The sequence below is a fragment of the Bradyrhizobium sp. CW1 genome (genome assembly GCF_023100665.1).
Taxonomy (GTDB): Bacteria; Pseudomonadota; Alphaproteobacteria; order Rhizobiales; family Xanthobacteraceae; genus Bradyrhizobium; species Bradyrhizobium canariense_D.
On the sequence record NZ_CP064684.1, the window covers coordinates 3,582,579 to 3,693,381 of the forward strand.

Annotated in this window: 110 protein-coding genes and 2 tRNA genes (1 of these 112 running past the window's edge); 72 read left to right on the forward strand and 40 right to left on the reverse strand. The window is 64.2% G+C overall.

Translation table 11 applies throughout. The annotated features are described in order from the left end of the window. Positions 1-597: 597 nt before the first annotated feature. Together rpmG and IVB54_RS17575 are read right to left on the reverse strand one after the other, a co-directional pair. Positions 598-765 (reverse strand): 50S ribosomal protein L33, encoded by a 168-nt coding sequence (gene rpmG / locus IVB54_RS17570; RefSeq protein ID WP_007603295.1) that lies wholly within the window; start codon positions 763-765, stop codon positions 598-600. A gap of 124 nt (positions 766-889) precedes the next feature. Continuing rightward, a complete protein-coding gene (locus IVB54_RS17575; protein ID WP_247338478.1) occupies positions 890-2,215 on the reverse strand; it encodes an LLM class flavin-dependent oxidoreductase in 1,326 nt (441 codons plus the stop codon). Positions 2,216-2,482: 267 nt separating this feature from the next. Here IVB54_RS17575 and IVB54_RS17580 point away from each other — a divergent pair, with 267 nt between their 5' ends. Further along, positions 2,483-2,992 (forward strand): hypothetical protein, encoded by a 510-nt coding sequence (locus tag IVB54_RS17580; protein WP_247777391.1) that lies wholly within the window; start codon positions 2,483-2,485, stop codon positions 2,990-2,992. On the opposite strand, the gene IVB54_RS17585 is transcribed toward IVB54_RS17580, so the two are convergent. Genes IVB54_RS17585 through topA form a run of 4 tightly spaced genes read right to left on the reverse strand, consistent with a single transcriptional unit; the run spans position 2,993 to position 9,316 of the window. Then, on the reverse strand, positions 2,993-3,742 hold the full coding sequence (locus IVB54_RS17585) for an NUDIX hydrolase (protein ID WP_085351448.1): 750 nt from the start codon (positions 3,740-3,742) through the stop codon (positions 2,993-2,995). Between the two features lie 33 nt (positions 3,743-3,775). After that, the gene (locus tag IVB54_RS17590; RefSeq protein WP_018458336.1) at positions 3,776-4,216 is read right to left on the reverse strand and encodes a DUF983 domain-containing protein; all 441 of its coding nucleotides are present in this window, start codon (positions 4,214-4,216) and stop codon (positions 3,776-3,778) included. Further along, the gene (gene rnr, locus IVB54_RS17595) at positions 4,210-6,564 is read right to left on the reverse strand and encodes a ribonuclease R (protein WP_247296514.1); all 2,355 of its coding nucleotides are present in this window, start codon (positions 6,562-6,564) and stop codon (positions 4,210-4,212) included. Before rnr ends, IVB54_RS17590 begins: the two co-directional genes overlap by 7 nt. A 7-nt stretch (positions 6,565-6,571) precedes the next feature. After that, complete coding sequence (gene topA / locus IVB54_RS17600) at positions 6,572-9,316, reverse strand: type I DNA topoisomerase (RefSeq protein ID WP_247777393.1); 2,745 nt, start codon at positions 9,314-9,316, stop codon at positions 6,572-6,574. A 281-nt stretch (positions 9,317-9,597) separates the two neighbouring features. Between topA and IVB54_RS17605 the strand changes: the two genes are divergently transcribed. Then, on the forward strand, positions 9,598-9,783 hold the full coding sequence (locus IVB54_RS17605) for a hypothetical protein (RefSeq protein ID WP_018458332.1): 186 nt from the start codon (positions 9,598-9,600) through the stop codon (positions 9,781-9,783). 33 nt (positions 9,784-9,816) lie between these two features. Here the strand turns inward: IVB54_RS17605 and IVB54_RS17610 are convergent, their stop codons facing one another. Together IVB54_RS17610 and IVB54_RS17615 are read right to left on the reverse strand one after the other, a co-directional pair. Then, positions 9,817-10,401 (reverse strand): flavodoxin family protein, encoded by a 585-nt coding sequence (locus IVB54_RS17610; protein WP_245329522.1) that lies wholly within the window; start codon positions 10,399-10,401, stop codon positions 9,817-9,819. 182 nt (positions 10,402-10,583) lie between these two features. Further along, positions 10,584-11,054, reverse strand: coding sequence for a helix-turn-helix domain-containing protein (locus IVB54_RS17615; RefSeq protein ID WP_204511390.1), 471 nt, complete (start codon positions 11,052-11,054; stop codon positions 10,584-10,586). Positions 11,055-11,175: 121 nt separating this feature from the next. Between IVB54_RS17615 and IVB54_RS17620 the strand changes: the two genes are divergently transcribed. Both IVB54_RS17620 and IVB54_RS17625 read left to right on the forward strand, forming a co-directional pair. Next, on the forward strand, positions 11,176-11,949 hold the full coding sequence (locus IVB54_RS17620) for an SDR family oxidoreductase (RefSeq protein WP_166517487.1): 774 nt from the start codon (positions 11,176-11,178) through the stop codon (positions 11,947-11,949). Between the two features lie 177 nt (positions 11,950-12,126). Then, positions 12,127-12,309 (forward strand): hypothetical protein, encoded by a 183-nt coding sequence (locus tag IVB54_RS17625; protein ID WP_018458328.1) that lies wholly within the window; start codon positions 12,127-12,129, stop codon positions 12,307-12,309. Positions 12,310-12,379: 70 nt separating this feature from the next. Here IVB54_RS17625 and IVB54_RS17630 read toward each other — a convergent pair whose 3' ends face one another. Further along, positions 12,380-12,988 (reverse strand): FMN-dependent NADH-azoreductase, encoded by a 609-nt coding sequence (locus IVB54_RS17630; RefSeq protein ID WP_018458327.1) that lies wholly within the window; start codon positions 12,986-12,988, stop codon positions 12,380-12,382. Positions 12,989-13,071: 83 nt separating this feature from the next. On the opposite strand from IVB54_RS17630, the gene IVB54_RS17635 reads away from it, so the two are divergent. Continuing rightward, positions 13,072-13,482 carry a helix-turn-helix domain-containing protein gene (locus IVB54_RS17635; RefSeq protein WP_018458326.1) on the forward strand — a complete coding sequence of 137 codons (411 nt, stop codon included), beginning with the start codon at positions 13,072-13,074 and terminating at the stop codon, positions 13,480-13,482. On the opposite strand, the gene dprA is transcribed toward IVB54_RS17635, so the two are convergent. Continuing rightward, positions 13,479-14,621 carry a DNA-processing protein DprA gene (gene dprA / locus IVB54_RS17640; RefSeq protein ID WP_204511389.1) on the reverse strand — a complete coding sequence of 381 codons (1,143 nt, stop codon included), beginning with the start codon at positions 14,619-14,621 and terminating at the stop codon, positions 13,479-13,481. The genes IVB54_RS17635 and dprA overlap by 4 nt on opposite strands. Before the next feature lie 91 nt (positions 14,622-14,712). Here dprA and IVB54_RS17645 point away from each other — a divergent pair, with 91 nt between their 5' ends. Beyond that, positions 14,713-15,957 (forward strand): amidase, encoded by a 1,245-nt coding sequence (locus IVB54_RS17645; protein WP_247338480.1) that lies wholly within the window; start codon positions 14,713-14,715, stop codon positions 15,955-15,957. On the opposite strand, the gene IVB54_RS17650 is transcribed toward IVB54_RS17645, so the two are convergent. The 4 genes from IVB54_RS17650 to IVB54_RS17665 form a co-directional block, all read right to left on the reverse strand. After that, entirely contained in the window at positions 15,949-17,160 is a 1,212-nt protein-coding gene (locus tag IVB54_RS17650) for a patatin-like phospholipase family protein (protein ID WP_247777395.1), read from the reverse strand. The genes IVB54_RS17645 and IVB54_RS17650 overlap by 9 nt on opposite strands. A gap of 145 nt (positions 17,161-17,305) precedes the next feature. Then, positions 17,306-17,902 carry a glycerol-3-phosphate 1-O-acyltransferase PlsY gene (plsY, locus tag IVB54_RS17655; protein WP_018458322.1) on the reverse strand — a complete coding sequence of 199 codons (597 nt, stop codon included), beginning with the start codon at positions 17,900-17,902 and terminating at the stop codon, positions 17,306-17,308. 32 nt (positions 17,903-17,934) lie between these two features. Further along, a complete protein-coding gene (locus IVB54_RS17660; RefSeq protein ID WP_247777396.1) occupies positions 17,935-19,242 on the reverse strand; it encodes a dihydroorotase in 1,308 nt (435 codons plus the stop codon). Beyond that, on the reverse strand, positions 19,242-20,189 hold the full coding sequence (locus tag IVB54_RS17665; RefSeq protein WP_007603315.1) for an aspartate carbamoyltransferase catalytic subunit: 948 nt from the start codon (positions 20,187-20,189) through the stop codon (positions 19,242-19,244). The genes IVB54_RS17660 and IVB54_RS17665 overlap by 1 nt, the downstream gene beginning before the upstream one ends. A 226-nt stretch (positions 20,190-20,415) precedes the next feature. Here IVB54_RS17665 and IVB54_RS17670 point away from each other — a divergent pair, with 226 nt between their 5' ends. Genes IVB54_RS17670 through IVB54_RS17680 form a run of 3 tightly spaced genes read left to right on the forward strand, consistent with a single transcriptional unit; the run spans position 20,416 to position 23,638 of the window. Beyond that, a complete protein-coding gene (locus IVB54_RS17670; RefSeq protein ID WP_247369736.1) occupies positions 20,416-21,186 on the forward strand; it encodes a M15 family metallopeptidase in 771 nt (256 codons plus the stop codon). Positions 21,187-21,206: 20 nt separating this feature from the next. Continuing rightward, a complete protein-coding gene (locus tag IVB54_RS17675; protein ID WP_247777399.1) occupies positions 21,207-22,850 on the forward strand; it encodes an acyl-CoA dehydrogenase family protein in 1,644 nt (547 codons plus the stop codon). Positions 22,851-22,873: 23 nt separating this feature from the next. After that, positions 22,874-23,638 (forward strand): type II CAAX endopeptidase family protein, encoded by a 765-nt coding sequence (locus IVB54_RS17680; RefSeq protein WP_018458318.1) that lies wholly within the window; start codon positions 22,874-22,876, stop codon positions 23,636-23,638. Here the strand turns inward: IVB54_RS17680 and IVB54_RS17685 are convergent. Then, positions 23,635-24,558 carry an AEC family transporter gene (locus IVB54_RS17685; RefSeq protein ID WP_247369740.1) on the reverse strand — a complete coding sequence of 308 codons (924 nt, stop codon included), beginning with the start codon at positions 24,556-24,558 and terminating at the stop codon, positions 23,635-23,637. The two genes, IVB54_RS17680 and IVB54_RS17685, sit on opposite strands and share 4 nt — an antisense overlap. A gap of 3 nt (positions 24,559-24,561) precedes the next feature. Continuing rightward, positions 24,562-25,053, reverse strand: a complete 492-nt coding sequence (gene ruvX / locus IVB54_RS17690; protein ID WP_007603328.1) for a Holliday junction resolvase RuvX — start codon at positions 25,051-25,053, stop codon at positions 24,562-24,564. Between the two features lie 46 nt (positions 25,054-25,099). On the opposite strand from ruvX, the gene IVB54_RS17695 reads away from it, so the two are divergent. Further along, entirely contained in the window at positions 25,100-25,315 is a 216-nt protein-coding gene (locus tag IVB54_RS17695) for a hypothetical protein (RefSeq protein WP_247338487.1), read from the forward strand. On the opposite strand, the gene IVB54_RS17700 is transcribed toward IVB54_RS17695, so the two are convergent. Continuing rightward, the gene (locus IVB54_RS17700; RefSeq protein WP_247384535.1) at positions 25,302-26,192 is read right to left on the reverse strand and encodes a LysR family transcriptional regulator; all 891 of its coding nucleotides are present in this window, start codon (positions 26,190-26,192) and stop codon (positions 25,302-25,304) included. The genes IVB54_RS17695 and IVB54_RS17700 overlap by 14 nt on opposite strands. A 95-nt stretch (positions 26,193-26,287) precedes the next feature. Here IVB54_RS17700 and IVB54_RS17705 point away from each other — a divergent pair, with 95 nt between their 5' ends. The 8 genes from IVB54_RS17705 to IVB54_RS17740 all read left to right on the forward strand — a co-directional run bounded on the left by IVB54_RS17705 (position 26,288) and on the right by IVB54_RS17740 (position 34,272). Beyond that, positions 26,288-27,262 (forward strand): nitronate monooxygenase, encoded by a 975-nt coding sequence (locus IVB54_RS17705; RefSeq protein ID WP_247384538.1) that lies wholly within the window; start codon positions 26,288-26,290, stop codon positions 27,260-27,262. 17 nt (positions 27,263-27,279) lie between these two features. Beyond that, positions 27,280-28,356: a nitronate monooxygenase family protein gene (locus IVB54_RS17710; protein WP_085351413.1), complete on the forward strand. Its 1,077-nt coding sequence runs from the start codon at positions 27,280-27,282 to the stop codon at positions 28,354-28,356. Positions 28,357-28,535: 179 nt separating this feature from the next. Then, positions 28,536-28,823, forward strand: coding sequence for an Asp-tRNA(Asn)/Glu-tRNA(Gln) amidotransferase subunit GatC (gatC, locus tag IVB54_RS17715; RefSeq protein WP_247298801.1), 288 nt, complete (start codon positions 28,536-28,538; stop codon positions 28,821-28,823). Between the two features lie 18 nt (positions 28,824-28,841). Continuing rightward, positions 28,842-29,054 carry a hypothetical protein gene (locus tag IVB54_RS17720; protein ID WP_007611210.1) on the forward strand — a complete coding sequence of 71 codons (213 nt, stop codon included), beginning with the start codon at positions 28,842-28,844 and terminating at the stop codon, positions 29,052-29,054. Beyond that, entirely contained in the window at positions 29,051-30,526 is a 1,476-nt protein-coding gene (gene gatA / locus IVB54_RS17725; RefSeq protein WP_085351415.1) for an Asp-tRNA(Asn)/Glu-tRNA(Gln) amidotransferase subunit GatA, read from the forward strand. Before IVB54_RS17720 ends, gatA begins: the two co-directional genes overlap by 4 nt. Then, the gene (locus IVB54_RS17730) at positions 30,517-30,819 is read left to right on the forward strand and encodes a hypothetical protein (RefSeq protein ID WP_085383246.1); all 303 of its coding nucleotides are present in this window, start codon (positions 30,517-30,519) and stop codon (positions 30,817-30,819) included. The genes gatA and IVB54_RS17730 overlap by 10 nt, the downstream gene beginning before the upstream one ends. Beyond that, positions 30,816-32,300 (forward strand): Asp-tRNA(Asn)/Glu-tRNA(Gln) amidotransferase subunit GatB, encoded by a 1,485-nt coding sequence (gatB, locus tag IVB54_RS17735; RefSeq protein ID WP_204511383.1) that lies wholly within the window; start codon positions 30,816-30,818, stop codon positions 32,298-32,300. The genes IVB54_RS17730 and gatB overlap by 4 nt, the downstream gene beginning before the upstream one ends. 1,705 nt (positions 32,301-34,005) lie before the next feature. Further along, positions 34,006-34,272, forward strand: a complete 267-nt coding sequence (locus IVB54_RS17740) for a hypothetical protein (protein ID WP_085351418.1) — start codon at positions 34,006-34,008, stop codon at positions 34,270-34,272. 287 nt (positions 34,273-34,559) lie between these two features. On the opposite strand, the gene IVB54_RS17745 is transcribed toward IVB54_RS17740, so the two are convergent. Beyond that, a tRNA-Ser gene (locus tag IVB54_RS17745) sits at positions 34,560-34,652 on the reverse strand. A 1,325-nt stretch (positions 34,653-35,977) separates the two neighbouring features. Between IVB54_RS17745 and IVB54_RS17750 the strand changes: the two genes are divergently transcribed. After that, positions 35,978-37,549, forward strand: coding sequence for a porin (locus tag IVB54_RS17750; RefSeq protein ID WP_247777401.1), 1,572 nt, complete (start codon positions 35,978-35,980; stop codon positions 37,547-37,549). 318 nt (positions 37,550-37,867) lie between these two features. On the opposite strand, the gene IVB54_RS17755 is transcribed toward IVB54_RS17750, so the two are convergent. Both IVB54_RS17755 and IVB54_RS17760 read right to left on the reverse strand, forming a co-directional pair. Beyond that, positions 37,868-38,686 carry a YkgJ family cysteine cluster protein gene (locus IVB54_RS17755; RefSeq protein WP_247298797.1) on the reverse strand — a complete coding sequence of 273 codons (819 nt, stop codon included), beginning with the start codon at positions 38,684-38,686 and terminating at the stop codon, positions 37,868-37,870. A gap of 201 nt (positions 38,687-38,887) precedes the next feature. Then, entirely contained in the window at positions 38,888-41,281 is a 2,394-nt protein-coding gene (locus IVB54_RS17760) for a lytic transglycosylase domain-containing protein (protein ID WP_247777408.1), read from the reverse strand. A 294-nt stretch (positions 41,282-41,575) separates the two neighbouring features. Here IVB54_RS17760 and dapA point away from each other — a divergent pair, with 294 nt between their 5' ends. The 4 genes from dapA to IVB54_RS17780 are packed head-to-tail and all read left to right on the forward strand — an operon-like array spanning position 41,576 to position 44,066. Further along, positions 41,576-42,466 (forward strand): 4-hydroxy-tetrahydrodipicolinate synthase, encoded by an 891-nt coding sequence (gene dapA / locus IVB54_RS17765; protein ID WP_247487856.1) that lies wholly within the window; start codon positions 41,576-41,578, stop codon positions 42,464-42,466. Between the two features lie 25 nt (positions 42,467-42,491). Further along, complete coding sequence (gene mscL, locus IVB54_RS17770; RefSeq protein WP_018458414.1) at positions 42,492-42,935, forward strand: large conductance mechanosensitive channel protein MscL; 444 nt, start codon at positions 42,492-42,494, stop codon at positions 42,933-42,935. 59 nt (positions 42,936-42,994) lie between these two features. Then, positions 42,995-43,468, forward strand: coding sequence for an SsrA-binding protein SmpB (gene smpB / locus IVB54_RS17775; RefSeq protein WP_007603387.1), 474 nt, complete (start codon positions 42,995-42,997; stop codon positions 43,466-43,468). Positions 43,469-43,472: 4 nt separating this feature from the next. Further along, positions 43,473-44,066: a peroxiredoxin gene (locus IVB54_RS17780; RefSeq protein ID WP_085351429.1), complete on the forward strand. Its 594-nt coding sequence runs from the start codon at positions 43,473-43,475 to the stop codon at positions 44,064-44,066. Here IVB54_RS17780 and IVB54_RS17785 read toward each other — a convergent pair. Further along, a complete protein-coding gene (locus tag IVB54_RS17785) occupies positions 44,063-44,737 on the reverse strand; it encodes a uracil-DNA glycosylase (RefSeq protein ID WP_247487858.1) in 675 nt (224 codons plus the stop codon). The two genes, IVB54_RS17780 and IVB54_RS17785, sit on opposite strands and share 4 nt — an antisense overlap. Then, positions 44,718-45,365, reverse strand: coding sequence for an NYN domain-containing protein (locus IVB54_RS17790; RefSeq protein ID WP_007603390.1), 648 nt, complete (start codon positions 45,363-45,365; stop codon positions 44,718-44,720). The genes IVB54_RS17785 and IVB54_RS17790 overlap by 20 nt, the downstream gene beginning before the upstream one ends. Positions 45,366-45,694: 329 nt before the next feature. Here IVB54_RS17790 and rpoZ point away from each other — a divergent pair, with 329 nt between their 5' ends. The 12 genes from rpoZ (at position 45,695) to IVB54_RS17850 (ending at position 58,198) form a co-directional block, all read left to right on the forward strand. Beyond that, positions 45,695-46,087 (forward strand): DNA-directed RNA polymerase subunit omega, encoded by a 393-nt coding sequence (rpoZ, locus tag IVB54_RS17795; protein WP_007603391.1) that lies wholly within the window; start codon positions 45,695-45,697, stop codon positions 46,085-46,087. 209 nt (positions 46,088-46,296) lie between these two features. Next, positions 46,297-48,582, forward strand: coding sequence for a bifunctional (p)ppGpp synthetase/guanosine-3',5'-bis(diphosphate) 3'-pyrophosphohydrolase (locus IVB54_RS17800; protein ID WP_026233572.1), 2,286 nt, complete (start codon positions 46,297-46,299; stop codon positions 48,580-48,582). A gap of 45 nt (positions 48,583-48,627) precedes the next feature. Beyond that, positions 48,628-49,380: a pyridoxine 5'-phosphate synthase gene (locus IVB54_RS17805; RefSeq protein WP_026233571.1), complete on the forward strand. Its 753-nt coding sequence runs from the start codon at positions 48,628-48,630 to the stop codon at positions 49,378-49,380. Continuing rightward, the gene (gene acpS, locus IVB54_RS17810; RefSeq protein ID WP_007611179.1) at positions 49,377-49,796 is read left to right on the forward strand and encodes a holo-ACP synthase; all 420 of its coding nucleotides are present in this window, start codon (positions 49,377-49,379) and stop codon (positions 49,794-49,796) included. The genes IVB54_RS17805 and acpS overlap by 4 nt, the downstream gene beginning before the upstream one ends. 248 nt (positions 49,797-50,044) lie before the next feature. Continuing rightward, the gene (lepB, locus tag IVB54_RS17815) at positions 50,045-50,809 is read left to right on the forward strand and encodes a signal peptidase I (protein WP_018458408.1); all 765 of its coding nucleotides are present in this window, start codon (positions 50,045-50,047) and stop codon (positions 50,807-50,809) included. After that, the gene (rnc, locus tag IVB54_RS17820; protein WP_247542712.1) at positions 50,806-51,672 is read left to right on the forward strand and encodes a ribonuclease III; all 867 of its coding nucleotides are present in this window, start codon (positions 50,806-50,808) and stop codon (positions 51,670-51,672) included. Before lepB ends, rnc begins: the two co-directional genes overlap by 4 nt. Beyond that, on the forward strand, positions 51,662-52,588 hold the full coding sequence (gene era, locus IVB54_RS17825; protein WP_018458406.1) for a GTPase Era: 927 nt from the start codon (positions 51,662-51,664) through the stop codon (positions 52,586-52,588). Before rnc ends, era begins: the two co-directional genes overlap by 11 nt. A 21-nt stretch (positions 52,589-52,609) precedes the next feature. Continuing rightward, positions 52,610-52,990 (forward strand): hypothetical protein, encoded by a 381-nt coding sequence (locus IVB54_RS17830; protein ID WP_018458405.1) that lies wholly within the window; start codon positions 52,610-52,612, stop codon positions 52,988-52,990. A gap of 122 nt (positions 52,991-53,112) precedes the next feature. Beyond that, positions 53,113-53,865 (forward strand): DNA repair protein RecO, encoded by a 753-nt coding sequence (gene recO, locus IVB54_RS17835; protein ID WP_247487865.1) that lies wholly within the window; start codon positions 53,113-53,115, stop codon positions 53,863-53,865. Between the two features lie 100 nt (positions 53,866-53,965). Further along, positions 53,966-54,250, forward strand: coding sequence for a hypothetical protein (locus IVB54_RS17840; RefSeq protein ID WP_247453207.1), 285 nt, complete (start codon positions 53,966-53,968; stop codon positions 54,248-54,250). 60 nt (positions 54,251-54,310) lie between these two features. Continuing rightward, positions 54,311-56,569 (forward strand): DNA topoisomerase IV subunit A, encoded by a 2,259-nt coding sequence (gene parC, locus IVB54_RS17845; protein WP_247402570.1) that lies wholly within the window; start codon positions 54,311-54,313, stop codon positions 56,567-56,569. A gap of 84 nt (positions 56,570-56,653) precedes the next feature. Next, positions 56,654-58,198, forward strand: coding sequence for a GMC family oxidoreductase N-terminal domain-containing protein (locus tag IVB54_RS17850; RefSeq protein WP_247298789.1), 1,545 nt, complete (start codon positions 56,654-56,656; stop codon positions 58,196-58,198). Positions 58,199-58,251: 53 nt separating this feature from the next. Here the strand turns inward: IVB54_RS17850 and IVB54_RS17855 are convergent, their stop codons facing one another. Next, entirely contained in the window at positions 58,252-59,466 is a 1,215-nt protein-coding gene (locus tag IVB54_RS17855; protein ID WP_247402573.1) for a YeeE/YedE family protein, read from the reverse strand. A gap of 1,256 nt (positions 59,467-60,722) precedes the next feature. Between IVB54_RS17855 and IVB54_RS17860 the strand changes: the two genes are divergently transcribed. Further along, on the forward strand, positions 60,723-61,112 hold the full coding sequence (locus tag IVB54_RS17860; protein ID WP_247298205.1) for a nuclear transport factor 2 family protein: 390 nt from the start codon (positions 60,723-60,725) through the stop codon (positions 61,110-61,112). Between the two features lie 196 nt (positions 61,113-61,308). On the opposite strand, the gene IVB54_RS17865 is transcribed toward IVB54_RS17860, so the two are convergent. The 3 genes from IVB54_RS17865 to IVB54_RS17875 form a co-directional block, all read right to left on the reverse strand. Beyond that, the gene (locus tag IVB54_RS17865) at positions 61,309-62,004 is read right to left on the reverse strand and encodes a DUF899 family protein (RefSeq protein WP_247298207.1); all 696 of its coding nucleotides are present in this window, start codon (positions 62,002-62,004) and stop codon (positions 61,309-61,311) included. 278 nt (positions 62,005-62,282) lie between these two features. Beyond that, positions 62,283-63,668, reverse strand: coding sequence for a chromate efflux transporter (gene chrA / locus IVB54_RS17870; protein ID WP_247298209.1), 1,386 nt, complete (start codon positions 63,666-63,668; stop codon positions 62,283-62,285). Then, positions 63,668-64,486: a chromate resistance protein ChrB domain-containing protein gene (locus IVB54_RS17875; RefSeq protein ID WP_247487869.1), complete on the reverse strand. Its 819-nt coding sequence runs from the start codon at positions 64,484-64,486 to the stop codon at positions 63,668-63,670. Before IVB54_RS17875 ends, chrA begins: the two co-directional genes overlap by 1 nt. Before the next feature lie 193 nt (positions 64,487-64,679). Between IVB54_RS17875 and dmeF the strand changes: the two genes are divergently transcribed. The 3 genes from dmeF to IVB54_RS17890 all read left to right on the forward strand — a co-directional run bounded on the left by dmeF (position 64,680) and on the right by IVB54_RS17890 (position 67,527). Beyond that, positions 64,680-65,618: a CDF family Co(II)/Ni(II) efflux transporter DmeF gene (gene dmeF / locus IVB54_RS17880; protein WP_247487871.1), complete on the forward strand. Its 939-nt coding sequence runs from the start codon at positions 64,680-64,682 to the stop codon at positions 65,616-65,618. A 107-nt stretch (positions 65,619-65,725) separates the two neighbouring features. Then, complete coding sequence (locus IVB54_RS17885; RefSeq protein ID WP_247777410.1) at positions 65,726-66,565, forward strand: N-acyl homoserine lactonase family protein; 840 nt, start codon at positions 65,726-65,728, stop codon at positions 66,563-66,565. A gap of 83 nt (positions 66,566-66,648) precedes the next feature. Next, positions 66,649-67,527 (forward strand): DMT family transporter, encoded by an 879-nt coding sequence (locus IVB54_RS17890; protein WP_085353414.1) that lies wholly within the window; start codon positions 66,649-66,651, stop codon positions 67,525-67,527. Here the strand turns inward: IVB54_RS17890 and IVB54_RS17895 are convergent. Together IVB54_RS17895 and IVB54_RS17900 are read right to left on the reverse strand one after the other, a co-directional pair. After that, positions 67,524-67,715, reverse strand: a complete 192-nt coding sequence (locus tag IVB54_RS17895; protein ID WP_085353412.1) for a hypothetical protein — start codon at positions 67,713-67,715, stop codon at positions 67,524-67,526. The genes IVB54_RS17890 and IVB54_RS17895 overlap by 4 nt on opposite strands. 31 nt (positions 67,716-67,746) lie before the next feature. Continuing rightward, complete coding sequence (locus tag IVB54_RS17900; protein ID WP_247777412.1) at positions 67,747-68,904, reverse strand: MFS transporter; 1,158 nt, start codon at positions 68,902-68,904, stop codon at positions 67,747-67,749. A gap of 184 nt (positions 68,905-69,088) precedes the next feature. Between IVB54_RS17900 and IVB54_RS17905 the strand changes: the two genes are divergently transcribed. After that, the gene (locus tag IVB54_RS17905; protein ID WP_026233569.1) at positions 69,089-70,348 is read left to right on the forward strand and encodes an adenylate/guanylate cyclase domain-containing protein; all 1,260 of its coding nucleotides are present in this window, start codon (positions 69,089-69,091) and stop codon (positions 70,346-70,348) included. Positions 70,349-70,462: 114 nt separating this feature from the next. Here the strand turns inward: IVB54_RS17905 and IVB54_RS17910 are convergent, their stop codons facing one another. Continuing rightward, a complete protein-coding gene (locus IVB54_RS17910; protein ID WP_247777415.1) occupies positions 70,463-71,707 on the reverse strand; it encodes an MFS transporter in 1,245 nt (414 codons plus the stop codon). Between the two features lie 167 nt (positions 71,708-71,874). Here IVB54_RS17910 and IVB54_RS17915 point away from each other — a divergent pair, with 167 nt between their 5' ends. Then, positions 71,875-73,227, forward strand: a complete 1,353-nt coding sequence (locus tag IVB54_RS17915; protein WP_018458388.1) for an Nramp family divalent metal transporter — start codon at positions 71,875-71,877, stop codon at positions 73,225-73,227. Between the two features lie 121 nt (positions 73,228-73,348). Here IVB54_RS17915 and IVB54_RS17920 read toward each other — a convergent pair whose 3' ends face one another. The 3 genes from IVB54_RS17920 to hemB all read right to left on the reverse strand — a co-directional run bounded on the left by IVB54_RS17920 (position 73,349) and on the right by hemB (position 76,235). Next, entirely contained in the window at positions 73,349-74,125 is a 777-nt protein-coding gene (locus IVB54_RS17920; protein WP_018458387.1) for an arginyltransferase, read from the reverse strand. A gap of 163 nt (positions 74,126-74,288) precedes the next feature. Continuing rightward, a complete protein-coding gene (locus tag IVB54_RS17925) occupies positions 74,289-74,828 on the reverse strand; it encodes an RDD family protein (protein WP_007611123.1) in 540 nt (179 codons plus the stop codon). Positions 74,829-75,173: 345 nt separating this feature from the next. Further along, entirely contained in the window at positions 75,174-76,235 is a 1,062-nt protein-coding gene (gene hemB, locus IVB54_RS17930) for a porphobilinogen synthase (RefSeq protein WP_018456862.1), read from the reverse strand. A gap of 121 nt (positions 76,236-76,356) precedes the next feature. Here hemB and IVB54_RS17935 point away from each other — a divergent pair, with 121 nt between their 5' ends. The 16 genes from IVB54_RS17935 to IVB54_RS18010 all read left to right on the forward strand — a co-directional run bounded on the left by IVB54_RS17935 (position 76,357) and on the right by IVB54_RS18010 (position 91,779). Next, positions 76,357-76,854, forward strand: coding sequence for a DUF6163 family protein (locus IVB54_RS17935; RefSeq protein WP_007611119.1), 498 nt, complete (start codon positions 76,357-76,359; stop codon positions 76,852-76,854). A 406-nt stretch (positions 76,855-77,260) separates the two neighbouring features. Beyond that, positions 77,261-77,779 (forward strand): MarR family winged helix-turn-helix transcriptional regulator, encoded by a 519-nt coding sequence (locus tag IVB54_RS17940; protein WP_018456861.1) that lies wholly within the window; start codon positions 77,261-77,263, stop codon positions 77,777-77,779. 202 nt (positions 77,780-77,981) lie between these two features. Continuing rightward, positions 77,982-78,218, forward strand: a complete 237-nt coding sequence (locus IVB54_RS17945) for a hypothetical protein (protein WP_026233256.1) — start codon at positions 77,982-77,984, stop codon at positions 78,216-78,218. Positions 78,219-78,255: 37 nt separating this feature from the next. Next, complete coding sequence (locus IVB54_RS17950; protein WP_018456859.1) at positions 78,256-78,477, forward strand: hypothetical protein; 222 nt, start codon at positions 78,256-78,258, stop codon at positions 78,475-78,477. Between the two features lie 247 nt (positions 78,478-78,724). Then, complete coding sequence (gene glyA / locus IVB54_RS17955; protein ID WP_247777416.1) at positions 78,725-80,023, forward strand: serine hydroxymethyltransferase; 1,299 nt, start codon at positions 78,725-78,727, stop codon at positions 80,021-80,023. 30 nt (positions 80,024-80,053) lie between these two features. Then, entirely contained in the window at positions 80,054-80,536 is a 483-nt protein-coding gene (gene nrdR / locus IVB54_RS17960) for a transcriptional regulator NrdR (RefSeq protein ID WP_007603426.1), read from the forward strand. Continuing rightward, on the forward strand, positions 80,533-81,681 hold the full coding sequence (gene ribD / locus IVB54_RS17965) for a bifunctional diaminohydroxyphosphoribosylaminopyrimidine deaminase/5-amino-6-(5-phosphoribosylamino)uracil reductase RibD (RefSeq protein ID WP_085357405.1): 1,149 nt from the start codon (positions 80,533-80,535) through the stop codon (positions 81,679-81,681). Before nrdR ends, ribD begins: the two co-directional genes overlap by 4 nt. After that, positions 81,681-82,304, forward strand: coding sequence for a riboflavin synthase (locus IVB54_RS17970; RefSeq protein WP_018456855.1), 624 nt, complete (start codon positions 81,681-81,683; stop codon positions 82,302-82,304). Before ribD ends, IVB54_RS17970 begins: the two co-directional genes overlap by 1 nt. 72 nt (positions 82,305-82,376) lie before the next feature. Then, positions 82,377-82,868 (forward strand): 6,7-dimethyl-8-ribityllumazine synthase, encoded by a 492-nt coding sequence (gene ribH / locus IVB54_RS17975; RefSeq protein WP_018456854.1) that lies wholly within the window; start codon positions 82,377-82,379, stop codon positions 82,866-82,868. 2 nt (positions 82,869-82,870) lie between these two features. After that, positions 82,871-83,368, forward strand: a complete 498-nt coding sequence (nusB, locus tag IVB54_RS17980; RefSeq protein ID WP_007611091.1) for a transcription antitermination factor NusB — start codon at positions 82,871-82,873, stop codon at positions 83,366-83,368. Positions 83,369-83,544: 176 nt separating this feature from the next. Continuing rightward, the gene (gene thiL, locus IVB54_RS17985; protein ID WP_026233255.1) at positions 83,545-84,543 is read left to right on the forward strand and encodes a thiamine-phosphate kinase; all 999 of its coding nucleotides are present in this window, start codon (positions 83,545-83,547) and stop codon (positions 84,541-84,543) included. A 235-nt stretch (positions 84,544-84,778) separates the two neighbouring features. Continuing rightward, on the forward strand, positions 84,779-86,899 hold the full coding sequence (locus IVB54_RS17990; RefSeq protein ID WP_026233254.1) for a sodium-translocating pyrophosphatase: 2,121 nt from the start codon (positions 84,779-84,781) through the stop codon (positions 86,897-86,899). A gap of 354 nt (positions 86,900-87,253) precedes the next feature. Continuing rightward, positions 87,254-88,462 (forward strand): class I SAM-dependent methyltransferase, encoded by a 1,209-nt coding sequence (locus IVB54_RS17995; RefSeq protein WP_247777417.1) that lies wholly within the window; start codon positions 87,254-87,256, stop codon positions 88,460-88,462. Further along, on the forward strand, positions 88,459-90,009 hold the full coding sequence (locus tag IVB54_RS18000) for an amino acid adenylation domain-containing protein (protein ID WP_247443374.1): 1,551 nt from the start codon (positions 88,459-88,461) through the stop codon (positions 90,007-90,009). Before IVB54_RS17995 ends, IVB54_RS18000 begins: the two co-directional genes overlap by 4 nt. A 94-nt stretch (positions 90,010-90,103) precedes the next feature. Beyond that, entirely contained in the window at positions 90,104-91,519 is a 1,416-nt protein-coding gene (locus IVB54_RS18005; protein WP_247777418.1) for a hypothetical protein, read from the forward strand. After that, on the forward strand, positions 91,516-91,779 hold the full coding sequence (locus IVB54_RS18010; protein ID WP_085353407.1) for an acyl carrier protein: 264 nt from the start codon (positions 91,516-91,518) through the stop codon (positions 91,777-91,779). The genes IVB54_RS18005 and IVB54_RS18010 overlap by 4 nt, the downstream gene beginning before the upstream one ends. Before the next feature lie 79 nt (positions 91,780-91,858). Here IVB54_RS18010 and IVB54_RS18015 read toward each other — a convergent pair whose 3' ends face one another. Beyond that, positions 91,859-92,860, reverse strand: coding sequence for a tripartite tricarboxylate transporter substrate binding protein (locus IVB54_RS18015; protein ID WP_026233252.1), 1,002 nt, complete (start codon positions 92,858-92,860; stop codon positions 91,859-91,861). Between the two features lie 85 nt (positions 92,861-92,945). Then, positions 92,946-93,431 carry an outer membrane protein assembly factor BamE gene (gene bamE / locus IVB54_RS18020; protein WP_018456846.1) on the reverse strand — a complete coding sequence of 162 codons (486 nt, stop codon included), beginning with the start codon at positions 93,429-93,431 and terminating at the stop codon, positions 92,946-92,948. A gap of 98 nt (positions 93,432-93,529) precedes the next feature. Here bamE and IVB54_RS18025 point away from each other — a divergent pair, with 98 nt between their 5' ends. From IVB54_RS18025 to IVB54_RS18055, 7 genes are all read left to right on the forward strand, one after another. Then, on the forward strand, positions 93,530-94,081 hold the full coding sequence (locus IVB54_RS18025) for a ubiquinol-cytochrome C chaperone family protein (protein WP_026233251.1): 552 nt from the start codon (positions 93,530-93,532) through the stop codon (positions 94,079-94,081). Further along, positions 94,078-94,641, forward strand: coding sequence for a DUF177 domain-containing protein (locus tag IVB54_RS18030; RefSeq protein WP_085353405.1), 564 nt, complete (start codon positions 94,078-94,080; stop codon positions 94,639-94,641). The genes IVB54_RS18025 and IVB54_RS18030 overlap by 4 nt, the downstream gene beginning before the upstream one ends. Before the next feature lie 297 nt (positions 94,642-94,938). Further along, positions 94,939-96,000 (forward strand): phosphate acyltransferase PlsX, encoded by a 1,062-nt coding sequence (gene plsX / locus IVB54_RS18035; protein ID WP_018456843.1) that lies wholly within the window; start codon positions 94,939-94,941, stop codon positions 95,998-96,000. Next, positions 95,997-96,977, forward strand: a complete 981-nt coding sequence (locus IVB54_RS18040; RefSeq protein WP_026233249.1) for a beta-ketoacyl-ACP synthase III — start codon at positions 95,997-95,999, stop codon at positions 96,975-96,977. Before plsX ends, IVB54_RS18040 begins: the two co-directional genes overlap by 4 nt. A 133-nt stretch (positions 96,978-97,110) precedes the next feature. Then, a complete protein-coding gene (locus IVB54_RS18045; RefSeq protein WP_018456841.1) occupies positions 97,111-97,452 on the forward strand; it encodes an integration host factor subunit alpha in 342 nt (113 codons plus the stop codon). Positions 97,453-97,479: 27 nt separating this feature from the next. Next, the gene (locus IVB54_RS18050) at positions 97,480-98,058 is read left to right on the forward strand and encodes a MerR family transcriptional regulator (RefSeq protein WP_018456840.1); all 579 of its coding nucleotides are present in this window, start codon (positions 97,480-97,482) and stop codon (positions 98,056-98,058) included. Positions 98,059-98,168: 110 nt separating this feature from the next. Next, positions 98,169-98,246: transfer RNA gene (locus IVB54_RS18055), tRNA-Pro, on the forward strand. Positions 98,247-98,307: 61 nt separating this feature from the next. Here the strand turns inward: IVB54_RS18055 and IVB54_RS18060 are convergent. Continuing rightward, positions 98,308-98,736 (reverse strand): hypothetical protein, encoded by a 429-nt coding sequence (locus tag IVB54_RS18060; RefSeq protein WP_018456779.1) that lies wholly within the window; start codon positions 98,734-98,736, stop codon positions 98,308-98,310. Between the two features lie 36 nt (positions 98,737-98,772). Here IVB54_RS18060 and IVB54_RS18065 point away from each other — a divergent pair, with 36 nt between their 5' ends. The 3 genes from IVB54_RS18065 (at position 98,773) to IVB54_RS18075 (ending at position 100,880) form a co-directional block, all read left to right on the forward strand. Then, positions 98,773-99,246: a hypothetical protein gene (locus IVB54_RS18065; RefSeq protein WP_085355305.1), complete on the forward strand. Its 474-nt coding sequence runs from the start codon at positions 98,773-98,775 to the stop codon at positions 99,244-99,246. A 665-nt stretch (positions 99,247-99,911) separates the two neighbouring features. Beyond that, the gene (locus IVB54_RS18070) at positions 99,912-100,259 is read left to right on the forward strand and encodes a hypothetical protein (protein ID WP_018455146.1); all 348 of its coding nucleotides are present in this window, start codon (positions 99,912-99,914) and stop codon (positions 100,257-100,259) included. A 234-nt stretch (positions 100,260-100,493) separates the two neighbouring features. Beyond that, entirely contained in the window at positions 100,494-100,880 is a 387-nt protein-coding gene (locus IVB54_RS18075; protein WP_157642930.1) for a hypothetical protein, read from the forward strand. A 330-nt stretch (positions 100,881-101,210) separates the two neighbouring features. On the opposite strand, the gene IVB54_RS18080 is transcribed toward IVB54_RS18075, so the two are convergent. Further along, positions 101,211-101,450 carry a hypothetical protein gene (locus tag IVB54_RS18080; RefSeq protein WP_007603449.1) on the reverse strand — a complete coding sequence of 80 codons (240 nt, stop codon included), beginning with the start codon at positions 101,448-101,450 and terminating at the stop codon, positions 101,211-101,213. 331 nt (positions 101,451-101,781) lie between these two features. Here IVB54_RS18080 and IVB54_RS18085 point away from each other — a divergent pair, with 331 nt between their 5' ends. From IVB54_RS18085 to IVB54_RS18095, 3 genes are all read left to right on the forward strand, one after another. Beyond that, entirely contained in the window at positions 101,782-102,690 is a 909-nt protein-coding gene (locus IVB54_RS18085; protein WP_026232886.1) for a dihydrodipicolinate synthase family protein, read from the forward strand. 142 nt (positions 102,691-102,832) lie between these two features. Beyond that, positions 102,833-103,804, forward strand: coding sequence for an SDR family NAD(P)-dependent oxidoreductase (locus IVB54_RS18090; RefSeq protein ID WP_026232885.1), 972 nt, complete (start codon positions 102,833-102,835; stop codon positions 103,802-103,804). Between the two features lie 275 nt (positions 103,805-104,079). Continuing rightward, positions 104,080-105,198 (forward strand): alpha/beta hydrolase, encoded by a 1,119-nt coding sequence (locus tag IVB54_RS18095; protein WP_018455141.1) that lies wholly within the window; start codon positions 104,080-104,082, stop codon positions 105,196-105,198. A gap of 10 nt (positions 105,199-105,208) precedes the next feature. Here IVB54_RS18095 and IVB54_RS18100 read toward each other — a convergent pair whose 3' ends face one another. Then, positions 105,209-105,715: a MarR family transcriptional regulator gene (locus tag IVB54_RS18100; RefSeq protein ID WP_007611061.1), complete on the reverse strand. Its 507-nt coding sequence runs from the start codon at positions 105,713-105,715 to the stop codon at positions 105,209-105,211. Positions 105,716-106,121: 406 nt separating this feature from the next. Between IVB54_RS18100 and IVB54_RS18105 the strand changes: the two genes are divergently transcribed. Beyond that, positions 106,122-107,678: a porin gene (locus tag IVB54_RS18105; RefSeq protein ID WP_204511371.1), complete on the forward strand. Its 1,557-nt coding sequence runs from the start codon at positions 106,122-106,124 to the stop codon at positions 107,676-107,678. A 304-nt stretch (positions 107,679-107,982) separates the two neighbouring features. Here the strand turns inward: IVB54_RS18105 and IVB54_RS18110 are convergent, their stop codons facing one another. The 3 genes from IVB54_RS18110 to IVB54_RS18120 form a co-directional block, all read right to left on the reverse strand. Next, the gene (locus IVB54_RS18110; protein WP_018455139.1) at positions 107,983-108,462 is read right to left on the reverse strand and encodes a GcrA family cell cycle regulator; all 480 of its coding nucleotides are present in this window, start codon (positions 108,460-108,462) and stop codon (positions 107,983-107,985) included. A 73-nt stretch (positions 108,463-108,535) separates the two neighbouring features. Beyond that, positions 108,536-108,733, reverse strand: coding sequence for a hypothetical protein (locus tag IVB54_RS18115; RefSeq protein WP_007603456.1), 198 nt, complete (start codon positions 108,731-108,733; stop codon positions 108,536-108,538). A gap of 200 nt (positions 108,734-108,933) precedes the next feature. Next, a complete protein-coding gene (locus IVB54_RS18120) occupies positions 108,934-109,875 on the reverse strand; it encodes an acetamidase/formamidase family protein (RefSeq protein WP_018455138.1) in 942 nt (313 codons plus the stop codon). A gap of 182 nt (positions 109,876-110,057) precedes the next feature. On the opposite strand from IVB54_RS18120, the gene IVB54_RS18125 reads away from it, so the two are divergent. Next, positions 110,058-110,803: the 5' portion of a YdcF family protein gene (locus IVB54_RS18125; RefSeq protein WP_245288410.1), read on the forward strand. It continues 4 nt past the right edge of the window; the window shows 746 of its 750 coding nt (coding positions 1-746); it begins with the start codon at positions 110,058-110,060; its stop codon lies beyond the right edge, outside the window.

Consider the following 110,803-nt stretch of genomic DNA (forward strand, 5'->3'; position numbering starts at 1 on the left):
CCGCCCGACACGCTGCATCCAACCCAGGGATCTTTGCCGCTTGGGAAGCTTGATGCACAGCCACCGTTGCAGCTGCTGGCGACTTTCTCCAGGCTGGCAATCCTCCCCATCACAGAACCCGGCGCATACGAAGGCGTTCGCGCGACTGACGTTTGAGCTGTTGAGGCAGTCCGACGCGGCGCAATTGTGTTTGCTCCTCGCTCCGACACGTGCGGCCTTGCCACCTGTTTCGGCGCGTCGACCGTGACGGGAGGAATCGTGGCGGCGGAGCCGGTTGGGATTTGCGACGCTGCCGGCGCGCACAGCAAGACGGTCGACAAGACAGCGATGGTTGAAGGCACGACAAGGCTTGATGCGAATCTCATGACCATGTCCTTCCAAATCCGGACGGAAATTTCCGCCCGGCAAGTGCACGGTAACATACATTCGGGAGCGAGCAACCGAAGGTTGAAAAAAATCTGGCCATGACTCGCTGTGCCCAGCTCGCAGCGTAGCGTCACGTCCACGGGGCGCTGCTGCGTATCCGGACACGAGAGAGGGGCCAAAATAAAACGGGACCCGAAAGGGCCCCGCAAAAGTCTTCTACGTTCCGCGATCTTACTTGATCTTGGCTTCGCGGAATTCGACGTGCTTGCGCGCCACGGGGTCGTACTTCTTCTTGACCAGCTTGTCGGTCATGGTGCGCGAATTCTTCTTGGCGACGTAGTAGAAGCCAGTGTCGGCCGAGGACACGAGCTTGACCTTGATGGTGACCGCTTTGGCCATGTTCAGAACCTCAGGAATGAAGGGAATCTGGAGCCGGCCAAATGGCCCGCGTTGGCCGGCAACCTAGCCAGAAACCGCCTGATGTCAAGATTTTAGGGCTCGAAAAGCACCCAGATCAGGCCGATTACGCCTCGAAGAACCGGTTTTTGGGCCGAGGCAGGCCCAGATTCTCTCTCAAAGTGGGCCCTTCGTACTCTTTCCGGAAAATCCCGCGGCGCTGCAGCTCCGGGACCACCTTGTCGACGAAATCGTCGAGGCCGGCAGGCAGGAACGGGAACATGATGTTGAAGCCGTCGGAGCCGCACCCGACCAGCCATTCCTCCATCTGGTCGGCGATGGTTTTGGCCGTGCCGACGAAGGATAGCCCGCCATAGCCGCCGACGCGTTGGGCGAGCTGGCGCACCGTGAGCTTGTCGCGGGCCGCGAGGTCGACCATGCGCTGGCGACCGCTCTTGCTGGCATTGGTCTCCGGGATTTCCGGCAATTGCCCATCCGGATCGAAGCCGGAGGCATCCGTGCCGAGGATGACCGAGAGCGAGGCGATGGCGCTGTCGTAATGCACGCGGCTGTCGAGCAGCGCGCGTTTCTCCTTGGCCTCGTCGACGCTGTCGCCGACCACGACGAAGGCGCCGGGCAGGATCTTGAGGTGTTCAGGATCGCGGCCGACCTTCTCCATGCGGCCCTTGATATCGGCATAGAGTTTCTGGCTGTCGGCAAGGCTGCCGCCGCCGGTGAAGACGGCTTCCGCGGTCTCGGCGGCGAGCTGCCTGCCGTCCTCGGAGGCGCCGGCCTGCACGATCACCGGCCAGCCCTGGACCGGGCGGGCGATGTTGAGGGGACCGCGCACCTTCAGATATTTGCCGTGATGGTCGAGCACATGCATCTTGGCGGGATCGACGAACACGCCGCTTTCGACGTCGCGCACGAAGGCGTCGTCGGCAAAGGAATCCCACAGGCCCGTGACGACGTCGTAGAACTCGCGGGCGCGCTTGTAGCGCTCGGCGTGCTCCATGTGGTCGTCGAGGCCGAAATTCAGCGCCGCATCCGGGTTCGAGGTGGTGACGATGTTCCAGCCCGCCCGCCCGCCGCTGAGATGGTCGAGCGAGGCGAAGCGCCGTGCGACGTGATAGGGCTCGTCGAACGTGGTCGAGCCCGTCGCGATCAGGCCGATCCGCTCGGTGACGGCCGAGAGCGCCGACAACAGCGTGAAGGGTTCGAACGAGGTGACCGTGTGGCTGCGCTTGAGCGCATTGACCGGCATGTTCAGCACGGCGAGGTGATCGGCCATGAAGAAGGCGTCGAACTTGCCGGCCTCGAGCTTCTGGATCAGCGTCTTGATGTGGCCGAAGTTGAAATTGGCGTCCGGCCAAGCCCCGGGATAGCGCCAGGCACCGGTGTGGATGCTGATCGGGCGCATGAACGCGCCAAGCTTGAGTTGCCGTTGTGCCATCGCCCGGTGTCCGTTCTTGGTGTCGTTCCCGAAGACATAGGCACGCCGCGGAACTCCGCCATCGGGGGAGGTAGGAAGATTATTTTGTTTTTCGCGACGCCCTGAGCACATTCGCGTCATTCCGGGCCGCGCCCGGAATGACGGAGGAGTCCCATCGAACCGATCCACGGCTCACTCCGACCAAGCCATGACTTTCGCTCCCGAGGAGACCTTCGATGGCAGGTGCAATGACCGTGGACGGGCGCATCGTCCGCATCGACGCGGCCCATGCCCTGGGTCGGGCGGCTGCTGTCATTGCCGCTGCTGGCGGCGAGCTTCTATCTGCTGTGGAATGTCGCGCTCGGCCTGCGGCAGGATTTCTCCGGTTTTGGGCGGCTCGCCGATGATCTCATGCCGGTGGTGGTGTTCACGGGACTCGGGCTGCTCGTGGGCATCCCCGGAATCATCCTGCTCACCTTTCGCACCTTCGTCGTGCTGAACGAGACGCTGCGCCAGATCGTCATCACCAGGCAGTTCGGCCCGCTGAATTTTCGCAAGCATCGCGATCTCGCCGATTATCATTTCATCAGCATTACCGACGACGACGATCCGGAGCTGACGACATATGATGTCAATCTCTGCGGCAACAAAGGGACCGAGCCGATCACGCTGATGAGCTTCACCAAGCGCGAGGAAGCCAGTCGCTTCGCCAGCGAGCTCGGGCGAGTGCTGAACCTTCCCGCGCGCGACTATGTCGGCACCGAGCCCGACGCGGACAATGCGGACGTCACGAACTGATCAGCTCAAAATATCCTTCTGCATCTTGCCGCCGTAGAAATGGAAGAACGGCACCGGCGCATCGTGGCGGAGCGGGCCGGTGGCAAGGCGCGCGTCGAGCTCGTTGAGCACATTGCGCGTCATCGGATGCAGATCGGCGAGCGGCTTCGAGCCGAGCTCGACCCAGACCAGCTCGACAAGCTCGGCATCGGCGTGGATCACGCCGTCGACGCGATGGGTGATCGCGGAGGCGTCCGCCGTGAAGAAGCGCGTGTCGAACCGCTTGACGCGGCCGGGCGGGGTGATTGCGCGCGCGATCAGGAACAGGCTGGAGGGATCCGGCAACAGGCCCGCATCCGCGAACGGCTTCCAGGCGCCTTCGAGTTTTGTCTTTACCTCGGCCTTGCGTCCGAGGCAGAGACCCGTTTCCTCGCAGGCCTCGCGGATCGCGGCGATCGCCAGCGATTTTGCGCGGGAGGCCGGCGTCTTCGGGCTGCCCTTGGCGAGATTGGCTTCCAGTTCGGCGGTGATCGGCGCCGCGCATGGTACGCGATAATCGTCCTTGTCGACGCGGCCGCCCGGGAAAACGAATTTTCCGGGCATGAACACCACCTTGTCGTGGCGCTTGCCGACCAGGACTTTTGGAATGGCTCCGCTGCGGTCGACCAGGATCAGTGTCGCGGCATCCCTAGGGCGGAAATAGGGATGATGATCGGCTTCCTTGCCCTCGTGGATCTTTGCCTTGTCGGCTGCCTGCGACGTATCCGTCATGTCCTCACCCAAACCACTACTTGTTTATTTTGCTTACACCGGCGGAATACCATCCGTCGGGTTCTCGTCAAACCCGTGCATGCGCAGAGCCCATTGCAATCCGACCACGGCTCCCTTCACCGGCTGCAGCAGTGCCAGCGAGGCGACGAAGGTGAAGGGCAGATAGGCCGCGAAGCTGATCCAGACCGGCGTCGTATAGTTGGTCTCGATCCACAGAATAGTCGGCACCACGATGTGCCCGACAATGACGATGACGAGATAGGCTGGCAAATCGTCGGCCCGATGCGGCGTGACATCGAGGCCGCAGACGGAGCAGTTATCCGCGGTCTTCAGGAAGGCGCGGAACAGCTTTCCCTCGCCGCAGCGCGGGCAGCGGCCGCGAAAGCCGCGCCTCATCGCAGCAAAGACGTCGCGCTTCTCGACGAGGCCGGTGTCGCGGGTCCAGATCTTCGGCGCCGTGCTCGTCGTCACCATGCCTTGCCCTTCTGGCCCTTGCCCTTGCTTTTTCCCTTGGCCGTTTTCCCCTTGCCGGGCTTCTTCGGCTTGTCCGGCTTGCGCTTCTTGTCAGGACTGCGCCCGGGGTGCGCCTTGAACGAGCGGCGGCGTTGCGGACCGGAGGACCTGCGGCCCCGCGGTGCGGTCTCGCCGGACGAGGACAGCAGCTCGAAGCGCAACGCGCCTGCGATCGGAGCCGCCTCGATCAGGCGGACGTCGACAACATCACCGAGCTGATGCATGGTGCCGCTGCGGGTGCCGACCAGGGCGTGGCGGCCCTCGTCATAGTTGAAATATTCCGTGCCGAGGGATCGGATCGGGATCAGGCCGTCGGCGCCGGTCTCGGCGAGCTTGACGAACAGGCCGGCGCGCGTGACGCCGGAGACGCGGCCCTGGAAGCTCGAACCGATGCGGTCGGCGAGGTGATGGGCGATCAGGCGGTCGACGGTCTCGCGCTCCGCTTTCATCGCGCGCCGCTCGGTCACTGAGATATGAGCTGCGACCTCGCTCAACGTTTCCGGCGTCTCGGTGTCGGGCAGCGCGCCTTCGCCGAGGCCGAGCGCGCGAACCAGCGCACGGTGCACGACAAGGTCGGCGTAGCGGCGGATCGGCGAGGTGAAATGCGCATAGCGGCGCAAATTCAGGCCGAAATGACCGTAATTCTCCGAAGAGTATTCGGCCTGTGCCTGGGCGCGCAGCACGACCTCGCTGACCAGCGGAAAGTGGTCGTGGCCTTCGAGCTGCGCCAGCACGCGGTTGAACAGAGCGGGGCGCAGCGCGCCGCCTTTCGCGAACGGAACGTCCAGCGTCGCCAGGAATTCCGCGAGCGCGTGGACCTTTTCCAGGGTCGGCTCGTCATGCACCCGGTAGATCAGCGGCAGCGACTTCTTCTCGAGCATCTCGGCTGCCGCGACATTGGCGAGGATCATGAACTCCTCGATCAGCTTGTGCGCGTCGAGCCTGTCGGGCACGACGACGCGGTCGACCGTGCCGTCGGGCTTGAGCAGGATCTTGCGCTCGGGCAGATCGAGATTGAGCGGATCGCGCTCGTCGCGCGCGCGCTTGACGCAGGCATAGGCGGCATAAAGCGGCCTCAGGATTGGATCGAGCAGGGGGCCGGTGGTGTCGTCCGGCCTTCCGTCGATCGCGGCCTGCGCCTGCGCATAGTTCAGCTTGGCTGCGGAGCGCATCAGGATGCGGTGGAAGCTGTGCGACCGTTTCCGCCCGTCCGGCGCGATGATCATCCGCACCGCGAGCGCGCCGCGCGGCTCGCCCGGCACCAGCGAGCAGAGATCGTTGGAGATGCGCTCGGGCAGCATCGGCACGACGCGGTCGGGGAAATAGACCGAGTTGCCGCGATCGAGCGCATCGCGGTCGAGCGCGGTGCCCGGTCGCACGTAGAAGCTCACATCGGCGATGGCGACATCGACGATGAAGCCGCCCTTGTTGTTGAGATCAGGATCCGGCTGCGCGTGTACCGCGTCGTCGTGATCCTTGGCATCCGGCGGATCGATGGTGACCAGCGGCACATCGCGCCAGTCCTCGCGCCCCTTCAGATTGGCCGGCTCCGCCGCTTCGGCTTCGCGCTCTGCCGCGGGACGGAATTGCAGCGGGATGTCGTGCGCGTAGATCGCGATCAGGCTGATCGCCTTCTCCGACTTGACCGAGCCGAGCTTCTCCTTGACGCGGCCTGACGCCAGCCCAAAGCCGCGCGAGCGGATGATGTCGACGCTGACGAGATCGCCGTCCTGCGCGCCGTGCGTCTCAGTCGGGGCGATGTTCAGCTCGCGGTCGGCGGACTTCTTGTCGACCGGGATGATCCGTCCGCCGCCTTCGGGCAGGCTGCGGAAGACGCCGAGGATGCGGCTCTTGGTCTTGTCGAAAACCTTGATGATGTGGCCGCGATAGGCCGGGCCTTCGGTCTCGTCGGATCGCTCGACCCGCAGCAGCGCGCGATCGCCAACGCCGGCCGCGGTGCCGGGCTTCGGCCGGCGCGGCATCGTGATGAGGATCTTTGGCGGCTCGCCGCTTTCGACCTCGTCCCATTCAGTGGGGGAGGCGACCAGCTCGCCGTCGGCGTCGCGGCCGGTAATGTCGGCGACCAGCGTCGGCGGGAGGCTGTCCGGCTCTGAAATCGTATGGCGCTTTTTCTTGACGAGCCCGTCGTCGGCGAGCTCGCGCAGCATGCGCTTGAGCTCGATGCGGTCGGCGTTCTTCAGGCCGAACTCGCGTGCAATTTCGCGGGTTCCGACCTTTCCGGGATTTGCCTTGATGAAGGCGACGATGGCTGCCCTGTCGGGAAAGCCACGGTCATTCTTGCGTTTCACTTAGCCTCTATTTGGTGCCGGCACTTTTCTTGGCCGGAGCTTTGGCGCCAGCTGCCTTGGTCGGTGACGTTTTGGCCGTCGACGACACGGCTGCGCGCGCCTTGCTGGTGGATTCGGATTTGGGTTTGGCCGCCTTCTTCGCGGCCGGCTTTTTGGTTTTTGGTGCGGCGTCATCGCCGTCGGCGGCCTTCGCCGCAGCCTTCTTGGCCTTGGCCGGCTTCGCCGCTTTCTTCGGCTTCTTGCCGCCGCCCTTGGCCGCACGCTCGTCGATCAGCGCGATTGCCTGCGGCAGCGTGATGGCGTCTTTCTCGATGTCGCTCGGGATCGTGGCATTGACGCCACCCGCGGTGACATAGGCGCCGTAGCGGCCGCCCTTTACCGTGACGGTGCCGAGGGTGGGATGATCGCCGATCGCCCTGCCGGGATCAGCGCCGAAGCGGCGGCTCGGGCCCTTGGCGATCTTCTCCGCGATCAGCGTCACCGCGCGGTTGATGCCGATGTCGAACACCTCATCGCCGGCCTCGAGGCTGGCATAAGTCTTCTCGTGCTTCACGAACGGCCCGAAGCGGCCGAGACCCGCGGTGATCGGCTCACCGGTTTCCGGATGCTTGCCGATCTCGCGCGGCAGCGACAGCAGCTTGAGCGCAAGCTCGAGCTCGACATCTCCAGGGGACATCCCCTTCGGAATGCCTGCGCGCTTCGGCTTCTCGCCCTCCGCATAATCCTTCTGCTCGCCGAGCTGGATGTAGGGGCCGAACCGCCCGGCCTTGACCCAGACATCGCGGCCCGTATCCGGGTCCTGGCCGAGCGAACGATCGGCCGTTGCCTCGCCGTCGGCGGCGAGCTGACGGGTGTAGCGACATTCCGGATAGTTCGAACAGCCGACGAAGGCGCCGAACTTGCCGGCCTTGAGATTGAGCCGCCCGTTGCCGCAGCTGGGGCATTGCCTGATGTCGCCGCCATCGGTGCGGGGCGGGTAGATGTGCTGTCCCAGCATGTCGTCGAGCACGTCGAGCACCTGCGCGACGCGCAAATCCTTGATCTCGTCGACCGCGCCGATGAAGCCGGTCCAGAAATCCTTCAGCACCTGCTGCCAGGAGATCTCGTTGTTGGAGATGCGGTCGAGCTGCTCTTCCAGATTGGCGGTGAAGTCGTATTCAACGTAGCGGGCAAAGAAGCTTTCGAGGAACGCGACTACGACGCGGCCCTTGTCCTCGCCGTGCAGGCGCTTCTTCTCGAGCTTGACGTAGCCGCGGTCCTTCAGCACCTGGAGGATCGAGGCATAGGTCGAGGGCCGGCCGATGCCGAGCTCTTCCATGCGCTTGACCAGCGAGGCCTCGGAGAAGCGCGGCGGCGGCTCGGTGAAGTGCTGGGTGACGGCGAGCGACTGCCGCTTCAGCGCATCGTTGGGGCTCATCGCGGGCAGGCGGCGGGAGTCCTCGTCCTCCTCGTCGTCGCGGCCTTCCTGGTAAAGTGCGAGGAAGCCGTCGAACTTGACGACCTGGCCGGTGGCGCGCAGGTCCAGCGTGCGGCCGCCGACCTTCGCCGTGATGTCGACCGTGGTGCGTTCCAGCTCGGCCGATTCCATCTGGCTCGCGATGGTGCGCTTCCAGATCAGTTCATAGAGTCTCGCCTGGTCGGACTCGAGCTTGCGGCTCATGCTGTCGGGACGGCGCGACATGTCGGTCGGCCGGATCGCTTCGTGGGCTTCCTGGGCGTTCTTGGCCTTGGCCTGGTACTGACGCGGCGCGTCCGGCACATAGGCGTTGCCGTAATCCTCGCCGATCACCTTGCGGGCCTGGGTGATCGCGGACGGGTCGATCTGCACGCCGTCGGTACGCATATAAGTAATGAGTCCGGTGGTCTCGCCGCCGATGTCGATGCCTTCATAGAGCCGCTGCGCGATGCGCATGGTGTGCGCCGGCGCAAAGCCGTATTTGCGGCTGGCTTCCTGCTGCAGCGTCGAGGTGGTGAAGGGGGCCTGCGGATTGCGGCGGGCCGGCTTGGCATCGACCGCGGTCACCGCGTAGGCGGCTGCTTCCAGCGCCTTCTTGAAGTCTTCGGCTTCCGCGCCGGTGCCGATGTCGAGGCGCTGGATCTTCTTGCCGTCGGCGCCGACGAGACGGGCCTCGAAGGCGTCGCCGCGCGGCGTCAGCAGGGTCGCGATCAGCGACCAGTATTCGCGCGCAACGAACTTTTCGATCTCGAGCTCGCGGTCGCAGACCAGACGCAGCGCCACCGACTGCACGCGGCCCGCCGAGCGGGCGCCCGGCAGCTTGCGCCACAGCACGGGGGAGAGGGTGAAGCCGACCAGATAGTCCAGCGCGCGGCGCGCCATATAGGCGTCGACCAGCGCACCGTCGATCTGGCGCGGATTCTTCATCGCGTCCGTCACCGCCTGCTTGGTGATGGCGTTGAACACCACGCGCTCGATCTTGTGGTCCTTGATCGCGCGCTTCTCTTTCAGGACCTCCAGCACGTGCCAGGAGATGGCCTCGCCCTCGCGATCAGGGTCGGTGGCGAGAATCAGGCGATCGGCGTTCTTGAGGGACTTGGCAATGTCGTTGAGCCGGCCGGCCGCCTTGGGGTCGACCTCCCAGATCATCTTGAAATTGGCGTCGGGATCGACGGAGCCGTTCTTTGCCGGCAAGTCGCGGACATGGCCAAACGAGGCCAGAACCTCGTAGGACGAGCCCAAATACTTGTTGATCGTCTTGGCTTTCGCCGGCGACTCCACAATGACGATATCCATGTAGTTCCAGTAACTTATGGGGAAATTTGGGGCCGAATTCGATGAGATTCGGGTCGGCCCTTTCGTCCCGAACATGGGTGGTGAGGCCGTCGCTGTCAAATCGAGGGCTGTTGAGAGCCCTCCCGATGGGAAAAGTTTCATATCGAGAAAGTTGCAAAATACCACCTTTGAGTTGCGGTCGATGTCGGCGTAATGTTGCCGCGGGGCATGGATTCGGGTGGGGGCTGGTGACTAAGCCAGGAAAGAAACGGGCGGGCGCCGCATCGCGCGCGGGGGGAGGCTTGCGTCACGAGGAACCGGGGGAGGGCGGCGTCGAGGAGGCGGTCGCCTTCATCGCCGAGCAGGTCGGGGCCCTGCGCAAGCTTGCCGAACGGCACAGGCTCGACGTGCTGCATTATCTCCTGGGAATGACCAAGCTCGAGGCGGACGAGCATCTGCGGCTGAGGAGCAAGCGCAGGCTGTCGTGAAGGGGGCGATGTACTGCTCCAACGACGGTGCGGTTAGCCGTTGCGGCTTGCCATTTTGGCCAATCGCAGGCCGAGATATGCGGCCGTGCCGAGGTCGCTCTCCGGCAACGAGCCGTCAATCAAGTGTGTTGCCAGACCAAGCTGGCTGCCCAAACGATTGCGGCCGCTCGGATCCTCGCCACCGGGAATATCCAGTCCGCACCAGAGCATGCCGTGCTGCGCGGCCAGAATGGAAAAGTAGGACAGTGTGTGGAGTTGATCGCCGCTTGCGCAGGCGCCCGTGGTGAACCCGGCTGCGATCTTGTTGGCCCAGCGCTGCTGGCTCCATCGATCACTTGAAGCATCGGCAAACGCTTTGAATTGAGCGGCTGGCCCGCCCATATAGGTCGGGCTGCCAAACGCAACTGCGTCGGCGCCATCGATCGTCTCCAGTAAGCTCTCATTCTGAAAGCGGCCTGACACGATGTCGCCGCCGGTGATGCGACACAGCGTGACCTGCGCTTTGCCATCTGCTCCGCGCGCAACCGCATGCGCCAGCTTCTCGGTGGTGCCCGAGATGGAAAAATAGGTGATGGCGAGCAGGGGCATGGTGGTGCCAGTTTGGTGGGACCTCGCCATCTTTGACGCTGTCGATGGCTTGTACAAGTCCGCCACGCCATATTGCGAGTTGGGACGCTCGGGTACATGCCGACCCGCCTTCGATGAAAGTGGGTCAACCTGCGGAGCAATCGCGGGCTGTCGTAGCCGCGAAGACCGAGCGGAATCGGTCGCCAGGACGACGTTGAAGAGACAGCGCACCGCTATCCCGCTGACCGTCGCCGCGGCGCAGGCCGCGGCTTCAGCGAGGTGTCCGCGAGGCTGAGCAATCGCCCGTCCTCCGCGCGCAGTTCGAGCTTCTTCACCGGTCGGCCTTTCTCGCGATCGACCAGGATGGTCGCGATCTCCGACGGGCGATCGTCGAAATCCTCGCCCCATTGGCGCAGCGCTACCAACACCGGGAAGACGCCGCGGCCTTTCGGCGTCAGCACATATTCCTCGTAAGGGCTGCCGTCGGAGGCGGGGGCCGTGGTCAGGATGCCGTGATCGACCAGCGCGCGCAGCCGCGTCGACAAGATGTTCTTGGCCATGCCGAGCTTGCTCTGAAACTCACCGAAGCGGCGCAGCCCAAACAGCGCCTCGCGGATGATCAGCAGGGACCACCGGTCGCCGATCGCCTCCAGCGATCGCGCGATCGGGCAGGCGTCCCCCTCGAAGCTCGTCCGTTTCACCATGATCTGGTCCTTTCGCGATCGCACGGTCCTGTCACCGTTCACGCGCTCTTGTGGTTGCATCTTAAAACCAGGTGGCCTAGATGGCAATCGTAGTTTTATGATGAAACCACTGGAGGCGAACGTGAGACTGAAGAACAAGACGGCCCTGATCACCGGCGGCAATAGCGGCATTGGACTGGCAACGGCAAAGCTGTTCGTGGCCGAGGGCGCCAAGGTGGTGATCACCGGGCGCAACAAGGAGACGCTCGAGGCGGCCGCGAAGGAGCTCGGGCCGAACGCGCTCGCGCTCGCCGCCGACGCCACCGACATTGCCGCGACCGAATCTGCGATCAAGAAGGGCGCCGAAAAGTTCGGCAAGTTCGACATCCTGTTCGCCAATGCCGGCATCGCCGGCGGTACGCCGCTGGGGTCGGCCACGCTGGAGGTCTTCGAGAAGGTCATCAGCACCAATCTGACCGGCGTGTTCTTCACCGTTCAGTCCGCGCTGCCTTATCTCAACGACAATGCTTCCATCGTCCTCAACGGCTCGGTGATCTCCGTGCTCGGCATTCCCGGCTATTCGGCCTATGGCGCCGCCAAGGCCGGCGTGCGGGCGATGGCGCGGATCATGGCCTCGGAGCTCTCGCCGCGGGGCATTCGCGTCAACGTGGTCGCGCCCGGTGCGATCCGCACGCCGATCTGGGGACCCGCGACCGCGACGCCCGAAGCCGAGAAGGCGTTCGAGAAGCGGATCGCGCTGACGACGCCGCTGGGGCGCATTGGTGAAACAGATCACGTCGCCAAGACTGTGCTGTTCCTCGCCTCCGACGATTCCGCGCATGTGCAGGGCCAGGAAATCTTCGTCGATGGCGGCGCGGTTGCCTCTCCGAGCGGCGCGCCGATCTATCGCGGCTGATCAATCTTGGTGCAAATTGAATCGGTCGGCGCAGCGGCGAGCGGTTGCGCCGGCCGGTTCCCACGTCTCGCGAGCTGTATTTTCTGAACGTTGCGGGAGGCATTGAACCTTCGCTTGCGCTGCCAAGACACTTTTACGGGCAGGGGGTCACGAAGACTCATTTCAAGGGAGCCCGATATGCCAAAGGCAGCTCGTATTATTTCCCCGATTTCAGCACCGCGTATTTACACCGAAAACTCCGCCGTTCCTGCCAAGCGTTCCGACACCTCCGAGTTCGTCGGGGTCGCTCTTTTCTCCGGCATCGGCCTGTTCGTTTCCCTCGTCGCCGTCATCCTGGGCATTCAGGGCGCCTGGTTTTAGCTTCGCCGATCGCGCACCGGTCGATCAGCCGCCGCAAGCGATGTTGCGGCGGCTGATGATGTGCGCGTTATCAGGCCGCGCGGAGGGCGGTCGCCGCCTCGAGCGCGCTTGCGAGCGACTTCTCGCGATGCTCCGGGCCGACCTGGATTCCGTCGGCGCTGATGAATTCGGGATGATGAATCCCCATGAAACCGAACACGCCACGCAGATAGCTTTCGAGGTGCTCCAGCGACGCGGCGGGCGAGCCCGCGCCGTAATAGCCCCCGCGCGAAACCGCGAAGATTACGCGCTTGCCGCCGGCAAGGCCCTGCGGGCCGTTGGCCCCATAGCTGAACGTCTTCCCCGCCACCAGGACCCGGTCGATCCAGGCCTTGAGCTGGCTCGGAATGGTGAAATTGTACATGGGCGCGCCGATCACGACGATGTCGGCGGCAAGAAACTCGTCCAGCGCGGCCTTGCTGGCGGCGAGATCGGGGCCGAGCTCCGCCGGCGCAGGCGCGCCTTGCGCGGCCGCCAGATGCGAGCCGGAGAGATGGGCGAGCGGGCTCTGCGTCAGGTCGCGATAGACGATGTCGAGCGATGGCGTCGCCTGCCTGAGACGGTCGACGATGGCGGCGGAGACTTGCCGCGAAACGGAGTGGGGGCCGAGCACGCTGGAGTCGATGTGGAGGAGTTTCATTCGGGATCACCCTGGTATAAGTTTGTAACCAGAGCTACATGAGTGACTATCGAAATCCCCGCAAGAACGCACCTTTTTGAGCCATGGGCACATCCCTGAAACCTGCGCACATCGATTTGCCCGCCTCACCAAGGCCGGATCCCAACCATGCGGACTGCCGCGGCGTCGCCTCGATCCTCGCGCGCGTCGGCGACAAATGGAGCGTGTTCGTCATCATGATGCTAAGTGACGGGCCCAAGCGCTTTAACGAGCTCAAGCGCATGATCAATGGCATTTCGCAGCGGATGCTGACCTTGACGCTGCGCGGGCTCGAGCGTGACGGCCTGGTCACACGCACGATCTTCCCGACCATTCCGCCGCGGGTGGATTACGAGCTGACCGATCTCGGCCGGGGACTGCAGCAGCCGGTAAAGGCACTCGGCGAATGGGCGATCACGCATCAGCAGCAGATCGCCGCGGCGCGTACGCGCTTCGACGAGCGGACCACTCCTTAAAGCAGCGAGACCAAGCCACCGCCGTGGCGTTCGAGCCGGCCGGCGAGCTCGAGTTCCAAGAGCACGGTACGCACGATGGCCGGCGAGGCGCCGGACATCCGCACGAGATCGTCAATCGTGACAGGGGCAGGGCCGAGCAGGCCGGTGATCTGGTCGCGGTCGTGCCCTTGAGGATCGCTCTCGAACGGCTCGCTGTCGGGCTCGCGCGCGGTACGCATCAGCGGCCGCTCCATGATCGGTGCGACCGCGTTGACGACGTCGGCCGCTTCGGTGACGAGCGTCGCGCCCTGCTTGATCAGATCGTTGGTGCCGGCGGCGCGCGGGTCGAGCGGCGAGCCCGGCACGGCGAACACTTCGCGACCCTGTTCGGCGGCCATGCGCGCGGTGATCAGCGAGCCCGAGCGGTGCGCCGCCTCCACCACGACCACGCCGAGCGCGGCGCCCGAGATCAGCCGGTTGCGGCGGGGAAAGTCGCGGGCGCGCGGCTCGTGGCCGAGCGGCATCTCGGAGATCGCGGCACCCTTGCGGTCGAGGATCGAGGCCAGCAGATCGCCGTGCTCCGGCGGATAGATGCAGTCATGTCCGCCGGCGAGCACGGCTATGGTGCCGCTCTCGAGGCTGGCGCGGTGCGCGGCCTGGTCGACCCCGCGGGCAAGGCCGGAGATGACGACAAAGCCGGCTTCGCCAAGCTCGCGGGCGAGCTGACCGGCGAATTTCAAGCCTGCGCCGGATGCGTTGCGCGAGCCGACGATCGCGATCATCGGTCGCGTCAGCGTTGCATTGTCGCCGCGTACGGCGAGCAGCGGCGGCGCATCGTCGAGCGTTGCCAGCCGCGCCGGATAACCGTCCTCACCGGGCGCGAGCCAGGCAATTCCGAACTTGCGGCTCGCGGCGAGCTCGGCTTTCGCCTCGTCGGCGCTGCAGATGCGCGCCGATCGTTGCGCGCCGCCGCGGCGTGCGAGATCCGGCAGCCGCTCCAGCGCCGCGCGCGCCGAGCCGAAATGCTCGACCAGCGACCGGAACGTGCGCGGCCCGACATTGTCGGACCGGATCAGCCGCAGGCGGTCGATCCTGTCGGCTTCGGTCAGCTCTACACTTGGATTGATGGCGTCCACGGCGGCTCCTTGCAGGGACAGCATGGAACAACCTGAGGGCGTGGGCAACAGTGACGTACGCTTGCGCGACCTTGCCCCGATGCTAAAAGCGATCCCAATAAGAAGGGTATTGCCCATGATCTCACTCGCCGACCTCCAGCGCCGCATCGAAGCGGGCGAGCTTTCGCCCGAGGCCGCCATCGCGCAATCGCATGCAGCCATCGAGGCGCGGGAGAAGGACGTCCATGCCTTCGTCCGTCACGACAGCTCCGCGAAGGCGCAAGCTTCTGGCCCGTTGCGCGGTATCGCGGTCGGGATCAAGGACATCATCGACACCGCCGATTTCCCGACCGAGATGGGATCATCGATCTATCGCGGCTGGCAGCCGCGCGCGGACGCGCCTGTGGTGATGATGCTGAAGCGGGCGGGCGCCACCATCATCGGCAAGACCACGACCACGGCATTCGCCTCGCGCGATCCGACCCCGACGCTCAATCCGCATAACCTCGGGCATACGCCGGGCGGCTCGTCCTCGGGCTCGGCCGCGGCCGTCGGTGCCGGCATGATTCCGCTGGCGCTGGGTACCCAGACCGGCGGCTCGGTGATCCGGCCCGCCGCCTATTGCGGCACCGCCGCGATCAAGCCTTCGTTCCGCATGCTGCCGACGGTCGGCGTCAAATGCTATTCGTGGGCGCTCGACACCGTCGGTCTGTTCGGCGCCCGCGCGGAAGATCTCGCGCGCGGACTGCTGGCAATGACCGGCCGCACCGAATTCGCCGGCATCGTCCCGGCGAAGGCGCCGCGCATCGGCGTTATCAGGCAGGAGTTTGCCGGCGCCGTGGAGCCGGCCGCCGAGGAGGGGCTGCAGGCCGCGATCAAGGCGGCGACGCGGGCTGGCGCCAGCGTGCAGACCATCGATCTGCCGCAGGCGGTGCAGGAGGCCTGGCGCATCCACCCTGTGATTCAGGACTTCGAGGCGCATCGCGCGCTCGCCTGGGAATTTTCCGAACGCCACGACGAGATCGCGCCGATGCTGCGCGCCAGTCTCGATGCGACGGTCGGTCTCACACCCAAGGACTACGACGACGCACGCCGGATCAGCCGCCACGGCCGCCGCGAGATTGGCGAATTGTTCGAGGGGTTCGACGCGCTGCTGACCTATTCGGCGCCGGGCACGGCGCCGGCCAAGGAGCTCGCGAGCACCGGCGACCCCCGCTACAACAGGCTCTGGACGCTGATGGGCAACCCTTGCGTCAACGTGCCGGTGCTCAAGGCCAATGGCCTGCCGATCGGCGTGCAGGTGATCGCGCGCTTCGGCAACGACGCGCATGCGCTGGCGACGGCGTGGTTCCTGGAGCAGGCGCTGGCGAAATCAGGCTAGCGCAGGTTCGAGAGCGACGATGCGCTGGCCGGATGCGGCCGGCGCTGCGCTGTGATCTGGACCTTGCTTGAGCCAGCGCCCGGCAGCCTCGCGGCCGCTCCGGTGCAGCGCGCGAATGAAGCCGCGGCCGAGATCGGTCGATGAGCGCTGCGCCAGGCCGTCCACGAAATCTTCCGCGGCGATCCTGGAGAGCCGCAACGACGATGCGGCCTGCGATTGCGCCCATTCGATCGCCGCGATCTCGGCATTGAGGGCGGCGTTGGCCGCGATCTGATCCAGCCTGCGGTCGATCGCGGCGAGCGTGATCGGCACGTAGCTGTCGCGCGCCGGCGTGGCCTGGACGAGCAGGATTTCGGCGCTCGTCGTGTCCTGCACGAGCCGCAGCAGGGGCGGATTGCCGCCGAGGCCGCCATCCCAATAAGCCTCGCCGTCGATCTCGACCGCGCAATGAACCAGCGGTGGACAGGTCGAGGCCAGCGCGACGTCGGCGGTGATCACGTCGTTGCGGAAGATCTGCTGCTGCCCGTCGCGGATCCGGGTCGCCGCGATCAGAAGCTTCGGGCAGCGCGGGTCGCGCAAGGCGGAAAAATTGATGTCGCGCGACAGCGCCTGCCGCAGCGGATCGAGATCGAACGGATCGAACTGGCCGGAGCGCAGCGTCGGGCCGAACGCGACCGAGCTTCCCGCCGGCGAGAAGCCGCCGATCAGCATCAGCGATCGGAACGAGGCTTCGTGCATCAGCCGGATCCAGAACCGGTTCAGCCGCGCGCGGGCGCCTTCACGGCCGCCCTCGGCGAAACCGGACGCGAGCAACAGCGCGTTGATGGCGCCGGCACTGGCGCCGCTGATGGTGTCGATCGCGATCGATGGCTCTTCCAGCAGCCGCTCCAGCACGCCCCAGGTGAAAGCAGCGAAGGTGCCGCCGCCCTGAAGCGCCAGCGACAATTTTCGCGGCGGCCATTGCCGCGGCGTCCGATCGTGCGTGACGGGCGCTGCGACAGCTACAATTTCGACTGGTGTCCGCGCTTCCACGATCGGATCGGGCTCGCGCGGTGGAGGCGGGACGGAAGCAGGCGCTGGAGCGACAAGCGGCGAGGGCGCACCAGACCAGATGTCCGTCGTCGAGAGCAGCCGGCTTGCCGCGGTGCAAGCAGCACCTCGCAAATCGCCATCGTCTTGCGCGCTGACAATCTTCTCGCTCATTCTGAGCAACCGCGTAGAGCTATGCCCATGATCAGGGCCGAGCCAGGAACCCGTTCGTCCATACAGCCGTGATTCGGCTGCAAGTTGCGAACACCATTTGCGATATAATGCAGAAGGGGTGCCGCGGTATCCGTGGATTCCCGGCTTATGCCTTCTCGCCGATCCGGCTTTCCTTGCCCGATTGCAGCCGCTTGATGTTCTCGCGATGGGCGTAGAACAGCAGCAGCGTCAGCACCGCGGCCATCGCTGCTAGTGCGAGATGGCCGAACCACCACAGGAACAGCGGCGTGATAAAGGACGCCACCAGCGCAGAGAGCGAGGAATAGCGGGTGGTGAAGGCGGTCGCGAGCCATAGCAGGCAGAACACCAGCGCGGCCGGCCAGAACAGCCCGAGCAGAATGCCGATATAGACGGCGACACCCTTGCCGCCGCGGAACTTGAGCCAGACCGGGAAAAGATGGCCGAGGAAGGCGCCGAGCCCGGCCAGCATCGCGGCGTTGGGACCGGCGATGTAGCCGGCGATCACCACCGCCACGGTGCCCTTGAGCGCGTCGAGCAGCAGGGTCGCCGCGGCCAGACTCTTCCGTCCGGTGCGCAGCACATTGGTGGCGCCGATACTGCCCGAGCCGATCGAGCGAATATCCTGCGTGCCGGCGAGCCTGGTCAGGATCAGTCCGAACGGAATCGAGCCGAGCAGGTAGCCGATGACGAAAGCGACCGGCAGAAACAGTTCAAGCGCCATGTCTGCAAATTCCCTGGCTGCAGCTCCGCACGTCAGACATGCTCGTACACTGTCCGTCCGCCGACAATGGTGCGCACCACGCGGCCTGTAAAGCGGGCCTCGTCGAACGGCGTGTTCTTGCAGGGCGATTTGAGGTCGGCGGGATCGACCACCCAGGGCACATCGGGGTCGATCACGATGACGTCGGCGGGGCTGCCCGTGCGCAGGGTTCCGCCAGGCAATCCCAAAATCTCGGCCGGCCGGGTCGACATCGCCCGGATCAGCGTCTTGAGGTCCAATTCGTCATTGTGCACGAGGCGCAGGCCCGCCGGGAGCATGGTCTCCAGCCCGATGGCGCCGGGGGCTGCTTCTGCGAAAGGCAGGCGCTTGACCTCGACGTCCTGCGGGTTGTGGTCGGACATGATGACGTCGACGAGGCCGGAGGCGACGGCGGCGACCAGCGCGCGGCGGTCGTCCTCGGTGCGCAGCGGCGGCGACAGCTTCAGGAACGAACGGTAAGGGCCGATGTCGTTCTCGTTCAGCGCAAGGTGGTTGATCGAGGCTGAGGCCGTCACGGCGAGGCCGGCGTCGCGGGCGCGCTTGAGCACGTCGAGCGACTCGATGCAGGTCAGCGACGCCGCGTGATAGCGGCCGCCGGTGAGTGCGACCAGGCGCATGTCGCGCTCCAGCATCACGGCTTCCGCCGCGTTCGGGATGCCCATCAGGCCGAGCCGCGAGGCGAACTCGCCCTCGTTCATCACGCCTTCGCCGACGAGATCGCGGTCCTCGGTGTAGTGCACGATCAGCGCGTCGAAATCGCGCGCGTAGGTCAGCGCGCGGCGCATCACCTGCGCATTGCTCACGCTCTTGTCGCAGTCGCTGAAGGCGATCGCGCCTGCTGCCTTGAGGAGGCCGAACTCGGTCATCTCCTCGCCGTGCATTCCCTTGGTCAGCGCCGCCATCGGCTGGATGTTGACGATCGCGGTGTCACGGGCGCGACGCATCACGAAGTCGACGGTCGCCGAGTTGTCGATCACCGGCAGGGTATCGGGCTGGCAGATGATGGTGGTGATGCCGCCGGTCGCAGCCGCCTGGCTCGCGGACGCAAAGGTCTCGCGATGGCTGAAGCCCGGCTCGCCGACGAAGGCGCGCATGTCGATCAGGCCGGGTGCGACGATCTTGCCGGCGCAGTTGACGACGTCGGTGCCCTCGGGGACGCCGGCAGCGCCAATGCCGCGGCGGGTCTCCCGGATGATGCCGTCGGCAATCAGGACATCGCCGGCGCCATCGAAATCCCTGCTGGGGTCGACGACGCGGGCATTGGCAAGCAGGATGGGTCGGCGGTCGGTCAACATGAGCATCACGCGTTCGGCAGGTTGCGGGCGAGCGCTTCCAGCACCGCCATGCGCACGGCCACGCCCATCTCCACCTGTTCGCGGATCAGGGACTGCGCGCCGTCCGCGACCGCGGTGTCGATTTCGACGCCGCGGTTCATGGGGCCGGGATGCATGACAAGGGCGTCTGGCTTGGCGTAGGCGAGCTTCTTCTGGTCCAGCCCGAAATAATGGAAATACTCGGAGGTCGACGGCACGAAGGAGCCGTTCATGCGCTCGCGCTGGAGCCGCAACATCATGACGATGTCGGCGCCGTTGAGCCCCTCGCGCATGTCGCGCGCGACCTCGACGCCCATCCGCTCGATGCCGGGCGGCAGCAGTGTGGAGGGGCCGACGACGCGGACGCGGGCGCCCATCGCGTTGAGCAGGATGATGTTGGAGCGGGCCACGCGCGAATGCAGCACGTCGCCGCAGATCGCGACCACGAGGCCCTCGAGCCGGCCCTTGTTGCGGCGAATGGTCAGCGCGTCGAGCAGGGCTTGTGTCGGATGCTCATGCGCGCCGTCGCCGGCATTGATCACGGAACCGTCGACCTTGCGGGCCAGCAGTTCCACCGCGCCGGAGGCGTGATGGCGCACCACCAGGATATCCGGATGCATGGCGTTGAGCGTCATGGCGGTGTCGACCAGCGTCTCGCCCTTTTTGATGGACGAGGAGGACACCGACATGTTCATGACGTCGGCGCCCAGCCGTTTGCCGGCGAGCTCGAACGAGGATTGGGTCCGGGTGGACGCCTCGAAGAAGAGGTTCACCTGGGTCCGTCCACGCAGGACGGTGCGCTTCTTGTCAACCTGGCGGTTGAGCTCGACATATTCTTCGGACAGGTCGAGGAGGCCGGTGATGTCGGCCGCGGAAAGGCCCTCGATGCCCAGCAAATGCCGGTGGCCGAGGACGAAGGTCGATTTCGATGTCATTAAAGCGAGAGCTATAGGCGGGGATGGCCGGGGGGGCAAGGGCCAAAGCCCGGGCGGGGAGTTATCCCCCGATCTGTCGGTCTTATCGCTGGCGTGAGCTGTCCCCGTCTTCTCCGTCATGCCCGGGCAGAAGCGCGAAGCGCGTCTTCGCGCTAGACGTCCCGGGCATCCACGTTCTTAAGGTGCTGTCGCAGAAAAGGCGTGGATGGCCGGGACAAGCCCGGCCATGACGAAGGGGAGATTTCCGCTGAAAACAACTCTAACAGCGCTCTTGGTCGCGGCTTTTGTTTCCGGGGCCCACGCCCAATCGCTTCCCGGCGGTTTCGTCTATTTGCACGACATCGAGCCCAGCATCATCCAGGACATCCGCTACGCCACCTCGAACAATTTCGTCGGCCGTCCGCTCGCCGGCTACGGGGCCGGCGAGTGCGTGGTGAAGCGGGAGGTTGGGCTGCGGCTGAAGGCGGTCCAGCAGGAACTGGCGGCGCAAAATCTCTCACTGAAAATGTTCGACTGCTACCGGCCGGCGCGGGCCTCGCTCGACATGGTCAGGTGGTCGCAGAACGGCCACGAGACGGCCGCCGAGCGGCGCTACAATCCCAAAATTCCCAAGACCGAGCTGTTCCGCCTCGGCTACATCGCAAGCCGCTCGCAGCATTCGACGGGCGCAGCGCTCGATCTCACGCTGGTCGATCTCAACGCCGACAATTCAGGCAAATACGACCCGTCAAAGACCTACGCGGACTGCACGGCACCGGTCGAGGCGCGATTGCCGGAGGGCAGCGTCGACATGGGCACCGGCTATGACTGCACCGACGTGAAAGGGCATACCGCCGCACCAACGATCAGTCCGGATCAGCGCGCCTGGCGCAAGCGGCTGGTGGCTGCGATGGCAAGGCAAGGCTTTGTGAACTATGCAAAGGAGTGGTGGCACTTTTCGCTGCCGGGAGCGGGCGGTGCGGCCTATGATTTCCCGATCCAGCCGCGGCGGAACTGATTCCGCGCCGAGGACACGAGATGACCCAGCCCAGCTTCGCGACCCACGAGGTCTTCAACCAGTCGCCGCCGTTCGAGGACGTCGATCTGTTCGCCGCGGACCAGCCGCTGGTCGCGGCGGTCAGGGCCAATGGCGCTGCGGCGGCGGAACCGGAGCTCTCGGAGTTCGGCAAGCATTGGGGCTCGGCTGCGATGGTCGATCGGGGGCGCGTCGCGAACGAGAACACGCCGAAGCTGCGCACCTTCGATGCCAAGGGCAATCGGCGCGACCAGGTCGAGTTTCATCCGGCCTATCACGAGCTGATGGCTCACAGCGCCCGTGCCGGCGTGCACAATTCGACTTGGACTGCGGATGGAAGACCCGCGGGTGATGCCGCAGAGGTCATCCGCGCGGCAAAATTCTACATGGCCTCGCAGGTCGAGACCGGCCATCTCTGCCCGATCACGATGACGCGCGCCTCCGTTGCGGCGCTGGCGATGCAGCCTGATCTGCGCGCCAAGGTCATGCCGGTGCTGTCGACGAAAAGCTACGATCCCAGCTTCGCGCCGTGGTGGGAGAAGCGCGGTATGACGCTCGGCATGGGCATGACCGAGAAGCAGGGCGGTACCGACGTGCGCGCCAACATGACGCGCGCGGTGCGCGAGGGAGGCGCCTACCGTATCACCGGCCACAAATGGTTCATGTCGGCGCCGATGTGCGACGCCTTCCTGGTGCTGGCGCAGGCGGACCAGGGACTGACCTGTTTCTTCATGCCGCGCTTCGCGCCGGATGGTTCGGTGAACGCGATCCAGTTCCAGCGGCTGAAGGACAAGCTCGGCAACCGCTCCAACGCGTCGTCCGAGGTTGAGTTCGTCGGTGCCTATGCGGAAGCCGTCGGCGATGAGGGCAAGGGCATCCGTACCATCATCCAGATGGTGCAAATGACGCGGCAGGATTGCGCGATCGCCTCGGTCGGCCTGATGCGCTCGGGGCTCGCCCACGCGCTGCATCACACCCGGCACCGCAGCGTGTTCCAGAAACATCTCGCCGATCAGCCGCTGATGCAGGCGGTACTCTCGGACATGGCGCTGCATGTGGAGGCGAGCACGGCTGTGGTGATGCGGCTCTGCCGCGCCTTCGATCGGACGCCGCTCGATCCGGCGGAGGCCGCCTACATGCGGCTGCTGACGCCTGCGATCAAATACTGGACCTGCAAGAGCGCGCCGCCGTTTCTCTACGAAGCCATGGAATGCCTCGGCGGCAACGGCTATGTCGAGGACGGCATTCTGGCGCGGCACTACCGGGAGTCGCCGGTCAATGCGATCTGGGAGGGCTCGGGCAACGTCATGTGTCTCGACGTGCTGCGCGCGCTCTCGCGCGAGCCGGAGGCAGCGATGTCGGTCCTGCAAGCGCTTGCTGCCGAGACCAAAGGTCTGCCAGGGGCAGGCGAGACGGCGGGATTCATCGGCAAGACCTTCGGCCGCCCGGACGGCGAGCGCGTAGCGCGCCTTGCGGTCGAGAAGCTGGCGCTGCTTGCGGCCGCCGCCGCGCTCAACGGCGTGTCACCGCGTCAAGCAGAACTGTTCGCCGCCACGCGCCTCGCCACGAACCACGCCAGCATGTACGGCGCGGTCGAGCTCGAGAGCGGCGACGTGCGCACGCTGCTGGAGCGGGCGCTGCCGTGAGCCTGCCAAACGAAAGCCTCCTGATGGACTCCCTCAATCCCGATCTGCCGCCGCTCACCGAGACGCCGGCGCCGCCGCGAGTCTGGAAGTTCTGGGGCACGGCGCTGTGGGGCATCGCCATCTTCGCAGCCATGTTCGTCGGGCAGATCGGGGCCATCGTCTATCTGGTCTGGGTCGCCCGTGACCCAATCGACCTCGCATCGATGCAGCACATCGGTCGCGAGCCGGCGTCGCTCGCGTTTTCGGTCACGATGGGCCTGCCGGCGACGCTGGCCGCCGTGTGGCTGGCCATCCGCATCAAGAAGGCCTCCTTCGTCGACTATCTCGCGTTCTATTGGCCGTCCTGGAAGCAACTCCTGTTCGGCGCGGTCGGGCTGATCCTGATCGTGGTCGCCTGGGAGACGATGTCGCGGAGTCTGGGCCGCGAGGCGACGCCGGGCTTCATGACCGACCTGTTGAAATCCGGTCGCGACAAGGGCGCGGCGCTGATGCTGCTGTTCGCCTTCAGCGTGGCAGCGCCGATGTCCGAAGAGGTCCTCGCCCGCGGCTTTCTGTTTCGCGGCTGGTCTGCGAGCTTCCTGCGCGTGCCCGGCGCCATCATCCTGTCGTCGCTGGTGTGGACGGTCGTGCATCTGCAATACGACCTGTACTTCCTCGCCGAGGTCTTCTCCATCGGCCTGTGGTTCGGCTACATGCGTTACCGCAGCAGCTCGCTCTGGCTCACGATCGTGCTGCACGCGCTGAACAATCTGACGGCGGTGGTGCTGACGATGTGGCTGGGGAGTTAGGCCACCAGCGCGATCGCGATCGGCATCGTGATCGCCGCCAAAATCGTCTGCAGCGTGATGATCTGCGCCAGCAGCGGGGCATCGCCGCCCATCTGGCGGGCCAGCACATAGGCGCTGGTGGAGGTCGGCACCGCGGCGCAGATCGCGACGATCGCGAGGCTGTCGCCGGATAGTCCGAACCAGACGGCGAGCACCAGCGCGACCGCGGGCATCAGCACCAGCTTGAACACCACGCCGATAGCCGCGCCCGCGCTGGGACGGAGCAGGCCTTCAAGATGCAGTCCGGCGCCGGTGACGAGCAGGCCGATGGCGAGCGAGGAGCGGCCGAGTGCGTCCGCCACCTCATGCCAGATCTTCGGCAACGGCAGGTGGATGACGTTGACGACGAGCCCGATCACGCAGGCCCAGATCAGGGGATTGCGGACAACCGTCATGACAACGGTGCGCGCGGATTGCTTCTTCGGCGCTGCGTAGTGCGCGAGCACCGCGACGCTGAGGACGTTGACCAGCGGAATGATTGCCACCATCGCGACGGAGGCGAGCGCCAGCCCGACCTCGCCGAACATATTGGCGGAGACGGACAGCGCCACATAGGTCTGCCAGCGGATCGCGCCCTGGAAGATCGAGGTGAAGGCGGGGCCGTCGATATCGAGCCGCGACAGGGCGGGGCGGAGCGCGAGGCAGAGCAGCGACATCGCGAGCGCCGAGAGCAGCAGCGCGCCGCCGACGCCTGCGACCGGGACCTTGGACAGGTCGGCCTTCACCAGCGTCTGGATCAGCAGCATCGGAAACAGCACGAAATAGGTCAGCCGCTCAAGCCCGTTCCATTGCGTATCGAGCCGCATCAGGGTGCGCTTCAGCACCACGCCGAGCACGATCAGGATAAAGACGGGGAGGAGCGCCGCAATCACGACGGCCATGGATCAGTCAGGCCCCGGGGCTGCGCGCAGATTGGCGAGGCGGTCGAGCGCGCCTTGCAGGATGAAGATCGCGGCGTGCTCGTCGATCACTTCGGCGCGCTTGGCGCGGCTGACATCCATGCCGATCAGCTCGCGCTCGACCGCGGCGGTCGACAGGCGCTCGTCCCAGAGGCCGATGGGCAGCGCGGTCAGACCGGCGAGGTTGCGGGCAAACGCGCGGGTCGATTGCGCGCGCGGGCCCTCGCTGCCGTCCATGTTGATGGGCAGGCCCAGCACGAAGCCGACGGCCTTGCGTTCACTGGCGATCGCGAGCAGCCGGGCGGCATCCTGCTTGAACGCCTTGCGCTGGATCGTTTCGACGCCGGTAGCTAACCGGCGGTCTGGATTGGAGACGGCAACGCCAATTGTCTTGGTGCCGAGATCAAGGCCGACCAACCCGCCGCGTTCGGGCCAGTGGGTTGCAGCATCGACGAGAGGCAGGATAAGAGCCGGCATGGTGTTAGCGCATATCACGCGTCGCGCTACGGAGTGAACCCGGAACATGGATGCGCTGACATTATTCGGCTTGTTCGCCGTGACAGCGATGCTGGTCGCTTACGCCCTGGAAGACCGCAGCCACTGGTTCGTGCTGACGTTCGCAATGGCCTGCGTGCTCGGTTCGGCTTACGGCTTCCTGCAAGGGGCCTGGCCGTTTGGCGTGGTCGAGGCGATCTGGGCCGTCGTGGCGCTGCGGCGCTGGCATCTCAGGCCGCGATGACGTCGTCGTCTTGCTTCAGGCAGGCGGCAAACCCGTTCAGTGCACTGGTTTGATGTCCGGCACGACGCTGGATGAAGAGCGTCTCGACCTGCGCGTGCGAATGGCTCAGCGCGTGGATCGAGACGCTGCCGTTGATCGCACTGCGTTCGACCACGGCGCGCGGCAGCAGTGTCACGCCCATGTCGGCGGCGACACAGCCGATCATGCCGTCGAGCGTGCCGAGTTCGAAGCGTGCGGCTGACGGCCAGCCGAACTCGACAAAGATCTGTTCCAGCCGCTGCCGGTAGGTGCAGCCCGTGCGGAACGTCAGTGCGGTCGGGCCCGAGTCCGGCGTGCCGGCGCGCAGCTCGGCGAGCGTGGCCCAGCGCCGCGCACTGACCAGCACCAGCTCTTCGCGGAACGCGCTTGTCGCGGTGAGATCGGCATGCACGATCGGGCCTGCGACGAAGGCGCCGTCGAGCGTGCCTTCGAGCACGCAGGCGACGAGGTCGGCGGTGGGTGCGGTGCGCAGGCTCAGCCGGACGGCGGGAAAGCGGCGATGAAAATCGGCCAACAGCGGCGGCAGCCGCACCGCCGCGGTCGTTTCCATCGAGCCGATCGCGAGCGGTCCCTTGGGCTCGCCGTCGTCGCAGGCCGCGAGTACGGCCTCGCGCGCTAGTGCGGACATCCGTTGCGCGTAGGGCAAAAGGCGCTTGCCCGCGCCGGTCAGGGTCATGCCGCGGCTATGGCGTTCGAACAGCGGCGTGCCGATCTCGGCTTCCAGTGCCTTCACGCGCTGGGTGACGTTCGACTGCACCGTGTTGAGCTCTTCGGCAGCACGGGTGATGCCCCCGGTCCGGGCGACGGCAGCGAAGGTCTGGATGTCGCTGAGTTCCATAATATCGTTTCTCTTTTGAGATGGTAGCGTTCGTTAGAATTCAATTTTAGAGAATGGTATTCTGGACTAATGTTTGTGTCGAGAGCGGAGGAGCCATGCCGATCACCACGCCGCTGACCCAGCTCCTGGGGATCAAACATCCGATCCTGCTGGCTCCAATGGACACGATCGCCGGCAGCCGGCTGACACGGGCTGTCAGCGAGGCCGGCGGCTTCGGGATCCTGGGTGGTGGCTACGGCGATCAGGAACGGCTCGAGGCCGAGACCAGGCAACTGAGGGGCTTTGCTTCGTTCGGTATCGGCTTCATCACGTGGAGCCTGGCAAGACAGCCAAGACTTCTCGACATCGCACTCGACGCCAATCCGCAAGCGATCATGCTGTCATTCGGCGATCCCGCACCATTTGCAGCGCGCATCAGGGCGTGCGGGGCGCGCTTGATCTGCCAGGTGCAGAGCGAGGACATGGCGAAGCAGGCGCTCGATGCCGGTGCGGACATCCTGATCGCGCAGGGTACCGAAGCCGGCGGTCACGGCGCATTGCGCACAACCGTCGATATCGTACCTGCGATCGTCGATCTCACGGCCGGCCGCGTGCCGGTGGTTGCCGCCGGCGGAATTGCCGATGGTCGCGGGCTCGCCGCGATGATGATGCTGGGCGCCTCCGGCGTGCTGATCGGCACGCGCTTCTATGCGAGCGTGGAGGCCAATGGCGCGGAGGAAGCCAAGCAGCGCATTCGCGACGCTGATCCCAATGACACGGTGCGCGGCGTCATCGTCGACTGGTCGCGCAGCCTGTTCTGGCCGGCCCCGTTCACCGCGCGAACGCTGGTCAATGATCATATCAGGCGCTGGACCGGCCGCGAGGTCGAGCTGATGCAGCGCGCCGCCGAGGTGACCGTCGAATATGCCGCGGCAAGGGCCGCGGGCAATTTCGAGGTCGCCGCGGTCTTTGCCGGCGAGGCCGTCGGCCTGATCCATGATATTCCGTCCGCCGCCGAAATCGTCGAACGGATCGCGACCGAGGCCGAGCAACTGCGAACCGGCCGGCGTAATTCCAGCGCGTCCGCCTAAACTGCGAGAGAACAACCATGTGGCCGAACCGTCGATTGATCGATCTCTTCAAGACCGAATTCCCGATCGTGCTGGCGCCGATGGCCGGCGTGATGGACGCGGAGCTGGTGATCGCCGTTGCGCAAGGCGGGGGCCTCGGCTCGCTGCCGAGCGCGATGCTGTCGCCGGAGAAAGCGCGCGAGCAGGTCAACATCATCCGGCAGCGCGTCTCCGCGCCGGTGAACATGAATTTCTTCTGCCACACACCGGTCGAGCTCACGGCCGAGGCGGAGGCGCGCTGGAAGCAGCGCCTCGCGGGCTACTACAATGAGCATGGCCTCGATCCCGCCGCACCCATCAATGCCGCGAACCGCGCGCCGTTCGACGCCGGCTTCTGCGAGGTTGTGGAGGAGCTGAAGCCGGAGATCGTCAGCTTCCATTTCGGTCTGCCCGAGGCCGCGCTGCTCAAGCGGGTCAAGGCGGCAGGATGTCTCGTCATCTCGTCGGCGACCACTGTGAGCGAAGCGGTCTGGCTCGAGCAGCACGGAGCTGATGCCGTCATTGCCCAAGGCGCGGAGGCCGGCGGCCATCGCGGCATGTTCCTGACCGACAAGATCTCGGAACAGCCCGGCACCTTTGCGCTGGTGCCGCAGGTGGTCGACGCGGTGAAGGTCCCAGTGATTGCGGCCGGCGGCGTTGCGGATGGCCGCGGCATTGCAGCCGCCTTCGCGCTCGGCGCGGCCGGCGTGCAGATCGGAAGTGCCTATCTGCGCTGCCCGGAATCCAAGGTCAGTGCGGCGGCCCGTGCGGCGCTCGCCGAGGGACAGGATGATTCCACCGTCATTACCAATGTCATGACCGGGCGGCCGGCGCGCGGCGTTCAGAACCGCCTAATGCGCGAGGCCGGCCCGATTTCGCCGGACGCGCCGCCATTTCCCCATGCCGCAACGGCGCTGGGACCGCTCAAGGCTGCGGCCGAGAAGCAGGGCAGGGTGGATTTCACCAATCTCTGGGCCGGGCAGGCGATCGCCCTGGGCCGCGAGGTCCCGGCAGCTGAACTGACCCGGGATCTCGCCAAATCGGCGCTTGCCCGGATGAAGGCGTTGGGCGGATAGGTCCCTAAAGCGCGATGAGCTTCGGGCGAAGCCTCATCGTGCTTTAGGATCTTGTTTGCGCATGATCTTTTCGGAAAACCCCTTCACACTTTTCCGGATCATGCGCTGGCGCCGGTTGCGGCGCAAAAGCGGCCTCTGCTATACGGCACATAGGTTTTTGCCGTGAGAGGCCTTATATAATGTCCGTCGACGCCGCTACCGTCCGCCGCATCGCGCATCTGGCGCGCATTGCGGTTTCAGAGGGCGAGGTTCCGCATCTGCAGGGCGAGCTCAACGCCATGCTCGCCTTTGTCGAGCAGCTCTCGGAGGTCAATGTCGAGGGCGTGGAGCCCATGACCTCGGTCACCCCGATGCAGATGAAGAAGCGGCGGGATGTGGTCAATGACGGCGAGATCGCCGACGATATCGTTGCCAACGCGCCCGCGATCGAAGGCCACTTCTTTCTGGTGCCGAAGGTCGTCGAGTAACTTTTAGGACGTGGTCCGATGTGCATGCTTTGCGACGACGAGAAGGCCTATCAGGCTTACATGAACTATCTCGACAAGATGGAGCGGCAGGGCAAGGCTGCCGACCCCAACGTCGCCGTCAATGCCGTGCTCGACGAGATCGAGGCGGCTGCGAAAGCGGCCGCCAAGAAAGACGACCCGGCCAACGACAAATCCCTGTCTCCGTTCTTCTGCAGCCCGATTAATAAATGACCGATTTGACATCGCTGACGCTCGCGGAGGCCCGCAAGGGCCTCGCGGCAAAGACTTTCACGTCCCTCGAGCTGACCGACGCGCATCTGAACGCGATCGAAGCCGCGCGCGTGCTCAATGCTTTCGTCATGGAGACGCCCGACCGCGCGCGCGACATGGCGAAGGCCGTCGACGAGAAGATCGCCAAGGGTGACGCGGGGCCGCTCGCCGGCATTCCGCTCGGGATCAAGGACCTGTTCGCGACCAAGGGCGTGCGCACCACGGCGTGCTCGAAAATCCTCGGCAACTTCGTGCCGACTTACGAGTCCACGATCACCTCGCAGCTGTGGCGCGATGGTGCGGTGATGCTGGGCAAGCTCAACAATGACGAGTTCGCGATGGGCTCGTCGAACGAGACCTCGTGCTTCGGCCCGGTCGGCAATCCCTGGCGGCGTGATGGCTCCAACACGACGCTGGTGCCGGGCGGCTCGTCTGGCGGCTCGGCCTCCGCCGTGGCGGCTCTGCTCTGCATGGGCGCGACCGCGACCGACACCGGCGGCTCGATCCGCCAGCCGGCGGCGTTCACCGCGACCGTCGGCATCAAGCCAACCTATGGCCGCTGCTCGCGCTGGGGCATCGTCGCCTTTGCCTCCTCGCTGGACCAGGCTGGTCCGATCGCGCGCAGCACGCGCGATGCCGCGATGCTGCTGCGCTCGATGGCTGGCCACGATCCCAAGGACACGACCTCGGTCGACATAGCCGTGCCGGACTACGAGGCCGCGATCGGCAAGTCCGTGAAGGGCATGAAGATCGGCATTCCCAAGGAATACCGTCTCGACGGCATGCCGGCCGAGATCGAAAAGCTTTGGGAAGCGGGCGCGGCCTGGCTGAAAGCGGCCGGGGCCGAGCTCGTTGAAGTGTCACTGCCGCACACCAAATACGCGTTGCCGGCCTATTACATCGTGGCGCCGGCGGAGGCGTCCTCCAACCTCGCGCGCTATGACGGCGTGCGCTTCGGCCTGCGCGAGCAGGGCCGGAACGTCAACGAACTCTACGAGAACACCCGTGCAGAAGGTTTTGGCGCTGAGGTGAAGCGCCGCGTCATGATCGGCACCTACGTGCTCTCGGCCGGCTATTACGACGCCTATTATTTGCGCGCCCAGAAGGTGCGCACGCTGATCAAGAAGGACTTTGAGGATTGCTTCGCCAAGGGCGTCGACGCGATCCTGACGCCGGCGACGCCGTCGGCAGCCTTCGGCATCGGCGAGAAAGGCGGCGCGGACCCCGTCGAGATGTACCTCAACGACATCTTCACGGTGACCGTGAACATGGCGGGCCTGCCGGGCATCGCTGTGCCCGCCGGCAAGGATGCGCAGGGCCTGCCGCTCGGCCTGCAGCTGATCGGCCGTCCCTTCGACGAGGAGACGCTGTTCTCGCTCGGCGAGGTGATCGAGCAGGCCGCCGGCCGCTTCACGCCGGCGAAATGGTGGTGAAGATGGCGGCGTATATCGCCAGCCTCGACGGCGCCGCGCCGCCGCCGGACCTCAGCGCTCCACTTGCCGCACTATGGTGGGCCGCCAAGGGCGACTGGGACGAGGCGCACAAGATCGTCCAGGACGAGAGCGGCCGCGCGGCCGCTTGGGTGCACGCCTATCTGCACCGGGTCGAGGGCGACCTCGGCAACGCCGGCTATTGGTACCGCCAGGCCGGCCAGCCCGTGGCAACGGATTCATTACAGGCAGAGTGGGAGCGGATCGCTGCCACGCTGCTCGGGAGCAAGCCATGAACGCACCTGCCGCACCCCACAAACTTCTCAAGGGCTCAACCGGTGACTGGGAGATGGTCATCGGCCTGGAGGTCCACGCTCAGGTGACGTCGAACGCGAAGCTGTTCTCCGGCGCCCCCACCGCATTCGGCGGCGAGCCGAACTCGCATGTGTCGCTGGTTGACGCGGCGATGCCGGGCATGCTGCCTGTGATCAATGAGGAATGCGTCAGACAAGCTGTCCGGACCGGCCTCGGGCTGAACGCGCAGATCAATCTGCGCTCGGTGTTCGACCGCAAGAACTATTTCTATCCAGACTCGCCGCAGGGCTACCAGATCAGCCAGTACAAGTCGCCGATCGTCGGCGAAGGCGAGGTCGTGGTCGAACTGGACGGCGGCAAGACCGCCACCATCGGCATCGAGCGGCTGCATCTGGAACAGGACGCCGGCAAATTGCTGCACGATCAGTCGCCGACCATGTCCTATGTCGATCTCAACCGCTGCGGCGTAGCGCTGATGGAGATCGTGTCGAAACCCGACATCCGCGATGCCGAGCAGGCCAAGGCCTATGTGACCAAGCTGCGCTCGATCCTGCGCTATCTCGGCACCTGCGACGGCGACATGGAGAAGGGATCCTTGCGCGCCGACGTCAACGTCTCCGTGCGCAAGCCCGGCGCGCCGCTGGGCACCCGCTGCGAGATCAAGAACATGAACTCGATCAATTTCATCGGCCAGGCGATCGAGTACGAGGCCCGGCGCCAGATCGAAATCCTCGAGGACGGCGGCGCGATCGACCAGGAGACCCGGCTCTACGACCCCAACAAGGGCGAGACGCGGTCGATGCGGTCCAAGGAAGAGGCGCACGACTATCGCTACTTCCCCGATCCCGACCTGCTGCCGCTGGAGTTTTCGCAAAGCTTCGTCGACGAGTTGAAGGCTGAGCTGCCCGAGCTGCCGGACCAGAAGAAGACGCGCTTCGTCGCGGATCTCGGCCTGTCGGCCTACGACGCCAGCGTGCTGGTCGCCGAGCGCGAGAGTGCCGTGTTCTACGAGACCGTGTTGGAGAAACTCGCCAACCGCGCGCGCGACGGCAAGGTCGCCGCGAACTGGGTGATCAACGAGCTGTTCGGTCGTCTCAACAAGGAAGGCCGGGATATTACGGACTCTCCGGTCGATGCCGCACAGCTCTCAGGGATCATCGACCTGATCGGCGAGGGTACGATCTCCGGCAAGATCGCCAAGGATCTGTTCGAGATCGTCTGGCAGGAGGGCGGCGATCCCCGCGCACTGGTCGAAAGCCGCGGCATGAAGCAGGTCACGGATCTTTCGGCGATCGAAAAGGTTGTCGACGACATCATCGCGGCCAATCCCGACAAGGCGGCGCAGGTCAAGGACAAGCCGCAGTCACTCGGCTGGTTCGTCGGCCAGGTGATGAAGGCATCCGGCGGCAAGGCCAACCCGCAGAGCGTCAACGAGCTGCTCAAGTCCAAGCTCGGCATCTGACCTCGCGCGTTCGAACGAGGTGACGGACAGGCGTCGTCACCTCGCTTTCGGTTCGCGATGCGACGCTCGCGCACATCCTCTGCGACGAACTTCATCCCGATCGAACGCGACACGCCGACCGAATCGCCGTCACGCGATTCGCGCAAAACGGCGACTTGCACGCGCTCTGACGAGCGCTCGCGCCGTTAATCATGAAAATATTTTCGTTGCCAAAAGTCGCGACTCAGAGTCCGCGAAGCGCCTTCGCGAGGCGCTCGGGCGATCGGCAGGATGCATCATTGCAACGATCGTGCGCGATGCACGCGTGCAAGAAAATACTTGCTGCATAGTGTTTTTCTACAATCGCATCTTCTGCAAACGTCGATGCCGCGGGCACTCTCTGCGATCGCAAGCACACCTCATGCAGTCCGTTTGCATCGCGTTCGCCAGCGCAGGCGCGTTTCGCCGTCAACACTTCTTTAAGCGAGACGCTGTTTTTTTCGTTGTGTTGGTGTATTCGGGATGAGTGTGCACTCGATCCCCGACTGCATGCAGCGATTAAGCCATCTCACACATCGGAGGGCAACATGGCCAAGAAAGCTAAGAAGGCAAAGAAGGCGAAGAAGGCGAAGAGCGCAGTGAAGAAGACTGCGAAGAAGACCCGCAAGGTCGCCAAGAAGAAGTAACTTCGCTTTTTGAAGTTGCCGGCTCCTAGAGAGCCGGCACGTCATCAGCGCCTCTCAAAAGGTTCTGGTCGACGATAGAGGGTGTCGGCGAGACATCAGGTCAACGGTCGGATTGTTCTCTTCGCGGGTTCGCTCGCTAAGCCCGGTCCGGCAGAAGAAACAAGTTTTCTTCGTTCGGTGCGGCTCTCCGTAAGGGGCTCCGCAATTTCACAGGCGGCCTTCGGCCAACGTGGAATCTGGTCCTGACGTGTTCGCCGACGCCCTCGTTCTCATGAGGCCGGGGTATTGCCGGCATTCCCATATCCCGACATCGTTGATCTGACCGCGATGTGGCCGTTCTGCCCTTGAGCAGTCAGGGTTGTCGCATATGACGTCAGCGGCGCCTGAGCGAGCACCTCGTCCTTCGAGAGGACCGCTTAGCGGTCCCCTCCGGATGAGGCTCGGCTGCATCCATCTACGTTGATGCTGCCGCATCCTCATCCCTCATCCTGAGGGCCCGCCGCAGGCGGGCGTCTCGAAGGATGGCCGCAGTCGAGCTTCCAGCCATATACTTCTTCATATGCGCGCCCTGCTTGAGCAGGGAGGCTGCAGCGCAATTGCAGGCAGTTCGCGCACCTCTTCTCCATTCGCGGTGTCATCGCCCGGCTCCGACCGGGCGATCCAGTACCCCGCAGCTTCTCGTGGGACCATTGCTGTCTCTGGAATACGGTGACGACAGCAGGTGGGGACACCACAGGACGCGCGTCACCGTGCGCAATGGTTATCGTTCTCCCAAAATCCCAAGGTAAACCGAATCTGACGAATTGCAGAAGTCCCTGCAAAATAGGGATTTCCTGCATTTGTCGTGCGCGCCTGGCGCGGGCGCGTTTACGTCTGCTTCATCGCGATACTTAAACTGCCATTCAAATTTGCCCGCCATCATTACCTCCAACAAGCCGGCAAACGGCACGGGCAAAAAGCCTCGGGGATGAGTTGAACAGTTGATCGGACGGGAGCCGCGCTCGGGGTACGAGACGGCATAAGAAAAAAGGGGATGCGTTATGTTTCAGGGTACTTTCGATCTGGAGACCGCGACGCCGATCGACGCAGGCGCGCTGTCGGACGTGCTGTTCGAGCGCGGCCTCTATTGGGCGAGCGGACGCGCCGGCCTCGTTGATCTCGTCGCCGCGCACAAATGGTTCAACCTCGCCGCGCTCAAGGGCCGCAAGGACGCCGTGACGCTGCGCCAGGAGGTCGCCGGGCAGATGTCGGACGCCGACATCTCGGCCGCCCAGCGCGAGGCGAGGGCCTGGGTCTCCGCCCACTGAGCGGTGAATCACGTCCCGGCGGTCGCAGGCGAACCTGATTTTCGCTAATCGGGTTCCCTCGTGGTCCGCCATCCGGGATTCCGAGCGGCGTGAGCGATCTCGACGAGATGACTGGGCGCAGATCAGAGGCGGCGGATTCAGATCGCGCCCTTGCACTATGATCTGGGATACTTCGACCCGGAGCAGAAAACCCTGCAACCTCTCGACAACCCGTTCGGCACGAGGCTGTCACCCATGTCTTAGGTACGTTCCGTTACCCATGTCTTCGGGCCGGACAAGCTGCGGAGTGGCGGAGAGGGAGGGATTCGAACCCTCGATACAGCTTGAGACCGTATGACGCTTTAGCAAAGCGTTGCCTTCAGCCACTCGGCCACCTCTCCGGTGCGAGCCTTATGCATCTAATTACTTGGGCTGGTCAATTTGGAAGCGTGTGTTTTTGCTCGAATATTCCCAGCGAATTCCGAAACCAGGCGGTTTGCTCTCGGGCCGAGAACGTAACGCCGCGATAACGGACGCCAAGCTGGAGGTTCTGGCGCTTGTATTAAGAGTGGTTCTGGCGCGCATAAAGGCTCCCTTCATCCATATAAACGATTGATTTTGCTTTCAAATTGGATCGGATGGCCCGCGTGTGGGACGACTGCCTTCGTCGCCGACCGCCTCTATCAAGTGATTCATTTGCAAGCGATTGATTTGATTGTCTCTTCCGCGATTCGCCACAAACTATGAGCGGTGATTGCCCTCAGATCGGCCGACGGGGCCCCGTGTCAGGGCTGCGGGAAGGGCGCTCTCACTATTAGTCGGGATAACTCGCTCGCCGGCCGAGGATCTGCCCCGTCGCGCCAGGCGTCGCCGCAACCAGGGAGGGCCTTGTCTGGCGATTTCTCTTTCCGTGGAAACGGCTTTGGAAATCAAAGCAGGGATGATCTGGCACGCTGTTTCATTCTTCAACTGTCAGGACTCCGCCGCTACGGATCTCATCTTACAATAGTCAGGACGTAGAGCATCCAGCTGGGTAGCTCACTGCGAGATATCGATAGGCAATATCCCGACCGCTTCGAGACGTACGCGTTTTCAATCGGTCCTGACGACAACAGCGATCTCCGCAAGCCGCTCGAAAAGTCATTCATCGCTTTGTCGATTGCGAGACAAGCTCGACGGTGAAGTCCTGCAAGCGATCGACGATGCGCAGATCGATATTTTGTCGATCTTGCAGCCGCTTGATGGTCAGGCCAGCCAGTTCCCGAAGGGCTGGCGCACGGCGAGTCCCTGGTTGATTCCACGATTCGGGCGCCCCAGACCCACAGCGAGGCGTCTCCACGGATGTGAGGGGCTGGTGCCGGAACTTTTGATGGCAGATGAAGCCTGTCGAAAAAGATCAGCAGATTCAAAGTGTTACAAATTCGCCCTGATCACATCTGCGTGTTATTTGTGCAACACCCGCTGGAAAACACGCTCGATCGGCCGGTTCTGAAGCGTTCTGTTGTTGTGTGTGCAAGGGGGTTCGGTAATTGTGACTGAGCGACGGAGGGGGGCATCCCGAGGTCGTCCCGTCTTAGGTGGTTCGCTTAAGTCCCTCGCGTTCAGCGGGTGTGTCCGAAGGCGCGAAGCGACTAAGCGGTGAATTTAAGGGACAAGGGAACCAACCTTAGGGTGTCTTCACCCAGCGGATCCGGAACCTTCCCTATGGCAAACTTGGAGGTTTAACATGAAGTTGGTTAAGAGCCTTTTGCTCGGTTCCGCGGCGGGTCTGCTCGCTGTTGGCGGAGCGCAGGCAGCCGATCTCCCCGTGAAGGCCAAAGGGGTCGAATACGTGAAGATCTGCTCCCTGTATGGTGCGGGTTTCTACTACATCCCCGGCACTGATACTTGCATCAAGCTGGGTGGTTATCTGCGCGCTGAAGTCGCGCTGAACACCAACTCTGACTTCAGCGGTCAGCTCACGTCGAACAACGGCGCGCGCAACCGTCTGACGAACTACTACACCATGCGCGCTCGTGAAGATCTCAACATCGACACGCGCACCGCGACCGAGTACGGCGTCGTCCGTACCTTCTTCGACGGCGTGTTCTCCTGGACCACCGGCAACTACGCCGGCACCGGCAGCGCGACCGGCACCACCGCCTACAGCAGCACGCTGGCGCTCAACACCTCGGGTGCGGCCCCGGCTCTCGTTGGTTCGTCGATCAACGGCACCGACGGCGCGACCTCCGGCGGTTCGCTCGGCGTGTACTACGCCTTCATCCAGTTCGCTGGCTTCACCATGGGTAAGGCCGTGTCGCAGTTCGACGCGCCCTGGACCAACTATCCCGGCAACAACTTCGACAGCCTCGTCGGCGGTTCCGGCACGGTCACTGGTGTCAACCAGTTCAGCTACACTGCTGACTTCGGTCAGGGCGTGACGGCGTCGTTCTCGGCGGAAGATCGGGCGGCCTACTATGATGCCGGCAACCTGAACATGACGGGCGCGAGTGCGGCCGGCATTGTTGGCGGTTCGTATGGCTCCAACGCCATCGGCGGCACGCGTTCGCCGAACCTCGTCGGTATGGTCCGTGTCGACCAGGCTTGGGGTCTGTTCCAGGCGTCGGTCGCTGCGCATGACAACCACGTTGCCTACTACGGCGCCACCGAGCCGACTGGCCATCCCGACGACAAGTGGGGTTGGGCTGCTCAGCTCGCTCTGTCGATCAAGAACATCCCGACTGGCGCGGGTGACGTGATCAACATCCAGGGCGTCTACACCGACGGCGCATCCCGCTACAACTTCCAGAACCTGGCGGGCGGCAGCTACTCGATGTTCGGCAGCTCCGGCGTTGCCTACCAGAGCGTCGGCTTCGCCGTCGCTCCGGACACCGTGTTCGTCACCGGTTCCTCACAGGAGACTGTGAAGACCTGGGGCTTCCGTGGTGCCTACACCCACAACTGGGATCCATACTGGAACACCGCGATCTACGGTGCCTACGCTCAGGCACAGTTCGGCTCGCTGGCTAAGACCACAATCTGCGGCGCAGGCGGTGCTGGCGGCGTGTTCGGCGGTCTCGCTGGTGTGACGGGTTGTAATCCTGACTTCGCCATCGGCCAGGTCGGTGTTATCACCCGCTGGACCCCGGTCAAGAACCTGACGTTCTCGGCCGACCTCTCCTGGACCCATCTGGACCAGAAGTACGCTGGTACGGTTGCTGTTGCTCCGTCCGGTGTCACAGCCAAGCCGGCCACTGTGTACGAGCTGAAGGATCAGGACACGCTCGTTCTGCTCCTCCGCGCTCAGCGCAACTGGTAAGTTCGGTCTAACGACCTGACAGAGAGCCCCGGCGGGAAACCGCCGGGGCTTTTTTTTGTACCAGGCGGACCACGGATCTCCGACATGTTCTGAAGAACGAGTGGAGTGTGGAATGATGAGTAGCTTTGGGTGATCAAGAGCTGGGTTCGGATCGCGCGATCAAGTCCACTTCAGCCGCCGCGGCAAGAGGCGGAGTCGCCGGCAGGTCCTTGAGATTCATGGCCACCACGGCGTCCAACGTGGTCTGCCCGTCTCGACCGCAACCAGCGCGAGTCGAGCGGCATAGAGCGAACTAGGCCGCGTCGACGACGTCGGAGTTCAGGCGTGGTGCGACAGCCGTAGAAGAGCCGGCCGATAGGGGGCTTGCGGATCGTCGTCCTCATTCGAGGGAATTGTGCAGGAGCCGAATTCCTGTCTGATCCGCTCGATCTCGGCGATGCGCTCGTGCAGCCGCTGCAGATGCTCCGGGGATTTCGCCCGCCAGAATCGAAATGTGTCGGCGGTGAGCGGCAGGAACGCGGTGCCGAACAGCGTCGGCTCCGGAACGACGGTTCGCCCGAGCAGCAGGAACCGCTCGGCACCGGAGACGACGAGGGTCGCGTAGCCGCGGTTTCCGATCCTCTTGATGCCATTCAGCGACCATTCGGCGAGCTTGCTGAAATAGGGCTCCTCCCGCCAGCGATCGGGGCAATGGTCATCGACGGTAACGTTGACCGCGTCCTGGCTGAAATGCACGATGATGCCCGATTTCGCCGGAAACCAGTCGTCATCCAGATGGCCCTGCAGCCAGGCGCAGACGAAGGACCGGCACATCTGCGGACGGCGCTCGTAGATGGTGCATCCAGTGCCCGTCTGCCAATGCCTGCACAGCTGGTTCACCGGCTTGTCGACGGCCGCCACTTCGAGGATATCGCAGCAGGCATTGCACGAGCCGCATTGCCGGGCTGGCTGGGCTGTCCTCGTCGGGCTGGTTCCGCGAAAACCCTGCCCGTCGCGGACCAGCAGCTTCTGCTTTTCCAGCGCATTCAACGCACGTTCGATTTTGAGACGAGATAGTCCCGTGGCGTCGATCACACCCTTCATCGTCGTCGCGCCTGCCTCTACTGCACGGGCGACGCTCAACATTGCCTGATCCATGTTTGTAGTTCTTTTCTTCTCTTATTGCGGCGCGCCCGATCCGCCCTGCACGATCTTCTCGTTCAGCTTCTCACCGTACGGTCTGGAGCACTCCGGCCCATGTTGATGGCCCCGCCTCAAACGCCGGGAGCTGACCGTGTTACCCCCTCGCGCGGATACCTTGTTATCGGATCGCCGCAAGCGAGTCTCATAGGCACGCCGCTATTCCACGCTGCCGGCGCCACGGCGCAAATCAGCCTCGATCTGCAACCGGGTGCCGCCGCCGAAGCGGGCGCGGTAGACCTGAAGGTTCTCCATGATCCGCTGCACATAGTTGCGCGTCTCGGAGAACGGGATCAGCTCGACCCAGTCGACCGCGTCGACCTTGGGGTCACGCGGATCGCCGTAGCGGTCGATCCACTTCTTCACACTGCCGCGGCCGGCATTGTAAGCGGCGAAGGTCATGATGTAGGAGCCGCGATAGTCTTCGAGCAGTCCACCGAGCTCGGCCGAGCCGAGCGTGGCGTTGTAGGCCGAATCGTTCTTCAGACGCCCCAGATCGTAGGTCCCGCCGTGCCGCTTGCAGACATAGCGCGCAGCGTCCGGCGTCACCTGCATCAGCCCATAGGCCTGCGCCGGCGAGACGACCGAGGGATTGAAGGCGCTCTCCTGCCGCGCGATGGCGTAGATGATGCTGCGCTCGACCTCGGGTCCGATCGGCGTGAATTGCGGAATGCCGTTGACGGGATAGGCATAGAAATCGAACGGCAGCCCGCGATTGAGCGCGGCCTTGCCGAGCAGCAGCATGCCGCGCGCGTCGCTGTGGCGCTGGGTGAGCTCGCCGAGGCCGGCTAGCGCTTCGGGATCGCCGTTCTCGCCCATGTCGGCGAGCAACGGTATCACCATCTCGCGCTCGTCGAGCTCGTAGAGCAGCTGCGCGGCGCGCACGATCTCCAGCCGTTCGGCACCGCGGCTGCGCGGCTGAGCGTTGAGCTCGATCTGCGGCAGGCCGAGCTTGGCGCGTGCGAGCTGGCCGTAATAGCTGGTGGATTGCTCGGCGGCCCGCGCGTAGGCGTTGCGCGCCTCCTGCTGGCGGCCTGCAGCTTCGGCGGCGCGGCCCTGCCAATAGCCGGCGCGCGCCAGCGTGGTCGGATTGACGCTGCCGATCCCGATGCGGGCAAAGTGCTGGGTGGCGGCCGCGGGATCGTTGAGGAAGCGCAGCGCGATCCAGCCGGCGGTGAACTCTTGCTCGGTCTTGTAGATGTCGCGCGAGGGCAGGGCCGCATCGCGCGCGATCAGATAGGCGCTGCGGAATTCCTCGGTGTCGATCATCTTGCGCGCCAGGAGGCGCCGTTCGATCCACCATTCGTCGAGATTGTAGAGCCGGCCCGGATCCTTCGGTGCCGACAGCATGAGCTGGGCGGCTTCCGCAAATTTCTCCTCGCGGCGCAGCAGCTGGATCTTGCTGAAGATGAAGCCCGGATCGCCGTGCAGCTCGCGCGGCACGGCTTCGAGCAGCGCACGAGCGTTCGGCGCTTTCTTGACGGAGGCGATGCGGGCTTTGGCGAGTGCGACATAGCCGGCCCCGAGGCGCTTTGCAGCCCGCAATGCGGCCTCGTTCTCGCTGCCGTAGAGCAGCGTATCCATCCGCGCCTTCTGATCGCCGGGCGTCAGCAGCGCGCCGAACTGGTCGAGTGCGTTGTTTTCGGTCTCTTCCGACATCGGGTCGCTGCGCCAGGCATCGCGCACCAGACGTTCGGCGTTGGCACGGTCGCCGCGCGCCAGCATCGCCTTGGCGAGCGTGAAGCGGCCCTTGGCGGACACGGGGGATTCGTTCTCGAACCACGACCACGCGACCTGGTCGTCGCGCCTGTCGTCCCACATCGCGGCCTCTAGGCGCCGGCGCAGGAAGGTCTGCGAGGGCCAGCTCGGATTGGCGGACAGGAAGGCGCGGTAGCGCTCCACAGTCGCGCCATTGTCCTCGCTGCGAAGGATGATCCATTCCGCGAGTTTTCGCGCGACCGGATCCGAGATCGTGGCCGCGGCACTGGTGGCGTCGCCCGCCTTGCGCTTGCGCACGAGCTCGATCACGGTCTCCAGCGTGTCCTTGTCGGCTTGCGGCGTCGAGGAGGTCGCAGCAACCGCAGCCGGTGTGACCGGCTTGCGCGGGGCGGCATGCTGGCGGGTCGCCGGAGCCAGGACAGGAGCCGCGACGGGCTTGGCGGAGGCCGGGGCGGTCGGTCTGACGATGGCCGTTGCTGCCGGTGCGGGTGCGGTCTTCGGGACCGAGCCGCCAGCGGCCGGCTGAGGTTTCGGCGCGACAGCCGCAGGCTTCAGCTTGTCCTTCGCAGGTTCCTTGGCTGCGTTCTTGCCAGCATCCTTGCCAGCGTCCTTGGCAGGCTTCTTCGCGGCATCCTTGGCGGGTGGACTGGTCGGGCCCTTGCTTGCGCCCTTGGCGGCGTCCTTCGAAATGTCCTTGCCGGTTCCCTTGGACGCCCCCTTCGCGGTGTCCTTGGCGGCTGGCTTTGCGATTTCCTTCACGGTTTCCTTCACGGTCTCCGCGGTTGTTTCATTGGATTTGGCCCAGGCGGCGCAGCCGGCCGACGGCCCTGCCATCAGGCACACGACCAGACAGATGGATCGCCATGCGGCGCGCGGAAAGGAGATCACGGCGTTTCGTCGCCCCGAATCAGTCAATTGGCTCAAGACCTAGCTGTACAAGATCTGGCTATATTTGATTGAATATGCGGACAAAATACCAACAGCCGCTTACCTTTGCCGGGTTTGCACCACCACCGCGGCAAAATCGCGGCCTAAACCCGTGCGTCACACGGAAGCGGGTCTTTTACCGGCGGGATAGACCCGATATGAATGCGGCTTGCTCGAGATCGCCGCGTACGGAGGAAGTCCATGGCAGCCAAGACGAAATTCCGGGGATCGTTCACCGCCTTGGTCACGCCGTTCAAGAACGGCTCGCTGGACGAGGCGGCGTTCCGCTCGCTGGTCAACTGGCAGATTTCGGAGGGCACCAACGGCCTGGTCCCGGTCGGCACCACCGGCGAGAGCCCGACGCTGAGCCATGACGAGCACAAGAAGGTCGTCGAATGGTGCATCGAGGAAGTGAAAGGCCGCGTGCCTGTCGTCGCCGGCGCCGGCTCCAACTCGACCAAGGAGGCGATCGAGCTCGCCCAGCACGCTGAAAAGGCGGGCGCCAACGCGGTTCTGGTCGTGACGCCCTACTACAACAAGCCGACCCAGGAAGGCATGTACCAGCACTTCAAGGCGATCAACGACGCGATCGGGATTCCGATCATCATCTACAACATCCCGCCGCGTTCCGTGATCGACATGTCGGTCGACACCATGGCGCGGCTGTGGGAGCTGAAGAACATCGCCGGCGTCAAGGACGCCACTGCCAGCATGGTTCGCGTCTCGCAGCAGCGCGCAGCAATGGGCGAGGACTTCAACCAGCTCTCCGGCGAGGATGCGACCATCCTGGGTTACATGGCCCATGGCGGCCATGGCTGCATCTCGGTGACCTCGAACGTCGCGCCGCGGCTCTGCTCCGAGTTCCAGGCCGCCTGGGCGAAGGGCGACCATGCCACCGCGCTGAAGCTGCACGACAAGCTGATGCCGCTGCACAACAACCTCTTCATCGAGAGCAATCCGGCGCCGATCAAGTACGCGCTGTCGCTGCTCGGCAAGCTGGACGAGACGTTGCGGCTGCCGATGGTGCCGGTCACCGAGCCGACCCGCGTTGCCGTGCGCAGCGCAATGGTTCATGCCGGCCTCATCAACTGACGCGCTGGCCGATCGGGGAGCTTTCATGGCGATCGAGGAAAGAGGCACGCGGATGCTCAGGGAGTTCCGCGAGTTCGCCATGAAGGGCAACGTCGTTGACCTCGCGGTCGGCGTCATCATCGGCGCGGCCTTCGGCGCCATCGTCACATCGCTGGTGGGCGACGTGATCATGCCGATCATCGGTGCGGCCACCGGCGGTCTCGACTTCTCGAACTACTTCACGCCGCTTTCGAGCAAGGTCACCGCCGCAAATCTCGCGGACGCGAAAAAGCAGGGCGCCGTCTTGGCTTGGGGCAACTTCCTCACGCTGACGATCAACTTCATCATCATTGCCTTCGTGCTGTTCCTGGTGATCCGTGCCATGAACAAGTTGAAGCGCAAGGACGAGGCGGAGCCTGCCGCTCCGCCGAAGCCGTCGGCCGAGGTCGAGCTGCTGACCGAGATCCGCGATCTCCTCAAGAAGTCTTGACGCGCGGGCTTCATCCAAACTGTTAGCGTCCTCGCGCATCTCGATCAGGTTTGTCCCCCATGGCCGACAAGAACGAACGTCCGATCAAGGTCATGGCGGAAAATCGCAAGGCCCGCTTCAACTATGCGATCGAGGATACGATCGAGGTCGGCATTGCCCTGACCGGCACCGAGGTCAAGTCGATCCGCAACGGCAAGAGCACGATCGCGGAATCCTACGCCGATTCCAAGGACGGCGAGATCTGGCTGATCAACGCCACCATTCCGGAATATCTTCAGGGCAACCGCTTCAATCACGAGCCCAAGCGGCCGCGAAAACTGCTGCTGCATCGCAAGCAGATCAACAAGCTGATGGGGGCGGTCGACCGCGAAGGCATGACGCTGATCCCGCTCAAGCTTTACTTCAACGAGCGTGGTCGCGCGAAATTGCAGCTCGCGGTTGCAAAAGGCAAGAAGCTGCACGACAAGCGCGAGTCCGAGAAGAAGCGCGACTGGAGCCGGGAGAAGGGCCGCCTGATGCGGGCGAGGGGATAGCGGGATGACTCAGAGAAACCTGCTCGAGGTTGATTGGACCCGGATTCCCGCCCCCGCGGATGACGGCGGCGCCGCGCACCTGAAAGGCATGACGCTGCCGCCGGTCAGCCTGCTCGCCACTGACGACACGTCAGTCGCGCTGTCGGCGCTGCGTGGCCGGACCGTGGTGTTCGCCTATCCGCGCACCGGCGAGCCCGGCAAGATCGCGCTGGTCGACGATTGGGACATGATCCCGGGCGCGCGCGGCTGCACGCCGCAGACTTGCGCGTTTCGCGATCTGTTCGCCGAGCTGAAGGCCGCCGGCGCCGCGCAGGTGTTCGGCCTCTCGACCCAGAGCAACGCGTACCAGACCGAGATGGCCTCGCGGCTGCATCTGCCGTTCCCGGTGCTCTCGGACGAGAAGCTGGCGCTCACGCGCGCCCTGAATTTGCCGACGATGGAGGTCGCAGGCCTGACGCTGATCAAGCGCCTTGCGCTGATCGTCGACGACGCCAGGATCACGCATGTGTTCTATCCGGTGTTTCCGCCCGACCGGAACGCCGGCGATGTGCTGGACTGGCTGAAGGCCAATCCGGCCAAAGGCTTGTCTAGGGATTAGTCGAGGTCGGCCTTCACCTTCGCGAACACGGAGCGGAACATGTCCGGCGTCAGCACGCGGGTGTTCGTGTTGTAGCGGGAGCAGTGATAGCTGTCGTAGAGCCTGAATGCGCCGGCCTGATGCACGGCGCCGTGGCCGAAGGGGGCTTGCGATCCCTTCAGGTTCAGCGGCTTGAGCACGGTGTCGTGCGCAATGCGCCCGAGGGCGACGATCGCGCGCAGGTTCGGCATCGTTGCGAGATTCGCGGCGAGAAACTGCCGGCAGGTGTTGATCTCGACCGGCAGCGGCTTGTTCTGCGGCGGCACGCAATGCACCGCATTGGCGATCCGGCAGTCGACCAGCTTCAGGCCGTCGTCGGGACGCGCCCGATATTGGCCCTTGGCGAAGCCGTATTCGAGCAGCGTGGCGTAGAGCAGGTCGCCGGCATAATCGCCGGTGAAGGGACGGCCGGTGCGGTTGGCGCCCTGCATCCCCGGCGCAAGGCCGACGATCAGCAGGCGCGCCTTGATGTCGCCGAAAGGCGCAACCGGTGCATTGTGCCACAATGGCTCGCGCGCGCGGTTCGCCTCGCGAAAGGCGACCAGGCGCGGACAGAGCGGACAGTCACGGTCGGGGACGAGGCTGAGAGGCTGGCGGCTTGACCGGGCCGCCTCACTCCTCGAAGTCGTCATCGCCCCTCGCCGGCGCCATCGTGGTTGCGCGCTGGAGGAACTGCGGAGCGTGGTGGCGCGCCTCGCGGTCGCCGCGGTCACGCGGGGCGGGGCGTTCGGACGGGTCGCGACCGAGCTTGGACTGCAGCTCGACGAGGTCGGTGAAGACGTCGGCCTGCCGGCGCAGCTCGTCGGCGATCATCGGCGGCTGGCTGGCGATCGTGGAAATCACGGTGACCCGCACGCCGCGGCGCTGAACGGCCTCGACCAGGGAGCGGAAATCGCCGTCGCCCGAGAACAGCACCATCTGGTCGATGTGCTCGGCGAGCTCCATGGCGTTCACGGCGAGCTCGATGTCCATGTTGCCCTTGACCTTGCGGCGGCCGGAGGCGTCGATGAACTCCTTGGTCGCCTTGGTGACGACGGTGTAGCCGTTGTAGTCGAGCCAGTCGATCAGCGGCCGGATCGAGGAGTACTCCTGATCCTCGATGATCGCGGTGTAGTAGAACGCCCTAAGTAGCGTCCCGCGGCTCTGAAACTCCTTCAGCAGGCGCTTGTAATCGATGTCGAAGCCCAGAGTTTTTGCCGTCGCGTAGAGATTGGCTCCATCGATGAAGAGCGCGATCTTGTCGGTAGAGGAAGGTGACATTCAGTTTGCTCGCGTAGAGTTCGTGATTGATCGTTTATTGTTGGCGCGGCGACAGCAAGCCGCGCGCTTCTAAAGTCCCGCCGAAACCCGTCGAAACCGCAAATCCGGAGAAGTCGGGGCAATCAAGGTATAGTTATGGCCAACTTGCACATACCCGGCGCCGCCCTCGCCGGCGGCCCGGGTAACCACCCATCCCAGCGCCAATGTGGGGGTAGCAGAGCCGTTTGGCGAGGCCAAATCACAAATTGGCCTTGCGAAACCCTCCCGGTCCCTATAACTACCGGCATTCATCCACATATTTCGTCCCACCCACAACGGAGCGACAGTCGATGGCTCGCGTCACCGTAGAAGATTGTATCGACAAGGTCGACAACCGGTTTGACCTGGTCCTGCTGGCCGCCCACCGCGCCCGCATGATTTCGTCTGGTTCACAACTAACGGTTGACCGTGATAACGACAAGAACCCTGTTGTGTCTTTGCGCGAAATTGCTGAGACCACCATTTCGCCGGAGGACCTCCGCGAGGAGCTGGTGCACTCGCTGCAGAAGTTCGTCGAGGTCGACGAGCCCGAGCCTGACACTGTGCCGCTGATCGGTTCCGCCGGTGCAAGCGTGGATGCAGACGATACCGAAGTCGCCGTTGAGCGCATGACGGAAGAAGAGCTCCTGAAGGGTCTCGAAGGCCTCGCGCCGCCCGAGGAGCAACCCGAGGAAGACGAGTAAATCGTCCCGTCGCGCTCATCGACTTCTTTGTGATCTGATCAAAGGCCCGAACCGTTGTTCGGGCCTTTGCTTTTGTTGGCGTTTTCGTGGTTACCATAGCGTCGTCGGTTCGCGCCTGTCCCTGTCACTGAATTGATCGGACACGCGCGCGATCGGAGCTAAGATGTATACAACGGGCTCTGTCGTGGTCCGTTTGAAGGCAGGACGGCATGGTATATCGACGCCGCACACCAACGCAGATGCAGGCCGCAACCGAATCGGTTGCCGTGGCCCCGACTGCGCCGGTGGCGCGCCCGGCGAAGCCTCGCGCACGCATGATGCGTCAATATGACCTCGTCGAGCGCGTCAGGTCCTACAATCCCAACACCGACGAAGATCTGCTGAACCGCGCCTATGTCTACGCCATGAAGGCGCACGGCTCGCAGACCCGCGCCTCGGGCGACCCGTACTTCTCCCATCCGCTCGAAGTGGCGGCGATTCTCACCGACCTGAAACTCGACGACGCCACCATCGTGGCTGCGCTGCTCCACGACACGATCGAGGACACCGAAGCGACGCGGGCCGAGATCGACCAGATCTTCGGGCCCGAGATCGGCGCGCTGGTCGAAGGGCTGACCAAGCTGAAGCGGCTGGAGCTGGTGTCGCGGGAGGCCAAACAGGCCGAGAATCTGCGCAAATTGTTGCTGGCCATTGCCGACGACGTCCGCGTGCTCCTGGTGAAGCTCGCCGATCGCCTGCACAACATGCGCACGCTGGACTTCGTGCCGACGGAATCGCGACGGCGCATTGCCGAGGAGACGCTCGATATCTATGCGCCGCTGGCCGGGCGCATGGGCATGCAGGAAATGCGCGAGGAGCTGGAGGACCTGTCGTTCCGGACCCTCGACCCGGAAGCCTATTCGGTGGTGATGCAGCGGCTCGATGCGCTGGCGGAACGCAACCGCAATCTGATCGGCGAAATCGAGGACCAGCTCTCCAACAATCTGCGCCACCGGGGCTTGGGCGCGCGGGTCTATGGCCGCCGCAAGAAGCCATTCTCGATCTGGACCAAGATGGAGCGGAAGTCGGTCGGCTTCGAGCAATTGTCCGACATCTTCGGCTTCCGCGTCGTCGTCAACGACATCGAGGCCTGCTACCGCGCGCTCGGCATCGTCCACACGAACTGGCCGGTCGTGCCCGGGCGGTTCAAGGACTACATCTCGACGCCGAAGCAGAACGACTATCGCTCGATCCACACCACCGTGATCGGCCCCGGCAACCAGCGCGTCGAGTTGCAAATCCGCACCGAGGCGATGGACCAGATCGCCGAGCGCGGCATCGCCGCGCACGTGTTCTACAAGGAAGGCGTGGGCTCGCCGACCGAATTCCTCAAGCGCGAGTCCAATGCGTTCGCCTGGTTGCGCCACACCATCGGCATCCTCTCGGAGAGCGCCAACCCCGAGGAATTCCTCGAGCACACCAAGCTCGAGCTGTTCCACGACCAGGTGTTCTGCTTCACCCCAAAGGGCAAGCTGATCGCGCTGCCGCGCCATGCCAACGTGATCGACTTCGCCTATGCCGTGCATACCGACGTCGGCAACAGCGCGGTGGGCTGCAAGATCAACGGCCAGTTTGCGCCGCTGTCCTCGGAGCTCCAGAATGGCGACGAGGTCGAGGTGCTGACCTCCGAAGCGCAAGCGGCGCCGCCGTCCGCCTGGGAAACGCTCGCGGTCACCGGCAAAGCGCGCGCCGCAATCCGCCGCGCCACCAGGACTGCGGTGCGCGATCAATATGTCGGTCTCGGCCGGCGCATCGTCGAGCGCCTGTTCGAGCGCGCCAAGATCGAATATGCCGACGACAAGCTCAAGGGCGCGCTGCCGCGGCTGGCACGAACCTCGATCGAGGACGTCATGGCGGCTGTGGGACGCGGCGAGATCAAGGCCTCCCACGTCGCGCGTGCGATGTATCCCGACTACAAGGAGGAGCGCATCGCGCGCTACGGCGTCAAGAAGGGGCTTGCCGGCAAGCTCAAGGAGAAGTCGTTCGAACCGCCGCGCACCCCGGTCGCGATTCCGATCCGCGGCATCAATTCCGACCTGCCGGTGAAGTTTGCGCCGAATGGCGGCGCAGTGCCCGGCGACCGCATCGTCGGCATCGTCACGCCGGGCGAGGGCATCACCATCTACCCAATCCAGGCGCCGGCCCTGAAGGATTTCGAAGAAGAGCCGGAGCGCTGGCTCGACGTGCGCTGGGACATCGAGGACTCCGCGCCGCAGCGCTTCCCGGCCCGCATCAAGGTCGAGAATGTCAACGAACCCGGCGCGCTGGCGCAGATCGCGACCGTGATCGCCGAGCACGACGGCAACATCGACAACATCAGCATGCAGCGCCGCTCACCGGACTTCACGGAGACGACGATCGATCTCGAAGTCTACGATCTCAAGCATTTGAGCGCGATCCTGGCCCAGCTGCGCGCGAAGGCGGTCGTCGCCCGCGCCGAACGTGTTAATGGATAGACGCCTTCCGTCATGGTCCATTCCTATGATTCCGTGAGTCCTGAAATGCCTGCACCTCCGCTCCGCCTCGGCGTCAATGTCGACCATGTCGCGACCCTGCGTAACGCGCGCAGCGGCCGCAATCCCGATCCGGTGCGCGCGGCGCTGCTGGCGATCGAGGCCGGCGCCGACGGCATCACCGCTCATTTGCGCGAGGATCGCCGGCACATCCGCGACGAGGACATGGCGCGGCTGAAAGCCGAGATCTCCAAGCCGCTTAATTTCGAGATGGCGGCGACCGAGGACATGATGCGTATTTCGCTCGCCACCAGGCCGCATGCGGTGTGCCTCGTGCCGGAGCGGCGCCAGGAGGTGACGACCGAAGGCGGGCTCGACGTCGTCGGCCAGCACAATGCGCTGGCGCCTTATATCGCGCGGCTGAACGATGCCGGCATCCGGGTGTCGCTGTTCATCGCGGCCGATCCCGCCCAGATCGAGACGGCGGCGCGGCTGCGCGCACCCGTGATCGAGATCCACACCGGCGCCTGGTGCGACGCCGTCGTCGAGGGTCACGCCGACAAGGCCGAGGCCGAATGGCGGCGGATCGTGGCAGGGGCGAAGCTGGCGAAAGAAGCAGGGCTGGAGGTTCACGCCGGACACGGGCTGGACTACGCGACGGCGGAGACGATCGCCGGCTTGCCGGACATCATGGAGCTCAACATCGGCTACTACATGATCGGCGAAGCCCTGTTCGTCGGTCTCGCCGAGACGGTTCGCAGCATGCGCGCGGCGATGGACCGCGGCCGGAGCCGGGCATGATCATCGGCATCGGCTCCGATCTGATCGACATCACCCGGGTCGGCAAGGTGATCGACCGCCATGGCGAGCGCTTCCTCGACCGCATCTTCACCGCGGCCGAGCGGGCCAAGGCGGAGCGGCGCGCCAAGAACGAGAAGATGGTGGTGGCAACCTACGCCAAGCGCTTCGCCGCCAAGGAGGCCTGCTCCAAGGCGCTCGGCACCGGCATCAGGCGCGGCGTGTGGTGGCGCGACATGGGGGTGGTCAACCTGCCGGGAGGGCGGCCAACCATGCAATTGACGGGCGGGGCGCTGGCCCGGCTCCAGGCCCTGACGCCCGAAGGGTTCGCGGCGCAGATCGACCTGTCGATCACCGATGACTGGCCGCTGGCACAGGCCTTCGTCATCATTTCGGCCGTGCCACTGGCCAAACCCTGACGGCGCTCCGATAATTTTATAATTCGCATTCAAAATCAAGCGCTTATGAAGTTTTGACGCGATCCTTGATTGCGTGGCCTCTGACAACCGTCTAAAAGTCCGCGGACGCAAATCAGGCTGGGCGAATTCGGCTTTACGCCGGAATTGGCCCTCATTATCAGAATCAGGACAATCTCCTTGGGCCGCGAGCGATGGGCTGTTCGCGGGAGGAGGGCGCGCTGTGACCGCCCGCCGGAATTGAGAGAGCAATGAGCGTGACTTCAGGAACGAAAACTGAGAGCGGCATCGGCGAAACGATCCGGGTCGTGATCCACGCTCTCCTGATCGCTCTGGTGATCCGCACCTTCCTGTTTCAGCCGTTCAACATCCCATCCGGCTCGATGAAGGCGACACTGCTGGTCGGCGACTATCTGTTCGTCTCGAAATATTCCTACGGCTACAGCCACTACTCGATCCCGTTCTCGCCGCCGCTGTTCTCGGGGCGGATCTGGGGCTCGGACCCGAACCGCGGCGACATCGTCGTATTCCGCCTGCCGAAGGACGATTCCACCGACTACATCAAGCGCGTGATCGGCCTGCCCGGCGACCGCATCCAGATGCGGGACGGGCTGCTCTACATCAACGACACGCCGGTCGAGCGGCAGCGCATGAGCGAATTTGTCGGCGAGGACCCCTGCGGCGCCGAAGGCAGCGGCGTCTCCCGGGTGAAGCGCTGGAAGGAAACGCTCCCGAATGGCGTGTCCTACGAGACGCTGGACTGCGCCGACAACGGCTACGTCGACAACACCAACGTCTACACCGTGCCGACCGGCCACTTCTTCATGATGGGCGACAACCGCGACAACTCCACCGACAGTCGCTTCCTCGGCCAGGTCGGCTACGTGCCGCAGGAGAATTTGATCGGGCGCGCCCAGATGATCTTCTTCTCGATCGCCGAAGGCGAGCATGCCTGGATGTTCTGGCGCTGGCCCTGGGCGGTGCGCTGGAATCGCTTCTTCAAAATCGTCCGATGAAAGACGAAGCCAAGGACATCACGACCCTACCGACCGAGGCGCAAGCGGGCCCCGACGGCGAAGCTGCGACCAAGACTCTTGATACCAAGACCCTTGAGGTCAAGACGCCTGAGATCAAGACGCCCGCAAAGAAGAAGCGGGTGCGGAGCAGCAAGGTCAGGGGCTCGGATGCGAATGCGGGGCTCGAGGCACGCATCGGCTACAGCTTTGTCGATCCGAACCTCTTGATGCAAGGCATCACGCATGTCTCCGCGCTGAAGTCCGGGCGCAAGCGCGGCGACAGCTATCAGCGGCTGGAATTCCTCGGCGACCATGTGCTCGGGCTCGTCGTCTCCGACATGCTCTATCACGCCTTCCCGAACGCCGACGAAGGCGAGCTGTCCAAGCGACTTGCCGAACTGGTGCGCAAGGAGAGTTGCGCCGATGTCGCCAAGTCGCTCGGTCTGCTCGACGACATCAAGCTCGGCTCGGTCGGCTCCAGCGCCGACGCGCGCCTGCGCAAGAGCGTGCTCGGCGACATCTGCGAGGCCGTGATCGGCGCCGTCTTCCTAGACGGCGGCTACGCGGCAGCGGCCGATTTCGTCAAGCGCAACTGGACCGAGCGCATGCACAAGCCGCGACGTCCCTTGCGCGATCCCAAGACCGTTCTCCAGGAATGGGCACAGGGCAAGGGATTGCCGACGCCGGTTTATCGCGAGGTCGAGCGCACCGGCCCGCATCACGATCCGCAATTCCGCGTCGCGGTCGACCTGCCGGGGCTGGCACCGGCGGAAGGCATCGGCGGCAGCAAGCGCGCGGCAGAGAAAGTGGCAGCTTCAGTGATGATCGAACGTGAAGGCGTTGGCGGCGGCAATGACGGTTGAAGCAAGCGGCGAGGCGCCCACTGCCACGCGCTGCGGCTTCGTCGCGCTGATCGGCGCGCCGAATGTCGGCAAATCCACGCTGGTCAATGCGCTGGTCGGGGCCAAGGTCACGATCGTCTCGCGTAAGGTGCAGACCACGCGCGCGCTGATCCGCGGCATCGTGATCGAGAACAACGCGCAGATCATCCTGGTCGATACGCCCGGAATCTTCCTGCCCAAGCGCCGGCTCGACCGCGCCATGGTCTCGACCGCCTGGAGCGGCGCGCATGACGCCGACCTCGTCTGCGTGCTGCTGGATGCCAAGGCCGGCATCGACGAGGAAGCGGAGGCAATCCTCACCAAGGTCGCCAGCGTCAAGCACGAGAAGATTTTGGTCATCAACAAAGTCGACCTGGTCCAGCGCGAGAAGCTGCTGGCGCTGGCGCAGGCTGCCAACGAGCGCATGGCCTTCGCAAAGACGTTCATGATCGCGGCGATCTCCGGCGACGGCGTCGATGACCTCAGGCGTACGCTGTCCGAGATCGTACCGCCGGGGCCGTTCCTCTATCCCGAAGACCAGATGTCGGACGCGCCGATGCGGCAGCTCGCGGCCGAGATCACGCGCGAGAAGATCTTTCGCAAACTGCACCAGGAACTGCCCTACCAGTCCACCGTCGAGACCGACAAGTGGGAAGAACGCAAGGACAAGTCGGTGCGCATCGAGCAGACGATTTTCGTCGAGCGCGAAAGCCAGCGCAAGATCGTGCTCGGCGCCGGTGGCGCCACCATCAAGTCGATCGGCGCGGACTCGCGCAAGGAGATCGGCGAGATCCTGGGCGTGCCGGTGCACCTGTTCCTGTTCGTCAAGGTGCGCGAGAACTGGAGCGACGATCCCGATCGCTACCGCGAGATGGGCCTGGAATTTCCCAAAGAATAACCAAGAAAAGATCGGTCGACGATGAGCGTACCCAGCAACGTACGGCGCTTCGAAGCGTTGCTCTATGCATCGTTGATGCTGGATGCCTTGTCGGTGGCGGTGCAGGACCGCACGCCGACTGCCGAGATGACCGAACAGATGATCATGACGTCGTCGCTGCTCGCCGGCGGCATGATCCTGCTGCTGGTGTATTTCGTCCGGCTGGCCGCGCACGGGCGCAAGAACTGGCCGCGCTGGGTGCTGGCGGCAGCGCTCGTGCTGTCGGTGATCTCGCTCGGCCAGATCATCGGCGAGAAAGGCATGGAACTCGACAGCGCCATCGAGATCGTCTCCTGCGTGCTGACCGCGATGGGATTGTATTTCTCGTTCCGCGGCGACGCGCAGGGCTGGTTCAACGCGTGAGGCCGTGTCGGGTGGATTGGCGGCGCGCAATTCACCTTCCAGGCGTGCCCCCGCGATTGGCCGATTAGGCCTTCGGCCAATCCGCCCTACGATTGAAGACCGGAATCCGCTAGACTTCACCGATGGAATGGACCGACGAAGGCATCGTGCTGGGGGTGCGGCGGCATGGCGAGAGCAGCGCCATCGTCGAGTTGCTAACCCGTGCCCACGGCCGCCATCTCGGTCTCGTCCGCGGCGGCGCCGGCTCTCGGATGCGTCCGTTGCTGCAGCCCGGCAACAGCCTCCGCGCGGTATGGCGGGCGCGGCTCGACGAGCATCTCGGCACCTATGCCATCGAGGGCCTCAAGCTGCGGGCGGCGACGCTGCTGGGATCATCCCACGGCGTCTACGGCATCACCCATCTCGCCTCGATCGCGCGGTTGCTGCCGGAGCGCGATCCGCACGAAAACCTCCTGGCGCTGCTCGAACATTCGCTGGACGATTTCGACGACATCGGCAGCGCGGCCGTGCACGTGATCCATTTCGAACTGGCAATGCTCACCGAACTCGGCTTCGGGCTGGCGCTGGAAAACTGCGCGGTGACAGGAGAGACCACCGACCTGATCTACGTCTCGCCCAAATCCGGCGGCGCGGTGTCCCGCGGGGCGGGCGAGCCGTGGCGCGACCGCCTGTTGCGGCTGCCGCCGTTCCTGCGCCAAAGCGAGGTGCAGGGCGACCTCACCGATCAGGACCTCCAGGACGGCTTTCGACTGACCGGCCTGTTCCTGCTGCGCCACGTGCTGGAACCACGCGGGCAAGGCCATTCCGATGCGCGGGCAGGCTTCATCAACGCGCTGACGCGACAGCAGGCAAAGGCCGCCATTCCCGCGCCATGAGCTTGGCGCGGCTCTGCGTTGCCTCAGTGGACCGGCCCTTGCTGGAACAAAAGTCGGTTCCCCGGACTTGCCATTTTGGGTTCCAACCGGGGGTAGCCTCATGCTGATCAAGGGACTTGTGATATCGGCAGCGCTGATTGCGCTGGCGCCGGACGCCCTCGCGGGTGAGCAGCCGGGCGTCTTTCGCCGTGCTTCCTGTACCGTCGTCAGATTCTATGTGGCTAAATATTCCGCTGCAGCCGCAGAGGCATGGGCACGGTCCAAAGGCGCGACGGAGGCCGAGATCGACACCGCGCGGCGGTGCCTGACCAATGCCCCGGCCACCACGCGGGCTAAAGCCGCGCCACCCACCCAGACCTTCACCGCAGGCTGGGCCGGCCAGTAGGCCGCCACAGGGAACCAATCGATCCTTGCCGGATTCGCTTCCACGGTTTAACCGGGCGGCATGGGAAAACGATTGATTCCGCCGGAGGAACCGGCCGAAATTCACGAGGTGCCGCTGCGTGAGGCGTTGGAAGAGCGCTATCTCGCCTACGCGCTCTCCACCATCATGCACCGCGCGCTGCCGGATGCGCGCGACGGCCTGAAGCCGGTACACCGGCGCATCCTGTATGGCATGCGGCTGCTCCGGCTCGACCCGGGCACGGCATTCAAGAAGTCCGCCAAAATCGTCGGCGACGTGATGGGCTCGTTCCATCCGCATGGCGACCAGGCGATCTACGACGCCATGGTGCGCCTGGCGCAGGACTTCTCCTCGCGCTACCCGCTGGTCGACGGCCAGGGCAATTTCGGCAATATCGACGGCGATAATCCCGCCGCCTATCGCTACACCGAAGCGCGCATGACCGACGTCGCGCGGCTTCTGCTCGACGGAATCGATGAGGACGGGGTCGAATTCCGCCCCAATTACGACGGCCAGTCGAAAGAGCCGATCGTCCTGCCCGGCGGCTTCCCGAATCTGCTCGCCAATGGCGCGCAAGGTATCGCAGTCGGCATGGCGACCTCGATCCCGCCGCACAACGCCGCCGAGCTCTGCGACGCCGCGCTGCATCTGATCGAGAAGCCCGACGCGAAGTCGAAGGCCTTGCTGAAATGGGTCAAGGGTCCGGACTTTCCAACCGGCGGCATCTGCGTCGATTCCAAGCAGGCGATCGCTGAAGCCTACACCACCGGTCGCGGTTCGTTTCGCGTCCGCTCCCGATGGGAGCAGGAAGAGGGCGCGCGCGGCACCTGGGTCGTCGTCGTCACCGAGATACCCTTTCTGGTGCAGAAGTCCCGGCTGATCGAGAAGATCGCCGAGCTGCTGGACCAGAAGAAGCTGCCGCTGGTCGGCGATATCAGGGACGAGTCGGCCGAAGACGTTCGCATCGTGATCGAGCCGAAATCGAAGAACGTCGATCCCGCGCTGATGATGGAATCGCTGTTCCGGCTGACCGAGCTCGAAAACAAGATTCCGCTGAACCTCAACGTGCTGATCAAGGGCCGCATTCCCAAAGTCGTGGGGCTCGCGGAGTGCTTGCGCGAATGGCTCGACCATCTGCGCGACGTGCTGATCCGTCGCACCAACCATCGCAAGGCCGAGATCGAGCGCCGGCTGGAGATCCTCGGCGGCTTGCTGATTGCCTATCTGAACATCGACGAGGTGATCAGGATCATCCGCAATGAGGACGAGCCGAAGCCGGCGCTGATCAAGGCGTTCAAGCTCACCGAGGTGCAGGCCGAAGCCATCCTCAACATGCGGCTCCGAAGCCTGCGCAAGCTCGAGGAGATGGAGATCCGCGGCGAGGACAAGGATCTTCGCAAGGAGCTGAAGGGCATCGAGGGACTGCTGGCGTCCGAACCCGAGCAGTGGAAGAAAGTCGGCGAGCAGGTCGGCAAGGTTCGCGACATGTTCGGACCGAAGACCCCGCTCGGCAAGCGCCGCACCACCTTTGCCGACGCGCCAGAGCATGATCTCGCTGCGATCGAGGAGGCCCTTGTCGAGCGCGAGCCGGTGACGGTGGTGGTCTCCGACAAGGGCTGGATCCGCACTCTCAAGGGCCATGTCGAGGATCTCTCGGGGCTGGCCTTCAAGCAGGACGACAAGCTCGGATTCGCGTTCTTCGCGGAAACGACCTCGAAGCTGCTGCTGTTCGCCACCAACGGAAAATTCTACTCGCTCGATGTCGCAAAACTTCCGGGCGGCCGCGGTCATGGCGAGCCGATCCGCCAGTTCATCGATCTCGAGCCGGAGGCCGCGCCGGTCACGCTGTTCGTCAACAAGGGCGGACGCAAATTCCTGGTCGCGAGCCACGAGGGCCAAGGGTTCGTCGTCAACGAGGACGATTGCGTCGGCACCACCAAGAAGGGCAAGCAGGTCCTCAACGTCGACATGCCGAACGAGGCGCGCACAGTCACCGAGGTGATCGGCGACACCGTCGCGGTCATCGGCGAGAACCGCAAGATGCTGGTGTTCCCGCTCGACCAGGTGCCGGAGATGGCGCGTGGCCGCGGTGTGCGTCTGCAGAAGTACAAGGACGGCGGCCTCTCCGACATTGCAGTGTTCGACGCCAAGACGGGCCTGACCTGGAAGGACTCCGCCGGCCGCGAATTCTCCGCGACCATGAAGGAGCTCGCCGAGTGGAAAGGCTCTCGCGCGGACGCCGGCCGTCTGCCGCCGAAGGGATTCCCGAAGTCGAACAAGTTCGGCAGGGGGATCGGGTAGTCGGGCGACAGTCTGGTTCCGCCGGTGCGCGCGGTCTGATACCGTCCGCCATCCCGGTGTTCTGGAACGTTGAGAAGTAGCGCGATGTACGATGTCATTGTTGTCGGCGGCGGCTCGGCCGGCGCTGCTGTTGCGGCGCGGCTCTCGGAAGATCCCGCACGGCGCGTCCTGCTGCTGGAGGCGGGTCTGGACTGGCGCGCCGACGAGGCGCCCTGGGAGGTGATGACGCCAAATCCCATCCCGATCATCCACAAGCGCGAGTACCAGGAGAAGTGGCAATGGCCGGATCTTCTGACGCGCCGTGTGGCCGGCCAGGAGCCGCGCTTCTACTGGCGCGGCAAGGGGCTCGGCGGCTCGTCGATGATGAACGGCCAGATCGCCATCCGCGGCGTCGCTGCTGCGTTCGACGAATGGGCCGCCAATGGCTGCACCGGCTGGTCGGCCACGGACGTGATGCCGTTGTTCTCGGTGATCGAGGATGATCTGGAATTCGGCGACGCCGCCGGCCACGGCCGCGGTGGACCGCTGCCGGTCTATCGGGCGCCGCCGGAAAAATGGGGGCCGATCGACCGCGGCTTGCGCGATGCGGCGTTGGCGAGCGGCTATCCCTGGTGCGCCGACGTCAACGGCCCTGACGGCGAGGGCGTCGCCTGCTATCCCATCAACAGCCGCGACAGCCGCCGCATCACGACCAATGAGGGTTATCTGGAGCCCGCGCGGGGCCGCGCCAATCTGGAAATTCGCGGGCATGCGCTGGTCGACCGCGTGCTGATCAGCGACGGCCGGGCAACCGGCCTCCGCGTTCACATCGAGGGGCAGGGCACCAGCGAGATCAGCGCGCGCCAGATCGTGCTGTGCGCCGGCGCCATCCACAGTCCAGCGATCCTGCTGCGCTCGGGCATCGGTCCTGCGGAGGAGCTGAAGGCGATGGGGATCGCGGTCGAGCGCAACCTGCCGGTCGGCAAGCACTTCTTCGATCATCCGCTGTTCCGTGCCACGATCCAGCTCCACCAAGACCTGCGGCCGACCGATCCGGACACCCGCCACACCAATTGCTGCGTGACCTATTCGTCGGGCCTCGCCGAGGGCGGCAAGCGCGACATGATCCTGATCGCCTTCAATCACCGCGGCATCGGCGTGCCGGGCGCGATCGGCGCCGGGCTGTTCAACGCGTATTCGCGTGGAACGCTCAAGCTGGCCTCGACCGATCCCACGATCGATCCCGTCGTCGAGGAAAACATGCTGGCCGATCCCCGCGACATGCTGCGCATGAAGGATGCGGTGAAGCGGCTCGCCGTGATCACCTCCCAGCCGGCGCTATCAGGCATCGCCGACTGGATCCGGCTCGCGGACACCGATCTGACGCTGCCGCAAGCCGCGGCCTTGCCGGAGCATGAACTGGATGCGCTGCTGCGCCGTGAGACCGGCGATATCCAGCACGCCGCCGGCAGTTGTCGTATGACCGGCTTTGAGAGCGCCGACGGCGTGGTCAACCCTGACGGCACCGTGAAGGGCATCTCCGGCCTGCGCATCGCCGACGCCTCGATCATGCCATCGGATTGCCGGGCCAACACGCATTTCACGACCGTGGTGATTGGCGAGGCGATCGCGCGGATGATGATGCGTTAGGTTCAATCGTCGTCCGCCATGGCGGTCTGATGAAACGGCGCGCAGACGAAAACCTACCGCTCGACGGCCAAGCCGAACAGCGGTCGGAGATGTGTCCCCAGAATGTTGCCGACGAAAGCCGCCACCAGCCAGCACCAGCCATGCAGGCTGCCCGATGCGATCCCGCTGAAATAAGCGCCGATATTGCAGCCATAGGCGAGCCGGGCGCCATAGCCGAGAAGCAGGCCGCCGATGATGGCGGCGAGGAGCGAGGATGCGGAGATGCGCCATGTCGGATGGAATTTGCCGGCGAGGCCTGCGGCCAGCAACGCTCCCAGGATGATGCCGAAATCCATGACGGAGGTGATGTCGGCGAAGACGCTTTGGTGCAGCGAGGTCGCGCGAGCACCCTGCCAATAGGGCCATGACGCGACGTCGACGCCGAGGCTCATCAGGATCTTCGATCCCCAGAGCGCGAAAGCGGAGGTGATGCCCCAGGGACGTCCCGCAAGATACAGCGTGGCGAAATTTCCGATCGCGAGCAGGATCGCGCCCCACAGCAGCGGCCATGGCCCCTGCATGAAGCGGCGTAGGCCTTGCAGCTTCGTCCGCGCTCCCGGCTCGAGTTCGCCGTGGCGGCCGATCTCGGCCCTGAGGGTGATGAGATAAATTGCAGCCATAACAGCCCAGCAGAGCACGAGCGCCGGCAGCCATCCGAGCCGTTCGATCAACGAGACGGCGCCGATGTTCGGCAGCGCGCTCCACCACGGCAGATGCAATGCACCGAGCGTCGATCCGGCGATGAAGGCCGCCAGTGTCACCAGCATGCGGGTGTTGCCGCCGCCGGCGGTATAAAGCGTTCCCGACGCGCAGCCGCCGCCAAGCTGCATTCCAAGGCCGAACAGGAATGCCCCGGTGAGCATGCCCACGCCCACCGCGCCGAGCTCGCCACGCACGGCGACGCCGAACAGCGTGCCTTGCGCCAGGGCCGGGAAGAAGAGGGCGGTTGCCAGCGCAAGCATGACCATTTGGGCGCGAAGGCCGGCGCCTCGTCGTGCGACAATGAAGACGCGCCAAGCCGAGGTGAACCCGAACAGCGCATGGTACAGCGTCAGGCCAAGTGCGCCTCCGAGAAGAAACAACAATCCCTGTTGCCACGAAATCGTGCCTGACAAGGCCGCTGCGCCCGCCAGAAGAATTGCCGCCGCGACAGCGACGACCGTGAGATTGGCGCCGTGCCGGTCATTGTCAGGGGCAAGCAGCCGCGCATCGATAGATAGATCGGTCATGGCTCATCCAAAAGCGGATTTCTTCGGCAGTGAGAGCTAACCGGGGCGAATTCTCCCCGTTCCAATCTTTCCACCTTGGAACTGATGCGATAGCGCTAGCCTGTCATGCCCAGGCTCGACCGGGGCATTCAGTACGCCGCGGCCTCTCCTCTCAAATCTCGACTGTCTTGGGCTACCGGGTCGCCCGGTCAAGCCGGGCGACGACAGCGAGAGTGGGCAAGATTAGTCGTCGCGCCGATGCACGTTTCAAACGGCGGACGAGAGTTCGCGATCTCGCGGCGCGTTCCGCCCGAGTCTTGCGTCGTCGCATCGCCCTCATTGAGACAAGGGCGCAGGGAAGGCCGGGCGCCGGCTGGCACCCGCAGATCCGTGGCGATAGAAATGCACACGGGGTGGATCACAGGTTCGCCGGATCGCCCGGCCTTCCCTGCGCGATGGTTTTAACGTGTCCTTCGTGCTCTCCTCGGGGAGCGATGCACTATTGCCCCCGTCGCCATGCAGATGACTGATGCGCGCGGCCCGGTTGGGCCGCCACATCACCGCAGGACTTGACGCACAGACCCCGGGCGTCAGGACCACACGACTTGTTCGTCCGCGCACGTCCTCGCTGGGACTTCGGGTGCTGGCGTGTGCTCACACCCGAAGCCATGCCAAGACGCTTTCGGCATCGTGTCGTAGGCACGAAAGCCATTGCTCACAGCCGAAGCCGCCCTGCAATGCCTATTATGCCCGACGCCGTCGCGTCCATCGCTGCCCAGCCCGCGGTTCGTGACGATCGCGATCCGCCCCTTGTCTCGGGCCAGGGTATGTCGCTTATACGTCAAATCCGAATTTCGGTAAAGTGGAATATTTTACGAGGTGGGCTTGACGGGCGATGTGGCGGAAGTGGTCGTCGCTGTTTTGCCCGACGGGCACGGGCAGGCGAGGACGACGGCTTCGCCCAAAGAGTTGAGACGGCAGCTTTTGAGGACAGAGAGTAAGTCCGCCGGCGCGGTCATCATCGACGGCTTGTGCCCCTGGACGGACATTCAACGGAAACCTCGAAATTCCTCATGGAATTCTGGCCAAGCGCGTGCAGCGCGAGCCCGGAACGATTTTTACCGAAGGTTGTTAAGGCTCAAATTATCTGATGTCGCTTCTATCGTGGCATGACGCCAGCAAGGGAAGGCGCTTTCGCCCAGCTTGAGGCCCCGAGCTCTTTGTTGAAGAGTCGCGGTCGGCCTTACGTTCGGTCGAACTCTAAAAGGAAAAACGGCATGACGAAAAGCACGCTCGATCTGGCACGTGCCAGGTTAAAGGCATACGTCGATAAGGATCGGACAGCGATCGAAGCGCTTCTTGCGGACGACTATCACTTCTCAAGTCCAATCGACAATGAGTTGGATCGTGCGACTTATCTGCGCCGTTGCTGGCCCAACAGCGAGAAGACCAATTCGTTCGATGAAGTCATCGCGACCGAGGATGGAAGCCGAGCAGTCATCGTCTATGAGGCAGCTGCCGCAGGGGGGCACAGGTTTCGTAATTGCGAGGTAACCACTGCTCGCGGAGACAAGATCGTTCGGGTGGAAGTCTACTTTGGATGGGATATGCCTCACAAAGCGCCGAAAGGCGGCTCCGTCGAAAATGACGGCGAGGGTCACGCTTAGCGGGATGCCGGTCGAGCTACGATCAACAACGCAGCTTTGGCATTTGTAGGCCCTTGGTCTCATCCCATGCGCGGTCATCCACGTCTCGACCTCGTCCGGGTTCGTCAGGATCACAGGCATCGCTTTCGCGCGGATGGCATTGCAACATGCTAGCGAAGCCGCGCGCGCATTATCACTATCACTGACGGCAGGAGGCTCAGTAAGCGAGCTTTGGGTACCAGTCGGTGCCGCGGCCTTCTGGCGTGGTATCGAGGATGGTCCAGAGCGGATCGAAGTCGGGCGCGCCGCGCGGATCCTGTTGGGGGTCGGCCATCGTGCCGCTCATCTCGCCGGACCAAAAATGTCGGATCGTGCCGTCGCGCTGTGTGAACACGCTGTAGCCGGGCACGTCGGCATCCTCGGCGCTGACATAGTCGCGCGTGTAATCGCCGGAGATGTCAGAGAAGACCTTGTGCCGCGTCCAGCCGCGCGCCTTCTTTGCCTCGATCAACCTGGCGATCGGTGACCGCGCGATGAAGACGAACCCGATACGCTGCTCGATGTCGGGTAATTTGTGCTCCCATGTGCTCATGAATGAGGTGCACATCGGGCAGGGCGTCTGCCGCTGCGGCCCGAACATGTAGCTGTAGACCGCGAGCGTCTGCTTGCCGTCGAACAAATCGACGAAATTCACTTTGCCATTCTCGCCTTCAAACACGTAGTTTTTCTTCACCTCGCCGCCGGGCGGAAGCGCCCGGCGCAGTTCAGCGACAAGCTCGATCTGACGACGCAGCTCGATCTCCTTCGTCAGGAGGTCTTGCCGGGCGCGGCGATAATCGACGCTTTCGTTGGGAAAATGAGCCTTGTTCGTACCAGCAAGCTCCGAAGCAGGCTTCAGGATGGAACTATCCATTGCATGACCTCTGGTTGGGGCCGATATCTGGGAAGACGTCCGGCGGCACCTCGTTCCGACACCTTCGCTCAACTATTTGGAAAGCGCTCGGTTGGTCCAAAAGATCCTGCTGCGGGTCGCTGCGGTGTTTCGAGCGCGCGTGGCCTCTAGGCCAAACGCCTGCTCATCAAGGTCGGTCCTTGGGTCCTTGCCCCTGAGCATAGTCGCCATGCAACCCTGACCGCTTAGCGATGCCTTCCATTGGCAAACCGGACGTGACGAACCAATCAGTCGGTGTCCTAGATCACCCCCGCCAGCCGCAACGCCACGCCCGCCGCGCAACTGCCGGCCAGCACCGTCAACATCCCCAGCTTGAACCGGAAGATCGCAGTTGCCGCCGCGATCGACAGCAGCAGCGCGGGGATGTCGATGCTGGTCAGCACCGGCATGTCGAAGTCCAGCGGAAACGCATGCACCGGCACGGTCTCGCGGAACAGCGTGTGCAGCGCGAACCAGATCGAGAGGTTGAGGATCACGCCGACGACGGCGGCGGTGATAGCGCTCAGCGCGCCCGCAAGCCCGGTGTTGCCGCGCAGCCGTTCGATGTAGGGAGCACCGACAAAGATCCAGAGGAAGCAGGGCGTGAAGGTGACCCAGGTCGCGAGCAATCCGCCGAGCGTGGCCGCAAGCATCGGCGACAGACCGCTGGCGTCGCGGTAGGCGGCCATGAAGCCCACGAACTGGAGCACCATGATCAGCGGACCCGGCGTGGTCTCGGCCATGCCGAGGCCGTCGAGCATCTCGTGCGGCTTGAGCCAGTGATAGTGCTCGACCGCCTGCTGGGCGACATAGGCCAGCACTGCGTAGGCGCCGCCGAAGGTGACCATCGCCATTTTCGAGAAGAACAGCGCGATGTGACTGAAGACATTGGCCTGCCCGAGCACAAGCACGAGCGCGATCACCGGCACCAGCCAGAGCGCAAGCCACAGCGCGCCGACGCGAATGGTGCGGGCGGTGTTGGGTCGGACATGATCGGGCACGGCGTCGCCCAGCATGCTGTCGATCAAGGCGCTGCTGCCGCCGTGACCATGACCGGCCGGCGCGAACTCCGGACGGCCGCTTCTCGCGCCGGCATAGCCGATGATGCCTGCGGCGATGATGATGATGGGGAAGGGGACGGCAAAGAAGAAGATCGCGACGAAGGCCATCGCGGCGAGCGCGATCATGATGCGGTTCTTCAGCGCGCGCTTGCCGACGCGCACCACGGCCTCGACGACGATGGCGAGCACGGCGGCTTTCAAGCCGAAGAACAGCGCCTCGACGAAGCTGACATTGCCGTAGGCGGCGTAGACGTAGCTGAGGCCCATGATGGCGATGATGCCGGGCAGGATGAACAGTCCGCCCGCCATCAGCCCGCCGGCAGTGCGATGCATCAGCCAGCCGATATAGGTTGCGAGCTGCTGCGCCTCCGGGCCCGGCAAGAGCATGCAGTAGTTCAGCGCATGGAGGAAGCGGCCTTCCGAGATCCACTTCTTTTCCTCGACCAGGATGCGGTGCATCACCGCGATCTGGCCCGCGGGCCCGCCAAAACTCAGGCAGGCGACACGGAGCCAGACGCGAAAGGCTTCACTGAAGCTGACGCCGTGACCGGCATCAGCTCCGGTTTCGATCGTACGCGTATCCATCAAGCCTTTGCCTTGTTGGTCGGCCAGTTATGGGTCTCAGACGTCGCGTCACGGCACCAGCGGTAGAACGCGTCGTAGAGCAGCATGCCGGCCTCGAGCTGTTCGAGGTCGTCATCATACATCCGCGACAGCCCGAGCGAAGCCGCGAGCAGGCCGGGGGCCTCCGGCGCAAGGTCGGGCCGCGCGGTGTCGGCGCCGCGTACCATTGTTGCGAGCCGGAGCAGCGCCGGCGCGGCAATCCCGAACTCCTCGATCATGACATCGAAGGTGCAGAGCTCGCCACGGTGGCTCCAGAACACGTTCTCGATGTCGAAGGGGGCGGCGTTGAAGCGTTCGCCGACGGCGACCACTTCGGACGGTGCCACGAACAGGAACACCGCATTGGGATCGACGAAGCGTCGGATCAGCCAGGGGCAGGCGATGCGATCGACCTTGGGCCGCGCCCGTGTCACCCAGACGGTGCGTCCCTTGACGTCGCGCGGCGGTAGCTTGCGGGTATCGAGCAGCGGCAGCTTTGCGTCCTTCCAGCCCTCGAATCCGCCTTCCAGCGTCTCGGCCTGGACCCCAAGCTGCCTGAGCCAGGCCGCCGTGCCCTGCGCCAGCTTTGCGCCGCGCAGGCAGGAGACGATGGCGGTGCGGCCGGCGAATTCGGCACCCCATTCCGGAACATTGTCGTGGCTGAGCTTGATCGAACCTGGGATCAACCGCCGGTCGGCGGCAAAATCCTCGTCGGTGCGCACGTCAATCAGGGCAGGGGCATTCGCCGTGCCGATCAACCGTGCCAGCTTGTCAGATGATATCGTCGTGTAGGAAGACATGATGCGCCCTCGTAAGAACAAACGGGACGCGATACTTGGGCATGTCGCCTCGTGGGGAGATCGCTCAAATCCCCATGACCTTCATTACACCGAAACGCCCCCGACCTGTCAATCGGCTCGTTCCTCGATTTTGCCCGGACCTCCCGCAGGTCTATATTGGTGTCAACGGGCCGAACCTCTCGGAGACTTTGCGATGCATTCCCATTCCGTCGAACAATGGACCCATGACCACGCCTTCCTGGGCGAGAAGCACGACGAGAACGAGCGGCGCACCTGGCTCGTCGTCATCCTGACGCTGGTCATGATGGTCGGCGAGATCGTCGCCGGCTCGCTGTTCGGCTCGATGGCGCTGCTCGCCGACGGCTGGCACATGGGCACGCATGCGGCGGCGCTGGGGATTGCCGCGTTCGCGTATCGCTTTGCGCGGCGGCACCTGGGGAGCTCGCATTTCAGCTTCGGCACCGGCAAATTCGGCGATCTCGCCGCCTTCGCCAGCGCGATCATCCTCGGCCTGATCGCGGTCGAGATCGCCTATGAGAGCGTGCTGCGGCTGATCAATCCGGTGCCGATCGTTTATGGCGAGGCGATAGTGGTCGCCGCCCTCGGCCTGTGCGTCAACCTCGCCAGTGCCTGGCTGCTCCGCGACAACCATGGTCATCACCATCATGGCCATGCGCATGATGATCACGATGACCATGATCACCACCACCACGACAACAATCTCCGCGCGGCCTATGTCCACGTCATGGCGGACGCGGCGACCTCGGTGCTGGCGATCGCCGCGCTCCTGGTTGCCATGTATTCGGGATGGGCCTGGGCCGATCCGGCGGTCGGCCTGATCGGCAGCGCCGTGATCGCGAGCTGGGCGTTCGGCCTGATCAAGACATCAGGCGCGGTGCTGCTTGACGTGCGCGCTGACGAGAAGCTCGAGCGTGTGATCCGGGCGCGCATGGAGATCGGCGACGACCGCGTCACCGATTTGCATCTCTGGCAGGTCGGCCCCGGCCATTGTGCCGTGCTGGTGTCGGTGGTGTCGGACCAGCCGAAGCAGCCGGCGGTCTACAAGAAGCGGCTCGCCGGACTGAAGGGGCTCAGCCACGTCACCGTCGAGGTCGAGACCTGCCCGCATTGAGCCTGCCCGCATTGGCGATAGTTTTTAAGGGAATTCTGCGAACGGACCAGGGTTGATCCTCGGTCACAGCCGACAAGACAGCCGACCTGGCTGCAAGGGAGGAACGAATGATGCCAAAGATCAAAAAGATCAAGCTCGCCGTCGTTGTCGCTGCACTCGTTCTGTCCGGTCATGCGGTGCTCGCGCAGTCCGAAAAGACCGGTGTCGAGAAGCTCTACGTGTTCAATTGCGGGGAGGGCACCGCCGGCGACATCTCGCGCTGGACGCCCGGCCTCAACGAGGGCAAGACGATGGACTTCGTCGACAGCTGCTATCTCGTCAAGCACGCCAAGGGCTGGTTCCTGTGGGATACCGGCATCGCCGACGCAGTCGCCGCGATGCCGAATGGCCTTGCGCCCGCCGATCCCAAAGCCGTGACCTGGCGCCGGCCGAAGATGCTTGCCGCGCAGCTCGAACAGCTCGGCCTCAAGCCCGGTGACGTCAAGATGATGGCCGTCTCGCCCACCCATCCCGACCATACCGGCAATGTCGAGCTGTTCCCGCAGGCCATGCTCTATGTGCAGAAGGCCGAGTATGACTGGCCCGGCGCCAACAACGAGCCGCGCTTCAAGCCGTCGCATCCGGTCGAACTGCTTGCGGGCGACAAGGACGTGTTCGGCGACGGCAGCGTGACCATCCTGTCGACGCCCGGCCATACGCCGGGACACCAATCGCTGCTGGTGAAGCTGCCGAAGACCGGCGCCGTCGTGCTGTCGGGCGATGCGGTGCACTTCAAAGACAATTGGGACAACCGCCGTGTGCCGAGCATGAACGCCAACAAGGACCAGAGCGCGGCCTCGATGCAGAAGATCGCCGACACGCTCGGCAAGGAGAAGGCGCAACTCTGGATCAACCACGACAAGATCCAGCGCGACAGCCAGAAGATGTCGCCCGAGTTTTACGACTAGCTTCCCGCGACGCCCCTGTTGCCACTACGGTGGCAGCAGGGGCGTGCTAGCGCCCTCAGCAAGCTCCGCAACGGGAGACGATTGTGGGTGAGTGGGCCGGGGTTGCGATCGCGCTGGCGTCGAGCAGCCTTGGCGGCACTGCCGCGGCGATCACCCGCTATCTGGTCGGCGGCGCCGATCCGATCCTGCTCGCGATCCTGCGCTGGGGGATCGGCTTTCTCTGCCTGCTGCCGTGCGCGCTTCTGCTCGGCGTGCGCTGGCCGCAGCGGTCCGACTGGCCGGCCGTGGCGCTGCTCGGCATCTGCTTTTTCGGCGTGTTCTTCATCCTCTACAACATCGCGGTGTCCTACACGACCGCCGCGCGCGCCAGTCTCGCGCTGGCGACGCTGCCGCTCCACACCATGGTGGTCGGCGCCATCCTCGGCGTCGAGCGGCTGACGGCGCGCAAGATCACCGGCGTCGGCATAGCGGTGCTCGGCGTGGCGGCGGCACTGGCCGCGGGCCTGGCGCAAAGCCCGCCCGAGGCCTGGCGCGGCGAGCTGATCATGACCGGTGCCGTGTTCTGCATGGCGTTCTACAACGTGCTGTCGCGCCCGCTGATGCAGCGCTCCAGCCCGCTCGGCTTTCTCACGGTCGGCATGGGGGCAGGCGCCGCCGTGCTGGTGCTTGCGGGTATCGTGAAGGGCAGCTTTGCAGCGCTGGGGCAGTTCACGACGGCGCAGTGGATTGCCGGCATCTATCTCGGCATCGGCGGCGGTGCGCTCGCCTTCATCCTCTGGGTCATGGCGCTGGCGCGCGCGACGCCGACCCGGGTCGCCAATACGATGACGGTCAATCCGATCGCCGCCACCTTGCTCGCCGCGCTGCTGATCGGCGAGCCGATCACGCCAAATCTACTGATCGGGCTGGTCGCCGTGTTCGCCGGCATCTGGATCGCGACCGGCGAAACGAAGCCGGCCTAGGTGCGCGGTGCCGTGACCGGCGGCGGGCTCGCTTCCGGCGCCTTCTTCGGTTTCAGCGAGCCGGCGTAGAAGGAGATCAGCCAGACCAGGATGACGGCGAGGAGATAGACACCCCAGGCCTGCGGCGGCGTAGTCGCCCAGCGCAGGAGGCCTTTGAATGTGCGGGGTGGGCGCGTGTCTTCGGTCATGCTGCGCTTGTGCGCGAAAGCTCCGGCCCGGTCAATCCGGCCGCGGTTGCGCGCGGATCATGAACAGCGCGGCCAGCGCCGAGAGGCTGAGCGCGGAGGAGACGATCAACACCTTGGCGCCCATGACGTCGATGAGCAGGCCAAAGGCCAGCGGCGCCACGGCCTGCGCCATCCGTGCCGGCGCGCCGATGATGCCGAGGCGATAGCCGAAATCCTTGGGGCCGAAGATCGACAGCGGCAGCGTGCCGCGCGCGATGGTCAGGACGCCGTTGCCGGAGCCGTGGAATAGCGCAAACGCACTGGCCGCGGCGCCGCCGAAGATCGCCACGACCACCGCGCCGATCGGGTGAGTGAGGCAGGCGAGCCGCGTCGACCACAGCGGATGAAAGCGGCTGAGGAAGCCTGCCTCCAGAACCCGTGCGGCCACTTGCGCGGGGCCGATCAGCGCACCGGCCGCGATCGCCTCGACCGGCGTCGCGCCGGTTGCCTCCAGGATGCGCGGGAAATGCGCGGCCATCGCGCCGGTGACGGTCCAGACCGCGGCAAAGATGAAGGCGAGCAGCACCATGGTGCGGTCGAGCGGCAGATGCGGCTTCGCCGCTGTCGCCGCTGCTTGCTTGGCGCCCTTGATCGTCGGCAGCAGGAAGAAATTGAGCGGCAGGCCGATCAGGATATTGGCAGCGGCCCAGGCGAAGCAGGTGTCGCGCCAGCCAAAATGCGACAGGCCCCAGGCGGTGAGCGGCCAGCCGACGGTCGATGCAAAGCCCGCCATCAGCGTGATGCCGGTGATCGGCCTGCGCGCCTCGGTGCCGTAGATGCGCCCGAGCGCGGCGAAGGCGGCGTCGTAGAGACCCATCGCCATGCCGATGCCGAGCACGAGCCAGGCCATTGCCATCACCGCCACCGATTGCGAGAGGCCGAGCAGAACGAGGCCGGCGGCGATCGTCAGGTTCGACACCGAGAGGACCTGCCGGCCGCCGACCAGATCGATCTGTCGCCCGATGCGCGGCCCGAGCAGCGCCGAAATCACCAGCGAGGTCGAGAACGCGCCAAACACCCAGTTGGAGGAGATACCGAGATCGCGCGCCATGGGATCGGCGAGCAGCGCCGGCAGATAGTAGCTCGAGGCCCAGGCCAGGGTCTGCGTGGTACCGAGCGCCAGGATGATCGGAAGCTGGCGCTGGCTCATATCCCCGTATTTCTGATCGGCGGTGTCATCATTCGCATTTGCCGCCCGAGGCGGGAGCGCGTCAACAGCGTCCGCGACATATGCGACCTGCCGCGGGCGGGAGCCTTGGCCGTGAGCGGAGCTTTGGCGACGCAAGCTCCGCGCGCCGCCTTTCGCTCGTCACGAATGCACGCCATAATGGCGCATGCAATTGACCTCTCGCCTTGCGCTGATGAACTGGTTGGCCGGCCAGGGGCTCACCGGCCTGCCCGAACCCGAACTGCTGCGCGGCTTCTGCGAGCGCTGCCGCGCCGAGGGGCTGGAACTCTCGCGTGGCCTTGTCGTCATCGATACGCTGCACCCGATCTACGAGGGTCGCGCCTTCCGCTGGAGCGATACACCGACCAACGAGAGCGACGTCGTCGAATACGGCTCGACGGCCGAGGGCGACGCGGCCAACAATTGGCGCCGGTCGGTTTTCTATCATTTGCTCGAGCACGGTCACGACGAGATGGTGATCGACCTCGCCGACGCGCCCTCGCTCGATTTTTCGCAAATCGGCGAGCTCGCCGAAACCGGTCATCGCCATTTCCTGGCCTTTGTGCACCGCTTCGGGGAGACCGGAGCGCTGGGGCAGATGGACTGCCTCTACTCCTCCTGGACAACGCGACGCGACAGCGGCTTCGCCGACGCCGAACTCGCCGCGCTGCGCGATCTCGTGCCGGTGCTGGGGCTCGCGATCAAGTCGGCGCAGCAGGTCGACATCGCGCGCACGCTCGGCCGCGTCTATCTCGGCCGCGATGCGTCAGAGCAGGTCTTGAGCGGACGTATCTCGCGCGGCGTCACCGAGCGCATCAACGCCGTGCTGTGGTATTCGGATCTGCGCGGCTCGACCGGAATCAGCGAGAGCATCGGCCCCGACGAGATCATCCCGTTCCTCAACGACTATGCGCAGGCCGTGATCGACGCGATCCACGACGCCGGCGGCGACGTGCTGAAGCTGATCGGCGACGGCGTGCTTGCGATGTTCACCGGTGAAGACATGGCGCATGCCCGGCGCGCGGCGCTGCGCGCCGAGCATCTGTTCCGCAAGAACGTCGCTGCGCTGAACCTGAGGCGGGGCGCGGAGGGCCGTCCCACCACGTCCGCCTATATCGGCCTGCATGTCGGCGAGGTCTTCTACGGCAATATTGGCAGCGAGGACCGGCTCGACTTCACCGTGGTCGGTCCGACCGTGAACGAGGTCAGCCGCATCGCCTCGATGAGCCGTTCGGTCGATCGCGAGCTGCTGGCGTCGGCAGAATTCTACAAGGGCCTCGACGCCGCCGGCCGCCGCTATCTCGTCTCCACAGGCCGCTACGCGCTGCGTGGCATCGGCCGTGCGCAGGATCTCTACACGCTTGATCCGGAGGTGGACGCGAGCGAGCCGGTGACAGGCAGCTACGAGCGGTATCTGGCGAATTAGGCTGGCTGCTTCAACATACTCCGTCATTGCGAGGAGCTCTTGCGACCAAGCAATCCCGACTGTCTCCGCGGACGGATTCTGGATTGCTTCGCTTCGCTCGCAATGACAGTGCAGCTAACACCGCGCCACCGCCTCATCGCCCACCATGTCCGGCTGCCGGTCCAGCGCCACCGCGGGCGAGAGCCAAATGACCAGCGCCTGCACGCCGAACACGGCGGCGGCGAGATAGAGGCACGCTTCGGCGCTCCACAGGCCGCCGACGATCGCACCCAGCGCCGAGCCGACCGGACGGGCGCCATAGCTCATGATGTTGATGGCGGAGACGCGGCCGAGCAGGCGAGGCGGCGTCACCGACTGGCGCAGCGTCGTGGTCGAGATCACCCACAGGATCGGCCCGACGCCGAGCAGAAAGAAGCAGAAGGCCGCAAGCCAGGGCGAGGGGACCAGCACCGTCAGCGCCATCACCACCGCCGCGACGAAGCCGGTAACGGGGCCGAGGCCGACGACCGTGCCGAACGCGATGCGCTTCATCACCCGCGTCGCGAACAGCGCGCCGATCACCATGCCGACACCGTACATCGTCAGCACGGTGCCGACGCCGACCGCGTTTAGGCCGAGGTGACGTACGGCATAGGGCACGAACACCGCGATCTGCAGGAACCATCCGGTGTTGAAGATGAACTGGGTGATGAACACCGGCCGCAGCAGCGGATGATGAAACACGAAGGCCGCGCCTTCGCGGATGTCCTGAAACGGATGCCGCCGTGGCGCCGGCGTGCGGGCGGGCTCGTAGATGCCGGAGAGCAGCACGACGGCGATCGCGGACAGCGCGGCCGCAAAGCCGAAGGCCGGGCTCGCGCCCCACCACCCGACCAGCGCGCCGCCGAGCGCAGGGCCGCTGGCGAAGGCGATGGTGCGTGCGAGCTCGATCCGCGCATTGGCCGCCGGTAGCAGGTCCGAACTCACCAGCGAGGGCACCAGCGCCGGCGCGGCCACGCTGTAGACGACGGTGCCGCACACGGCGGCAAAGCCGAGCAGCGCCAGCAGCGGCAGATTGAGCGCGCCGAGCGCGAGCAGCAGCACGATCGCTGCAAGGGCCGCGGCCCGCAGCGCCTCGGCGCCCGCCATCAGCGAACGGCGGGAGATGCGGTCGGCCAGCAGGCCGGCGGGGATGGCGAAGAGGACGAAGGGCAGGGTCAGCGCGGTCTGGAGCAGGCCGGTCTGGCCTTCTGCCACGCCGAGCGTCAGCACCGCGACGATGGGGGCCGCGGCCAGCGCGATCTGTTCGGCCGACTGTGCCGCCAAATTGGACCAGGCGAGGCGGTTGAATGTCTCGGGGAGGCGCGGGGGAATTGACATGGCTCGTTTCCTGCAAAGTCGGGTTGGCGCCAGTATCCGCCTCGGGAGGCTCCCAAACCCACCCGCTTCCCGACAGGGGCGACACATAGCGACCGCCGAGGGACCGACGCGGCTAGATGCAGTTGCAAATGAGTTGCAATAAGGCTCGACTTCGGTATTCTCGCCGCATGGATGCTCGCTCTCCCGATCTGACCCGAGATGCTGCCGGCTGGCGCAATGACGCGCCGATGACAAAGAGCCTGGCCGAGGTGAATGCCTCGGTCGCCCTCCCCATCGCGGGGGTGTGGTGGCGGCGCCTGCTCGCCTTCGTCGGCCCGGGCTATCTGGTTTCGGTCGGCTACATGGACCCCGGCAATTGGGCGACGGATCTCGCCGGCGGGTCCAAGTTCGGCTACACGCTGCTCTCCGTCATCCTGCTCTCGAATTTGATGGCGATCCTGCTGCAATCGCTGGCGGCACGGCTCGGCATCGTCACCGACCGCGACCTCGCGCAGGCCTGCCGCGGGACCTATTCGCCGGCCGTGAACTTTCTACTCTGGCTTGCCTGCGAGGCGGCGATCATCGCCTGCGATCTCGCCGAGGTCATCGGCACCGCGATCGCGCTCAAGCTGCTGTTCGGCATTCCCCTGATTGGCGGCGCGCTGATCGCCGCGCTGGATGCCTTTTTGCTGCTCATCCTGATGAATCGGGGCTTCCGTTTCCTCGAAGCCTTCGTCATCGCGCTGCTCGTCGTGATCGCAGTCTGCTTCACCGTCCAGCTTGCCGCGGCAGCCCCGCCGGTCGCCGAGATGCTGAGGGGATTTGTGCCGAAGACCGAGATCTTCACCAACCCCGAAATGCTCTACATCGCGATCGGCATCATCGGCGCCACCGTGATGCCGCATAATCTCTATCTGCACTCCTCGATCGTGCAGACGCGCGCCTATGAGCGCAACGACGAAGGCCGGCGCGAGGCGATCAAATGGGCGACGACGGATTCGACCATCGCCCTGATGCTGGCGCTGTTCATCAATGCCGCGATCCTCGTGGTGGCTGCTGCAACCTTCCACAAGAGCGGCCATTCCGACGTCGCCGAGATCGGCCAGGCCTTCGAGCTGCTGTCTCCGTTGCTCGGCCTCGGCATCGCCTCGACGCTGTTCGCAGTGGCGCTACTCGCCTCGGGCCTGAATTCAACGGTGACGGCGACGCTCGCCGGCCAGATCGTGATGGAGGGCTTTCTCGACCTGCGCCTGCCGAGCTGGGCGCGGCGGTTGCTGACCCGCGGCATCGCGATCATTCCCGTGATCGTCGTCACCGCGATCTATGGCGAGCGCGGCACGGCTGATCTGCTGGTATTCAGCCAGGTCGTGTTGTCGATGCAATTGCCCTTCGCCGTCATCCCGCTGGTCCGCTTCGTCTCCGACCGCCGCAAGATGGGCAAGTTCGTCATACCGGTATGGGTCGCGGCGATCGCGTGGATCGTCGCCGGCATCATCGTGGTTTTGAACTTGAAGCTGCTCGCGGACACGCTGTTCGGGTGACCACACCACGGCTGTCGTCGTCCGGCTTGACCGGACGACCCAGTATTCCAGAGACAGTAGTGACTGAGCCGAGGCGCCGCGGCGTACTGGATGCCCCGCTTTCGCGGGGCATGACGGAGAGCTAATCCTGCGGCTCGGACGTCGCATCGCCTTGCGCGTCGATGCGCAGCCAACCTGACGGCGCGAGGCGCTGCTGCGGCAGGAAGCGGGCCTTGTAGTCCATCTTCTTGGAGCCCTCGATCCAGTAGCCGAGATAGACGTAAGGCAATCCCTGCCGCCGGGCGCGGGCAATGTGGTCGAGGATCATGAAGGTGCCCATCGAGCGGCTGACTTCGCCCGGCTCGAAGAACGAATAGACCATCGACAGGCCGTCGCTGAGCACGTCGGTCAGCGCCACCGCGATCAACTCCTCGCCGCGGCCGGTGATGCCGCTGTCGGGACCGCGCTTGCGGTACTCGATGATACGGGTCTCGACGTGGCTGTCCTCGACCATCATGGCGTAGTCGAGCACGGTCATGTCGGCCATGCCGCCATGGCGGTGACGGGAATCGAGATAGGCGCGGAACACCGAATATTGCTCGGAGGTCGGCACCGCGCTGCGCTGCTCGCCGATGATGTCGGCGTTGCGCGCGATGACTTTGCGGAAGTTGCGGGAGGGGCGGAACTCGTTGGCGATCACCCGGACCGAGACGCAGGCGCGACACTGGTCGCAGGCGGGACGGTAGGCGATCGACTGGCTGCGACGAAAGCCGCCATGGGTCAGGAGGTCGTTGAGGTCACCGGCGCGCTCACCTACGAGGTGCGTAAACACCTTGCGCTCGTGCCGGCCCGGCAGATAGGGGCAGGGGGAGGGCGCCGTGAGGTAAAATTGTGGGGTGTCGCGCGAGTGCTGGGTCAAGGGACGTCGTGGGCCTCCAAAATGTGCATCAGCATCGCGCTACGAAAGCCCCCGGTCAATCGGTCTACTCGGCAGGTCAGATCGGACAGCATAGCGGGTCCAGGTTGATAGGTTCTTGATCCAGGTTGGTTGATGAGTAGGTCCTTGATCGAAAGGTCGCTGATCAGTAGGTCCTGGCGCCCTGGGGCACCGGCGCACGAACGGAATTGTTGATCACGACCGTCCCCAACACGAAATCCTGCAGCAAGCGCCTGCGGCCGTTGAAGAGGCCGACCAGGACGACGAAAGGCGACAGGAACGAGACGGTCACCCAGAACAGCACGGCGTGGGTGGCCCCGAGCACGAAATAGCCGGGCGCGCCGTACCAGGTGCGCAACTCAAGATCCATCACGCGCATGCCGATGGTCGCGGACGACGGACCGCCGATGCAGGCGCCGTAATAGACGATGGCCCAGATCACGGAGGCCGGCCAGGCCAGCCAGAACAGCGCCCAGCCGATGCCGAGCGTGACCACGCCGAACACCGCGATGAAGAGGTAGCCGAGGATCACCGGCACCGAGATCACAACCATGTCGATCAGGAAGGCGAAGACCCGCCGCGTCGCAACGCCGCGGAACAGTTCCGGGTGCAGATAGGGATCGTAGGCATGTGGCTGCGCCCCACCGTCATTGCGCCAGGCATTGCCCGAGTCCGAATACGACATGACCATTCTCCCGAGGGAAACTCCCGTGGCAGGACTCCCGTGGAAGGACATGGGAACAGGCCGTCCGCGTGCCAAGGGCGCCGAGATTAACAAGCCGAAATATTCCGGCGATTCGGGGGCGGCGGAGGCGGGAGGAAAGGACGCGGCGCCACACCCTCAGTGTCGTCCTGGCGAAAGCCAGGACCCATTACCCCAGGGACAAGCTTGGCGAAAACTGGAAGTTAGTACGTTCGCCGGTATCGATACCGCGTGCTCTCGCTAGATCACCCGGTATGGGTCCTGGCTTTCGCCAGGACGACGATTAGAGACAGGGGCGCTCGGCCTTCGCCGGGACGACCTTGGGGCCTACCCCTGCGTCCGCAGCTTCTCCGCCGCCTTCGGTGCGAAATAACTCAGCACACCGTCGGCGCCGGCGCGCTTGAAGGCGAGCAGGCTCTCCATCATGGCGCGGTCGCCGTCGAGCCAGCCGTTGTTGGCGGCGGCCGCGATCATCGCGTATTCGCCGGACACCTGATAGGCGAAGGTCGGCATCGCGAACGTGTCCTTCACGCGACGGACGACGTCGAGATAGGGCATGCCGGGCTTGACCATCACCATGTCGGCGCCCTCGGCGATGTCGAGCTCGACCTCGCGGAGCGCCTCGTCGGTGTTGGCGCTGTCCATCTGGTAAGTGCGCTTGTCACCGGTGAGCGTCTTGGCCGAGCCGATGGCGTCGCGGAACGGGCCGTAAAACGCGGAGGCGTATTTTGCGGCATAGGCCATGATCTGCACGTCGAGCAGGCCGGTGCGATCCAGGCCCTCGCGGATCGCGGCAACGCGGCCGTCCATCATGTCGGAGGGCGCGATGATGTCGCAGCCGGCTTCGGCCTGCACCAGGGCCTGACGCACGAGCACAGCGACCGTCTCGTCGTTCAGGATCTTGCCGTCGGAGATCAGGCCGTCATGGCCGTGGCTGGTGAAGGGATCGAGCGCGACGTCGCAGAGAATGCCGATCTCCGGGAATTCCTTCTTGATCGCGCGCACCGCCTGGCAGACCAGATTGTTCGGGTTGGTGGCTTCCGAGCCCTCCTCGTCGCGCAGGGACGGATCGGTGTAGGGAAACAACGCGAGGCACGGGATGGTGAGCTTCATCGCCCGCTCGGCGTCGCGCACGGCCTGGTCGACACTGAGACGCTCGACACCCGGCATCGAGGCGATCTGCTCGCGCTTGTTGTTGCCGTCGATCAGAAACAGCGGCCAGATCAGATCGTCCGTCGTGAGCACGTTCTCGCGCACCATGCGCCGGGCCCATTCGGCCTTGCGGTTGCGGCGCGGGCGGACGGTCAGATCGAGGGCAGGGGAGGCCCCAGTGCCATCCCGGCGCGAGACCTCGCGCAACTCGATCGGACGTCCGTATTTGATCGCCATTACTTTTCCTCCGGCTGGAATTATTCTTATACCAGCTCGCATGGTTCCCGTCACCGCGGGTTGACCTGTCGCAAAGATGGCAGCCGATTGATTTTGCGGGGCAAAGCAGCCAGAAGGGGGCATGTCCGAGATCTCCACCCGCGATGCGGCCCGCGACAGCACCAGGGATGCCGTCCGAGACAATGCCAGAGACAGCGCCATGTCGGTGGCGGCGATCTCGTCGGAGCGGGCTGAATCCGACGACAATGTCTGGACGCGCCGGCTCGTGCTGTTCCTGCGGGTGATGGCGCTGCTCTCGATCCTCAAGGGCCTCTATCATTGGGCGCAGGTGACGGGCTTCGTGGGCGGCGAGGACGAGGCCTTCGAGAACCAGTCGATGGCCTGGCAGGCCTCAACCATTTACTTCGCCGTGATCGAACTCGTTGCCGCGGTCGGGCTGTGGCTGGCGACGCCTTGGGGCGCCGTGGTGTGGCTGACGACCGTGGTGTCGATGGCGGTGATCGAGCTGATGTTCCCCGGCATCTACGGCGGCAGCCTGGTCGTGGTCGGCGTCGAAGCCTTCATGCTGGCGGCCTATCTCGCGCTCGCCTGGATGGCCGCACGCGAACGACCGCCATAGCAAACTCTCTTGCCCCGACTCTGCGCTCGGCTTCGCTGTGCTGGTCCGGGACACGAGATTGTCGCGCTTGGTTGACGGCTGGTTGCGTAAAATTCGACGTAAGTTTTCGCTAACCAGCGTGTTCCGCCACAGCTCTTACGCGGCCGTTTCGAAACGGGGCGAGGCTGTTCTGGAATGCGACAATCGGGGCGGACGGAGGGTGAACAGGACCTTGCGAGAGTCAACAGACTGTTGCGTAAAGTGCTTGTGGGACAGGCTTAATCCGCAATTCACTGTCTTAAATTCATGATCTCTTTATTCTCTTATTTAAGCCGATCTTCAAACGAGCCCCTTAAGTTGCACCTATCAGACGGGACACAAGTTTCGTCGAATGAGTGTCGATAAAAACGACAACAGGGGAAGTGTCATGATGAAAGCCGTCGCAACTGCGGCAGATACCGCAGAGCGCGTCTCCGGCCAGCAGGGTTCGGTGCAGACGCTCTATCTGGAAGCTTTGACTCTGGTGGAGCGGCTGCATCGCCGGCTGCTCGACGTCATCAAGGACGAGTTCGATCGCCGCGGCCGTGCGGACATCAACTCGGTGCAGGCGCTGCTGCTCTACAACATCGGCGACAAGGAGCTGACCGCGGGCGAACTGCGCACGCGCGGTTATTACCTCGGCTCCAACGTTTCCTACAATCTGAAGAAGCTCGTCGAGCTCGGCTTCCTCGACCATCAGCGCTCGCGCGTCGATCGCCGCTCGGTGCGCATCCGCCTGACGCCGCAGGGCCAGGAAATCCGCCGCATCGTCGACTCGCTCTACCAGAAGCACGTCAAGACGGTCGAACAGGTCGGCGGCATCTCGGGCGAGGAGTTCTCGACCCTGAACAAATCGCTGCACCGCCTCGAGCGGTTCTGGACCGACCAAATCCTGTATCGTCTCTGAGTTCTTTTCGACGGGACAAGGCCAAGCCGGCCCGCAACAAGACCGGCAAGCCTCCCGAACGTGCCTGAGCTTCCCCAAGCGCGCCGGCCCGGCTGTGTCCGGACCGGTGCGTTTTTCCATTTCGCGGTTGCGAAAAAAATCCCCGACACCAGGGAACGAGTTCCCGGTTCGATGCTTATCTCCTCCGGATCGGAGGCTGACGATGCTGGTCGAGCGTGGCGTGGGGGTGATGAACGTGGAACTCGTGAGCGAGGCCTACGCCATCGCCGCGAACTATCTTCGCCGCTCCGGCGCGATCCGGGACACCCTCGTCACCGACGAGCGCCTGCTCGAGATCGTCATCAAGTTGCTCCAGCACGGCGAATTCAACAAGATCAGGCTGGCCAACAAGGCCATTGTCAGGTTCGAGGCGCAGTCCGAGGCCAAAGCGGTTGCCTGATCTCAACTCCCAAACGCGGCAAGAACCAGAGGGTGCCATGGAAGCTGCCATCGACCGGATCATGCATACCTACGATTTGCTCGCCAACCGCACGTCCGCGGCGAGCGCGGAGGCGCGGGAAAAGGTCACGAACTACATCACCACCTTGATGGAAGCCGGCGAGAAGGACACCCACAGGTTGACGGTTTGCGGCCTGACCTATCTGCGGCAGCTCGACGGCAGCGTGGATCCCGTGAAGGCGGGGTATACCGGGCTGTAGAGGCCGGCCGCTCGCACCCGCGCGGCCTTTCGGGGCCAAAGCGGACCTTTCCTGGACATGGACGCCGGATACCACCCCGTCATCCAAATCCTCCGATCCCACCATATCTTGCATAAATCACAGGTCCGACCCGCAAACCCTTGGCCTGTTGCGGGCGATGTGGTAGATCGCGCTCGCCGCTTCCGATCGCCACACCAGACCCGTCCGTAGCCCGCCAAAAGGCTGCGGCGGTGGAGATATTCGCAAGATGACCTTCGCCAAAACCGCCTCCGCGCCCGATTCGTTTTTCACCGCCTCGCTCGAGCAGGCTGACCCGGAAATCGCAGCCGCCATCAAGGGCGAGCTCGGCCGCCAGCGCCACGAGGTCGAGCTGATCGCCTCCGAGAACATCGTCAGCCGTGCCGTGCTGGAAGCGCAGGGTTCGGTGATGACCAACAAATACGCGGAAGGCTATCCGGGCGCGCGCTACTACGGCGGTTGTGAGTGGGTCGACGTCGCCGAGAACCTCGCGATCGATCGTGCCAAGAAGCTGTTCGGCGCCAACTTCGCCAACGTGCAGCCGAACTCCGGCAGCCAGATGAACCAGGCGGTGTTTCTGGCGCTGCTTCAGCCCGGCGACACCTTCATGGGCCTCGATCTCGCGGCCGGCGGCCATCTCACCCACGGCTCCCCGGTCAACATGAGCGGCAAGTGGTTCAAGGCCGCGCACTACACCGTGCGCCGCGAGGACCAGATCATCGACATGGACGCGGTCGCCAAGCAGGCCGAGGAGGTCAAGCCGAAGCTGATCGTGGCCGGCGGCTCGGCTTATTCGCGCGCCTGGGACTTCAAGCGCTTCCGCGAGATCGCGGACAGCGTCGGCGCGTATCTCCTGGTCGACATGGCGCACTTCGCCGGTCTCGTCGCCGGCGGCGTGCATGCCTCGCCCGTGCCTCACGCGCACATCACCACCACCACGACCCACAAGTCGCTGCGCGGTCCGCGTGGCGGCCTGATGCTGTGGAATGATGAGGCGCTGACCAAGAGATTCAACTCGGCGATCTTCCCGGGCCTGCAGGGCGGCCCACTGATGCATGTCATCGCGGCCAAGGCGGTCGCCTTCGCCGAGGCGCTGCGGCCGGACTTCAAGGTCTATGCCAAGAACGTCGTCGAGAACGCCAATGCTCTGGCGGAGGCGATGAAGGGCCACGGGTTCGACATTGTCTCGGGCGGCACCGATAATCATCTGATGCTGGTTGACCTCCGGCCGAAGGGCCTGAAGGGCAACGCCTCGGAGAAGGCGCTGGTTCGCGCCGCCATCACTTGCAACAAGAACGGCATTCCGTTCGATCCCGAGTCACCGTTCGTCACCTCCGGTATTCGTCTGGGCACGCCGGCTGCGACCACGCGCGGCTTTGGTGTCGCTGAATTCCAGCAGGTCGGCGGCATGATCGCCGAAGTCCTCAACGCGATCGCGCAGTCCGACGACGGCAAGGCGCCGCTGGTGGAAGCCGCGATCAAGGAACGGGTCAAGGTGCTCACCGACCGTTTCCCGATCTATCAGTAAGGCTCAAGAAAAACCGGTCAAGGTCAACGGATGCGCTGCCCGAACTGCAACAGTCTCGATACGCAGGTGAAGGACTCGCGTCCGACCGAGGACTCTTCCGTGATACGCAGGCGGCGCGTGTGCGTCGCCTGCAATTTCCGCTTCACCACCTTCGAGCGCGTGCAGCTGCGCGAGCTCACGGTGATCAAGCGCAACGGCCGCCGCGTGCCGTTTGACCGCGACAAGCTGATGCGCTCGGTGTCGATCAGCTTGCGCAAGCGGCAGGTCGAGCCGGAACGGGTGGAGAAGATGGTCTCCACCATCGTGCGCGAGCTCGAGACGGGGGGCGAGGCTGAAATCTCCTCGGAGGTGATCGGCGAGACCGTGATGGAGCATCTGCGCACGCTCGACGACGTCGCCTATGTCCGCTTCGCCTCGGTCTACCGCAATTTCCGCGAGGCCAAGGATTTCGCCGACGTGCTCGGCGAGCTCTCCGGCGAGGAGGAAGCGCGGCTCGCCGCGATCCGCAAATGATCTTCCGCATCCTGGAGGATCAATTCGCGCAGAAGGCGCGCGAGTCCAGGGATGCCGACCGGCGCTTCATGGAGCTTGCGCTGGCGCTCGGCCGGCGCGGGCAGGGAAGTACCTGGCCCAATCCCGCCGTCGGCGCCGTCATCGTCAAGGACGGCGTGATCGTCGGCCGCGGTTGGACCCAACCTGGCGGACGGCCGCATGGCGAGCCTGAAGCGCTGCGGCGCGCAGGCGAGGCCGCGCGAGGCGCCACGCTCTACGTCACGCTGGAGCCGTGCTCGCATTTCGGCAAGTCGCCACCGTGCGCGGACGCCGTGATCGCCGCCGGCATCAAACGCGTGGTGGCCGCGATCGAGGATCCCAATCCGGAAGTCGCCGGTCAGGGCCACGCACGCCTGCGCGCCGCCGGCATCATGGTGGATGTGGGTCTGTGCGCGCGCGAAGCCGCCTTCGATCACGCCGGGCATTTCCGTCGCATCAGGGATCGCCGCCCGCATGTGATCCTGAAGCTCGCGGTCTCGCCCGACGGCAAGATCGGCGCGGCCGGCGGCAAGCCGGTCGCGATCACCGGCGAGGCGGCGCGCAACCGGGTGCATCTCCTCCGCGCGCAAAGCGACGCCATCCTAGTCGGCATCGGCACCGTGCTGGCGGACGATCCGCAGCTCGACTGCCGCCTGCCGGGCATGGCGGTGCGCTCGCCGGTGCGGGTGGTGCTCGACCAGAATCTGCGTATTCCCGGCGCAAGCAGGCTCGTGGGCTCCGCGCGCGAGATTCCGCTATGGGTGGTGGGTTCTGAACTCGCGGAGGCCGCGGCCGCCACGCGGCTCGGTGCGGCCGGTGCGCAGGTGATCCGCGTGCCGCCCGGCAATGCCTCGGGACTCGATCTTGCGGCCGTGCTGCATGCATTGGCCGGCAAGGGCATCACGCGGCTGATGGTCGAGGGCGGCAGCCGCGTCGCGGCGTCCTTCATCGCCGCGGACCTCGTTGACGAGATCTGGCTGTTCCACGGCGCGGAAGCGGTGGGCGCCGACGGGGTGGATGCGCTCGCTGCATTGCCCCTGTCGAAAATCACGCAGTCGCAGGCCTACAAGGTTCATGCTAGCGAGACCTTCGATCAGGATACTCTCACCATCTACGAGCGCGCGTGATGTTCACCGGCATTGTCACCGATATCGGCGAGATCGTCGGCTTCACGCCGACGGCGCAGGGCCAGTTGCACCGGCTGCGCATCGCCTGCCGCTACGAGCAGACCACCATTGCGGACGGCGCCTCGATCGCCTGCAACGGCGTCTGCCTGACGGTGGTTGCTTCCGGCGTCGAAGGCGGCAAGGACTCTGCTCAAAGGACCTGGTTCGACGTCGATGCCGCGGCCGAGACGTTGGCGCTGACGACCGCAAAGCATTGGAGGGTCGGCACCAGGCTCAATCTCGAGCGTGCGCTCAAGATCGGCGACGAGCTTGGCGGGCATATCGTCGCCGGCCATGCCGATGGCATCGCGACCCTCGTCAGCCGCGAGGACCTGCCCGACATGGCGCGGTTCGAGCTCTCCACGACGCGGGAGCTGGCGCGGTTCATCGCGACCAAGGGCTCGATCACGCTCGACGGCGTCTCGCTGACGGTTAATACGGTGAAGGACGTGACCTTTTCGGTGCTGATCATCCCGCACACCCTGACGGTCACGACGATCGGCGGCTGGAAGGCGGGAGATGAGGTCAATATCGAGGTCGATCTGATGGCCCGCTACGCGGCGCGGCTGACGGAAATGAAGTGACGGCGTCTTTAAACTTGGCTTACCCGCTGGTGGCGACTACATAGCGCCAACCCCTGTGGAACGGATTTGACGATGGCAGACGCGCGGCGCGCACCCCTGAAGGACCAGACCGACGTTTCCGGCGCACGCGCGCTGATCGTCGAGGCGCGGTTCTATGACGATCTCCAGGACGCGATGCTCGAAGGCGCGGTGGCCGAGCTGAAGGCGGCCGGTCTGACCCACGACGTCATCACGGTTCCCGGTGCACTGGAGATTCCTGCGGCGATCGCCATCGCGGTTGACGCCGCGGCGACCAATGGCAAGCCCTATGATGCCGCGATCGCGCTCGGCTGCGTGATCCGTGGCGACACCATCCATTTCGAGATCGTCTCGCAGGAATCCTCGCGCGCGCTGATGGACCTGGCGGTGGCGCGAAAGCTGCCGCTCGGCAACGGCATCCTCACCGTCAACACCGAGGCGCAGGCCTGGGCGCGGGCGCGCGCCAGCGAGCTGAACAAGGGCGGCGATGCCGCGCGGGCCGCGATTGCGATGCTGCGCATAAAGCGCCGGCTGGCGCGGGCTTGATCATGGCCGATAACAACAAGAAGCCGCCGGCCGGCACGGAGAAGAAGGCGAACCGGCGCGGTGCGGCGCGGCTCGCAGCCGTGCAGGCGCTGTACCAGATGGATATCGGCGGTGCCGGCATCAACGACATTTTTGCGGAGTTCGAGAGCCACTGGCTCGGCAACGAGGTCGAGGGCGACACATATCTCCCGGCGGAAGCGGCGTTCTTCCGCGACGTCGTCTCCGGCGTCGTGCGCGACCAGAAGAAACTCGATCCGCTGATCGACGAGGCGCTGTCGAAGGGCTGGCCATTGAAGCGCATCGAAGCGATCCTGCGCGCGGTGCTGCGGGCAGGGGCCTACGAATTGGAACACCGCAAGGACGTGCCGGGCCGCGTCGTCGTGTCCGAATATGTCGACGTCGCCAATGCCTTCGTCGACCGCGAGGAGACCGGCATGGTCAACGCGGTGCTCGACCAGATCGGCCGCCAGTTTCGCGGTGACGAGTTCGGGCGGGGGTGAATTGAGGCGCAGGGCGGTGAATTGATGCGATGTGGCTGCCCCATATTCCGCCGTCATCACCCGCGAAGGCGGGTGATCCAGTACGCCGCGGCCTATCGATGTCACACGATCGTCTCTGGAATACTGGATCGCCCGGTCAAGCCCGGCGATGACAGCGAAGTGTGTGGCTGACGCTGATGACAAACCCGCACAATCCCTCCGCCGAAGACTCCCTCATCGCGCGCTATTTCAAGCCGCTGGCGACTGATCCCGGCGCCTTGGGGCTGGTGGACGATGCCGCCATCCTGCAGGCGCTCGGCAGCGACATCGTCGTCACCACCGACGCGGTGGTCGAGGGCGTGCATTATCTTGCCACCGATCCGCCCGATACCATCGCGCGCAAGGCGCTGCGGGTGAACCTGTCCGATCTCGCCGCCAAGGGGGCCGTGCCGGCCGGCTTCGTGCTGACATTGGCGCTGCGCAGCAAGGAAGACGCTTGGCTCAGGCCGTTCGCGGACGCGCTCGGCGAGGATGCGAAAACCTTCGTCTGTCCGCTGCTCGGCGGCGACACGGTGTCGACGCCGGGGCCGCAAATGATCTCGATTACCGCCTTTGGCCGCGTGCCGCAGGGGCGGATGGTCGGCCGCACCGGCGCCCAACCGGGCGACCGTATCCTGGTGACGGGGACGATCGGCGACGCCGCGCTTGGCCTTGACGTGCTCAAGGGCGGCGCGGTCGCGAATGCGCTGGCCTCCGATCCGCACGCGCGCGAGACGCTGATCTCGCGCTATCGCGTGCCGCAGCCGCGCAATGCTCTCGCGCAGTCCGTGCGTGACCATGCGACGGCTGCGATGGATGTCTCCGACGGCCTTGCTGGAGATCTGACCAAGCTCTGTGCGGCATCAGGCGTCTCGGCCACGATCGACGTGACGAGCGTGCCGCTCTCGGCCGCTGCCGCCGGCCTGATCGCAGGCAAGGTCGTTTCCGTCGAGACGCTGCTGGCCGGAGGGGACGATTACGAGGTGCTGTGCACCGCTCCGCCAGCGCAAGCCAACGCGCTGATTGCCTTGGGGCGTGCGGCAGGCCTTGCCGTCACGGCCATCGGCACGATCGTCGCGGGCCATGAGCGGCCGCGCTTCCTGGACGGGCAGGGCCAGGAACTGGTCTTGAAGCGGCTCTCCTACAGCCACTTCTAGGAATTGCTCCAAACCGGCGTCCCGGCTGCCAAGACAGGCTAAATACCTGCCGAGATCGGCTTTTCGGCCTTATCTGGCGTTGCACCCTCAATTTGATTTTGGCAAGGTCGTGACCGACTAAGGCCGCGCCTTCGGGCAAGGAGCGGCCTTCTTCAAAATCAAGGCGCCGCACCGCACGACGGAAAACAAAAGGCGCCGGGGGTACGTTCATCAAGGATCTGAGGCAAAAAATCACATGACAGCATTATGGTTGATTGTGCTCTGCGGAGTGCTTTCCGTCGTCTACGCGATCTGGGCGACGTCTTCGGTGTTGAGCGCGGATGCGGGGTCTCCGCGCATGCAGGAAATCGCGGCAGCGGTGCGCGAAGGCGCCCAAGCCTACCTGCGGCGTCAATACACCACGATCGGGATGGTCGGCATCGTCATCTTCGTGCTGCTTGCCTATTTCCTGGGACTCTACGTCGCGATCGGTTTTGCCATCGGCGCGATCCTGTCGGGGGCGGCCGGCTTCATCGGCATGAACGTCTCGGTCCGCGCCAATGTGCGCACCGCCCAGGCGGCGACCACGTCGCTCGCAGGTGGTCTCGAGCTCGCCTTCAAGGCGGGCGCCATCACCGGCATGCTGGTGGCGGGTCTCGCGCTGCTTGGCGTGACCCTCTATTTCGGCTTCCTGGTCCATTCGCTGAAGCTTGCGCCTGACAGCCGCGTCGTCATCGACGCCATGGTGGCGCTCGGCTTCGGCGCCTCGCTGATCTCGATCTTCGCTCGTCTCGGCGGCGGCATCTTCACCAAGGGTGCGGACGTCGGCGGCGACCTCGTCGGCAAGGTCGAGGCCGGCATCCCCGAGGACGATCCGCGCAACCCGGCCACCATCGCCGACAACGTGGGCGACAATGTCGGCGACTGCGCCGGCATGGCCGCCGACCTGTTCGAAACCTATGCGGTGACCGCGGTCGCCACCATGGTCCTGGCGGCGATCTTCTTCGCCAAGACGCCGATCCTCGCCGACATGATGACGTTGCCGCTCGCCATCGGCGGCATCTGCATCATCACCTCGATTATCGGCACCTTCTTCGTGAAGCTCGGGCCGAGCCAGTCGATCATGGGCGCGCTTTACAAGGGTCTGATCGCAACCGGCGTCCTCTCGCTGGTCGGCATCGCCGGTGTGATCCATTACCTGATCGGCTTCGGCAAGCTCGCCGGCGTCGACTATACCGGCATGGCGCTGTTCGAGTGCGGCGTGGTCGGGCTTGCCGTCACCGCGCTGATCATCTGGATCACCGAATACTACACCGGCACCGACTATCGTCCGGTGAAGTCGATCGCCCAGGCCTCGGTGACCGGCCACGGCACCAACGTGATCCAGGGCCTCGCCATCTCGATGGAAGCGACCGCGCTGCCCGCGATCGTCATCATCGCCGGCATCCTGGTCACCCACAGCCTCGCCGGCCTGTTCGGCATCGCGATCGCGACCGCCACGATGCTGGCGCTCGCCGGCATGGTCGTCGCGCTCGACGCGTTCGGTCCGGTGACCGACAACGCCGGCGGTATTGCCGAGATGGCGGGCCTGCCGAAGGAGGTTCGCAAGTCGACCGACGCGCTCGATGCAGTCGGCAACACCACCAAGGCGGTGACCAAGGGCTACGCGATCGGCTCCGCCGGTCTCGGCGCCCTGGTGCTGTTCGCGGCCTACAACGAGGATCTCAAGTTCTTCATTGCGGACTCCGCGCACCACGCCTACTTCGCCGGCGTCAAACCGGACTTCTCGCTCAACAATCCCTACGTCGTGGTAGGCCTGTTGTTCGGCGGTCTCTTGCCGTATCTGTTCGGCGCGATGGGCATGACCGCCGTGGGCCGCGCGGCGAGCGCGATTGTCGAGGAGGTCCGCCGACAATTCCGCGAGAAGCCGGGCATTATGCAAGGCACCGACAAGCCGGATTACGGCAAGGCGGTCGACCTTCTGACCAAAGCGGCGATCAAGGAAATGATCATCCCCTCGCTGCTTCCGGTGCTGTCACCGATCTTCGTCTACTTCGTGATCTATGCGATCGCGGGGGGCGGGGCGGCCGGCAAGTCGGCGGCGTTCTCGGCGGTGGGCGCGATGCTGCTCGGCGTGATCGTGACGGGCCTGTTCGTCGCGATCTCGATGACCTCGGGCGGGGGCGCCTGGGACAACGCCAAGAAGTACATCGAAGACGGTCATTTCGGCGGCAAGGGCAGTGACGCCCACAAGGCGGCCGTGACCGGCGACACCGTCGGCGATCCCTACAAGGACACGGCCGGCCCGGCGGTGAACCCGATGATCAAGATCACCAACATCGTGGCGTTGCTGCTGCTGGCAGTCCTCGCGCACTGAGGTAGACGTTGCTGAACGAAGACCCCGCGGCGCAGGCCTGCGGGGTCTTTCTTTGCGTGTGTGCTGCCGGAGGCCGGCGCATCATCTGAACATGAAACCCGCCCGGCGGGACGCGGAACGCAACAATCCGGTCATCAGAGCGATCCATCGATGCCGAGGGCGTAAGCCGCCCGAAAATGTGCACCCTACGCGTGCGCACATTTAGGGTTGCTTAACCGGCCGAGTTCTAGAAATACGAGAGACTGTCAGCGGCATCTTAGGGAGCTCCGCAGCACGCGTGTGGTGCTCCGCGCGCGGCGCGCTCTCGACATGCTCAGGGGTTCGCTGCCCGCCGTCCGCGAGAGGGAGGTTCCGTTGCCTGCACGGCCTGTGAACGAGATTGAGCGGGCATTGATGGCGCATCCGGGCGTGGCGGATGCTTTCCTCAGCGCCGAGCCTGGCCACGGCGGTCAGTCCGAGGTCGCTTTCGTCGCAATTGACCCCGATCATCTGAGCGCCGGCAAGGCGAAGCATCTCCAGGCCGAGTCGGATCGCAGAGTTGCGCAATGGCGTCGCGCTTTCGATCAAGCATATCGCCATGACGCCGACGGTGTTGTGCCGTCATTCGTCGGTTGGACCAGCAACTTCACCAACAGGCCCATTCCCGAACCCGATATGGTCGATTGGCTCGATCATACGATCCTGCAAATTCGTGCTCTTGGCGGAAGGCGGGTGTTGGAGATCGGGTGCGGCGTCGGCTTGCTCGTCGAAAAGCTCGCGCCCGGCTGTGACGTATATTGCGGGACCGACCTCTCGCCGGTGGCCGTTCAGCGGCTGCGTGCGTTCGTGCAGTCGAAGCCCGAGCTTCGGCATGTCGAGTTTCTAGAGCGGGAAGCCGCCGATTTGAGCGGCTTGCCGCTGAATTCGTTCGATGCAGTGGTGCTCAATTCGGTCGTGCAATACTTTCCCGGCATCGAATACCTGCACTTAGTTTTGGAGCAAGCCGCAGGCCTGGTGGCTCCTGGGGGGCACATCTTCGTCGGCGACGTTCGTAACCTCGAGCTCCTGCCGGTCTTCCATCGCGAAGTTCAATCCGCGAAAGTTTCGGGAGCCACGGATGCCGCGCTCGCGCGAAAGATCTTCCTGTCGATCGCCCAGGAGCGCGAGTTGGTGATCGACCCCCGCTACTTTCAGGGTATTTTCGGATCCATCCCGCGGATATCGGGTGCGGAAATCCTGCTCAAGCGCGGATCAAGCTACGAACTGACCCGCTATCGCTACGACGTGGTGCTGCGTGTCGATCGCGAAGCTGCTTCAGCTGACAGCGAGAACAGCAGCCTCGTGCCGGACATGAAGCAAGGGGAAAGTGAGGGCAGGCCGCTGGCGACCGATCCGATGGCCGCCGCGTTCCTTCAGCATCTCGGCATGGAGCTCGGGGACGTGTTGCAGGCCCAGTTTCCGGAGGCGAAATTGCCGGCGGCCGTGATCGCGCTCAACCAGCGAGATTTTGCCGAGATCGTACAGGCCTCGTCGAACGCGCCGGGCGATCGCGGCGACAATGAATTGGTCGAGGCGTCGGTATGACCGCCCATAATCTGGCGCTGCATTTCGAAGAGACCGTTGCGTCCTCGCCGGACGCCGTCGCCCTGTTGTGCGAAGGCGACAGCTTTGCCTTTTCGGAGCTCAACCGGTTGGCAAACCGGTTGGCGCGTTGGTTGACATCGCGGGGCGTCAACAAGGGCGCCGTGGTGTGCCTTGAATTGCCGAAAATCGCCGAGGCCTATGCGCTCGCGATCGCCTGCATCAAGATCGGAGCACCCTATGCCTTCCTCGATCCTGCGGCCCCCGAGGAACGTGCCCGGCTGATGCTGGAGCGATGCCGGCCCGCGCTGATCGTCAGCGTGCGCGAGGGAGCTGGACCGCGGACATTGATCGGCGATGCAATTGCCCGGGCTGCCTTGCATCATGCCCTGTCGCAGCTTGAAGACGACAATCTGCCGCTGACATCCCTGATCACCGGGGCCGATCCGGCCTATGTCATGTTCACCTCGGGATCGACGGGCGAACCGAAGGGCGTGGTCATCCCCCATCAAGGGGTGCTTCACCTGATCGCCTGGGCGAAGAGCGATCTTGGAATTGGACCCGGTGACCGGCTGACGAATGTCAACCCGATCTATTTCGACAATTCGGTCTTCGACATCTATGCCGGCTTCCTGAACGGAGCGGCGGTCGTCGCGCTGGACGCGCAGAAGGGGCGGCCCCCCGCAGAGCTGGTGTCGGAGATCACCAAGCATCAGTGCACGTTCTTCTTCGCCGTGCCGACCCTCTTCATGTTCCTGGACTCCATGCACCTTCTGAGCCCGGATTGGCTGCCGAGCGTCAGCCGATTCATGTTCGGCGGTGAGGGGTTTCCGCTGGCCCGGCTTCGTCGGTTCCACGACGCGTTTGCCGGCAAGGCGAAGCTGATCAATTGCTACGGCCCGACCGAGACGAGCTGCATTTGCAGCGGTTTCGAGATCGTCGAATCCGTTTTTGAGACCAAGGACGGGTTCGCGCCACTGGGGCGGCTCAATCCCAATTTCAGCTACCGGATCCTGGACGAAGAGATGAAGCCGGCGCTTGCGGGCACTGCCGGCGAGTTGTGGCTGGGAGGCCCTGGGGTAGGGCTCGGCTACATCAACAACCCGCAAGAGACCGCCCGCCGTTTCTGTCAGGACCCTCTGATCGACGGCTATCGGTCGATCCTCTATCGGAGCGGCGACCTCGTGGAGGCCGACCTTGAAACCGGCATCCTGCGTTTCCGCGGTCGCGCGGATAATCAGGTCAAGCTTCGGGGGTATCGGGTCGAGCTGGAGGAGATCGACCACGCGCTGATGGCGTGCAGGGGAATAACCCGTGCGCTCGCCGTGGTGCAGCACGACGCCAGTGGCGCCAGTCGGCTGCTGGCCGCGTATTCGGGTGCAAGAATGGCGGAAAGCGATCTGCGCCAGCACTGCACTGCGCACCTTCCCGCCTACATGGTGCCGGGCCGGTTCATCTGGATGGAAGACATTCCCGTCAATGCCAATGGCAAGGCAGACCGGCGCTCGGTAGCGTCACTGCTCGGCGAAGCTGTTACAAGGGCCTCGTAGATGCAACAGCTCGTAGTGATCGCGCGCGTTGTCCGATGAGTGTTGAAAGCCAGCCCTACGGCTACGCGCCATCGGGTCTTCCTGCGAAGCCGTCGTGGCGGTTGATCCCGAGATCGATCGGGACCCGAGGCTCGTGGCGGGGGTCCAGGACATCGGTGGCCGCGTGCTGCTCTGCTGCGCGGTCGGACTGCTCGCGGTTTTGTTTCGGCAGATAGGTATCGATTTTTCAGCGGCGGGACTCGCGCTGGTGTGCGCCTATGCCGGCCGGTACCGGCGCGTCCTGATCTTGCTCGCAACCTTGTTGCTGCTCTATCGCAGCGGCTTCCTGATCGACCGCGGTTTTCTCGAACGGCTGACGATCGACGAAGGCGTCGGCGACCGGATCCATCAGCCGCTGCAAGCGGTCATGCTGGTCGTCGTGTTTGCGCTGTTCGCGGGCCTGCTGATCATGCAGGGGCCAGGGACGGTGGTCTTCCGTCGCCCGACGCTCAGCCTGTTGCTGGCGTTCCTGGCACTCGTCGCGTTGACGCAGGCCACGATGATGGCCGGCCTGCCGCGTGTTCTGCTGTGGTCGTTTCTGATGACGTTCCAGCCCTATTTGTGGTTTCTTGCCTATGGTTTGGCCGATGCGGGCAGGAAGCGATCTCCGGTGTGGCGGCACCTGAGCGTTTTCCACCCCTTCTGGGGATCGTCGCTGACGCCGTTCGGGAAGGGGCTGTCTTATCTCGACCGCTTCGAGGCCAAGACACCCGAGGAGCTTGCAGTGACGCAGCTCAAGGGCGTCAAGCTTGCGGTCTGGATCCTTGTGCTCGCCATCGTCAGAGTCTGTCTCGTCGAGATCGTCCACGGACGTTTGCAGCTTCCAATGTTCGACGACAACCTGCTGCAATATCTCGCGCGCCATCCCTGGCCGCGTTTCGTCGGATGGGCGAGCCTCGTCAGCTTCTTCGTCGAGGACTTGCTGAGCATGACCGTGTTCGGCGGCGTCATCATCGCCACGGCGCGACTTGCCGGCTTTCGCCTGCTGCGCAACACCTACCGGCCTCTGGAGTCAACGACGCTCGCGGAATTCTGGAATCGCTACTATTTCTATTACAAAGAACTGCTCGTCGACCATTTCTTCTACCCCACCTTTGTTCGCTGCCTCCGCGGCCATCGCCGGCTTCGCATGTTCTTCGCCACCTTTGCCGCGGCCTGTGTCGGCAACCTGCTGTTTCACTTCATCCGCGATATTCATTTCGTCGGCGAAATGGGCCTTTGGCGTGCCGTGGTCGGTCAGCAATCGCACGCGTTCTACACGTTTGTCCTGGCCATCAGCGTCGGGCTCTCGCAGATGCGCCGCGCCCCACAACTGGCGCCGCGAGGATGGCTGCGTAGCCGCTTGCTGCCTTGCCTGTGGGTGTCGAGCTTCTTTTGTCTCATTCACGTCTTCGATGCGCCGCTCGACCGCGAGCATTCGCTCGGGCAACGCGCCGAATTCCTGTTCTATCTCCTGGGAGTCTCGACATGACCACGAATGAAGTCAGATCGCAGATGCGACGCTACATCGTGCAGCGGCTGCTGATGAAGGGCGACAGCGCGCCGCTTGGTGACGATGATCTGCTGTTCACCAGCGGCCGCCTCGATTCGCTCGACGCGGTCGAGCTGATCATGAGCATTGAGACCGACCACGGGATCAACTTCTCCGACATCGGCTTCGATTTGACGCGCCTGGACTCGATTTCGGCGATTGCCGCTTTGGTGGGACAGCCATCGGCCGAGCTTGCGTAGCAACCGATGTGTCGCCACGCGCTCACCGCGAAAGCGCGGCCCGGCGCTGCATGTTGGGCCGCGTCCGCGGATGCGAAAGCTACTGCACGTCCATCTGCAGCCCTTCCTTCTGGATGATGCCGGCGAACTTCTTCGTCTCGGCGTCCACGAAGGCGGCAAACTGGTCGGGCGTGCCGTAGTCGGCGCGGGCCCCCATGGCCAGGATGTTCTTCTTGATGTCGTCGCGCTCGAGCATCGCCTTCACTTGAAGGTTGAGCGCTTCGAGAACGGCGGGCTGCACACCCTTCGGCAGGAACACCGAGAACCACGACGAGACGTCGAAAGCCGCAAGCTCCGGCGCGCTCTCGCGCATGGTCGGCAGGTTCGGCGCGAGGTCGCTGCGCTCGGTCGTGGTGACGCAGAGGCCGGTGAGGGTGCCGTTCTGTACCTGCGGCAGGCTCGGATAGAGGTTGTCGAACAGGATCTGGATGTCGCCGGCGAGCGCCGCCTGGAGCGCGGGACCGGCGCCGCGGAACGGGATGTGTGTCATCTTCAGCCCGGTGAGCTGCAGGAACCAGGCGCCGGTGAGGTGAGGGCTCTGGCCGACGCCGGAGGAGGCGTAGCTGAGCTTGTCCGGATTGGCCTTGAGATAGGCGACCAGCTCGGCGATCGACTTGATGCCGGTCTTGGGATGCGCCGAGACGATGTTCGGGATCCGGATCATGTTGGAGACCGGCTGGAGCTGGTCCGGCTTGTAGGTGAGGTTCTTGAAAATGCTGTAGGCGATCGCGTTCGGGCCGGGATTGCCGATCAGGATGGTGTGGCCGTCCGGCTTGGCGCGGACCACCTCGGCCGTGCCGATCGTACCGCCGCCGCCGGACCGGTTTTCCACCACGGCCGATTGGCCCCAGGCGGCCTGCAGATGCGCCGCCAGAAGCCGACCCATCACGTCGGTCGAACCGCCGGCGGCAGCCGGCACGACGAGGCGGACGTTTTCGGTCGGCTTCCAGTCCGCCAGGCTCGATCGCGGCAGGATCGCTGCGGCCGAGATAGCGGCAGCGCCAGTGAGCACGCGACGGCGGGACAGCAATTGATTGGGCACGAATCCACTCCCTGCATCTTATTTTGCAGGAGCGTATGGAAGCGTATGCGCAACGGCAAGCCGCACGAAGCCGCAGGCTGAAGGCTCAGTTAAAGCTGAGCAGCTTGAAGATCGGCGTGAGGTAGCTCATCTCCTGGCCCGAGGTCGGCGTCGTCCGGCTGATGAAATCGAAGATCTTGCCGTCCTGGAGACCGTAATTCGCAAGCCGGCGCACACGCCGGTTCTTGTCGAAATAGACCGCGATGACGCGCTGATCGACCACCCTCTGGTTCATGAAGGCGACAATGCGCTCGGAGCGCTGGGAGATGTAATAGAACACCTCGCCGTCGAGGGTTGCGACGGTGGAGGGGGTGCCCATCACGATCAGCACCTGGTCCTGGCTCGCACCGATCGGGATCTGCTCCAGTGCGCCGGGCGGCAGGATGTAACCCTTCTGGAACTGCTCGCCGGTGCAGCCCGCAAGCGCGGCGCCAACCAGGGCCGCGGCCGCGAACAGGCGCAAGCCGCGCCAACGTGCATGAAGGCCGCGCGGCTTGTCTGCACGCAGGCTGGTCTGGTTCGTTATCGTCATAGCGGAACTGATTCCGTCCCCTTGCGTCGCGCGAGGCGCTGAAGTACCGGGCGGAGGCTCTGAATGCAACACGCGCGCGCCCGCTTGCGGAAACCACAATGCTTTGGCCGTTCAATCACTTCAGGAAACCCCGCCTAGCCTCGCCGGGCACCATTGAAGCCATCTATGGCATGATCGTGACGCAGGCGCGAGAACCCATGTTTTACCGCGACTTGGGCGTGCCGGATACCGTTAACGGGCGTTTCGATCTGTTGCTGCTGCACCTCTGGCTGCTGCTGCGCCGCCTGCGCACGGTCCAGAGCGCCACCGAGCTGTCGCAGGCGCTGTTCGACCGTTTCTGCGAGGACATGGACGACAATCTGCGCGAGATGGGGATAGGCGACCAGACCGTGCCGAAGCGGATGCGGGCCTTCGGCGAGGCGTTTTACGGCCGGGTCCAGGCCTACGATCAGGCCATGGAAGGCGGCGGCGAGGCGCTGGCATCCGCGATCTGCAAGAATATCTTGAATGGGGCCGGCATGGACCAGGCGCAGCAGCTCGCAGCCTATGCCAGGGCGGCCGAGGCCAACCTCGCCCAGACCGGCGAGGCCGCACTGCTGGGTGCGTCCTTCAAGTTTCCTCCAGCGCTTCCTGAGGATGTGACGCCATGACCCGACCGATACCAGCATCCGGGCCCGATCCCTGGCGGGTGCCCGTCATCGTTGCACAGATCCCGGATACCGGCCTGCATCGCAAGCTCGAGGCCTCGGCCGCCGAGCGGCAGGCCATGGCTGAGACGGCAGGCTTGCGCGAGGTTATCTCGGTCCAGGCCGATTTCGATGTCGTGCCGAAAAGCGGCAACCGGATCCAGGTCACGGGGCACGTTCGCGCCCGGATCGGCCAGACCTGTGTGGTCACGCTTGACCCGATGGAGAGCGACATCGACGAGGAGGTGGACCTGATATTCGCCCCCGAGGCCGAGGTCCGCCGCCTGGCCGACCTGATGGAGGAGGGGCACGACGATCAGGAGCAGGTCGCCGACCCGCCGGAGGCGATCGTCAATGGCATCATCGACCTTGGGAGGCTTGCCACCGATGCCCTGTTCCTGGCGGTCGATCCCTATCCGCGCAAGCCGGGGGTCGTGTTTGAGCCCGAGGTTATCGCCCCCGATCCGGAGGACCACCCCTTTGCGGTCCTGAAGGCACTTCAGGACGGGAAGAAAGACAAATAGGTGCCACCTTCTCCAGAGGACCGCTTCGGGACGGGGCGAGATGTTTGCGGCGGTGGTTTGAAAAGCTCGATTATCCGTTCGATTTTGATGTACTTCTTGTGAATTAGTCCGTCCGCAGCCCGATGCTCCCGAATGCAAAAGGCTGGGGGCAAGAGGTTGTTTCGGGATAACAAAACGCTATTGTCGCGCCCCGGTCCGGGTGCGGCGTGGCGCTTGACCGACCGCCATGTTCGTGGCGAACCCATTTGCGGCCCCGCTCGTTCAAGACCGCACCAGACCCAGGTTTCCAGGACTTTTATGCCAAGCAAGGTTCGCATCGCGCTTGACGCCATGGGGGGCGACGCCGGCGCCGCGGTGGTCATCCCAGGCGCCGCCATCTCGCTCCAAAGGCATCGCGAGATCGAATTCCTGCTGATCGGGGACCGCGCCAAGATCGAACCCGAGCTCGACCGCCACCCCGCGCTGAAGGCGGCCTCGAAGATCATCCACACCGATGTCGCGGTCAGCGGCGAGGAAAAGCCGAGCCAGGCGCTGCGGCGCGGCCGCAGGACCTCGTCCATGTGGCTTGCCATCGATGCGGTGAAAAAGGGCGAGGCGGATGTTGCGGTCTCCGCCGGGAATACCGGGGCGCTGATGGCGATGTCGCGCTTCCACCTGCGCACGCTGCCGGGCATCGACCGTCCGGCCATTGCCGGCATGTGGCCGACCAGGCGCGGCGATTCCGTCGTCCTCGACCTCGGCGCCAGCATCGGCGGCGATACGCATCATCTGGTGTCGCTCGCCATCATGGGCGCGGCGATGGCCAGCGTGTTGTTCAACAAGAAGCGTCCGACGGTCGGCCTGCTCAATATCGGGGTCGAGGAGATCAAGGGGCACGAGGAGATTCGCGAGGCCGGCGAAATCCTGCGCGCCAGGAACCTGCCCGAGCTCGACTATCTCGGGTTCGTGGAGGGCGACGGCATCGGCAAGGGGGTGGCGGATGTCATCGTCACCGAGGGCTACAGCGGCAACATCGCGCTGAAGGCCGCGGAGGGAACCGCGCGGCAGATGGCGGAATTGCTCCGGGACGAGATGAAGCGGGGCTGGCTGTCAAAGCTCGGCTATCTCTTTGCGCGCAACGCCTTCCAGGCCCTGCGCAACAAGATGGATCCGAACAAATCCAACGGCGGCGTGTTGCTGGGGTTGAACGGGATCGTGGTCAAGAGCCATGGCGGAATCGCTGCCGAAGGCTTTGCCTATGCGATCGATGTTGGCTATGAGATGGTCAAATTCGATCTCCTCAACAAGATCAATCAGATGCTCAATCGCGAAGGTGGTGCACTCAGTTCCGTGCAGGCCGCGCAGGAGGCTGTTTCGTGACTCAAATTCGTTCGGTCGTGCTGGGCTGCGGCTCTTATTTGCCGGAGCAGGTGGTGACCAACGCCCAATTGGCGGCGCGCATTGACACGTCCGACGAGTGGATCGTGCAACGCACCGGCATTCGCGAGCGGCATATCGCGGCCGAGGGCGAGTTCACCTCGCATCTGGCGCTGAAGGCGGCGCAGGCTGCGCTCGCGGACGCCGGCGTGGACGCGCAGTCGATCGACCTGATCGTGCTCGCGACCTCGACGCCTGACAACACCTTCCCCGCGAGCGCGGTCGCCGTGCAGCACGGGCTCGGCATCAACCATGGCGCGGCCTTCGACCTTCAGGCGGTGTGCTCGGGCTTCGTGTTCGGGCTCGCCACCGCCGATAATTTCCTGCGCACCGGCGCCTTCAAGCGCGCGCTGGTGATCGGCGCGGAAACCTTCTCGCGCATCCTCGACTGGACCGATCGCGGCACCTGCGTGCTGTTCGGCGACGGTGCCGGTGCGGTGGTGCTGGAGGCGCAGGAGCAGCCGGGCAATGCCGCGACCGACCGCGGGATCGTGACCACGCATCTGCGCTCCGACGGCCGTCACAAGGCGAAGCTGTTCGTCGACGGCGGCCCGTCCTCGACCCAGACTGTCGGCCATCTTCGCATGGAGGGCCGCGAGGTCTTCAAGCACGCGGTCGGCATGATCACCGACGTGATCGTCGACGCCTTCAAGGCGACCGGGCTCAATGCCGACAGCATCGACTGGTTCGTGCCGCACCAGGCCAACAAGCGAATCATCGACGCGTCCGCGCACAAGCTCCATATCGCGCCGGAGAAGGTGGTGCTGACGGTGGACCTTCACGGCAACACCTCGGCGGCCTCGATCCCGCTGGCGCTGTCGGTGGCGCGCAAGGACGGCCGCATCAAGCGCGGCGACCTGGTTCTGCTCGAAGCCATGGGCGGCGGCTTCACCTGGGGCTCCGCGCTGGTGCGCTGGTAAGCCACACTCGGTAAAATTTTGCCCGAATCGGCGCGGATTATCGATGCGCCTGCATTGATGAGCGCTGTTGACCGCTGTATCGTAAGCTCATAATTTCAGACAACAATTGTTCGCCGTGATGTGGGGCAGGGCGATGACCGATCAAAGTAAAACCGTAACGCGTGTCGATCTGTGCGAAGCCGTCTACCAGAAGGTGGGGCTGTCGCGCACGGAATCGTCTGCCTTCGTGGAACTCGTGCTGAAGGAGATCACCGATTGCCTTGAGAAGGGCGAGACGGTGAAGCTGTCCTCGTTCGGCTCCTTCATGGTCCGCAAGAAGGGTCAGCGCATCGGTCGCAACCCGAAGACCGGCACCGAGGTGCCGATCTCGCCGCGCCGGGTCATGGTGTTCAAGCCGTCGGCGATCCTGAAGCAGCGGATCAACGCCCAGCACCGCACCAATGGCGACGCCAGCAAGGCGCAACCCGAGGCGTAATCCGCCCTCTGGATAAGGATTTGGCATTTGGACAAGGCGCCGGATGCGTTCCGAACCATCAGCGAAGTAGCGCAGGAACTCGACATTCCGCAGCACGTGCTGCGGTTCTGGGAGACCCGATTCTCCCAGATCAAGCCGATGAAGCGCAGCGGCGGCCGCCGCTATTACCGCCCCGACGACGTCGACCTGCTCAAGGGCATCCGCCGTCTGCTCTACGGGGAGGGCTACACCATCCGCGGGGTGCAGCGGATCCTGAAAGAGCACGGCGTCAAATCGGTGCAGGGCCTCGCCGACAGCGCGGCCGCGGTCTCGTTCGGCGCCATCGAGGACGCCGTCGGCGCCAGCCTGATGGAGCCCGAGGAGGAGACCGGCGTCCGCGGCGCCCGCGACAGCGACGATGACGACTACCAGGGCGAGGAGGAGGAGGGCATCGACTTCCGCTTCTCCGAGACCGATGACGAGGAAATCCTCACCACCTTCCGCAAGGGCGGCACCCCCGCCGCGCCCGCAGGCCCCAGCGCCATCCACCGGGAGCGCCTCGGACGGGTGCTCGCCGAGCTCATCGCCTGCCGCGAAATGCTGGATCAGGCATTGAAGGACGCCTGACGCCGGACTCCGTCGGCTTTGGGCCAGTTCCGAGGCCTTTCGGCGGAGACAGCAAAATGGTGTCACCTCGCCTTGCGCAAAGCGGCGATCCTAGCTAATGGAACGACGTTCGGAGCGTGGCGCAGCCCGGTTAGCGCACTAGTCTGGGAGACTAGGGGTCGGAGGTTCAAATCCTCTCGCTCCGACCAAAACTTAGCCGGATTTCAGGGCGTCCGGATTTTCTCAAGGGTAACGGATAGGGTAACGGGCTTATGTCGCCGGGATGTGAATAGCCCGGATAACCAACGACAGCTTGCCCGCGTGTACGTGGGGCGTACCACCATCGCGCGTTGATTCGCCCGGAGCCAGGCACATGGGCACCTCGGATCGTAGATCGCTGACCTTTGAACAAGCGAGGGTTTGGCACCTCTCCCGGCGCAGCTCGACCGCAAGGAACTTAGTCGAGAACTTCGGGCGAAGCTTTGGGCCTGCATTCATGCAAGGCTTGATCGAGCCTACACCGACATTCTCCATTATCGTGGAAACTGGTCCAGAATTCTGAAGGATCTGCATGTCGACCACCACCACGTTCGCATCGACAAATTCAATCCGAACGGGATCGTCACCAAGATCGGTGACTTGTTCGAAAAAGCCGAATGCCACAAGGTGTACGGTTGGCTTTAGGCTGTTCTTCGGCACCCAAATTGTCCGCCTGATCTCGGTCCAGCAGTTCAGTTGGTATTAGAGAACTGCCGCGCGGCTTACCGCATTGAAGACGGTGTGTTCTGGCCGACTGCCTCAACAGAGGAAGCCGACGCGCTTATCCAGGCGAACGCAGCATTATCTGCTTCGCAATTCGGTGGCGCAAAAACTCACTTAAAAAATGCTGCTTCGAAACTCACCGAAGGAGATTACCCAGCAAGCGTTCGTGAAAGTATCAGCGCAGCGGAGTCAGTTGCGCGCGTGCTCGAACCTACTGGCGATCTTTCGAAGGCATTGTCGGGATTAGAACAGAGGATTGCTCTCCATCCGGCGCTTAAAAAGGCGTTCCTATCACTCTATGGATATACGAGCGATGAGAAGGGCATCCGACATGCGCTCTTAAGTGAGGCTGAAGCGGACGTTGATGAAGCTGACGCGATCTTCTTTATCGGAGCATGCGCATCGTTCCTCACCTATCTGATTTCCAAGTCGCACACCAGGCGGTAGGGCAATCGGAGTAATCGACGACGTCCGTAAGTGGCTAAACGACGTACCGCTATGGAAGGAACTCGGGACGATACCTGATCGGACGAAGGCGCTTGAGGAAAAGGTTGCCGCATTGGAGGCGGCCCTAAACGGCAAACGGCCAGGCGACGTATGCCCTTCTGCGGTGCGCAAGGCGGTTCCGATGGCGACGATTTACGCAACTCTGGAAGCCCTCGAAAAGAAGGGGTTCGAATCCATGAAAAAGTGCTGCAATTAGCGTAACGCAGCGTAACGGAGCACTAGTCAGCAGAACTAAGGCGCTGCAATCCAGCGCGCGAGGGCGCTGCGATTCGGTGCGAACGAGCGCGCGGATTAATGGACGGCTTCGAGGGCTTCGAGCGGATTGAAGAACGGCTTCGGTTGGCCGCAATACAATTCTTGCCTGCGCTTGAACTTAGCAGCACAATGAAGACACATTAGTACGGGCTTTGATCTGGGGATCATGCTGTCGGGAATGAGGGTATCAGATGGTCACGTATCGTCTATCGAAACCCGGAATTGTAAAGCAACCATCGGTAGGAACTGGCGACGACGAAGTTTCACTGCCCGTGTGTTGGGCTTGCGCCCTTAGCTCCTGGCTTGAAGCCACTCGCGGGGTCAGTTGGTCATATAGCTCAATCATCCAAATGTTTCAGATGTACTGCAATGGAAATGCGCTCGATCTTGCGTACTTTGGTGAGATTGCAAACAGCCTCTCGATCAACATGGATTACGAGGAAATCGACAGAGCCGACCTCACGTTCGACTATGTATACGAAAAGATGTTTCCTCTGGCGGGGACGTCCGGGAACCATCTCTACATAGTAATGGAAGGGAAAAACCCAGCTCATGTAGTCGTCGCTTATGGGATTCAGCGGGACAACACCGACTACATCGCGATTATGGATCCGCTTCGGGGTGTGCTCGCTGCTCCTACCCTTTCTACCTTCAGAAACAAGGCCACTGGCTTCTTGATAGGCTGGCCCAGGCGATAACGATTGTGAAGCCTACGTCGGGCGGCGCAGCGATTTCTTTCTATTTGTTGCGTTGTAGCCCCGCCCTTACCATTTACCACCGTCGCCGTACCCCGGGCAGTTGGGCGCGGTCTCTCTTGTGCTCTATTTTCTCTCTCTTTTTCCTGTCTACACATTAGTGTCCTGTCCATTTCAATTCACTTCCAAGTTGACTCATGTCGTTGGTTCACTGGTTCACCTATAGGGATAACCAAAGTGAAATCAAAACGATTGGAGCCTTCAACCATAGAAGTCGCGCTGGAGCTTGAACGGATCGCTGCTGTGTTGCGGAATAGCCAAGCCATTGCGGACCAATCTCGGAAGCAAATAGCTGAGATGGGAAAGAGCGCTTCACCTTGGCAAAGGATCAAAGAAGACGGGTATCGAGGATTTGCCGATTCAGATTTGATCAATGCCTTCGAGAAGATATGTGTTGCGTCGCAGGCCATAGGTCTTCTGATCTTAAGGGAGGGAGAGCTAGAAGGCTTTTGCAGGAGCTTTTCCCGCAGAAACAAGGCCGAATGGTTAGCGTCAGTCTTACAGCTGGACCTTGACAAGACGAAAGACTGGTCGAGGCTCGAATCTTTGCGACTAGCATGCTGAGCGTCGTCGCTCGAGTAATTGATGGGCTCCCTCGACTCAAACCTGGATCAGCCACTCTGTAGTTTGATGCCGGGGCGAGGGCGGCGGGCGTGCCGGTCGAGCTGCATCTGCTCCGCGAACAGCCGCACAATTACGCGCTGATGCCGACGCCGGAGGGCGACGCGCGCGTGCGATCATTCTGCGAGCGGTGGCTTAAGGGGAAGGTGTGATCGTTGTCACAAGCGTGCCGCCGCAATGGGGCTGGCGCTGTCGATGCCCGCGCGGAAGGACGATGCGGCCTCCGGGGCGTTTCCTCGTTCGTCGTCTTGGTGTCGGTAGTTTTGCGGGGCCTTAGGCGTGGCCCTTGATCTCGTAGCGACCCGGAACGCATTTGTAGCGATCGAGCCGCCAGTTGGCGTGGTAGATCGGATGCTCGCCCATCCATTTCGCCAATGGAGCCTGTGCGCCGATCGCACACTGCATCATCGACATCTCGGGCGTCATGTTGCTGTCGGTCACGATTTCCTCGATGCAACTGCCTGAGCTGGCTGCACTCAGCCGGCAGAGCACGGCAACGACGGTCACGAACATTCCAGTCACCTCATCGGTAGTTTCTGACCACGAAGAGGATGCAAGCGGAGTGCCAGAGCCTGTGACGCAAACAACACGCTGGCCTGGCCGACTCGACCCAGCGTCCGGACTCCATTTAACGATTCGGATTGTAAAAAAATTGCCCCTGAACCGAAGCCGGGCAAGTACGGGGAACCGGGTCAGTAACAACCGCAGGGATGTCGAATGCTGGGAGCAGCGCCGCGTCGGTGGCGCTTCACAGGCCGCGCGCAGCCGGTAGGCTCGCAGCACCGTGGCCACTCGCCAAAAGAGCGGGGCCGCCACAAGGGATATGGAAACGCGAGGGCACACCATGAAGACACGACCGACCGGCGTAATCCCGCCGATGACGACGCCGTTCCGGAAGGATGGCGAAATCGACTACACCCTCGTAGCAGCCCAGGTCGACTGGATGATCGGCGCCGGCGCACACGGCGTCGCGGCCGGCGGCTCGACCGGCGAGGGGCATACGCTCGATCACGAGGAATATCGCGACCTGATGGAGGCGACGGTCGCCGCGGTGAAGGGGCGCATTCCCGTCATCGCCGGCATCATCGTCGACTCCACCCGCGATGCGATCCGCCGCGGCAAGCTGGTGCGCGACATGAATGTCGCGGCGCTCCAGGTCACGCCGGTGCATTATCTGTTCAAGCCGGACGACGAGGCGATGGTGGCGCATTTCCGCGCCATGGCGGACGAGACCGGCATGCCCATCATCATCTACAACGTGGTGCCGTGGTCGTACCTGTCGCCGGCGCTGCTGACGCGGATCATGACCGAGGTGCCGCTGGTGGTTGGCGTCAAGCAGAGCGCAGGCGACCTGAAACTGTTCGCGGACCTCATGATGATGGCGCCGGACAAGCTGATCTACAGTGCGGTCGATGCCCTGATGTATCCGTCCTACACATTGGGGGCCCATGGCTCGATCGCCGCGATCCTGACCGCCGCGCCGTATGCCTCCGTCGCGCTGTGGGATGCGGTGAAGGCGGGTGATCATCCGCGCGCGCTCGATCTGCACAAGAAGCTGCTGACGCTGTGGAACGCTGTCATCGCCGACAATCTGCCGGCCTGCACGCGCCATGCGCAGACGCTGCAGGGCCTGCCCATGACTTATCCGCGCGCGCCGATGCCGGAGGCCTCAAGCGCGCAGCAGGCGGCGATCCGCAAGGCGCTGGACGGCCTCGGCGCGTTGAACGGGCGGCGGGTCGAGGCGGCCGAATAGTCCGCGCCCCGAAATAACTGATGAGCACGGCAGCGCCGATCCGCTTTTACCTGCGGATGCGGCGCTGCTACATTTTGCGCGCGCTCCGATGCGTGGCGTAGCCATGAAGAAACATACCGACAAGGGAGGGGCCGAAAGTCCCATGAATGATTTTGCAGGAAAGATCGCCGTCATCACCGGCGGCGGTACGGGAATGGGACGCGAGCTCGCGCGGCAGCTCGTCGCCGAGGGCTGCAATGTCGCGATGTGCGACGTCTCGGAAGCCGCGATGGCCGAGACCAAGCGGCTGTGCGAGGTCGAGAAGCTGCCGCAGGGCTTGCGCGTCACGACGCATGTCGCCGACGTCTCGATCGAGGATCATCTCAAGCGATTCCGCGACGAGCTCGCCGAGCAGCAGAAGACCGACCGGATCCACCTTCTGTTCAACAACGCCGGCATCGGCGGCGGCGGCAGCCTGTTCACCAACACACGCGAGCAGTGGGAGCGCACCTTCAACATCTGCTGGGGCGGCGTCTATCTCGGCGTCCGCACCTTCCTGCCGATGCTGGTCGCGGCCGACGAGGCCCACATCGTCAACACCGCGAGCGTCAACGGCTTCTGGGCCTCCATCGGCATGAACCAGTCGCACACCGCCTACAGCGCGGCGAAGTTCGCCGTGAAGGGATTTACCGAAGCGCTCATCAACGACCTCCGCCTGCACGCGCCGCATGTCAAATGCTCGGTGGTGATGCCCGGCCATATCGGCACCTCGATCGTCTCCAATTCGCGCAAGGTGCAGAGCGCCGACGGCTCGGAGCGGCTCAACGCCGACGAGATCGCGCTGACCCGCAAGCGCATGGTCGCGGCCGGCGTGCCGGATGCCGACAAAATGTCGGACGAGGACATCCAGGCGGCGTTCGCCGAGCGCGCCCGCAGCTTCCTCGAGGATGCGCCGAGGACGGCGGCTCAGGCCGCCAGGATCATCCTCGACGGGGTCAAGGCGGAGCAATGGCGCATTCTCGTGGGTGAGGATGCAAAGCGCCTTGACGAGCGCGTTCGTGCTACGCCGGAGCAGGCCTACGACCGCGCCTTCTACGAAAGTTTCACGCAGGAGGTCGGCTGGCGGCTCGGCTGACGCAGGCGACGAGCGCGCGCCGATATAGGTATGATGCGCATCATGGCAAGAGGCGCGCAGGCAATTTCACGTGCCACCTCTTGCCAGTTCGCTGCCGGCGTTTCTTGGCCGTGTCGGCCACTCCTGACGCATTGGAATGTCACGCATGCGACACATCCCTGCGTTCAAGCGATGGTGATCTCGAACGGCTCTCATTGGGCGCGCCGCAGCTTGGTCAGGGAACCAAAATAGTTTATTCAGTCACGTGTAAGGCGATGACCAGAGCGTAGCTCCCGATGATACCCGCATGCCTCTCCGACGACTGGATCCTTTGCCCGGAGCGAGAGGACATCTCCGCTGAGTTCACGCGGCTCCTCACCGCGGCCCAGGACGGCGGCGCCACGATCGCCGAATGCCTGATGATCGCGCGGCAGCTGAAGCGGGGCGACGACCAGTCCTGGCATCGCGAGTGGAAGAAGCTGGCGCAGGCCAATCGCCATCGTGCCGAGGCCGCGTTCGCGGAAGGTCACAGGGCGACCGCGCAGCGCAATTGGCTCCGCGCCATGAATTACTACAGCGCGGCCGCAATGCCGCTCGATCAGGCGGACGAGCGCCGCTGGGTCGCGGTCCTCGCGATGCAGGATTGCGCCCGCCGCTTCCTCGCCGCGCGCGACCCTGCCGGGGAAGTCGTGACGATACCCTGGCTCGACGGACATTCGTTGCAGGGCTATTTCCTGCCCGCGCACGCGCCGTTGGGACGCGTGCGAGCCCCGACCGTGATCTGCATCGGCGAGCCCGGCCATCGCAAGGAAGAGTTTCTGTTCAAGCTCGCGCCGCACGCGCGCGAGCGCGGCTTTTCGCTGCTGGCGCTGGACCTGTTCGGCGACCAGCGCGACGATTATCTCGACGCGCTGTTGCGGCGCCGGGATCTCGAGAGTGCGATTCCGTGCGTCATGGACTATCTGGAGACGTGCAGCGAGGTCGATTTCGAGCGCGTCGCGATCGTCGCCGATGGCTGGGGCTCTTCCTTCGTGGCGCGCGCGGTGCTGCAGGAGCCGCGGCTTGCCGCCGCCGTCTGCGATGGCGGCCTATGGGACCTGCACGAGCGGGCCTTCTTTGCCAGCCGATTCGCGATGAGCGACGTCAGCATCGTTCCGGTGCCGCATGCTCCGCTGATGGCCTCCAGCGCCGACTGTCCGGTGCTGATCACGCTCGGCGAGGACGGCTGGCTCAAGGCCGATCGGGCGCGTCAGATCGTCCAGACCTCCCGGCTCGGCAGTTCGGATGTCATGTTGAAGGTGTTCACCGCGGCCGAAACTGGCGCGGCGCAGGCCCATGCGGACAATCCGAGCCTTGCCAATGAATATATCTTCGATTGGCTGGAATCGCGGCTCGGCGCCGCGGGGCGCATCTGAGGACGTCGCCTCAGAAGTCGAGGGTCAGGCGGACGCAGGCCTTTTCGAGACGGGTCTTCAACATCGCGAGCTTGGTGGTGAATTCCGTCAGCTCTTTCTCGTCGAACTCCTGGAAGACGAATTCCTTGATCGTCTTGTACTGCTCGTTGAGGCTCGCCAGGTGCTTTTGCGTCTTCTCGGTCAGTGATAGTCGGACCACCCTTGCGTCGGTTGGCGAGGGGCGCCGGCGCAACAGGCCCTTCTTCTCGAGCAGCTTGGACTGGGTGGTGACGAACGACGGATCGACGTGGAGCAGTTTCGAGACGACGTTGACCGGAATGCCGTCGTCCTTGTCGAGGTCGGAGATCGCCATCAGGATCAGCCATTGCGGGCCGCTGATGCCGAGCGTTCTCGCCCAGAACTGACGCAGCTCCTCCAGATACATGTTGATCGACGATATCTCCCAGGTGAAGCGCCTGATGATATCCAGATTGCCGATGGTGCGGAGGCGCGCCCCTTCTTTCCTCGTCGCTGACACAGCGTCACTCCCGTGATCTGATTTGTATGCGGCCGGTGTCGTGCAAGCCATAGTCCACGCAAGCCTGCTCTGACGCAAGTGCAGAGCAGGGTAATTTTGTCAGTAAAACTACAAAGATGATCAGCTCACGGAATCGGTTCGCAATGGTGTTGCGAACGGGGCACAGGTTTAGCAAAACCAACAAAGCTGACTAAATAAGGTATTTTGATTACCGAAAGGCGCAGGCATATTGCTTCGTGGCGGTGGGGGGTACTCGATCGTCCCGTTGCAGGTGGTTTGCTCACGTCCCTCGCGTCGAAAGAGGGTGTGTCCGAAGCGCAAAGCGGCCGAGCGGATTTCAAAGACGGGAATCTTGGGGGGCCTCACGGTCCGGTCTTCGTAAAATGAGCAACTTGGAGGTTTTAATATGAAAGTGGTGAAGAGCCTTTTGCTCGGCACTGCGGCGGGTCTGATCGCCGTCGGTGGAGCTCAGGCGGCTGATCTTCCGGTCAAGGCCAAGGCGGTCGAGTATGTGAAGGTCTGCTCGCTCTACGGCGCGGGTTTCTATTACATCCCGGGCAGCGACACCTGCATCAAGCTGGGCGGCTATCTGCGTGCCGAAGTGGCGCTCAATGCCGGCGGCAATTACAGCGCCCAGTACAACAACGTCTTCGCGGCCAACAACCGCCTGACCAACTATTACTCGATGCGCGCTCGTGAAGATCTGAACATCGACACGCGCACCGCAACCGAGTACGGCGTGGTCCGCACCTATTTCGATGCGGTCTTCACCTGGACGACCGGCAACTATGTCGGCGCCGGTTCGGGAACGGGTGCGACCCAGTACAGCGGCACGCTCGGCCTCAACGCCGCAGGCACGAGCCTGATCGGCTCCAGCGGTGGCGCCGTCAACGGCACCGACGGCACGATCTCGGGCGGCGCGCTCGGCGTCTACTACGCCTTCATCCAGTTCGCCGGCTTCACCATGGGTAAGGCCGTGTCGCAGTTCGACGCGCCCTGGATCAACTATCCCGGCAACAACTTCGACCAGCTCGTCGGCGGCAGCGGCACCACCAACGGTGTTGCCCAGTTCACCTACACTGCCGATCTCGGCCAGGGCGTGACGGCGATCGTCTCGGCCCAGGACCAGACGCAGGTGTTCCAGACCGCGCTCTGGAATACGGCCGGCATGTCCACCGCCGGCGTCCTCGGCGGTGCCTACGGCTCCAACGATCTCGGCGGCACCCGCTCCCCCGATCTCGTCGGCACGCTCCGCGTCGACCAGGCCTGGGGCCTGTTCCAGGCCTCGGTCGCTGCGCACGACAACCACGTCGGCTATTACGGCGCGAGCGAAGTTACCGGTCATCCTGAAGACAAGTGGGGCTGGGCCGTCCAGCTGGCGCTGTCGATCAAGAACATCCCGACCGGTGCAGGCGACGTGATCAACATCTCGGGCGTCTACACCGACGGCGCGAGCCGCTACAACTTCCAGGAGCTGGCAGCGACCAGCTACTCGATGTTCGGCGGTTCGGGCGGCGCGTATCAGAGCATCGGCTTCGCCGGCGTGTCTGACGCGGTGTTCGCACCCGGCAGCGGTCTCGAGCTGACCAAGACCTACGGCTTCCGTGGTGCCTACACTCACAACTGGAGCCCGTACTGGAATTCGGCGCTTTATGGTGCGTGGGCTGCCGTCAACTACAGCGGCACCGCCAAGGGCATGATCTGCGGCAGCGCCGCGTTCGCGACCCTGACCGGCACCTGCAACCCGGACTTCAACATCGGCCAGATCGGTGTCATCACCCGCTGGACCCCGATCAAGAACCTGACCTTCTCGGCTGACTTCACCTACAGCCATCTTGACCAGAAGTACTCGGGCGTGATCACCACGCCGGCGCTCACCAGCGTTGCCAAGCCCGCGGCGACCTATGAGCTGAAGGACCAGGACACCTACAGCCTGTTGGTTCGCGCCCAGCGCAACTGGTAAGCTCAAGACCTTCGGATAGGACGCAGCCCCGGCGGGACACCGCCGGGGCTTTTTTATGAGGTGGGCTTCTTTGCGAGCGGGCGTTCGGAAATCCGGCGGCACGTGCGGGCGACGAAGACGTGCCATGCGAATCGATCGGCCCAACTTTATTTACTTACCTGAGCTACTAAGCTATATAGCTCCCAGCCGATGACGAAAGTTGCGGCTCTGACTTGATGCTAAACCTCCAGAAACCTCCGGCAATGCCCTGCCGGAGGTTTTTCGTTTTGGGCATGGCTCCAGGACTCGCCTCCAGGACTTGGCTCTAGCCGCGCATGACGCGCGCGCGGGAATTCGGCCGGTAGGCGAGGCGGCTGTGGCCGGCGCAATAGGACTGGCCGTCGGGTGCGGAGTTGCCGCAGAAGCAGAAATCGTCCGCGCCAGGCGTCGAGATCGGCCAGCGGCAGCGGTTCTCGGCAAGCTCGAGTAGCGAGCAGCGATTGGCATCGTCGATCGGACCGGTGACCATCGGCGCACCGGTCTCGCCGTAGATCGTGGCGAGCATCTCATATTGCAGCCGCGGCACGGTCCGCGGCGCGCGCGCCGGCGCCAGGCCCCTGTCGTGAACCTTGCGATCGTCGATGGTTCGGCCGCGCGTGAGATTGAGGCGAGACAGCTTGCCGATCACGGCGTTGCGGCTGACGCCAATGTCGGCGGCGATCTCGCGGCAGGAGAGCCCGGCCTCGAAATGCTGCCTCAGAAGTTCGATGCGTTCGTCGGTCCAGGTGGGTGAGAGAACAGGCATGTGTAACGGTCCCAGGTTGCAGATGTCGGCCATCCGCCTCTCGAGATCCGTCCGCCTCACGTTCGGCGCGCGCTCACGTCCTGCCATTGTCGCGAATCGACAAAAGCCCGTCCTTGATGGCGAGACGGATGCCTTCCTCGATCAAGGTACGTGCGACGCCGGGAACGCTGGTGCCGTGGGTGCCCTGTCTCACCAGCTTCTCCAGATAGGTGATGGTCGAGAGCGCCAAGGTTACAGGAATGCGGTCAGTCTCGGCTTTTTCGGTGGCCATGGCCGAACGCTAGCCTCTTACTCGGGTACATAAAAGTTACGATTAAGACTCTATTTAGGTTTGGAGGCAGAAGTCAAATGCAGGCTGCGGCGCCTGGTCAGCCCCTTGGAATCGCGAGGGAAATTTAGGCATGACAAGGCACGCCGCGCGGCAGGCCGGCGGCGGCGTGGCTTCGACCGGTCAGGAGTGGGCTGGTCGGCTCAGCCGTGCACGATCGTCTTTTCGATCATGCAATGGATGCCCTTGGAGCCGTTGACGGTCTGGGTCACCCGCAGATCGGCCGCCAGGCTGCACAGCGTATAGGCGTCCTCGCGCGACAAATTGCGCCTCTCGCCGAGCAGCACGATCATGTCGCGCAGCGCCCGCACCACGCACTGGTCCAGATCGGGGTCCATCGCCATGGTCATGTAATGCGTCGCCGTCTCGCCACGGGGATAATCGAGCCTGAGGTCCTTGCGCAGCGTCAGGCGAAAGCGGCCCTGAAGCGCGGTCTCGATCGCGGTGACGCAAACCTCGCCGTCGCCCTGCACGCCATGGCCGTCACCGCAGGAGAACAGCGCGCCCGGGACGAACACCGGCAGATACAGCGTCGCCCCGGCGCCAAGCTCCTTGTTGTCGAGATTGCCGCCCATGGCGCGAGGAACGAGCGAGGAGATGCGGCCCCAGGCCGGCGGCGGCGAAACGCCCATCACGCCGAAGAACGGCTTGAGCGGCAGGTCCAGCCCCCACGGCATGCGGGCGACCATCCGGGAACGGTCGAGCGGGATGTTCAGAATGCGCGTCTCGTGGAAATCGTCGGGCAGGGTGCCGGACAGCGGCTTGATCATGTTCCAGCCCCAATCCTGCCGGAGCTGGACGTCGAGGATCTCGACCGCGAGCACGTCGCCGGGCTCGGCGCCCTCGAGCGCGATCGGGCCGGTGAGGATGTGGCCGGGCAGCATGCGCTCGTTCTGGGCATGAACCTCGTGCATCTCGGGCGGAATGTGAAATTTGCTGCGGTCGGGCAGCATGTCCGGACCGCCACTGATGGTGTCGACCGTGACCTCGTCACCGCTCGCGATGGTGAGGACGGGCTTGAGCGCAGCCTCGAAGAACCCCCAATGGCAGGTCTCGGGGCTGGAATGCAGGTGGTGATGGGTCATGTGGCGTCCGTCCGTTTCACAGGCCCGGGCTTGACCAGGCAATCGATCCTCTTCCAAGAAGCTTTCTGAAGATCGACGGGCGGGTCAAGCCCGCGCGCAACAGGCACGATCATTCCAGCGAGGCTCCCCTGCTTTTTGTCCTGTCCAAGACCCTCGGCGCAGCGGTGCTGCCGATCAACTTGATGATCGAGCTCGGAATCGTCTCGGTCGTCCTGATGGCGACGCGCTTTGCCGCCTTCGGCCGCAAGCTCGCCGCGGCCACGCTGATCCTGCTGGCGCTCGCCGCGTTTTCGCCGCTCGGCAACCTCTTGCTCTATCCGCTGGAGTCGCGTTTTCCGCCGTGGGATCCGTCGCGCGGTGCGCCCGATGGCATCATCGTGCTCGGCGGCTCGATCGACACCGATCTGTCGGCGGCGCACCGCACGCCGGTCGTCGCGCACGCGGCCGATCGCCTGTTTGCGCCGGCCGAGCTCGCGCGCCGCTATCCGAACACGCGCATTGTCTTCACCGGGGGCACCGCGAACCTGGTTTCGACGGACTCCCGGGAGGCCGACTACTCCGCGCCCATCCTGGAGAATCTGGGCATCGCGAAGCAGCGCCTGATCCTCGAGCGGGACTCCCGCAACACCTACGAGAATGCCATCTTCACCAAACAATTGGTGGCGCCGAAGGCGGGCGAACGCTGGCTCCTGGTCACGTCGGCCTTTCACATGCCGCGTTCGATGGGAATCTTTCGCAAGGCGGGATTCGACGTCGAAGCCTATCCGGTTGACTGGCGAATGGGCGGGCGTGACGATCTCTTCTCTTTCACCAATGTCGGCACGGACGGGCTCGGCCGAACCGAGGTCGCCGTGCGCGAATGGATCGGGCTCGTCGCCTACCGCCTGATGGGCCGGACTGGCGAGTTGCTCCCGGGACCGGCGAAGGA

What these genes read in the sequence shown, in the direction of transcription:
- IVB54_RS17680 (WP_018458318.1), top strand. Translation starts at nt 22,874, where the DNA reads ATGGACTCCCTCAATCCCGATCTGCCGCCGCTCACCGAGACGCCGGCG.
- glyA (WP_247777416.1), top strand. Translation starts at nt 78,725, where the DNA reads ATGACCTTCGCCAAAACCGCCTCCGCGCCCGATTCGTTTTTCACCGCC.
- IVB54_RS17950 (WP_018456859.1), top strand. Translation starts at nt 78,256, where the DNA reads ATGGAAGCTGCCATCGACCGGATCATGCATACCTACGATTTGCTCGCC.
- acpS (WP_007611179.1), top strand. Translation starts at nt 49,377, where the DNA reads ATGATCATCGGCATCGGCTCCGATCTGATCGACATCACCCGGGTCGGC.
- IVB54_RS17575 (WP_247338478.1), bottom strand. Translation starts at nt 2,215, where the DNA reads ATGGCACAACGGCAACTCAAGCTTGGCGCGTTCATGCGCCCGATCAGC.
- IVB54_RS17860 (WP_247298205.1), top strand. Translation starts at nt 60,723, where the DNA reads ATGACGAAAAGCACGCTCGATCTGGCACGTGCCAGGTTAAAGGCATAC.
- hemB (WP_018456862.1), bottom strand. Translation starts at nt 76,235, where the DNA reads ATGGCGATCAAATACGGACGTCCGATCGAGTTGCGCGAGGTCTCGCGC.
- chrA (WP_247298209.1), bottom strand. Translation starts at nt 63,668, where the DNA reads ATGGATACGCGTACGATCGAAACCGGAGCTGATGCCGGTCACGGCGTC.
- IVB54_RS17830 (WP_018458405.1), top strand. Translation starts at nt 52,610, where the DNA reads ATGAGCGTACCCAGCAACGTACGGCGCTTCGAAGCGTTGCTCTATGCA.
- IVB54_RS17660 (WP_247777396.1), bottom strand. Translation starts at nt 19,242, where the DNA reads ATGCTCATGTTGACCGACCGCCGACCCATCCTGCTTGCCAATGCCCGC.
- recO (WP_247487865.1), top strand. Translation starts at nt 53,113, where the DNA reads ATGGAATGGACCGACGAAGGCATCGTGCTGGGGGTGCGGCGGCATGGC.
- IVB54_RS17650 (WP_247777395.1), bottom strand. Translation starts at nt 17,160, where the DNA reads ATGAGCGAGAAGATTGTCAGCGCGCAAGACGATGGCGATTTGCGAGGT.
- IVB54_RS17935 (WP_007611119.1), top strand. Translation starts at nt 76,357, where the DNA reads ATGTCCGAGATCTCCACCCGCGATGCGGCCCGCGACAGCACCAGGGAT.
- era (WP_018458406.1), top strand. Translation starts at nt 51,662, where the DNA reads ATGACGGTTGAAGCAAGCGGCGAGGCGCCCACTGCCACGCGCTGCGGC.
- thiL (WP_026233255.1), top strand. Translation starts at nt 83,545, where the DNA reads ATGACAAACCCGCACAATCCCTCCGCCGAAGACTCCCTCATCGCGCGC.
- lepB (WP_018458408.1), top strand. Translation starts at nt 50,045, where the DNA reads ATGAGCGTGACTTCAGGAACGAAAACTGAGAGCGGCATCGGCGAAACG.
- IVB54_RS17590 (WP_018458336.1), bottom strand. Translation starts at nt 4,216, where the DNA reads ATGGTGACGACGAGCACGGCGCCGAAGATCTGGACCCGCGACACCGGC.
- IVB54_RS17675 (WP_247777399.1), top strand. Translation starts at nt 21,207, where the DNA reads ATGACCCAGCCCAGCTTCGCGACCCACGAGGTCTTCAACCAGTCGCCG.
- IVB54_RS17635 (WP_018458326.1), top strand. Translation starts at nt 13,072, where the DNA reads ATGGGCACATCCCTGAAACCTGCGCACATCGATTTGCCCGCCTCACCA.
- nusB (WP_007611091.1), top strand. Translation starts at nt 82,871, where the DNA reads ATGGCCGATAACAACAAGAAGCCGCCGGCCGGCACGGAGAAGAAGGCG.
- mscL (WP_018458414.1), top strand. Translation starts at nt 42,492, where the DNA reads ATGGCGATCGAGGAAAGAGGCACGCGGATGCTCAGGGAGTTCCGCGAG.
- smpB (WP_007603387.1), top strand. Translation starts at nt 42,995, where the DNA reads ATGGCCGACAAGAACGAACGTCCGATCAAGGTCATGGCGGAAAATCGC.
- IVB54_RS18085 (WP_026232886.1), top strand. Translation starts at nt 101,782, where the DNA reads ATGAAGACACGACCGACCGGCGTAATCCCGCCGATGACGACGCCGTTC.
- plsY (WP_018458322.1), bottom strand. Translation starts at nt 17,902, where the DNA reads ATGGCGCTTGAACTGTTTCTGCCGGTCGCTTTCGTCATCGGCTACCTG.
- IVB54_RS18025 (WP_026233251.1), top strand. Translation starts at nt 93,530, where the DNA reads ATGCTTTGGCCGTTCAATCACTTCAGGAAACCCCGCCTAGCCTCGCCG.
- IVB54_RS17895 (WP_085353412.1), bottom strand. Translation starts at nt 67,715, where the DNA reads ATGACCGAAGACACGCGCCCACCCCGCACATTCAAAGGCCTCCTGCGC.
- IVB54_RS17665 (WP_007603315.1), bottom strand. Translation starts at nt 20,189, where the DNA reads ATGACATCGAAATCGACCTTCGTCCTCGGCCACCGGCATTTGCTGGGC.
- rnc (WP_247542712.1), top strand. Translation starts at nt 50,806, where the DNA reads ATGAAAGACGAAGCCAAGGACATCACGACCCTACCGACCGAGGCGCAA.
- IVB54_RS17750 (WP_247777401.1), top strand. Translation starts at nt 35,978, where the DNA reads ATGAAGTTGGTTAAGAGCCTTTTGCTCGGTTCCGCGGCGGGTCTGCTC.
- IVB54_RS17970 (WP_018456855.1), top strand. Translation starts at nt 81,681, where the DNA reads ATGTTCACCGGCATTGTCACCGATATCGGCGAGATCGTCGGCTTCACG.
- ribH (WP_018456854.1), top strand. Translation starts at nt 82,377, where the DNA reads ATGGCAGACGCGCGGCGCGCACCCCTGAAGGACCAGACCGACGTTTCC.
- IVB54_RS18070 (WP_018455146.1), top strand. Translation starts at nt 99,912, where the DNA reads ATGTTTCAGATGTACTGCAATGGAAATGCGCTCGATCTTGCGTACTTT.
- IVB54_RS17755 (WP_247298797.1), bottom strand. Translation starts at nt 38,686, where the DNA reads ATGGATCAGGCAATGTTGAGCGTCGCCCGTGCAGTAGAGGCAGGCGCG.
- IVB54_RS17885 (WP_247777410.1), top strand. Translation starts at nt 65,726, where the DNA reads ATGATGCCAAAGATCAAAAAGATCAAGCTCGCCGTCGTTGTCGCTGCA.
- IVB54_RS17730 (WP_085383246.1), top strand. Translation starts at nt 30,517, where the DNA reads ATGGTGGTGAAGATGGCGGCGTATATCGCCAGCCTCGACGGCGCCGCG.
- IVB54_RS18090 (WP_026232885.1), top strand. Translation starts at nt 102,833, where the DNA reads ATGAATGATTTTGCAGGAAAGATCGCCGTCATCACCGGCGGCGGTACG.
- IVB54_RS17785 (WP_247487858.1), bottom strand. Translation starts at nt 44,737, where the DNA reads ATGACGACTTCGAGGAGTGAGGCGGCCCGGTCAAGCCGCCAGCCTCTC.
- IVB54_RS17740 (WP_085351418.1), top strand. Translation starts at nt 34,006, where the DNA reads ATGTTTCAGGGTACTTTCGATCTGGAGACCGCGACGCCGATCGACGCA.
- gatC (WP_247298801.1), top strand. Translation starts at nt 28,536, where the DNA reads ATGTCCGTCGACGCCGCTACCGTCCGCCGCATCGCGCATCTGGCGCGC.
- IVB54_RS17760 (WP_247777408.1), bottom strand. Translation starts at nt 41,281, where the DNA reads ATGGCAGGGCCGTCGGCCGGCTGCGCCGCCTGGGCCAAATCCAATGAA.
- IVB54_RS17645 (WP_247338480.1), top strand. Translation starts at nt 14,713, where the DNA reads ATGATCTCACTCGCCGACCTCCAGCGCCGCATCGAAGCGGGCGAGCTT.
- ribD (WP_085357405.1), top strand. Translation starts at nt 80,533, where the DNA reads ATGATCTTCCGCATCCTGGAGGATCAATTCGCGCAGAAGGCGCGCGAG.
- IVB54_RS17585 (WP_085351448.1), bottom strand. Translation starts at nt 3,742, where the DNA reads ATGACGGATACGTCGCAGGCAGCCGACAAGGCAAAGATCCACGAGGGC.
- dapA (WP_247487856.1), top strand. Translation starts at nt 41,576, where the DNA reads ATGGCAGCCAAGACGAAATTCCGGGGATCGTTCACCGCCTTGGTCACG.
- IVB54_RS18120 (WP_018455138.1), bottom strand. Translation starts at nt 109,875, where the DNA reads ATGACCCATCACCACCTGCATTCCAGCCCCGAGACCTGCCATTGGGGG.
- IVB54_RS17710 (WP_085351413.1), top strand. Translation starts at nt 27,280, where the DNA reads ATGTGGCCGAACCGTCGATTGATCGATCTCTTCAAGACCGAATTCCCG.
- gatA (WP_085351415.1), top strand. Translation starts at nt 29,051, where the DNA reads ATGACCGATTTGACATCGCTGACGCTCGCGGAGGCCCGCAAGGGCCTC.
- IVB54_RS18010 (WP_085353407.1), top strand. Translation starts at nt 91,516, where the DNA reads ATGACCACGAATGAAGTCAGATCGCAGATGCGACGCTACATCGTGCAG.
- IVB54_RS17800 (WP_026233572.1), top strand. Translation starts at nt 46,297, where the DNA reads ATGGTATATCGACGCCGCACACCAACGCAGATGCAGGCCGCAACCGAA.
- IVB54_RS17925 (WP_007611123.1), bottom strand. Translation starts at nt 74,828, where the DNA reads ATGTCGTATTCGGACTCGGGCAATGCCTGGCGCAATGACGGTGGGGCG.
- IVB54_RS17670 (WP_247369736.1), top strand. Translation starts at nt 20,416, where the DNA reads ATGACGAAGGGGAGATTTCCGCTGAAAACAACTCTAACAGCGCTCTTG.
- IVB54_RS18030 (WP_085353405.1), top strand. Translation starts at nt 94,078, where the DNA reads ATGACCCGACCGATACCAGCATCCGGGCCCGATCCCTGGCGGGTGCCC.
- IVB54_RS17695 (WP_247338487.1), top strand. Translation starts at nt 25,100, where the DNA reads ATGGATGCGCTGACATTATTCGGCTTGTTCGCCGTGACAGCGATGCTG.
- IVB54_RS17805 (WP_026233571.1), top strand. Translation starts at nt 48,628, where the DNA reads ATGCCTGCACCTCCGCTCCGCCTCGGCGTCAATGTCGACCATGTCGCG.
- IVB54_RS17855 (WP_247402573.1), bottom strand. Translation starts at nt 59,466, where the DNA reads ATGACCGATCTATCTATCGATGCGCGGCTGCTTGCCCCTGACAATGAC.
- IVB54_RS17940 (WP_018456861.1), top strand. Translation starts at nt 77,261, where the DNA reads ATGATGAAAGCCGTCGCAACTGCGGCAGATACCGCAGAGCGCGTCTCC.
- parC (WP_247402570.1), top strand. Translation starts at nt 54,311, where the DNA reads ATGGGAAAACGATTGATTCCGCCGGAGGAACCGGCCGAAATTCACGAG.
- IVB54_RS17915 (WP_018458388.1), top strand. Translation starts at nt 71,875, where the DNA reads ATGGATGCTCGCTCTCCCGATCTGACCCGAGATGCTGCCGGCTGGCGC.
- IVB54_RS17910 (WP_247777415.1), bottom strand. Translation starts at nt 71,707, where the DNA reads ATGTCAATTCCCCCGCGCCTCCCCGAGACATTCAACCGCCTCGCCTGG.
- IVB54_RS17685 (WP_247369740.1), bottom strand. Translation starts at nt 24,558, where the DNA reads ATGGCCGTCGTGATTGCGGCGCTCCTCCCCGTCTTTATCCTGATCGTG.
- IVB54_RS17615 (WP_204511390.1), bottom strand. Translation starts at nt 11,054, where the DNA reads ATGGTGAAACGGACGAGCTTCGAGGGGGACGCCTGCCCGATCGCGCGA.
- IVB54_RS17905 (WP_026233569.1), top strand. Translation starts at nt 69,089, where the DNA reads ATGCAATTGACCTCTCGCCTTGCGCTGATGAACTGGTTGGCCGGCCAG.
- dprA (WP_204511389.1), bottom strand. Translation starts at nt 14,621, where the DNA reads ATGCTGTCCCTGCAAGGAGCCGCCGTGGACGCCATCAATCCAAGTGTA.
- IVB54_RS18105 (WP_204511371.1), top strand. Translation starts at nt 106,122, where the DNA reads ATGAAAGTGGTGAAGAGCCTTTTGCTCGGCACTGCGGCGGGTCTGATC.
- IVB54_RS17790 (WP_007603390.1), bottom strand. Translation starts at nt 45,365, where the DNA reads ATGTCACCTTCCTCTACCGACAAGATCGCGCTCTTCATCGATGGAGCC.
- IVB54_RS17700 (WP_247384535.1), bottom strand. Translation starts at nt 26,192, where the DNA reads ATGGAACTCAGCGACATCCAGACCTTCGCTGCCGTCGCCCGGACCGGG.
- IVB54_RS17720 (WP_007611210.1), top strand. Translation starts at nt 28,842, where the DNA reads ATGTGCATGCTTTGCGACGACGAGAAGGCCTATCAGGCTTACATGAAC.
- IVB54_RS17865 (WP_247298207.1), bottom strand. Translation starts at nt 62,004, where the DNA reads ATGGATAGTTCCATCCTGAAGCCTGCTTCGGAGCTTGCTGGTACGAAC.
- IVB54_RS17850 (WP_247298789.1), top strand. Translation starts at nt 56,654, where the DNA reads ATGTACGATGTCATTGTTGTCGGCGGCGGCTCGGCCGGCGCTGCTGTT.
- plsX (WP_018456843.1), top strand. Translation starts at nt 94,939, where the DNA reads ATGCCAAGCAAGGTTCGCATCGCGCTTGACGCCATGGGGGGCGACGCC.
- ruvX (WP_007603328.1), bottom strand. Translation starts at nt 25,053, where the DNA reads ATGCCGGCTCTTATCCTGCCTCTCGTCGATGCTGCAACCCACTGGCCC.
- rpmG (WP_007603295.1), bottom strand. Translation starts at nt 765, where the DNA reads ATGGCCAAAGCGGTCACCATCAAGGTCAAGCTCGTGTCCTCGGCCGAC.
- IVB54_RS17945 (WP_026233256.1), top strand. Translation starts at nt 77,982, where the DNA reads ATGCTGGTCGAGCGTGGCGTGGGGGTGATGAACGTGGAACTCGTGAGC.
- IVB54_RS18110 (WP_018455139.1), bottom strand. Translation starts at nt 108,462, where the DNA reads ATGCCTGTTCTCTCACCCACCTGGACCGACGAACGCATCGAACTTCTG.
- topA (WP_247777393.1), bottom strand. Translation starts at nt 9,316, where the DNA reads ATGGATATCGTCATTGTGGAGTCGCCGGCGAAAGCCAAGACGATCAAC.
- IVB54_RS17705 (WP_247384538.1), top strand. Translation starts at nt 26,288, where the DNA reads ATGCCGATCACCACGCCGCTGACCCAGCTCCTGGGGATCAAACATCCG.
- IVB54_RS18000 (WP_247443374.1), top strand. Translation starts at nt 88,459, where the DNA reads ATGACCGCCCATAATCTGGCGCTGCATTTCGAAGAGACCGTTGCGTCC.
- IVB54_RS17580 (WP_247777391.1), top strand. Translation starts at nt 2,483, where the DNA reads ATGCCCTGGGTCGGGCGGCTGCTGTCATTGCCGCTGCTGGCGGCGAGC.
- IVB54_RS17780 (WP_085351429.1), top strand. Translation starts at nt 43,473, where the DNA reads ATGACTCAGAGAAACCTGCTCGAGGTTGATTGGACCCGGATTCCCGCC.
- dmeF (WP_247487871.1), top strand. Translation starts at nt 64,680, where the DNA reads ATGCATTCCCATTCCGTCGAACAATGGACCCATGACCACGCCTTCCTG.
- IVB54_RS17875 (WP_247487869.1), bottom strand. Translation starts at nt 64,486, where the DNA reads ATGTCTTCCTACACGACGATATCATCTGACAAGCTGGCACGGTTGATC.
- IVB54_RS17840 (WP_247453207.1), top strand. Translation starts at nt 53,966, where the DNA reads ATGCTGATCAAGGGACTTGTGATATCGGCAGCGCTGATTGCGCTGGCG.
- IVB54_RS17900 (WP_247777412.1), bottom strand. Translation starts at nt 68,904, where the DNA reads ATGAGCCAGCGCCAGCTTCCGATCATCCTGGCGCTCGGTACCACGCAG.
- IVB54_RS17630 (WP_018458327.1), bottom strand. Translation starts at nt 12,988, where the DNA reads ATGAAACTCCTCCACATCGACTCCAGCGTGCTCGGCCCCCACTCCGTT.
- IVB54_RS18115 (WP_007603456.1), bottom strand. Translation starts at nt 108,733, where the DNA reads ATGGCCACCGAAAAAGCCGAGACTGACCGCATTCCTGTAACCTTGGCG.
- rpoZ (WP_007603391.1), top strand. Translation starts at nt 45,695, where the DNA reads ATGGCTCGCGTCACCGTAGAAGATTGTATCGACAAGGTCGACAACCGG.
- gatB (WP_204511383.1), top strand. Translation starts at nt 30,816, where the DNA reads ATGAACGCACCTGCCGCACCCCACAAACTTCTCAAGGGCTCAACCGGT.
- IVB54_RS18095 (WP_018455141.1), top strand. Translation starts at nt 104,080, where the DNA reads ATGATACCCGCATGCCTCTCCGACGACTGGATCCTTTGCCCGGAGCGA.
- bamE (WP_018456846.1), bottom strand. Translation starts at nt 93,431, where the DNA reads ATGACGATAACGAACCAGACCAGCCTGCGTGCAGACAAGCCGCGCGGC.
- IVB54_RS17990 (WP_026233254.1), top strand. Translation starts at nt 84,779, where the DNA reads ATGACAGCATTATGGTTGATTGTGCTCTGCGGAGTGCTTTCCGTCGTC.
- IVB54_RS17610 (WP_245329522.1), bottom strand. Translation starts at nt 10,401, where the DNA reads ATGGCGAGGTCCCACCAAACTGGCACCACCATGCCCCTGCTCGCCATC.
- IVB54_RS18045 (WP_018456841.1), top strand. Translation starts at nt 97,111, where the DNA reads ATGACCGATCAAAGTAAAACCGTAACGCGTGTCGATCTGTGCGAAGCC.
- IVB54_RS17625 (WP_018458328.1), top strand. Translation starts at nt 12,127, where the DNA reads ATGCCAAAGGCAGCTCGTATTATTTCCCCGATTTCAGCACCGCGTATT.
- IVB54_RS18080 (WP_007603449.1), bottom strand. Translation starts at nt 101,450, where the DNA reads ATGTTCGTGACCGTCGTTGCCGTGCTCTGCCGGCTGAGTGCAGCCAGC.
- nrdR (WP_007603426.1), top strand. Translation starts at nt 80,054, where the DNA reads ATGCGCTGCCCGAACTGCAACAGTCTCGATACGCAGGTGAAGGACTCG.